Source organism: Paenarthrobacter sp. NPDC056912, from assembly GCF_042786555.1.
GTDB lineage: Bacteria > Actinomycetota > Actinomycetes > Actinomycetales > Micrococcaceae > Arthrobacter.
In genome coordinates, this window is sequence record NZ_JBHUCD010000002.1 from 57672 (window position 1) to 170270 (window position 112599).

At 62.1% G+C, this 112599-nt stretch carries 109 protein-coding genes, 1 pseudogene and 1 riboswitch (3 of these 111 only partly in view); of the genes and pseudogenes, 61 read left to right on the forward strand and 49 right to left on the reverse strand.

Annotation, left to right across the window (positions count from 1 at the left end):
• Both ACFRJ9_RS02255 and ACFRJ9_RS02260 read left to right on the forward strand, forming a co-directional pair.
• A protein-coding gene (locus tag ACFRJ9_RS02255) for a PIG-L family deacetylase (protein WP_377663969.1) crosses the window boundary here: on the forward strand, positions 1-1042 show its 3' portion. Its footprint begins 323 nt before the window's first position; the window shows 1042 of its 1365 coding nt (coding positions 324-1365); its start codon lies beyond the left edge, outside the window; its stop codon occupies positions 1040-1042.
• Positions 1039-1779, forward strand: a complete 741-nt coding sequence (locus tag ACFRJ9_RS02260; protein ID WP_377663972.1) for a glycosyltransferase — start codon at positions 1039-1041, stop codon at positions 1777-1779. The genes ACFRJ9_RS02255 and ACFRJ9_RS02260 overlap by 4 nt, the downstream gene beginning before the upstream one ends.
• Positions 1780-1804: 25 nt before the next feature.
• Here the strand turns inward: ACFRJ9_RS02260 and ACFRJ9_RS02265 are convergent, their stop codons facing one another.
• The 3 genes from ACFRJ9_RS02265 to ACFRJ9_RS02275 form a co-directional block, all read right to left on the reverse strand.
• The gene (locus ACFRJ9_RS02265) at positions 1805-2398 is read right to left on the reverse strand and encodes an adenylate kinase (protein ID WP_377663974.1); all 594 of its coding nucleotides are present in this window, start codon (positions 2396-2398) and stop codon (positions 1805-1807) included.
• A 102-nt stretch (positions 2399-2500) separates the two neighbouring features.
• On the reverse strand, positions 2501-2998 hold the full coding sequence (locus ACFRJ9_RS02270; protein ID WP_377663976.1) for an SRPBCC domain-containing protein: 498 nt from the start codon (positions 2996-2998) through the stop codon (positions 2501-2503).
• On the reverse strand, positions 2995-3360 hold the full coding sequence (locus ACFRJ9_RS02275) for an ArsR/SmtB family transcription factor (RefSeq protein ID WP_377663978.1): 366 nt from the start codon (positions 3358-3360) through the stop codon (positions 2995-2997). Before ACFRJ9_RS02275 ends, ACFRJ9_RS02270 begins: the two co-directional genes overlap by 4 nt.
• 153 nt (positions 3361-3513) lie before the next feature.
• On the opposite strand from ACFRJ9_RS02275, the gene ACFRJ9_RS02280 reads away from it, so the two are divergent.
• Complete coding sequence (locus ACFRJ9_RS02280; protein WP_377663980.1) at positions 3514-6174, forward strand: Tat pathway signal sequence domain protein; 2661 nt, start codon at positions 3514-3516, stop codon at positions 6172-6174.
• Between the two features lie 149 nt (positions 6175-6323).
• Here ACFRJ9_RS02280 and ACFRJ9_RS02285 read toward each other — a convergent pair whose 3' ends face one another.
• Positions 6324-7202: a MurR/RpiR family transcriptional regulator gene (locus tag ACFRJ9_RS02285; protein WP_377663982.1), complete on the reverse strand. Its 879-nt coding sequence runs from the start codon at positions 7200-7202 to the stop codon at positions 6324-6326.
• Positions 7203-7310: 108 nt separating this feature from the next.
• On the opposite strand from ACFRJ9_RS02285, the gene ACFRJ9_RS02290 reads away from it, so the two are divergent.
• The 5 genes from ACFRJ9_RS02290 to ACFRJ9_RS02310 all read left to right on the forward strand — a co-directional run bounded on the left by ACFRJ9_RS02290 (position 7311) and on the right by ACFRJ9_RS02310 (position 11714).
• Positions 7311-8705, forward strand: coding sequence for an MFS transporter (locus ACFRJ9_RS02290; RefSeq protein ID WP_377663984.1), 1395 nt, complete (start codon positions 7311-7313; stop codon positions 8703-8705).
• Positions 8706-8716: 11 nt separating this feature from the next.
• The gene (locus ACFRJ9_RS02295) at positions 8717-9190 is read left to right on the forward strand and encodes a GAF domain-containing protein (protein ID WP_377663986.1); all 474 of its coding nucleotides are present in this window, start codon (positions 8717-8719) and stop codon (positions 9188-9190) included.
• 1 nt (position 9191) lies between these two features.
• The gene (locus ACFRJ9_RS02300; RefSeq protein ID WP_377663988.1) at positions 9192-10427 is read left to right on the forward strand and encodes an amidohydrolase family protein; all 1236 of its coding nucleotides are present in this window, start codon (positions 9192-9194) and stop codon (positions 10425-10427) included.
• 27 nt (positions 10428-10454) lie between these two features.
• Positions 10455-10931, forward strand: a complete 477-nt coding sequence (locus ACFRJ9_RS02305; protein ID WP_377663990.1) for a DUF1801 domain-containing protein — start codon at positions 10455-10457, stop codon at positions 10929-10931.
• A gap of 96 nt (positions 10932-11027) precedes the next feature.
• Positions 11028-11714 carry an SRPBCC family protein gene (locus ACFRJ9_RS02310; protein ID WP_377663992.1) on the forward strand — a complete coding sequence of 229 codons (687 nt, stop codon included), beginning with the start codon at positions 11028-11030 and terminating at the stop codon, positions 11712-11714.
• 93 nt (positions 11715-11807) lie between these two features.
• Here the strand turns inward: ACFRJ9_RS02310 and ACFRJ9_RS02315 are convergent, their stop codons facing one another.
• The 7 genes from ACFRJ9_RS02315 to ACFRJ9_RS02345 form a co-directional block, all read right to left on the reverse strand.
• Positions 11808-13841 (reverse strand): rhamnogalacturonan lyase, encoded by a 2034-nt coding sequence (locus tag ACFRJ9_RS02315; RefSeq protein WP_377663994.1) that lies wholly within the window; start codon positions 13839-13841, stop codon positions 11808-11810.
• Between the two features lie 230 nt (positions 13842-14071).
• On the reverse strand, positions 14072-15721 hold the full coding sequence (locus tag ACFRJ9_RS02320) for a dipeptide ABC transporter ATP-binding protein (protein ID WP_377663996.1): 1650 nt from the start codon (positions 15719-15721) through the stop codon (positions 14072-14074).
• Positions 15718-16662 carry an ABC transporter permease gene (locus ACFRJ9_RS02325; RefSeq protein ID WP_377663998.1) on the reverse strand — a complete coding sequence of 315 codons (945 nt, stop codon included), beginning with the start codon at positions 16660-16662 and terminating at the stop codon, positions 15718-15720. The genes ACFRJ9_RS02320 and ACFRJ9_RS02325 overlap by 4 nt, the downstream gene beginning before the upstream one ends.
• Before the next feature lie 10 nt (positions 16663-16672).
• Entirely contained in the window at positions 16673-17617 is a 945-nt protein-coding gene (locus ACFRJ9_RS02330) for an ABC transporter permease (RefSeq protein WP_377664000.1), read from the reverse strand.
• Between the two features lie 4 nt (positions 17618-17621).
• Complete coding sequence (locus ACFRJ9_RS02335) at positions 17622-19259, reverse strand: ABC transporter substrate-binding protein (RefSeq protein WP_377664002.1); 1638 nt, start codon at positions 19257-19259, stop codon at positions 17622-17624.
• On the reverse strand, positions 19256-20683 hold the full coding sequence (locus tag ACFRJ9_RS02340; RefSeq protein ID WP_377664004.1) for an NtaA/DmoA family FMN-dependent monooxygenase: 1428 nt from the start codon (positions 20681-20683) through the stop codon (positions 19256-19258). The genes ACFRJ9_RS02335 and ACFRJ9_RS02340 overlap by 4 nt, the downstream gene beginning before the upstream one ends.
• Positions 20684-20739: 56 nt before the next feature.
• Complete coding sequence (locus ACFRJ9_RS02345; RefSeq protein ID WP_377664006.1) at positions 20740-21831, reverse strand: LLM class flavin-dependent oxidoreductase; 1092 nt, start codon at positions 21829-21831, stop codon at positions 20740-20742.
• A gap of 37 nt (positions 21832-21868) precedes the next feature.
• Positions 21869-21977, reverse strand: a riboswitch (SAM riboswitch).
• A gap of 222 nt (positions 21978-22199) precedes the next feature.
• Here ACFRJ9_RS02345 and ACFRJ9_RS02350 point away from each other — a divergent pair.
• Together ACFRJ9_RS02350 and ACFRJ9_RS02355 are read left to right on the forward strand one after the other, a co-directional pair.
• Complete coding sequence (locus ACFRJ9_RS02350) at positions 22200-23351, forward strand: LLM class flavin-dependent oxidoreductase (RefSeq protein WP_377664008.1); 1152 nt, start codon at positions 22200-22202, stop codon at positions 23349-23351.
• 38 nt (positions 23352-23389) lie between these two features.
• Positions 23390-23830, forward strand: coding sequence for a rhodanese-like domain-containing protein (locus tag ACFRJ9_RS02355; protein WP_377664010.1), 441 nt, complete (start codon positions 23390-23392; stop codon positions 23828-23830).
• On the opposite strand, the gene ACFRJ9_RS02360 is transcribed toward ACFRJ9_RS02355, so the two are convergent.
• A complete protein-coding gene (locus tag ACFRJ9_RS02360) occupies positions 23794-25344 on the reverse strand; it encodes an MFS transporter (protein WP_377664012.1) in 1551 nt (516 codons plus the stop codon). The two genes, ACFRJ9_RS02355 and ACFRJ9_RS02360, sit on opposite strands and share 37 nt — an antisense overlap.
• Before the next feature lie 192 nt (positions 25345-25536).
• On the opposite strand from ACFRJ9_RS02360, the gene ACFRJ9_RS02365 reads away from it, so the two are divergent.
• Positions 25537-26940, forward strand: a complete 1404-nt coding sequence (locus ACFRJ9_RS02365) for a PLP-dependent cysteine synthase family protein (RefSeq protein ID WP_377664014.1) — start codon at positions 25537-25539, stop codon at positions 26938-26940.
• Between the two features lie 383 nt (positions 26941-27323).
• On the opposite strand, the gene ACFRJ9_RS02370 is transcribed toward ACFRJ9_RS02365, so the two are convergent.
• From ACFRJ9_RS02370 to ACFRJ9_RS02380, 3 genes are read right to left on the reverse strand one after another with little or no spacing between them, the layout of a single operon-like run.
• On the reverse strand, positions 27324-28478 hold the full coding sequence (locus ACFRJ9_RS02370; protein ID WP_377664016.1) for an LLM class flavin-dependent oxidoreductase: 1155 nt from the start codon (positions 28476-28478) through the stop codon (positions 27324-27326).
• A gap of 19 nt (positions 28479-28497) precedes the next feature.
• On the reverse strand, positions 28498-29157 hold the full coding sequence (locus ACFRJ9_RS02375; protein ID WP_377664018.1) for a methionine ABC transporter permease: 660 nt from the start codon (positions 29155-29157) through the stop codon (positions 28498-28500).
• A 2-nt stretch (positions 29158-29159) separates the two neighbouring features.
• Positions 29160-30281 carry a methionine ABC transporter ATP-binding protein gene (locus ACFRJ9_RS02380; RefSeq protein ID WP_377664020.1) on the reverse strand — a complete coding sequence of 374 codons (1122 nt, stop codon included), beginning with the start codon at positions 30279-30281 and terminating at the stop codon, positions 29160-29162.
• Positions 30282-30501: 220 nt separating this feature from the next.
• Between ACFRJ9_RS02380 and ACFRJ9_RS02385 the strand changes: the two genes are divergently transcribed.
• The 3 genes from ACFRJ9_RS02385 to ACFRJ9_RS02395 all read left to right on the forward strand — a co-directional run bounded on the left by ACFRJ9_RS02385 (position 30502) and on the right by ACFRJ9_RS02395 (position 33386).
• Complete coding sequence (locus ACFRJ9_RS02385) at positions 30502-31386, forward strand: MetQ/NlpA family ABC transporter substrate-binding protein (protein WP_377664022.1); 885 nt, start codon at positions 30502-30504, stop codon at positions 31384-31386.
• 69 nt (positions 31387-31455) lie between these two features.
• Positions 31456-32817, forward strand: a complete 1362-nt coding sequence (locus ACFRJ9_RS02390) for an LLM class flavin-dependent oxidoreductase (RefSeq protein WP_377664024.1) — start codon at positions 31456-31458, stop codon at positions 32815-32817.
• Positions 32818-32843: 26 nt separating this feature from the next.
• Positions 32844-33386: a GNAT family N-acetyltransferase gene (locus ACFRJ9_RS02395; protein ID WP_377664026.1), complete on the forward strand. Its 543-nt coding sequence runs from the start codon at positions 32844-32846 to the stop codon at positions 33384-33386.
• Here the strand turns inward: ACFRJ9_RS02395 and ACFRJ9_RS02400 are convergent.
• Positions 33356-34249 (reverse strand): helix-turn-helix transcriptional regulator, encoded by an 894-nt coding sequence (locus ACFRJ9_RS02400; RefSeq protein WP_377664028.1) that lies wholly within the window; start codon positions 34247-34249, stop codon positions 33356-33358. The two genes, ACFRJ9_RS02395 and ACFRJ9_RS02400, sit on opposite strands and share 31 nt — an antisense overlap.
• A gap of 124 nt (positions 34250-34373) precedes the next feature.
• On the opposite strand from ACFRJ9_RS02400, the gene ACFRJ9_RS02405 reads away from it, so the two are divergent.
• From ACFRJ9_RS02405 to ACFRJ9_RS02420, 4 genes are all read left to right on the forward strand, one after another.
• Complete coding sequence (locus tag ACFRJ9_RS02405) at positions 34374-35204, forward strand: oxidoreductase (protein ID WP_377664030.1); 831 nt, start codon at positions 34374-34376, stop codon at positions 35202-35204.
• A 180-nt stretch (positions 35205-35384) separates the two neighbouring features.
• Positions 35385-35555: a hypothetical protein gene (locus ACFRJ9_RS02410; protein ID WP_018778796.1), complete on the forward strand. Its 171-nt coding sequence runs from the start codon at positions 35385-35387 to the stop codon at positions 35553-35555.
• 241 nt (positions 35556-35796) lie between these two features.
• The gene (locus tag ACFRJ9_RS02415) at positions 35797-36936 is read left to right on the forward strand and encodes a glycosyltransferase (RefSeq protein ID WP_377664032.1); all 1140 of its coding nucleotides are present in this window, start codon (positions 35797-35799) and stop codon (positions 36934-36936) included.
• A 5-nt stretch (positions 36937-36941) separates the two neighbouring features.
• A complete protein-coding gene (locus tag ACFRJ9_RS02420; protein ID WP_200846855.1) occupies positions 36942-37118 on the forward strand; it encodes a hypothetical protein in 177 nt (58 codons plus the stop codon).
• A 69-nt stretch (positions 37119-37187) separates the two neighbouring features.
• Here ACFRJ9_RS02420 and ACFRJ9_RS02425 read toward each other — a convergent pair whose 3' ends face one another.
• A complete protein-coding gene (locus ACFRJ9_RS02425) occupies positions 37188-38432 on the reverse strand; it encodes a hypothetical protein (RefSeq protein ID WP_377664035.1) in 1245 nt (414 codons plus the stop codon).
• A 367-nt stretch (positions 38433-38799) separates the two neighbouring features.
• Between ACFRJ9_RS02425 and ACFRJ9_RS02430 the strand changes: the two genes are divergently transcribed.
• From ACFRJ9_RS02430 to ACFRJ9_RS02450, 5 genes are all read left to right on the forward strand, one after another.
• Positions 38800-39297, forward strand: a complete 498-nt coding sequence (locus ACFRJ9_RS02430) for an NUDIX domain-containing protein (protein WP_377664677.1) — start codon at positions 38800-38802, stop codon at positions 39295-39297.
• Positions 39298-39609: 312 nt separating this feature from the next.
• The gene (locus ACFRJ9_RS02435; protein ID WP_377664037.1) at positions 39610-40155 is read left to right on the forward strand and encodes an Imm61 family immunity protein; all 546 of its coding nucleotides are present in this window, start codon (positions 39610-39612) and stop codon (positions 40153-40155) included.
• A gap of 104 nt (positions 40156-40259) precedes the next feature.
• Positions 40260-40661, forward strand: a complete 402-nt coding sequence (locus ACFRJ9_RS02440) for a hypothetical protein (protein WP_377664038.1) — start codon at positions 40260-40262, stop codon at positions 40659-40661.
• Between the two features lie 219 nt (positions 40662-40880).
• A complete protein-coding gene (locus ACFRJ9_RS02445) occupies positions 40881-42737 on the forward strand; it encodes a hypothetical protein (protein ID WP_377664040.1) in 1857 nt (618 codons plus the stop codon).
• A 26-nt stretch (positions 42738-42763) separates the two neighbouring features.
• Positions 42764-43516, forward strand: coding sequence for a hypothetical protein (locus tag ACFRJ9_RS02450; RefSeq protein ID WP_377664042.1), 753 nt, complete (start codon positions 42764-42766; stop codon positions 43514-43516).
• Between the two features lie 133 nt (positions 43517-43649).
• Here the strand turns inward: ACFRJ9_RS02450 and ACFRJ9_RS02455 are convergent, their stop codons facing one another.
• Together ACFRJ9_RS02455 and ACFRJ9_RS02460 are read right to left on the reverse strand one after the other, a co-directional pair.
• A complete protein-coding gene (locus ACFRJ9_RS02455; RefSeq protein ID WP_377664044.1) occupies positions 43650-44429 on the reverse strand; it encodes an alpha/beta fold hydrolase in 780 nt (259 codons plus the stop codon).
• Between the two features lie 102 nt (positions 44430-44531).
• Positions 44532-46157 carry a purine-cytosine permease family protein gene (locus ACFRJ9_RS02460; RefSeq protein ID WP_377664046.1) on the reverse strand — a complete coding sequence of 542 codons (1626 nt, stop codon included), beginning with the start codon at positions 46155-46157 and terminating at the stop codon, positions 44532-44534.
• A 268-nt stretch (positions 46158-46425) separates the two neighbouring features.
• Between ACFRJ9_RS02460 and ACFRJ9_RS02465 the strand changes: the two genes are divergently transcribed.
• From ACFRJ9_RS02465 to ACFRJ9_RS02480, 4 genes are all read left to right on the forward strand, one after another.
• Positions 46426-46914, forward strand: a complete 489-nt coding sequence (locus ACFRJ9_RS02465) for a RidA family protein (RefSeq protein ID WP_377664048.1) — start codon at positions 46426-46428, stop codon at positions 46912-46914.
• A 66-nt stretch (positions 46915-46980) separates the two neighbouring features.
• Positions 46981-47724 carry a FadR/GntR family transcriptional regulator gene (locus ACFRJ9_RS02470; protein WP_377664050.1) on the forward strand — a complete coding sequence of 248 codons (744 nt, stop codon included), beginning with the start codon at positions 46981-46983 and terminating at the stop codon, positions 47722-47724.
• A complete protein-coding gene (locus ACFRJ9_RS02475; protein WP_377664052.1) occupies positions 47721-49349 on the forward strand; it encodes a gamma-glutamyltransferase family protein in 1629 nt (542 codons plus the stop codon). The genes ACFRJ9_RS02470 and ACFRJ9_RS02475 overlap by 4 nt, the downstream gene beginning before the upstream one ends.
• A 4-nt stretch (positions 49350-49353) precedes the next feature.
• Complete coding sequence (locus tag ACFRJ9_RS02480) at positions 49354-50061, forward strand: YoaK family protein (protein WP_377664053.1); 708 nt, start codon at positions 49354-49356, stop codon at positions 50059-50061.
• A gap of 18 nt (positions 50062-50079) precedes the next feature.
• Here ACFRJ9_RS02480 and ACFRJ9_RS02485 read toward each other — a convergent pair whose 3' ends face one another.
• Entirely contained in the window at positions 50080-50271 is a 192-nt protein-coding gene (locus ACFRJ9_RS02485) for a helix-turn-helix transcriptional regulator (protein WP_377664055.1), read from the reverse strand.
• A complete protein-coding gene (locus ACFRJ9_RS02490) occupies positions 50268-50705 on the reverse strand; it encodes a hypothetical protein (protein WP_377664057.1) in 438 nt (145 codons plus the stop codon). Before ACFRJ9_RS02490 ends, ACFRJ9_RS02485 begins: the two co-directional genes overlap by 4 nt.
• Positions 50706-50838: 133 nt before the next feature.
• On the opposite strand from ACFRJ9_RS02490, the gene ACFRJ9_RS02495 reads away from it, so the two are divergent.
• The 8 genes from ACFRJ9_RS02495 to ACFRJ9_RS02530 all read left to right on the forward strand — a co-directional run bounded on the left by ACFRJ9_RS02495 (position 50839) and on the right by ACFRJ9_RS02530 (position 57102).
• Positions 50839-51411 (forward strand): MOSC domain-containing protein, encoded by a 573-nt coding sequence (locus tag ACFRJ9_RS02495; protein WP_377664059.1) that lies wholly within the window; start codon positions 50839-50841, stop codon positions 51409-51411.
• A gap of 475 nt (positions 51412-51886) precedes the next feature.
• Complete coding sequence (locus tag ACFRJ9_RS02500) at positions 51887-52552, forward strand: response regulator transcription factor (protein ID WP_377664061.1); 666 nt, start codon at positions 51887-51889, stop codon at positions 52550-52552.
• A gap of 192 nt (positions 52553-52744) precedes the next feature.
• Complete coding sequence (locus ACFRJ9_RS02505; RefSeq protein ID WP_377664063.1) at positions 52745-52930, forward strand: aureocin A53 family class IId bacteriocin; 186 nt, start codon at positions 52745-52747, stop codon at positions 52928-52930.
• Positions 52931-53031: 101 nt separating this feature from the next.
• A complete protein-coding gene (locus ACFRJ9_RS02510) occupies positions 53032-53565 on the forward strand; it encodes a PH domain-containing protein (RefSeq protein WP_377664065.1) in 534 nt (177 codons plus the stop codon).
• Positions 53555-55075 (forward strand): PH domain-containing protein, encoded by a 1521-nt coding sequence (locus ACFRJ9_RS02515; protein ID WP_377664067.1) that lies wholly within the window; start codon positions 53555-53557, stop codon positions 55073-55075. Before ACFRJ9_RS02510 ends, ACFRJ9_RS02515 begins: the two co-directional genes overlap by 11 nt.
• The gene (locus ACFRJ9_RS02520; RefSeq protein ID WP_377664069.1) at positions 55072-55971 is read left to right on the forward strand and encodes an ABC transporter ATP-binding protein; all 900 of its coding nucleotides are present in this window, start codon (positions 55072-55074) and stop codon (positions 55969-55971) included. Before ACFRJ9_RS02515 ends, ACFRJ9_RS02520 begins: the two co-directional genes overlap by 4 nt.
• Positions 55972-55973: 2 nt before the next feature.
• A complete protein-coding gene (locus tag ACFRJ9_RS02525) occupies positions 55974-56783 on the forward strand; it encodes a hypothetical protein (protein ID WP_377664071.1) in 810 nt (269 codons plus the stop codon).
• A gap of 64 nt (positions 56784-56847) precedes the next feature.
• Positions 56848-57102, forward strand: a complete 255-nt coding sequence (locus ACFRJ9_RS02530; protein ID WP_377664073.1) for a hypothetical protein — start codon at positions 56848-56850, stop codon at positions 57100-57102.
• A 24-nt stretch (positions 57103-57126) separates the two neighbouring features.
• On the opposite strand, the gene ACFRJ9_RS02535 is transcribed toward ACFRJ9_RS02530, so the two are convergent.
• The gene (locus tag ACFRJ9_RS02535; protein WP_377664075.1) at positions 57127-59091 is read right to left on the reverse strand and encodes an ABC transporter ATP-binding protein; all 1965 of its coding nucleotides are present in this window, start codon (positions 59089-59091) and stop codon (positions 57127-57129) included.
• Positions 59088-60824 carry an ABC transporter ATP-binding protein gene (locus ACFRJ9_RS02540; protein ID WP_377664077.1) on the reverse strand — a complete coding sequence of 579 codons (1737 nt, stop codon included), beginning with the start codon at positions 60822-60824 and terminating at the stop codon, positions 59088-59090. Before ACFRJ9_RS02540 ends, ACFRJ9_RS02535 begins: the two co-directional genes overlap by 4 nt.
• Before the next feature lie 149 nt (positions 60825-60973).
• Here ACFRJ9_RS02540 and ACFRJ9_RS02545 point away from each other — a divergent pair, with 149 nt between their 5' ends.
• Entirely contained in the window at positions 60974-61810 is an 837-nt protein-coding gene (locus ACFRJ9_RS02545) for an alpha/beta fold hydrolase (RefSeq protein WP_377664680.1), read from the forward strand.
• A 5-nt stretch (positions 61811-61815) separates the two neighbouring features.
• Here the strand turns inward: ACFRJ9_RS02545 and ACFRJ9_RS02550 are convergent, their stop codons facing one another.
• From ACFRJ9_RS02550 to ACFRJ9_RS02570, 5 genes are all read right to left on the reverse strand, one after another.
• The gene (locus ACFRJ9_RS02550; RefSeq protein WP_377664079.1) at positions 61816-63339 is read right to left on the reverse strand and encodes a CHAD domain-containing protein; all 1524 of its coding nucleotides are present in this window, start codon (positions 63337-63339) and stop codon (positions 61816-61818) included.
• Between the two features lie 4 nt (positions 63340-63343).
• Entirely contained in the window at positions 63344-63853 is a 510-nt protein-coding gene (locus ACFRJ9_RS02555) for an SRPBCC family protein (protein ID WP_377664081.1), read from the reverse strand.
• Positions 63854-63973: 120 nt separating this feature from the next.
• Positions 63974-64327, reverse strand: a complete 354-nt coding sequence (locus ACFRJ9_RS02560; protein ID WP_377664083.1) for a hypothetical protein — start codon at positions 64325-64327, stop codon at positions 63974-63976.
• A gap of 487 nt (positions 64328-64814) precedes the next feature.
• Positions 64815-64973, reverse strand: a complete 159-nt coding sequence (locus tag ACFRJ9_RS02565; protein ID WP_377664086.1) for a hypothetical protein — start codon at positions 64971-64973, stop codon at positions 64815-64817.
• A 219-nt stretch (positions 64974-65192) separates the two neighbouring features.
• On the reverse strand, positions 65193-65957 hold the full coding sequence (locus tag ACFRJ9_RS02570) for an IclR family transcriptional regulator (protein ID WP_377664088.1): 765 nt from the start codon (positions 65955-65957) through the stop codon (positions 65193-65195).
• Positions 65958-66063: 106 nt separating this feature from the next.
• On the opposite strand from ACFRJ9_RS02570, the gene ACFRJ9_RS02575 reads away from it, so the two are divergent.
• Complete coding sequence (locus tag ACFRJ9_RS02575) at positions 66064-67293, forward strand: CaiB/BaiF CoA transferase family protein (protein ID WP_377664090.1); 1230 nt, start codon at positions 66064-66066, stop codon at positions 67291-67293.
• The gene (locus tag ACFRJ9_RS02580) at positions 67290-68099 is read left to right on the forward strand and encodes an enoyl-CoA hydratase/isomerase family protein (protein ID WP_377664092.1); all 810 of its coding nucleotides are present in this window, start codon (positions 67290-67292) and stop codon (positions 68097-68099) included. The genes ACFRJ9_RS02575 and ACFRJ9_RS02580 overlap by 4 nt, the downstream gene beginning before the upstream one ends.
• Here ACFRJ9_RS02580 and ACFRJ9_RS02585 read toward each other — a convergent pair.
• A complete protein-coding gene (locus tag ACFRJ9_RS02585) occupies positions 68077-69288 on the reverse strand; it encodes an epoxide hydrolase family protein (RefSeq protein WP_377664094.1) in 1212 nt (403 codons plus the stop codon). The two genes, ACFRJ9_RS02580 and ACFRJ9_RS02585, sit on opposite strands and share 23 nt — an antisense overlap.
• Positions 69289-69437: 149 nt before the next feature.
• On the opposite strand from ACFRJ9_RS02585, the gene ACFRJ9_RS02590 reads away from it, so the two are divergent.
• Complete coding sequence (locus ACFRJ9_RS02590; RefSeq protein WP_377664096.1) at positions 69438-70019, forward strand: thymidylate kinase; 582 nt, start codon at positions 69438-69440, stop codon at positions 70017-70019.
• 13 nt (positions 70020-70032) lie between these two features.
• Here the strand turns inward: ACFRJ9_RS02590 and ACFRJ9_RS02595 are convergent, their stop codons facing one another.
• Positions 70033-70782: an NUDIX domain-containing protein gene (locus tag ACFRJ9_RS02595; protein WP_377664098.1), complete on the reverse strand. Its 750-nt coding sequence runs from the start codon at positions 70780-70782 to the stop codon at positions 70033-70035.
• Between the two features lie 74 nt (positions 70783-70856).
• Between ACFRJ9_RS02595 and ACFRJ9_RS02600 the strand changes: the two genes are divergently transcribed.
• The 4 genes from ACFRJ9_RS02600 to ggt all read left to right on the forward strand — a co-directional run bounded on the left by ACFRJ9_RS02600 (position 70857) and on the right by ggt (position 75990).
• Complete coding sequence (locus tag ACFRJ9_RS02600) at positions 70857-71873, forward strand: SPFH domain-containing protein (RefSeq protein ID WP_377664100.1); 1017 nt, start codon at positions 70857-70859, stop codon at positions 71871-71873.
• A gap of 9 nt (positions 71874-71882) precedes the next feature.
• A complete protein-coding gene (locus tag ACFRJ9_RS02605; protein ID WP_377664102.1) occupies positions 71883-72785 on the forward strand; it encodes a hypothetical protein in 903 nt (300 codons plus the stop codon).
• 216 nt (positions 72786-73001) lie between these two features.
• Positions 73002-73949 (forward strand): hypothetical protein, encoded by a 948-nt coding sequence (locus tag ACFRJ9_RS02610; protein WP_377664104.1) that lies wholly within the window; start codon positions 73002-73004, stop codon positions 73947-73949.
• A 205-nt stretch (positions 73950-74154) separates the two neighbouring features.
• Entirely contained in the window at positions 74155-75990 is a 1836-nt protein-coding gene (ggt, locus tag ACFRJ9_RS02615; RefSeq protein WP_377664106.1) for a gamma-glutamyltransferase, read from the forward strand.
• Positions 75991-75999: 9 nt separating this feature from the next.
• Here the strand turns inward: ggt and ACFRJ9_RS02620 are convergent, their stop codons facing one another.
• Positions 76000-76602 carry an NUDIX hydrolase gene (locus tag ACFRJ9_RS02620; RefSeq protein ID WP_377664108.1) on the reverse strand — a complete coding sequence of 201 codons (603 nt, stop codon included), beginning with the start codon at positions 76600-76602 and terminating at the stop codon, positions 76000-76002.
• Positions 76603-76791: 189 nt separating this feature from the next.
• Positions 76792-77532, reverse strand: a complete 741-nt coding sequence (locus ACFRJ9_RS02625) for a class I SAM-dependent methyltransferase (protein WP_377664111.1) — start codon at positions 77530-77532, stop codon at positions 76792-76794.
• Between the two features lie 1046 nt (positions 77533-78578).
• Between ACFRJ9_RS02625 and ACFRJ9_RS02630 the strand changes: the two genes are divergently transcribed.
• Positions 78579-78911, forward strand: coding sequence for an amidase domain-containing protein (locus ACFRJ9_RS02630; RefSeq protein WP_377664683.1), 333 nt, complete (start codon positions 78579-78581; stop codon positions 78909-78911).
• A gap of 24 nt (positions 78912-78935) precedes the next feature.
• A complete protein-coding gene (locus ACFRJ9_RS02635; protein WP_377664113.1) occupies positions 78936-79355 on the forward strand; it encodes a hypothetical protein in 420 nt (139 codons plus the stop codon).
• 57 nt (positions 79356-79412) lie between these two features.
• Here the strand turns inward: ACFRJ9_RS02635 and ACFRJ9_RS02640 are convergent, their stop codons facing one another.
• The 3 genes from ACFRJ9_RS02640 to ACFRJ9_RS02650 are packed head-to-tail and all read right to left on the reverse strand — an operon-like array spanning position 79413 to position 83106.
• Positions 79413-80735: an MFS transporter gene (locus ACFRJ9_RS02640; protein ID WP_377664115.1), complete on the reverse strand. Its 1323-nt coding sequence runs from the start codon at positions 80733-80735 to the stop codon at positions 79413-79415.
• Complete coding sequence (locus ACFRJ9_RS02645; protein ID WP_377664117.1) at positions 80732-82324, reverse strand: acyl-CoA synthetase; 1593 nt, start codon at positions 82322-82324, stop codon at positions 80732-80734. The genes ACFRJ9_RS02640 and ACFRJ9_RS02645 overlap by 4 nt, the downstream gene beginning before the upstream one ends.
• A 17-nt stretch (positions 82325-82341) precedes the next feature.
• Entirely contained in the window at positions 82342-83106 is a 765-nt protein-coding gene (locus ACFRJ9_RS02650) for an enoyl-CoA hydratase/isomerase family protein (protein ID WP_377664119.1), read from the reverse strand.
• 125 nt (positions 83107-83231) lie between these two features.
• On the opposite strand from ACFRJ9_RS02650, the gene ACFRJ9_RS02655 reads away from it, so the two are divergent.
• From ACFRJ9_RS02655 to ACFRJ9_RS02665, 3 genes are all read left to right on the forward strand, one after another.
• On the forward strand, positions 83232-84125 hold the full coding sequence (locus ACFRJ9_RS02655) for a LysR substrate-binding domain-containing protein (RefSeq protein ID WP_377664122.1): 894 nt from the start codon (positions 83232-83234) through the stop codon (positions 84123-84125).
• A gap of 135 nt (positions 84126-84260) precedes the next feature.
• On the forward strand, positions 84261-84509 hold the full coding sequence (locus ACFRJ9_RS02660) for a hypothetical protein (protein ID WP_377664124.1): 249 nt from the start codon (positions 84261-84263) through the stop codon (positions 84507-84509).
• Positions 84510-84570: 61 nt separating this feature from the next.
• A complete protein-coding gene (locus tag ACFRJ9_RS02665; RefSeq protein WP_377664126.1) occupies positions 84571-85188 on the forward strand; it encodes a DinB family protein in 618 nt (205 codons plus the stop codon).
• Between the two features lie 61 nt (positions 85189-85249).
• On the opposite strand, the gene ACFRJ9_RS02670 is transcribed toward ACFRJ9_RS02665, so the two are convergent.
• The 3 genes from ACFRJ9_RS02670 to ACFRJ9_RS02680 form a co-directional block, all read right to left on the reverse strand.
• The gene (locus tag ACFRJ9_RS02670) at positions 85250-86011 is read right to left on the reverse strand and encodes a DUF4097 family beta strand repeat-containing protein (RefSeq protein WP_377664128.1); all 762 of its coding nucleotides are present in this window, start codon (positions 86009-86011) and stop codon (positions 85250-85252) included.
• A 121-nt stretch (positions 86012-86132) separates the two neighbouring features.
• Positions 86133-87473: an FtsX-like permease family protein gene (locus ACFRJ9_RS02675; RefSeq protein ID WP_377664130.1), complete on the reverse strand. Its 1341-nt coding sequence runs from the start codon at positions 87471-87473 to the stop codon at positions 86133-86135.
• Positions 87470-88249, reverse strand: coding sequence for an ABC transporter ATP-binding protein (locus ACFRJ9_RS02680; RefSeq protein WP_377664133.1), 780 nt, complete (start codon positions 88247-88249; stop codon positions 87470-87472). The genes ACFRJ9_RS02675 and ACFRJ9_RS02680 overlap by 4 nt, the downstream gene beginning before the upstream one ends.
• Positions 88250-88355: 106 nt before the next feature.
• On the opposite strand from ACFRJ9_RS02680, the gene ACFRJ9_RS02685 reads away from it, so the two are divergent.
• Positions 88356-89522 carry a histidine kinase gene (locus ACFRJ9_RS02685; protein ID WP_377664135.1) on the forward strand — a complete coding sequence of 389 codons (1167 nt, stop codon included), beginning with the start codon at positions 88356-88358 and terminating at the stop codon, positions 89520-89522.
• A gap of 37 nt (positions 89523-89559) precedes the next feature.
• Positions 89560-90225 (forward strand): LuxR C-terminal-related transcriptional regulator, encoded by a 666-nt coding sequence (locus ACFRJ9_RS02690; RefSeq protein ID WP_377664137.1) that lies wholly within the window; start codon positions 89560-89562, stop codon positions 90223-90225.
• 11 nt (positions 90226-90236) lie between these two features.
• Here the strand turns inward: ACFRJ9_RS02690 and ACFRJ9_RS02695 are convergent, their stop codons facing one another.
• The 8 genes from ACFRJ9_RS02695 to ACFRJ9_RS02730 all read right to left on the reverse strand — a co-directional run bounded on the left by ACFRJ9_RS02695 (position 90237) and on the right by ACFRJ9_RS02730 (position 98173).
• A complete protein-coding gene (locus ACFRJ9_RS02695) occupies positions 90237-90650 on the reverse strand; it encodes a hypothetical protein (protein WP_377664139.1) in 414 nt (137 codons plus the stop codon).
• Between the two features lie 101 nt (positions 90651-90751).
• Positions 90752-91945, reverse strand: a complete 1194-nt coding sequence (locus tag ACFRJ9_RS02700; protein WP_377664141.1) for a Gfo/Idh/MocA family protein — start codon at positions 91943-91945, stop codon at positions 90752-90754.
• A 5-nt stretch (positions 91946-91950) separates the two neighbouring features.
• A complete protein-coding gene (locus ACFRJ9_RS02705; RefSeq protein WP_377664143.1) occupies positions 91951-92697 on the reverse strand; it encodes a ThuA domain-containing protein in 747 nt (248 codons plus the stop codon).
• A gap of 1 nt (position 92698) precedes the next feature.
• Positions 92699-93802, reverse strand: coding sequence for a Gfo/Idh/MocA family protein (locus ACFRJ9_RS02710; protein WP_377664145.1), 1104 nt, complete (start codon positions 93800-93802; stop codon positions 92699-92701).
• Between the two features lie 46 nt (positions 93803-93848).
• The gene (locus ACFRJ9_RS02715; protein WP_377664147.1) at positions 93849-94748 is read right to left on the reverse strand and encodes a carbohydrate ABC transporter permease; all 900 of its coding nucleotides are present in this window, start codon (positions 94746-94748) and stop codon (positions 93849-93851) included.
• Positions 94745-95689 carry a carbohydrate ABC transporter permease gene (locus tag ACFRJ9_RS02720; RefSeq protein WP_377664149.1) on the reverse strand — a complete coding sequence of 315 codons (945 nt, stop codon included), beginning with the start codon at positions 95687-95689 and terminating at the stop codon, positions 94745-94747. The genes ACFRJ9_RS02715 and ACFRJ9_RS02720 overlap by 4 nt, the downstream gene beginning before the upstream one ends.
• Before the next feature lie 2 nt (positions 95690-95691).
• Positions 95692-97011: an ABC transporter substrate-binding protein gene (locus tag ACFRJ9_RS02725; RefSeq protein WP_377664151.1), complete on the reverse strand. Its 1320-nt coding sequence runs from the start codon at positions 97009-97011 to the stop codon at positions 95692-95694.
• A gap of 478 nt (positions 97012-97489) precedes the next feature.
• Entirely contained in the window at positions 97490-98173 is a 684-nt protein-coding gene (locus ACFRJ9_RS02730; RefSeq protein WP_377664153.1) for a helicase associated domain-containing protein, read from the reverse strand.
• Positions 98174-98439: 266 nt separating this feature from the next.
• Here ACFRJ9_RS02730 and ACFRJ9_RS02735 point away from each other — a divergent pair, with 266 nt between their 5' ends.
• Together ACFRJ9_RS02735 and ACFRJ9_RS02740 are read left to right on the forward strand one after the other, a co-directional pair.
• Positions 98440-99111 carry a hypothetical protein gene (locus ACFRJ9_RS02735; protein ID WP_377664155.1) on the forward strand — a complete coding sequence of 224 codons (672 nt, stop codon included), beginning with the start codon at positions 98440-98442 and terminating at the stop codon, positions 99109-99111.
• Position 99112: 1 nt separating this feature from the next.
• Complete coding sequence (locus ACFRJ9_RS02740; protein ID WP_377664157.1) at positions 99113-99835, forward strand: hypothetical protein; 723 nt, start codon at positions 99113-99115, stop codon at positions 99833-99835.
• Between the two features lie 29 nt (positions 99836-99864).
• Here the strand turns inward: ACFRJ9_RS02740 and ACFRJ9_RS02745 are convergent, their stop codons facing one another.
• Both ACFRJ9_RS02745 and ACFRJ9_RS02750 read right to left on the reverse strand, forming a co-directional pair.
• Entirely contained in the window at positions 99865-100371 is a 507-nt protein-coding gene (locus ACFRJ9_RS02745) for a hypothetical protein (RefSeq protein WP_377664160.1), read from the reverse strand.
• A gap of 166 nt (positions 100372-100537) precedes the next feature.
• Positions 100538-101536 (reverse strand): LacI family DNA-binding transcriptional regulator, encoded by a 999-nt coding sequence (locus ACFRJ9_RS02750; RefSeq protein WP_377664163.1) that lies wholly within the window; start codon positions 101534-101536, stop codon positions 100538-100540.
• A 550-nt stretch (positions 101537-102086) separates the two neighbouring features.
• On the opposite strand from ACFRJ9_RS02750, the gene ACFRJ9_RS02755 reads away from it, so the two are divergent.
• From ACFRJ9_RS02755 to ACFRJ9_RS02770, 4 genes are all read left to right on the forward strand, one after another.
• Positions 102087-102692, forward strand: a complete 606-nt coding sequence (locus ACFRJ9_RS02755; protein WP_377664165.1) for a hypothetical protein — start codon at positions 102087-102089, stop codon at positions 102690-102692.
• A complete protein-coding gene (locus ACFRJ9_RS02760; protein ID WP_377664167.1) occupies positions 102692-103069 on the forward strand; it encodes a hypothetical protein in 378 nt (125 codons plus the stop codon). The genes ACFRJ9_RS02755 and ACFRJ9_RS02760 overlap by 1 nt, the downstream gene beginning before the upstream one ends.
• A gap of 434 nt (positions 103070-103503) precedes the next feature.
• Positions 103504-104718: a hypothetical protein gene (locus ACFRJ9_RS02765; RefSeq protein WP_377664169.1), complete on the forward strand. Its 1215-nt coding sequence runs from the start codon at positions 103504-103506 to the stop codon at positions 104716-104718.
• 125 nt (positions 104719-104843) lie between these two features.
• Positions 104844-106085 carry a DUF4041 domain-containing protein gene (locus ACFRJ9_RS02770; RefSeq protein WP_377664171.1) on the forward strand — a complete coding sequence of 414 codons (1242 nt, stop codon included), beginning with the start codon at positions 104844-104846 and terminating at the stop codon, positions 106083-106085.
• Positions 106086-106257: 172 nt separating this feature from the next.
• Here the strand turns inward: ACFRJ9_RS02770 and ACFRJ9_RS02775 are convergent, their stop codons facing one another.
• On the reverse strand, positions 106258-107124 hold the full coding sequence (locus tag ACFRJ9_RS02775; protein WP_377664173.1) for a hypothetical protein: 867 nt from the start codon (positions 107122-107124) through the stop codon (positions 106258-106260).
• A 637-nt stretch (positions 107125-107761) separates the two neighbouring features.
• Between ACFRJ9_RS02775 and ACFRJ9_RS02780 the strand changes: the two genes are divergently transcribed.
• On the forward strand, positions 107762-108565 hold the full coding sequence (locus ACFRJ9_RS02780; RefSeq protein WP_377664175.1) for a hydroxypyruvate isomerase family protein: 804 nt from the start codon (positions 107762-107764) through the stop codon (positions 108563-108565).
• Between the two features lie 29 nt (positions 108566-108594).
• Positions 108595-109491: pseudogene (locus tag ACFRJ9_RS02785) on the forward strand (2-hydroxy-3-oxopropionate reductase); the annotation flags it as partial.
• 130 nt (positions 109492-109621) lie between these two features.
• Positions 109622-111397, forward strand: a complete 1776-nt coding sequence (gene gcl / locus ACFRJ9_RS02790) for a glyoxylate carboligase (protein ID WP_377664177.1) — start codon at positions 109622-109624, stop codon at positions 111395-111397.
• 37 nt (positions 111398-111434) lie between these two features.
• A protein-coding gene (locus ACFRJ9_RS02795) for a glycerate kinase (RefSeq protein ID WP_377664179.1) crosses the window boundary here: on the forward strand, positions 111435-112599 show its 5' portion. Its footprint extends 5 nt past the window's final position; the window shows 1165 of its 1170 coding nt (coding positions 1-1165); its start codon is at positions 111435-111437; its stop codon lies off the right edge, out of view.
• A protein-coding gene (gene allB, locus ACFRJ9_RS02800) for an allantoinase AllB (protein ID WP_377664181.1) crosses the window boundary here: on the forward strand, positions 112597-112599 show its 5' portion. The gene runs 1347 nt beyond the window's last position; the window shows 3 of its 1350 coding nt (coding positions 1-3); the start codon lies at positions 112597-112599; its stop codon lies off the right edge, out of view. The genes ACFRJ9_RS02795 and allB overlap by 8 nt, the downstream gene beginning before the upstream one ends.

The following is a 112599-nucleotide window of genomic DNA, read 5'->3' on the forward strand; positions in this document are numbered from 1 at the left end:
CGCGACGTGGCGGTTTCTGGAACTCCCCGACGGGCAACTGGCCTCGCATCCGGAGAGAATCGCTGACGCCGTGCGCCAAGTCATCGCTGCTTCGGGGCGACCTCCCGAGAACGTAGTGATCGTTACCCCGTACCGCACCGACGGACACACGGACCACGACACCCTTGGCACCGTCGCGGCGGAAGTTGCCGCAGCCGGAGGCCACGGATTGCTGGAGTACCCCATCTGGTACTGGCTGTGGGCAGGACCAGAGGACAACACCTGGCAGTCATGGGTTCGGGTCCCGTTGACACCGGCAGAGCAGGGCGCCAAGGCCGCAGCCATGCGAGCCCACGCCTCCCAGATCGAACCACTGTCCGGGCAACCAGGCGATGAGACCTTGCTGTCCCAGCCCTTCTTGGAGCACTTTTCCCGCCCCTTCGAAACATTCGCGTGGCATCCGTCCAAGGCGGGCAACAACAGCGCAGCAGATGCCGAGCGGATCTTCGACGAGGTCCATTCCCGGGAAGCGGACCCGTGGAGTTACACCACCAGCTGGTACGAGCGCCGCAAAAGGGCCTTGACGCTCGCAGCCCTTCCGGAGGAATCGTACGAGTCGGGGCTGGAACTGGGCTGTTCCGTCGGCACCCTCAGCGAGGAGCTCGCCCAGCGTTGCCGGACATTCCTCGGCGTGGATGCGAGCAGCACGGCATTGGCCCAGGCGACAGTACGCCTCGCTAAGTACCGGTCGGCGGGGGTAAAACACCTCACGATCCCCGACCAATGGCCGGCCGGTACGTTCGACCTGATGGTCCTCTCCGAGATGGGCTACTACTTGGCGCCAACGGAATTATCCCGGGTGTTCACGCAGATTGAAGGGTCCGCACGCCCGGGCGCAACGCTCGTTTTGTGCCACTGGCGGCACCCCATCTCAGGATGGCAACTGGATGGCGAGGCGGTGCATACGATGGCCCGCGAACAACTGCGATGGCCCAACCGCGGCCTATACCGGGAGAAGGACTTCGTACTGGAGATCTTCGTGGCACCGGACAGTACGCCATGACCACGAACAGCCGGATCAGGTACATGGCAGTGCTCATGCCCGCACACAACGAGGAACAACACATCGGCAGGGCGTTGTCCGCGCTGAAGATCGCCGCAGACACTTTGAAGCGGGAATGCCCGGAAGTTCGCCTGACCATCACTGCGGTGTTGGACAGTTGCACGGACCGTTCTGTCGAAATCACTGCCGCACACGGTGCCAGCGACCCCCGCTTCAACGTTGTCGAGGTGGCCCTGCACAGCACAGGAGCCAGCCGAGACTTTGGCATTCGGGCGGCGTTGCATCACCTTCCGGCAGCCGCAACAGGCAGCGTCTGGCTCGCAAATACCGACGCCGACTCCACCGTTCCGCAGAACTGGCTGACGCGCCAACTGGTACTCGCCAATGCAGGCGCAGACGCCATTCTCGGATCAGTGGAACCTGACCCGCAGGACGTCGAGCCAGCCATACTCCGCCGCTGGATGGAACTTCACCCGTTCCGCGAGGACCACCAGCATATTTACGGCGCAAACTTCGGCGTCCGAGCCTCTGCCTATCTCGCTGCGGGCGGTTTTCCGTGGCTTCGCGCGCACGAGGACAAGGTACTGGTGGAACGGCTTCGCCGCCACGGATTCAGCGTCACCGCCACAGACACTCTTCGCGTTCTGACCTCCGGCCGAACACAAGCCCGGGCACCTGAAGGATTTGCAGCGTACCTTCGAGCCCTGGGTGCCCAGCTCCCCGCTTCCGCCAGCTAACCCGACTGCGCCTGGCTGGTACCCGCTAACCCGGCAGCGCCTGGCCCGCGAGCGCCCCCTCCAGCGCAGCAATCGCGGCCTCAGTGATCGATTCGCGATCACCTGAACCATCGACAGTGAGCAGGATGCCGCGGTTTGCGTATGCCATCAACACCGGCCGAGTCTCGTCTGCGTACAGCTCCAGCCGACGCTGGATGACGGTTTCGGTGTCGTCGCTGCGGCCCTGTTCCTGGGCTCGGCGGAGCATACGGGCAACCAGCTCGTCATCCGAGGCAGTCAACGCGAGCACAACTTCCAAGGGTTGCCCCCGAACCGCAAGCATCTCGTCCAAGGCCCCGATCTGGATCACGGTCCGGGGATAGCCGTCCAACAGAAACCCCTGGGCAGCATCGGCCTCCTCCATGCGCTGCTTGAGCATGTCCGTGGTGACATGGTCCGGCACGAACTCACCCCGGTCCATGTACTCCCCGGCTTCCAGACCGAGCTCCGTCTTGTCCCGAACGTGTGCCCGGAACAGGTCCCCCGTGGAGATGGCAGGAATCCCAAAATGCCTCGCGATGTGCTCGGCCTGCGTGCCTTTGCCGGAACCCGGAGGCCCCATGATGATCAATCGCGCCATGACACTGGTCCGTTTCGAGAGGCGGCCGGGACTTAAACCATACGCCGACGACGCCGGGACGCACCCGCCGTCGTCGGCTTCTTTTTGTTGTGGGTCAAGTCGTCAGGCGTTGGCCGGCTCCGCAAGGAGGGCATCGATCTGGCCGATGCCCTGGCGAAGGCCTTCCTCCATGCCCATCTCGGACACCTTTTGGAGCTGTTCCTCCGATTCGAAGGTGGTGGACATGGTCATTCTGGTGCGGGCGCCAATCGGTTCGAGCTTGACGGTGGCATGCGCTGCTCCTTGGTGGTCCATGCGGGCGCCCTGATCGTCGGCAAATCCGTAGTCGAATTCGAGGTGGTCCGGGGCATTCACGGCGGTGAACTGCCACCAGCCACGGGCCTTTGTACCGTCCGGGGTGGTCATGTAATACGAGGCCTTCCCTCCGGGGGTGAAGTCGTGGGTCTCAAAAGTGGCCGGCACGGTGGGTGGCCCCCACCAGCGTTCGAGCTGCCGCGGGTCCTCCCAGATTCTCCAGACGCGCTTCACATCGGCATCGAACTCGGCGACAACGGTGAGGCTCAGGGCCTCAACGTCCTTGTCCACGCTGACAACTGTCATGGCAGATCCCTTTCATCATCTTCAGCGAGTATGTCCGCGATCCGGCTGGCACGTTGCCGCCAGATCATTTCGTAGTGATCCAGCAGATGGCGGGCTTTTTGCAGTCCATCATGGTTCCCCCGCACGATCTGCTCCCTCCCACGCTTCTCCTTGGTCACCAGGGAGGCCCGTTCCAGGACCGCCACGTGTTTCTGCACGGCCGCGAAACTCATGGCGTAGAGTGCCGCGAGGCCGGAGACCGAGTACTCCCCCTCCGTCACGCGGGCCATGATGTCCCGGCGGGTGGTATCTGCCAGCGCCTGGAACAAGCGGTCGAGCTCGTCGTTTTTCTCGGGTACGGGACTGAACTGATCTACAACCATTTGGTTGCACGATACGCCCGAGATGAATGAGAGTCAACGGCCCCGCGGCGCGACCAGCACCCGGCCACCCCTTGCGGCCCACCCGGCTCGCGGGTAAGTTATTGAAACGTCTCAAAGAAAGCGTTTTCCCAACCCTCTTAGGTGGACTCGAACATGACTCAGCACGCCCCGATCACCTGGATCGATGGCGCACCGCCCGCCAGTCTCAGCGGCGGCACGACGTGGGGGATGCCGTTCCAACGCGGCACCGTTCCGGACACATCCGCTCTCAGGGTCCTCGACTCCAACGGCCGGATGGTCAGGGCCCAAACCTGGCCGCTGGCCACGTGGCCCGACGGCTCGCTCAAATGGGCAGGTGTCGCGCTCGGCGCAACGGATCAGCCCGCGTCGGCCTACAGTGTCTCGCCAAACGCCACCGAAACGCACGACGGCGGCCCGGCAGTCGCCGTCGAACGCTCACCGGAAGTAACGGTCACCCAGAACGATGCGACCGTCACGGTTTCCACCGGAACCCTGGACATGGTCCTGCCACGCAACGGCGCGAGCCTGTTCAGCAAGCTGACCCGTGACGGTTCGGTAGTGGCCAGGGACGCGAAGCTCGTGAGCCTGCTCCAAAAGGACCTGGCCGAGGGCGCGGGCAGCACCACCCGTGAGGGATTCACCGGCCAAACCACCAGCGTCACCGTTGAGCAGAGCGGCCCCGTGCGCGCGGTGGTGCGGGTCGAAGGGCAGCACCGCGCCGACAACGGGGGCAAGAAATGGCTGCCCTTCACCGTCCGTTTCTACTTCTACGCCGGGGCGCGGAGCGTCCGCATGATGCATTCGTTTATTTGGGACGGCGACCCTGGACAGGACTTCCTTGCCGGGCTCGGGGTTCGGTTCACAGTCCCCCTGGCCAGTGAGCTGCATGATCGCCATGTCCGGATCGCCGGTGCCGATGGCGGCTTCCTGGCGGAGGGTGTTCGAGGACTGACCGGGCTGCGGCGCGACCCGGGCGAGGCTGTCCGCCACGCCCAGATCAATGGACAAGCCACGCCGCCGCTCAGCGAGTGGAGTCCACTGGTCTCCGAGCGCCTCCACCTCATTCCGAGCTGGAACGACTACACCTTGACCCAACTCACCGCCGACGGCTTTGAGCTGCGCAAACGCACGGCCACGGGCCACGGCTGGGTGGGCATCTCCGGCGGAACGAGGTCGGCGGGGTTCTGCTCCGTGAGCGATCTTGGGGGCGGCCTGGGCATTGGCATCCGGGATTTCTGGCAGTCGCACCCGGGCCAGTTGGACATCCGCGGTGCCGCCACAAACAACGCAACGGTCACCGCCTGGCTCTACTCCCCGGAAGCCCAGCCGATGGACCTCCGCTTCTACCACGACGGCCTGGGGCAGGACACGTTCGAGGACCAGCTTGAAGGCCTGGAAATCACGTACGAGGACTATGAGCCGGGCTTCGGAAACCCCACCGGCATCGCACGGACGCATGAACTCACCTTGTTCGCCTATGACTCCACGCCCAGCACGGAAAGCCTCGCCGCCGACGCCAAAGCCGCTTCCACTCCCCCGCTCTTGCAGCCCACGCCGGAGTACCTGCACGCGGCCGGAGTCTTCGGCGACTGGGCTCCCGTGGACCGGAGCACGCCTGCCCGGGCCGAACTGGAGGACAAGCTGGACTTCCTGTTCGACTTCTACCAGGGCCAAACGGAGCAGCGCCGCTGGTACGGGTTCTGGAATTACGGCGACGTCATGCACACCTACGACACCGACCGCCACGTCTGGCGCTACGATGTGGGCGGCTACGCCTGGGACAACTCCGAGCTCTCGCCGGACCTCTGGCTCTGGTACATGTACCTGCGTTCCGGCCGGGCCGATGTCTTCCGCTATGCCGAGGCCATGACCCGCCACACCGGCGAAGTGGATGTCTACCATCTTGGCCCCTGGCGCGGCCTGGGCTCCCGGCACAACGTGCAGCACTGGGGCTGCAGCGCCAAGCAACTGCGCATCAGCACCCCTGCTTACCGCCGTTTCTACTACTATCTGACCGCGGACGAACGCACCGGTGACCTTCTCACCGAGCTCGTGGACAGCGACCAGAACTTCCTTGGCCTGGACCCGGTCCGCAAAGTAAGGCCCGACGCCGATACCTACCGCCCGGACCGCGTCGCCCTGGGCGTCGGGCTGGGCACGGACTGGGGCTCACTCGCGGCCACGTGGCTCACGGACTGGGAACGCACGGGCAACCCCCGCTCCCGAGATCGCCTCTTGGGCACCATGGCGGACATCGGCGCCCTGAAGTTCGGCTTCCTCACGGGCGAAGCGCTGTACGACCTGGACAGAGGAAGGTTCGACGTCGGACGCGAAGCCATCAGCGTCTCGCACCTGAGTGCCGTGTTCGGTTTGGTGGAAATCTGCAGCGAACTGATCAGCCTGGTCCCGGACAAGGCCTTCGAGGAAGCGTGGATGCAGTATTGCCGGCTGTTCCTGGCCACTGCGGAAGATCAGGTTGCGGAGGTCGGTCAGCCACTGGCGGGCATCTACCTCACTCAGGCCCACAGCCGGCTCACAGCCTACGCCGCCGCGAAACTGGGGTCCCCTGAGCTGGCGGAGTCGGCGTGGGAAAGCTTTGCCGAAGGCGGGGAAAACCTGAACCACGCCGAGGCCTTCACGCTGAAGAAGATCCTGCCGCCGTTCGTGCTGCAGCCCGTGGATGAGGCCCCGACAGTCTCCACCAACGACACCGCTCAGTTCGGCCTGGCCGTCATCCAAAACCTGGCCCTCATCGGCGGTGAACTGCCCGCCGCGGAGGTCCCGGCGTCGTAAGTCCCGCCCCTTCCCGATCCTCTCTCACGTAACCACCCCTTCCCGGCAACGCTCTCTCATTGGCCTGCGAGAGGGTCTGCCTGAAGGGGCGGTTTGGTGAGAGACGGTCCGGGGAGATGGGTGGTTACCGCGCGGCTTTTTTTGGGACCCTAGGAGCTGGATCGCGGGTGCATGATCCGCATCTGGTCCCAGGTCCGCTCCGAGGCGGCAATGTTCTGGTTTGAGCGTTCGCGGTCCAAGGAGGCGAGCTCGACGGCGATCGCCTGGACCGCGGTCACCGCACCTGTCAGCGACGGGAAGAAGCCGGCACCCCCCGTGGGCACCACGATTCTATGGTCAGCGTGCACGGCCACCGGCGAACCCGCACTGTCCGTGATGGAGACAATGGGCGTGCCCAGGTTGTGGGCGATGTCGACCGCGCGCATGGTGCTGTCGTAAACCCGCCAGAGGCTGATGGCGATGACCAGATCTTCCGCGCCGAGCCGTGCGATGGCGTTGGTGAGGGCTGCGACGTCGGCATCCAAGAGCCGCACGTCATAGCCTGCGATGATCGCGTTGTGCTCCAGGGCCTTCCCCGGGATGGCGTAGCTTCCCGCGGCAACGATGAACGTTTGCCGCGCTCCGGCTATTGCCTTCGCAATCTCGTGAATTGTGTCGACGTCCAGGGTGCGCTCAAAATGGGCCAGATTCGCCCGGTCGGTGGACACCGCCGCCTGAGCAGGACTGCTGATATGGCCGTTGTGTTCGGCCGCTACTTCAACCGCGCTGAGCGAGGCCAGGAAGCGCGATCTGAGCTCGAATTGAAAGTCCGCCCACCCCTTGAATCCCAGTGTTTGCGCGGTCCTGGTCACGGTGGAGGCGTTTGAGGCGGCCACTGCCGCGATGTCGCTGACAGAGCCGTAAGAGGCCAGGCGCGGCTGGGACCGAAGGATGCCGATGACCTGCATTTGGCGTGCCGCGAGCTTGCGCCCTTGGACACGGCCGTCCAGCCACTCAGTCAACGTCGACGAGTCGAAATCTTCTTCCACCTATTGACCTACCTCACACTTTGGCCGTAACTTCGATACATCGCTTCTGCACAGATCTGTGCATATTCCTCAAAATGTACAACTTGGCCCACTTTGGCAGGAATCACCATGTCTCTCACAGCACGCTTGGATCGTCTGGCTCTCAGTCGACCACACTACAAGCTTCTCCTCATCGGCGGCCTCGGCTACTCGTTCGACGGCATGGACGGGGCAGTGGTTGCCTTCCTGCTCCCGCGTATCCAGGAACTGTGGGGCCTCAGCACCGCCTCCCTCGGACTGGTCGGCTCGGCGGCCCCCTTCGGCTTCTTCTTCGGCGCAATCCTGGCCGGCTGGATGGGCGATCGCTTTGGCCGCAAGAAGGTCATGCTGTGGGCTCTCGCCTTCTACTGCCTCATGTCGATCGTCGCGGCCATGGCCCCCAATTTCGAAATCTTCCTGATTGCACGGATCTTTGCAGGATTGGGCGCAGGCGCTGAAAGCGTGATCATCGCACCCTTCCTGTCTGAGTTCATCCCCCCGAAGCGCCGCGGCTGGTTCATCGGAACCTTGGCCGGCTTCTTCTCCTTTGGCTTCGTGGCTGCCGCACTGATCGGCCGATTCGTTGTTCCTATGGGCGAGGACGGCTGGCGCTGGGCGCAGGTCATCACCGCAGTCCCGATCCTCCTCCTGCTCTGGTGGCGCCGCAGCCTGCCGGAATCACCTCGGTACCTCATCAGCCGTGGCCGCATCGCCGAGGCAACGGAAGTGGTGGATCGATTTGAGCAGAGCGTTGTGAAGGCAACCGGGAAGCCCCTGGCGCCATTGCCGGCTGCAGAGGAAGAGATCACCAAGCACGAGCAGAAGATCAGTATCTGGAATGCCCTCAAATTCATGTGGTCCAAGGCAATGCGCCGCCGGACCGCGGTGATCTGGCTGATTTGGTTCGTGATCACGTTCTCCTACTACGGCTTCTTCTCCTGGATTCCCACCTTGCTGGTTGGCCGAGGCATCACCATCACCAAGAGCTTCGAGTTCTCAATCCTCATCTACCTGGCGCAGATCCCCGGCTACTTCTCCGCAGCCTGGTTGTGCGACAGGATCGACCGCAAGAACACCATCGCCCTTTACCTGGCAGGATCGGCCATCAGCGCCTTCTGGCTGAGCCAATCCAACGACTCCGGCATGATCCTGGTGGCCGCCGCCACGTTGTCCTTCTTCCTCAACGGCACCTACGCCGGCGTCTACGCCTACACACCGGAACTCTTCCCCACGTGGATGCGCGCCACCGGCGTTGGCCTGGCCAGCGCCGTGGGCCGTATCGGCAGCATCCTGGCACCCTCCATCATCGGCATCTTCGCAGCGTCCCTTGGCTTCGGCGGAGTATTCACCATGACCACGGTGGTGCTCACCATCGGCGTCCTGGGCGTGGTGATCTTCGGAGCCTCCACCGCCGGGAAGTCCTTGGAGGACATCAACGCCAAGGCCGAGCATGATCCGGCAGCGGCAGAATCAGCAAGCAAATGAGCGGAGTTTTCATGAAAACCGACACCACGTTCCAACGGTCATTCGATGCTCTGCAGCAGGATCCCGGAGTCATCCTCTTCACCGCCCTCCAATGGATCCCCCAACGCTCCAGCCTCAAGCGGCTGTTCACCAGCCACCCGGCGGAGTATCCGGTGGGCGGCGAGAAAACGGTGGAGATCTCACCGGGCTGGCTTGGGACCGTCATTGAGGACAAGAAGCCCTTCCTTGCTGCCGATCTGACAGCGCTGAGGGAAGTCTTTACAGACTCCGGGCTCATCCAGCAGCTGGGCTGCGGCGCCGTCATCAACGTGCCCGTCCTCGACGACGGAAACGTCGTGGGCGTGCTCGCCCTGTTGCACGCCGAAGGCAAGTACTCCCCGCAAAGTGTGACGACCGCCGTCGAGGTCGTCACCCGCAACCTGGCCGACCTCATCCAGGCCTTTGCCGCACATCCCACCGACGTCCCCGGGAAGGACACCGTCTAACATGAGCACCACCACCGAGACACAAGCCCCGCTGGTCATCCGGAACGCAAGCGTCCTGGACGTTGAGGCTGGCACCTACAGAACTGCCGACGTCGTAAGCGTTGGCGGAAAGATCAGCAGCGTCGGCCCTGACCTTGAAGCGCCTTCAGATGCGCGTGTCATCGATGGCACCGGCAAGTACGTTATTCCGGGCCTTATTGATGCCCACGTCCATGTGGTCGCCTCGAGTGCCGACTTCCGCTCGCTCACCTACACGCCCGCGTCGTACGTCTACGCGCAGACGGCCCGGATCATGGGCCAGATGCTGCGCCGCGGCTTCACCACCGTCCGCGATCTCTCCGGCGCCGACTTCGGACTCGCGATGGCGCAACAGGAAGGCCTCCTGGAGGGGCCCAAGATCCACTTCTGCGGTCACGCCCTCAGCCAGACCGGCGGGCACGGCGACATGCGGCTCCCCGGCGAGGACCATGACCCCAACGGCCGCGGATGTTGCGGGATCGGTCGCGTGGCCGATGGCGTGGACGCTGTCCGCGCTGCCGCCCGCGACGAAATCCGCAAGGGCGCACACCACATCAAGATCATGGCATCGGGCGGCGTCTCCTCCCCCACAGACCGCATTGACTCCACGCAGTACTCCATGGAAGAAATGCGTGCAGCCGTGGAAGAAGCCCAGGCCGCCAACCGCTACGTCGCCGCCCACGCTTACACTGCCCGAGCCATCAACCGGGCACTGGAAGCCGGAGTTCGTTCGATCGAACACGGCAACCTCCTGGACGATGAAAGCCTCAAGCTCTTCCTTGAGAAAGGCGCATTCCTGGTCCCCACGCTCGTTACCTACTGGGCGCTGAAGGAAGAAGGCAAGGAATTCGGGCTCACCGAAGAAATGTGGGGCAAGGTTGACTCCGTACTAACCAGTGGACTCGAAGCGATCGCCCGCGCCCACGAGGCGGGCGTCAAAATGGCCTTCGGTTCCGATCTCCTGGGCGGCATGCACCGACACCAAAACGAACAGTTCAGGCTGCTCGGCAAGGTCCAGCCGGCAATCGACGCCATCCGTTCGGCGACCACGACGGCGGCGCAACTGCTGGAGCGCGAAGGTGAACTTGGCGTGATTGCCCCGGGCGCCGACGCAGACATGCTGGTTCTGGGCGCCGACCCCGTGGCGGATATCTCCGTGCTGGCCGATATTTCCGAGCATTTGGAACACCTGATCCAGAACGGCCGGGTTATTTCGTAGGCTCCAGGGTTGCCGGATAATGTCCCCATGATCAGCAGGGAGAGCGGTAAGAACGAAACCCAAACACCGGCCACGCCGGCAGCGTTCACACTGCCGGAAGCCATGACCGGAAGGGCAAGTCCGGCGAAAGCGGCCGTTGGGGACAAACCGGTGTTCGCTTACATCGCCAGCCTGCCACAGCCGCAGCGGGGCGTCGCCGAGGCCGTGGATGCCCTGGCGGCAAAGACACTGTCCAACCTCCAGCGCTCCGTGAAGTGGGGCATGGCGTACTACGGCGTTGGTGACGGGTGGTGCTTCAGCAGCGGCGGCTTTGCCCGCCACGTCAAGCTCATGTTCATCAATGGTGCGGCCCTCCAGCCCGTGCCGCCGGTGACACCTGTAGGGATGGGTAAGTCAACGCGGGGCGTGGAGCTCGAAACCTTGGACGACGTGGATGAACGCCAGCTCGCGGACTGGATGAAACAAGTCACGTCCGTGCCGGGTGTTGGGGGCAAGAAGCGCTGACGTTTGGGTTACCTGCCAAGGCCTATGACTATCCTCTAAAAAGCTCGATACTGTAAGTATGCTTATCAATATCGAGTCGAGCAGGAGGAGGACATTGTGACCACGAAAGTGAACAAGACAATCATGGTCAACGTTCCGGTCAGTACGGCCTACAGCCAATGGACCAGGTTCGAGGAATTTCCGCACTTCATGGGCGGAGTTGAACGTGTGACGCGGCTCAGCGAGGACCGGCTGGAATGGGTGGCCGAAATGGCGGGCGTCCACCGGCGCTGGGAAGCCAAGATCATTCAGCAGGACCCCGACCGGGCTGTGGCCTGGGCCGCCGTCGACGGTGCCAAGAACGCGGGATGGGTGGAGTTCAAGGAAGCCGGCCCCAGCCAGACGTCCCTGCACCTGTCCCTGGAATACGAACCCCACGGCGTTCTGGAATTCCTGGGAGACAAGTTGCACGTTGTTGAAAGGCAGGCCGAGTCAGACTTGAAGAAGTTCAAAGAGTACATCGAGAAGCAGGCGCCGGAAACCACATCTACGGAGACCGCCGCCGGTCTTGCCAGCACCGCGGAGCCGTCTCCGGCCTCCGCCCTTGCAGCCTCATCGGATTCGCCACCGATCATTGATCCCGTCACCCACCAATTCGACCAAACGAACGGTCTGGCAGACATGGACGGCGACTCCGATGGGACCGCTGACAGCGACTCCCGCAGCGCCGCCGAGCGGAAAGAAGAAGAGGGCCGCGGCGAGGGCTTCATCCCGCCGATGGGTGGCATGCCCGGACAGCGCTGACTTCTTAACCCAAGTAACCACAGTGCAGCCCGGGGTCAACACGACCCGGGCGGCACCGTGATTACTAAGGCGCGGTGTGGTTACTAGGGGGCGCTACTTCCCGCTGCCGGCATAGACGACGGCGGGAATCGCCGGTGTCTGCATACCCTCGCCGATGAAGAAGCTCGGGTGCGGCGGCTGGTTGTAGGCGACGTTTTCGCGCGCCACCGCTGTGCGGTAAACGGTGTCATGCATCAGTGTCCGCAGGCGGACCTCGGTGGGAGCGGTGGTGGTGTAGATCCGCAGCTCGGTGCTATCGGTGGACGGCCACGCGATTTCTTCGCGCCAGTCACCCAGAATGTCTGCCTGGATAGATGGATTGCCCTTGGTGGTGTTATTGCTGCGGGCACCCTCCGCCGTCAGGAGCCGGTCGCTGGTTTCCGTTTCCCAGTTCCATTTGGAGATGGTGGGAACGCCGCGGGAGACGGTGGCGTCGTAGTCGTGGTCCACGATTTCGCGGAGCAGGTCACCGTCCCACCATGCCAGGAAGTTGGCGGCCGGGATCTTCTCGGCGATCAGCTCGCCCTTGGCGGACATCAACTGGCCAACGGGTGAATCCCACGCAGCGGTGCCGCCGATGGCCCACCCTTCAGCTCCTGCGTAACGGGGATCGATGTCTCCAGCTGCACCACGCCCCGTGTCCTTGATGGCCGGAATGCTCCAGAGGACCTCGCCTGTCGCGGCGTCGCGGAAGGTTGCTCCGCGGTTGCCGCTCTGGCTCATGCTCTCGTGGACGGCGAACGTCTCCAGTCCAGGCCTGGACGGATCGAGGTCGCCGGTGTGGATCGCATCGCCATGACCGAGCTTGGTGTTGTACAGCGGGCGACCGTTGTCGTCGATGGTCATCGAACCGAAGACGAACTCGTCCTTGCCATCCTGGTCCACATCGGCAACGGACAGGTTGTGGTTACCCTGGCCCTTGTACTCGTCACCGGCAAGGTTGGAGTCGAAAGTCCAGCGTTTCACGAGCTTGCCGCTGACGAGGTCGTACGTCACCAGAACAGTACGGGTATAGTAGCCGCGGCTAAACATCATGGACGGGTGCTCGCCGTCCAGATACGCCACGGCGGCCAGGAAGCGGTCCACACGGTTGCCGTAGTTATCGCCCCAGCCGGTGACAGCGCCGCGCTCGGGCTCGTAGGTCACCGTGTCCATCATGGTGCCGGTTTCGCCTTTAAACACGGTCAGGAATTCGGGGCCGGACAGGACGTAACCTGCACTGTTGCGGTAGTCGGCGTCGGAGTTTCCAATCACGGTACCTGCAGCGTCGCGAGTGCCGTCGGCGGTCTTGAGGGAAACCTCAGCCTTGCCATCGCCGTCGAAGTCGTACGCCAGAACCTGTGTGTAGTGTGCGCCGGCGCGGATGTTGCGGCCCAGGTCGATGCGCCACAACTTGGTCCCGTCCAGCTTGTACGCATCCACGTACACGTTGCCCGTATAGCCGGACTGCGAATTGTCCTTCGCGTTGGACGGGGACCAGGTCTGAATGACCTCGTACTTGCCGTCGCCGTCGAGGTCCGCGACGGTCGCGTCGTTGGCGGAGTAGGTGTACGGCTTGCCATCCGGTGTTACACCGTCCGCCGGTTTGTCCAGCTTGATGGCCAGGTAGTTCTGCGCCAGCGGCGTGACGGATTCGGTCAGCTTGTCCTGGCCCTGGCCGTTCCCAACGGTCTTGATGACATAGCTCGACTGCGCCGTGCCGTCCGGGTCCACGAACATGGTGGCATTGCGGATGGGTTGCTTTGTGATGTTGATGCCGTCGCGCAGAACCTGGAAGCCGATGCTGTCCTTGTCCAGGCCGAGCATTCTCCAGCTCACAGTGACGCCCTGATCCGTCAGGACGGCCACGGGTGCGCGGTCCAGGTTTTCCACCTGGCGCTTGGCTGTGGAGGAATTCTTGACGGAAGGCACGACGCCGGGGACGCCCGCTTGCGCTGCCTGCGGGAGGTGGGCGGGGGCTGCTTGAGCGAGCGGGACGCCGGTCAGCGCGATTGCTGCGGCGGCGAGTGAAGCAGAAGCGGCCAGCGGGACGGCCTTCCACGCGCGGCCACGGTTACTGCGGTAGGAACATTTCGAGGGGTGAGCCAAAGAACATCTCCTTTGATGCTGAGCGGCAGGGGATCTGCCGCTCACTATTGGAACGTTTCACTCATGCGGATACAGAAGCTCTCAAAGTGAGCGAATGGGGTCCATCTATGCGAGAAAACGCTTTCCGCCAACAAGGTTTACCAGCGCTTCAACTACCCGGTCAAGGCTTTGACGGGAAATGACTGTGAAGTTTCGGCGCCAAATGTTCGAAAATGTACTTTGCACATTCGCTAACCCAGGACTGGAACCCGTCCCGGAATGGCTGAAATGAGCTGCCGCGTGTACTCCTCCACAGGGTTCTCCAGCACGTCCGTGGCATCGCCGATCTCCACCAGTTTTCCTGCCTTCATGACAGCCACGCGGTCCGAGATTTGCTGGACCACGGCGAGGTCGTGCGAGATGAAGAGATAGCTCAAGGACTCCTGCACCTGCAGCTCAGCCAGCAGCGCCAGGATCTGAGCCTGCACGGAAACGTCCAGGGCGGACACGGCTTCATCGAGGACCACAAGCTCCGGATTCAACGCCAAGGCACGGGCAATCGCCACACGCTGCCTTTGCCCTCCTGAGAGTTCGGCAGGACGACGCACGGCATAATCCGAGGGAAGCTGGACCTCCTCCAACAGCTCCTTCACCCTGCTCTTCCTACCGGCGGGGGTCCCCTCCGAGAAGGCCCGGAGCGGCTCCGCGATGACGTCCTCCACAGAGAAACGGGGATCCAAGGACGCGTAGGGACTCTGGAACACCACTTGGAAACGGCGCCGGAGTTGGCGCAGCCCCTCCCCCTTTACGCCGGCGAGGTCCACGCCGTCGAACACCACCGAACCTGCAGTGGGCTTGTCAAGCCGCAACAGCAACCGGGCCACCGTGCTTTTCCCCGAACCGGATTCCCCCACCAAGGCCAGCGTCTCGCCATGGCGGATATCCAGCGAGACGTCGTCGACGGCGGTCAGCGTGCGCGCGCCGCCAGCGGCGCGGGGAAGGGCGAACTCCTTCCGCAACGCCGTGGCCCGGACCAGCGGGACGTCGGCTACCGCCGTCGAAGGCTCCCTCGGACCTGCGACAACCGGACGCAACCTCCCCGGGCTGAGTCCCGGCGCCGAAGCGATGAGCTGCTGCGTGTAGCTGTGCTGCGGGTTGCCCAACACGTCAGCGGTGGACCCTTCCTCCACAATGACGCCCCGCCGCATGACGATGATCCGGTCGGCACGATCCGCAGCGACCCCGAGGTCGTGCGTGATGAGCAAGACGGCCGTTCCACGCTCAGCCGTCAACGCCGCGATATTGTCCAGGATCTGTCGTTGGACCGTGACGTCCAACGCACTGGTGGGTTCGTCCGCGATGACCAGCTTTGGCTGTGCGGCCAGCGCCGTGGCGATCAGCACGCGCTGGCGCATGCCCCCGGAAAACTGGTGCGGATATTGGCGCGCGCGGGTAGGGGCATCGCGGATTCCGGACTCCTCCAAGAGGCGCACGGCGCTCTGCCGTGCAACCTTCTTGGGCTGGAGGCGGTGGATGGTCAGGGCCTCGGCCACCTGATCGCCGACGCGCTGCAACGGATCCAAGGACGCCGTGGGGTCCTGCGGAATGAGCCCGATCTCCTTGCCCCGCACCCCCTGCCATTCCTTCCGCGTCAACCGGGTGAGGTCCGTTCCGTCGAACGTCACGCTGCCGGAAGTGAATCGTGCGTTGCCAGGCAGCAGGTTGATGATGGAATGCGCCGTGGTGGTTTTCCCTGACCCCGACTCCCCCACGATCGCCACAACCTCGCCGGCCCGGACCTCGAAGCTCACGCCGGACACGGCCTCCTGCGGCGAACCGTTGACCAGATAGTCCACGTGCAGGTCCTGGACCTTCAGCAGCGGCTCGGTTGAGGGGCTCATCGTGTGTTCCTTTCAGAGTCCTGGAATGCGTGCGAAATGCGGTTGGTGGACAGCACGACGGCGGCAATCACCACACCGGGCAACGTCACCAACCACCACGCGGCCACCAGGTAGTCGCGGCCACCGGCCACCAGTGAACCCCACTCGGCGGCCGGGGGCGGAGCACCGAAGCCGAGGAAGCTCAGGGACGAGATGGAGAGAACTGCCATGCCGAACTCCAACGCGGACAGGGCCAGCACCGGGCCGGCGGCGTTGGGGAGGACATGTCGGAGCAAGATGGAGTGCCACCGCACGCCGGACGATCGTGCGGCCTCGACGTACACGGCCGTGCCTACGCGCAGGGCTTCGGCCCGCATGATCCGGGCGAAGTTGGCCACGCTGGCCACACCCACCGCGATGGCGATGTTGATGGTTCCGAAGCCCAGCACTGTGATGAGGGCCAAGGAAAGGAGGAGACTTGGGATTGCCAGCAGGACATCCATGACGCGCATGATGGCGTCATCCACCCATCCCCTGAGCGAGCCGGCCAACAGACCAAGGGCAGAACCGGCCACGAGTCCCACTGAGACCGCCACGGCGGTTGCCGCCAAGGACGTCGCCGAACCATGGACCACGCGGGAAAACAGATCGCGGCCGAGGCTGTCCGTCCCGAACCAATGCTCAGCGGAGGGTGGTTTAAGCCGGTCGGTGGGAACCCCCGTGTCCGGCGGCCACTGCGTAAAAGCCGTAGGGATCAACGCCCAGAGGATCACCAGCACCACCACCAGGACGGAAAGGACCAGCCCGGGCTTCCGCAAGAAGCCCGCCGCTGCGGCCCGGCGGACAGAAACCGGACTTCCGGAGACAGGCGAAACCGCCTCCACCACGGGATCGGTGGGTGGCTCCCCCGGTGCGGAGTCTTCAGCGGTAGGCTGCGTCTGCCTCACGAGTTGCTGCGTCATGATGGCCCTCCTAGGCCTTGACCCGGGCGGTGTTGATGCGCGGGTCCACGAGCGGATAGATCAGGTCGACAATCAAGCTGGTGATCACGAAGATGGCCGCGGCCAGCACCACCAACGTCTGCACCACGGGAATGTCCCGGCTGTTCACTGCTGTCACCGTGAGCCGGCCGATGCCCGCCCGGGAGAACACCGTCTCGCTCACCACCGCCCCTGCCAGCAGGTTGCCCACCAGGATGCCGAGCATGGTCAGGGTGGGGATGGCCGCATTCCGGAGGGCGTGGCCAAAGTTGATCAGCGCTTCGCTGGCACCCTTGGCCCGGATCTGTTCGATATACGGCTCGCCCAGCGTTTGGCGCAGGCTGCGGGTGAGCAGCTGCGCGATCACCGCTGAGGTGGGGATCGCCAGAGTCAAGGCCGGAAGCACGAGGCTCTGGCCGCCGTCGTTCCCTATCGCGGGGAACAAGCGCAGCCTGAACGAGAAGAACTGCAGCAACAGCAGCCCGATCCAAAAGGTCGGCACCGCGATCCCCAAGGGCGGCAGGGAAGAGAAAGCCTGGCGGATCCAGTGGTTGCGGCTGACCGCCCCAACCACTGCCAGGGCACTGCCCAGGAGAACCGCCAAGGCGAATCCCGCTACTGCCAACTTGATGGTTTCCGGCAGGACTTCGGCCACGGTCTGGGTTGCCGGGACGCCGTTCTTGATGGACAGCCCGAAGTCCAGCTGGAGTGCTTTGAACAGGGCCACGAAGTATTGCTCGTGGATGGGCCTGTCCAAGCCATACTCAGCCCGCAGTTTCTCCACGAGTGCCGGATCCACCGCGTTCTGCTCATCCCCGCTGGCCATGATGCTTACGGCGTCGCCGGGCAGCAAATACAAGATCAGGAACGACGCTGTGTAGGCGGCCCAGAGTACGAATGCGCCCTGCAGCAACCGTTGGCCGATGTAGCGGATCATGGTTTTACTTGCTCAACCAGGCGTCGTAGAAGTCCAGGCGGCTGGAGGCCTCGAACTTCAATCCCTTGACCTTCTCGCTGGCCGAGATGGTGGTGGACAGCTCATACAACGGGATGGAATGGGCGTCCTTGATGAGGGCTTCCTGAGCTTCGTCCACCAGCTTCTGGCGTGCGTCCTTGTCCAGTGCCGCGGCCTGGTCGCCCAGGACGTCGTCCACGGAGAGCTTCTCGCGCAGGTTGCTTCCGCCACGGGCAGTGGTGGAGGCGAACACGGTGCGCAGGACGTCCGGGTCGCTTCGGGTCAGGTTGCCGTAGGAGAAGTCGTAGGTCTTGTCAGCCTGCGCCGCAGTGACGTCCGCGATGGTGGTGAACTTGAGCTGCAGGTCCACGCCAATGGTCTTCAGCTGCTGCTGCACCAGTTCCAGGACTTCCTTGGGTGACTGCCAGTAGGTGACCTTGAAGGAGAGCTTCTCGCCGTTCTTTTCACGGATCCCGTCCGCGCCGGCCTTCCAGCCAGCATCGTCCAGGAGCTTCTTGGCGCCATCGGGGTCATGGGCGAGCAGCGAGCTGAAATCCTTGTAGTACGGCGTGGTGTGGGAGAGGACGCCCTTGGCCGGCTGGTCCGCTTCCGTCAGCAGGGTCTTGGTGATTTCCTCACGGTTGATCGCCTTGGAAATGGCCTGCCGGACAGCGGGGTCCTTCAGCTTGGGGTTGGCCTCGTTGGAGTAGAGGTTGTAGACGACGCCCGGGTTGGCGCGTGTTTCGTTCCAGAACCCGTTGCCGTTGAACAGGGTGATGTCGGCAGCGGAGATGGCTGCCGTCGCGTCGATCTGGCCGGACTGCAGGCTACCGGTGCGGTTGCCTGCTTCCGGAATGATCTTGAACGTCACCGTGTCCAAGTAGGCCTCGCCCTTGTTCGAGTTGGTGGCGGACGGCCAGTTGTACCCGGCACGGCGCTCAAGGACGGCTTCCTTGTCCACGGTGTAGCTCTTCACGCTGAAAGGGCCGGAACCGGAGAACTTCCCCGCGCAACGGTCTGCCTCGGACAACTTTGCCGAAGCCGGCGAGAGCAAGCCAAGCGTGAACGTGGACGTTGCCTGGAGGAACTGGGCGTTCGGCTTGGAGAAGTCCACCACCACGGTCCGCGGGTCCTTCACCGTAATGGCGCTGACATCGCTCAGGTATGTCGAACCCAGTGTGGCCTTGGCTCCCAGTGCCTTGATGGCCTCGAAGTTGGTCTTCACGGATTGAGCGTCAATCCCCGTTCCGTCCGCGAACGTGGCGCCGCTGCGCAGGGTGAACGTGAAGCTGGTGGCGTTGGCATTGGTTTCGAACTTCTCCGCCAGCCACGGCACGATCTCGCCGGTCTTCGGATCCTGCGAAGTCAGCGATGCCACGGTCTGCCGGGCAATCGCGATCGCATCGTTGTTGCCCACCTGCTGCGGGTCAATGCAGCCGCGGTCCACGGACACGGCGAAATTCAGGTTCCCACCGGATACCGGCGAGGCGTCGGCACTTTGCCCGGTTCCGGCGTCGGCCCCTCCAGCGCACGCTGAGGCGAGGAGCGCAACGGCTCCCAGGACGGCGACGACGGCGCCAGGTTTCCGCAGCTTGCCCGCTGCGTTTTGGTTGGGGATGCTCATGCGACTGCTTCGCTTTCGTTCAGTTGGGTGCTGGTGAGTGATCCGCTGAGTGACCCGCGGCGGGTCAACGGGGCGCGGAGCCCGAGGTTTTCCCGGAGGTTTGAACCTTGGTATTCGGTGCGGTAAACGCCGCGTTCCTGCAGGCGGGGAACGAGTTCGTTGACGATGTCGTCCAGGCCGCCCGGCACGATCCACGGGGTGATATTGAAGCCGTCAACCGCGCCTGCGCTGGCGTATTCGGCGAGTTTGTCCGCGATGTCGTCGTAGGAACCCACCAGGCCGCGGCCGTTGAGGCGGGACCGGGCAGCCACGAACTGCCGGATCGACTGTCCTTTGTCCTTGGCTTCCTCCCGCCACTGGGCTGCCAGGTCCTTGGCGCTCTTGCCGTGGAACGCGTTGCCGCGGGTGGGGTTGGTGACGTCCACGATCGGATCGATGTCCGGCAAGGGACCATCGGGGTCATACTCGCTAAGGGTTCGCCCCCAGAACTGCTCGAGGTACGCGATGGCAGTCTCCGGACCCACCTGCAGCGAGCGGACCCACTGGTGCTTCTCCTCCGCCTCTGCCGCGGTGGCACCGAGGATGAACTCCTGGCCCGGGAAGATCTTCACGTCGTCCGCGGGGCGGCCGGCCTTGAGCGTGCGGGCAACAATGTCCTCGCGGAACTTCTTGGCGTCCTCCAGTTCAGGGTGCGCCGAGAAGATCACGTCGGCATTCCGGACAGCAAAGTCGCGGCCATCCGGGGAGTCGCCGGCCTGGAACAGAACGGGGTGCTGCTGGCTGGAGCGGGGCAGGCGGCCGGTGATTTCGACGTCGAAGCTCTGGTCGTGGCGCTTCACCGTACTGATGGCGTCCTCGCGGAGCCAGCGGGCATCATTCCGGGACCCGGCGATTGCGCCGTCGGCCCAGGAATCCCAAATCGCCTTTGCTGTCTGGACGAACGCTTCTGCCCGGATGTAGCGGTCCTCGTGCTTGAGGAACCCGCCGCGCCTGAAGTTGGCACCGGTCCAGGCGTTGTCCGTGGTGACGATGTTCCACGCTGCGCGGCCGCCGGAGAGAAGGTCCAGGCTGGCCAGCCGGTGGGCAAGGTCCGCGGGATCGTTATACGTAGTGTTCTGCGTTGCCACCAGGCCGATGTTCGTGGTGATGGATGCGAGCGCGGCGAGGGCGGTCTGGGCGTCGGGACGGCCGACGACGTCGAGGTCGTGGATCTTCCCAAGGTGTTCCCGGAGGCGGAGTCCTTCGCCCAGGAAGAAGGCCGTGAAGAGGCCCCGCTCCGCGGTTTGGGCTACCCGGCGGAAGGACTCAAAGTCCGTTTGCGAGCCGCTCTGCGCGTCCTTCCAAATGGTGGTGTGGTTGACGCCTTGGAAGAAGACGCCGAATTGGATCTGGCCGTTGCCTGCGATGCGGTGATGGTTGGTCATGGTTCTGCTCTCTTGGTAGCTGGCTGATGGCCGTGGGCTCTTGTAGCGGGCGTCGGTCAGGCCGCGGCGAAACGGTTGGCAGGGCGGGTCAGGCCGAAGGTGTCGCGCAACGTTCCTCCCGGGACCGGCGGTACCACCAGCCCGGTGCGGTGCAGCTCCGGCAGGACGTTGTTGGCCAGTTCGGGAAGGTCAATGTCCAGGACGGCAGGCCTGAGGCGGACGCCGTCGGCTGCTGCGAACAGGGTGGTGAGAAGCTCCACCAATCCCTCGGCTGCCCCGACGTAACGCGCGCCGCCTGTCCACTCTTGGTAGGAGTCCAGCTCAGCCAGACGGTCCTCGGCGGTTTGTCCCCGTGAATCGAGGATGACGTCCAGTTCCACCAGGGTCCGTGGTGCTCCGGCGGCGGCCGCGGCTTGGGCCGCTGCCGGAAGGGCGTCCGCTGTGTCCGCGGATACCAGGGCAACGTCGGCCTCGACGGCGGGAATCAGTTCAGCGGGCGCGAACACCACCAGTTGGCCTTGGAGGGGGCGCGGGATGATGGACGGGCCCTTGACGGAGAAGCGTTCGCCCTCGAAGTCCGCGTAGTGCAACTTGTTCCGGTCCAGGTACCGGCCGGTTGAGACGTCACGGATCACGGCGTCGTCTTCCCACGAGTCCCAGAGCAGACGGCCGGCTTGGACAACGTCCGCGGCTTCATAGGCCGCATCGCCTTCCGGCAACGGTGTGCGACCCACTGCCCGGGCTTCCTCTTGGAGGTTCTCCGCGTTGACCAACCACCCCGCCCTGCCCAGGGAGGAGTAGTCAAGGCTGGCCAACTGGGTTGCCACATGAAACGGCTCAGCGAAGAGCGTGCCGGCCTCGGGGACCAGCCCGATGGATCGGGTGATGGGTGCTGCGAAGGCCGCACGCTGGATCGCATCGATCCGGCCCGCGATTCCGGTGCTTCCGGGGTCCACCACGCGGGTGTCCCGGAACGTTGCCACGTGGAAACCCGCGATATCGGCAGCCTGAACAGTTTCACGAATCCGCTGGCCCCCCAATAGTGCCTGCGGCTCGTGCTGTGCCCTGCGCCATGCGGCCGGGTGGGCTCCATCGCCGTCGAGCTCCACGGCAACCACTCGGGAACGGAATTCGGGTTTAGAAGGCATGGTGATCTCTTTCTTTACGCCGCTCAGCGGCCGGGACGACATTCACTTGCCGCAATTGCGGCCAGGTCTGTTTCCGGAGCACCCCGCCATTAATGCCTGAGGGTTGCCGCAGCACGAGCCGGTCCTTGGCGTGCTGACTCTTGACCTATGAGTCGAATGTAGGAGCGGCTCCAAGGAATGTACAAACCGCTGGACTCGGGGCGTCAACGCGGGAAATGGCGCGTCAAGCGGCGGCGAAAATCGTCATCTTCGCCCCGCCAAAGAGCACGTATGACGGTCCGTTTCGCAGAATTTCCTCAGATTTAGCAGGGTTGAGCGGGGTGACGGATCGGCTTTGGCGGCGCGTCGGCCCTCCGTAGTGTCGTGCCATGCCGAAGCCCTCCGTTACCCCCTTGTCCGTCCTCGACCTCAGCCCTGTGTCGGCCGGGCAAACCCCCGGTGACGCATTGCGCAGCACCCTGGCCCTTGCCGCTTCCGCCGAGGCCTCCGGCTACTCCCGCTACTGGCTCGCAGAACACCACCTCAATACCGGTGTTGCTGGTTCAGCCCCGCATATCCTTGCCGGGCTGGTGGCCTCCGCTACCAAGACGATCCGGGTGGGCACGGCCGCCACGCTGCTGGGAAACTATCGCGCGCTCCAGATCGCTGAAAGCATCGGAACACTCGCGGCAGTGTTCCCTGACAGACTGGACCTGGGCTTCGGACGCTCCGGCCCGCCCAAATCACCCGGCGAACCTGCGCCCGGATTCGTGGCCGCGGCAGGCAGCATCCCGGAAGCGGATCCAGCTGTCCGAGTGGTTGACGGCCTGCTGGTTCCGGCGCCGCGTCCGATTTTCGGGGCAGTGCTTCCGCGGAAGTTCCGTTTGCAGGGCGAGCTCCTTGGCCGCTTCCCTGGTGACACTGAAAACTTCGAAGACGACGTTCAGGACATCATCGGCTTCTTCACGGGCGAATACCGCACCAGGCACGGTGAGGAAGTCACGGCAACCCCTGCCCTGGGCCAGTCGCCCCAGTTCTGGATCCACGGCTCCACCGCCGGACCCAGCGCAAGGCTCGCCGGCAAGCTCGGGCTTCCGTTCGGGGCCAACTACCACGTGGCACCGGCCAACGTGCTGGATTCCGTGGCCGAATATCGGGCACACTTCAAGCCCTCCGCAGCATTGGCTGAACCCCACGTGATCGTTTCGGCCGACGTCCTGGTAGCGCCCGACGAGCACCGTGCGCAGCGGCTTTCCCGAGGGTACGCGCAATGGGTCCACGGGATCCGCAGCGGCCACGGAGCCATTCCCTACCCGTCCCCGGAAGATGCCCTTGAGCTCCGGTTGGATGCCGAAGCCGAGGACCTCATCAAAGACCGGCTGGACACAAGGTTCGTCGGAGACCCCCACCAGGTCAGTGAAAAGTTGCGGACATTGCAACGAGCCACGGGGGCCCAGGAGCTCCTTATCACCACCATCGCGTACCACCCCGCCGACCGCGAGACCTCCTACCAGTTGCTCGCCGAGGCCTGGGGTCTCTAGGTTTTTCGATTTCCACCCACCACCTACAAAGGAGCACCATGTCCATCGAAACCGCAGTCCAGGAAGATGCAGTCCAGGAAGACACACAACTGATCACCGCCGAAGAAGCGGCCAAGCTCATCGAAGAAGGCGCCCTGCTGATCGATGTGCGCAGCGAAGGGGGCCGCGCCAGCACCGGCGCAGTCCCGGGCGCGGTGGTCGTGAACCGCGAACATGTGGAGGAAGACTTCAGCCCGGAATCCGCCCACCGTTTGGCCGAGGTCGGGGGCACTGACCAGAAGATCGTGGTGTTCTGCGGTTCAGAGAACGGCTCACGTCCCGTCGCCCAAAAGCTCCACGTCCTGGGCTACGCCAACGCGGTCCACGTGGATGGCGGCTTCCCGGCCCTCCGCGACGCCGGCGTCCCCACTACCGGGCCGACGACCCCGAGCGTCGAAGCGACTCAGGCGTCCACCGATTCGGTGGCTTCCGAGCGCTGAGTCCGGGCCGCCGTCGGGCTCTGCTCAAGCGCGCCCGCCGCTTTTGGTTCCGCTGCCGTCGTCGCGCCTTCCTTTCCGGAAGTCACGACGGCGGCCGTTGCGTTTCGCTGGTGCCGCGCCTCGCGCAGCCAGTCGAGTCCGCCGGCCACCAACGCAACTCCCAGCAGGACGCAGCACATCACGATGCCTTGGTGGAAGGCTTCCTTGGAGGCTTGGCCGGTGGCCGCTCCGTGGGCTTGAAGGAACATTCCTGCCGCCGCGGCTGAGCACAGTGCGGCCGCGAAACGTTGGCTGAGCTGGTAGAAACCTGCTGCCACCCCGGCGGCCCCTGCGGGCGCATGGGCGAGGGTGAGTGTCTGGTTTGGCGCCACCACCAGGCCGGTCGCCACACCTTGGAGAAGCCCGACGGCGGCCACGGCGAGTGCCGCTGTCCCGCCGTCGAGCCCCTGCACGAAGAGGTCCTTGGCAATCAGGCAGGCCAGGCTGCCTGCCAGCGCGTAGACGATCCCGGCGCGACCGTATCGGGCCACGAAGCGCCAACTGAAGCTGGACGCCAACAGCATGCCCGCGGCCTGTGGGGCGAGGATCGCTGCAGCGGCCAAAGGCGCCATCCCGGTTCCGGAGAGAAAATAGAAGGCCGTCACGGCGGCCATCCCGGCGCCCACCCCGAACTGGCAGAGCGCAACCACTGTACCCAAGGCATAGCCCCTTGATTTCACCAGGGAAGCGCTCAATAAAGGCGTCCGGCCGCGCCGGTGATAGAGGATTTCCCAGCCGGCAAAGGCCAGGAGCGCCCCCGCGCCGACCGCCAGGGACGTCACAGCAATAATGCCCGCGCCGTAGATCGTGGGGATGAGCGATGCGATCACCACCCCGCCGAGCAACAGGGCGCCCGGCACATCGATGGAGGGTCTGCCGTTTCCGCGGTGTTCGCCGTTGGGCCGTGGGAGCAACCGGAAGGCAAGTGGCACCAGGATCAACACCAAAGGAACGTTGGCCAGGAACAGGATCCGCCAAGCTATGGACGGGTCGCCGAGCGACAGGACGAGTCCGCCAATCAGTGGACCGCAGACGGCAGCGGAACCGCCGGCGGCAGCGTAGGCGCCGAGCGCTTTGGCGCGTTCGTGGCCGGTGTAGATGTCCTGCAGGAGACCGAGGACCTGTGGATTCAAGGTCCCGGCGCCGAGTCCCTGGAGGAGCCGGGCGATGATGACCATGGACGGGTCCGTGGCCAGTCCACCCAACAGGCTCGAGGCTCCGAAGACGGCGATGCCCGTGATGAACAGCGTGCGCCTGCCCACGATGTCACCGAGCCTGCCCGCCGGAACCAGGGCTACGCCAAAAGCCAATGAGTAGCTCGCCAGGATCCACTGCACGGATCCGGAATCGGCATGCAGGGCTGCGGACATGGCCGGAACTGCCAGGACGAACATTGACTGGTCCAGCAGCGTGATGAAACCTGCGCCCAGGCAAAGCCACAGGGCGGAACGTTTAGCGTGAATTCCATGGCCCATGATTGGGACTCTAGGGGTGTTCTTGCTGGCTTTGGGCATCGCGAGACACCCGGTTAAGGGGCGTTAATCCGGGTTACAGATGGTGACTCGATGTGACTCACTGGGCTCTTGTCCGCCGACGTTTCAGCACACGAAAGGACGTGGTGGGAAACGCATTTTGTGCGGTGCTTGCCGCGTCCTAGCGTGGGCCGCATGACCGTGTATGAATCAGTCCTCGATGCCATCGGCGGCACTCCCCTGCTTCGACTGAAGCGGCTCGGTGAAAACGTCCGGCCCCGCATCTACGCGAAACTCGAGTTCCAAAACATTGGCGGCAGTGTGAAGGACCGGGCCGCCCTCTCCATGATCCGGGCCGCCGAACGCGCCGGCCTGTTGGAGCCCGGAGGCACCATCGTGGAGGGCACCAGCGGCAACACGGGGATCGGTCTCAGCGTGGTGGCCGCGCAACTGGGCTACCGTTCGGTGATCTTCGCACCTGCCGCCACTGCTGCCGAGAAAGTGCGGTTGTTGCGGGCCTTCGGTGCGGAGGTTCATTTGGTGGCCGACTTCGTGCCACGGTCCGACCCCGGTCATCTGGCCAACCGGGCTGCAGCCTTCGCGGCCGCTACTGCCGGAGCCTGGCTCGCATTGCAGTACGACAACCCGGCCAACCCTGCGGCGCACTGGGAAGGTACCGGCCCGGAGATCTGGGCCGACACTGCCGGTGCCGTGACCCACTTCGTGGCCAGCGTCGGGACCGGCGGCACCATCTCCGGGACCGGCCGGTTCCTCAAGCAAGCCAGCGACGGGTCCGTGCAGGTCATTGCCGCGGACCCCCAACACTCCCGCTATGGAGGCGGCAACGGTTCGCTGAAATACACCGAAGGCGCCGGGCACCCGCTGCACCCGGCTTCGGAGGAAGACGTCTGGCCGGAAGCCTTCGACACCACGCTGGTGGACAAATACATCAGCGTCAGTGACCGCGACGCCATCTTCACCGCCCGCCGTGCTGCCCGCCAGGAAGGATTGCTCATCGGTGCCACCGGCGGGACCGCCTTGTCTGCAGCCTTGACCCTCGCGGAAACCCTGGACGAGGAGCACACCATCGTGGTGGTCCTCCCCGACTCCGGCAGGAACTACCTCTCCACCTATTTCGACGACGACTGGCTCACCTCGCTCGGCTTCCTGGAACCCACGACGCCGGAAGGAACCGTCCGTTCGCTGCTCACCAGTGCGCCTGCCGGAGTGCAGCTGTTGGCGAGCGGCCTGACTGTGGCGGAGGCCGCCGTCGAACTTCACACCCGGGAAGCTGGCCTCGACGAACCGGTGTTCCTTGTCCTCGACCGGGGTGAGAGTTACGGGACCGTGCACCCGCGCGAAGTGGTGGGAGTGGTGACACTGCGATCACTGGGTGTCGTCGAGCCTGACGCGCCGGCAGTTTCAGCGGGCATCCCGTACCGTACGGTAGCTGCCGGTGTGCCGATATGCGCTGCCCTGGGCAAGGGGGCGCCGGAGGCAGGAGCCCTGGGCGAAGGGGTGCCAGAGGCGGGAACCCGTGCGGACCGGGAGGTCATCGCGGTTCTGGTAGACGGCCGCATCGCAGCAACCCTCCCCTGACCACCAGCGCTCTCCCACATCCCACCCCCAAACCACCAACCCTCACCCACATCCCACCCCAAGACCACCAACCCTCACCCACATCCCACCCCCAAACCACCAACCCTCCCCCACATCCCACCCCCAAACCACCAACCCTCCCCCCACATCCCACCCCCAAACCACCAACCCTCCCCCCCCCCACATCGACGTGCTTGGCGGGAGCACCGGTAGCGCCTGACCGGCGGCGGATCGGAATTGCCGGGTAAGAACCGAATTCCCTTTTCGAAGAAATCACGGGATGCCCAAATCCACCGATAACGGCACTCGTGAGAGAGGGTCGCCGAAAAAGCGGTGGGACCTGAGAGAGGGTCACCAAAAGGCGGGTGGGACGTGAGAGAGGGTCAGGGTTGGAGGAGGCGGAGCCGGGCGGCGGCTTGGCTGGCCCGGAGTTCGTCGGCACTCCGACCCTTCTCCCGATGCACCACTTCCTGCTTCAACTGCGGAATGACGTGCTGACCAAATTCCAGGGCATCCGGGACGAAGTCGTACCCGCGGAGGCCGAAGATCTCGAATCCGAGCTCGTGGTAGTCCAGGATCGCCTGAGTGACGGTGTCGTAGCTGCCAACCAACGCCGTCGCGCTTCCTCCTCCACCACCGGCAGCCTTGGCGAGGGCAGTCCACAAGGCACGGTCGTGTAGATCGCCACGCTCAGCCGCCGCGAGCAGCCGTTGGGTGCCCGCCGCTTCGGCCTTGACCGCATAATGGCGCACAGGATCAATCACCTCGCCGGCAGACCGTCGGGCCTCAAACGTTGCAAGAATGGCGTGCGCCTTCTCCCACGCCAGCTCATCAGTGGCTGCAACGATGGGCCGGAACGCGATCTGCCAGCGCAACGGCTCGGTCCGCCCGAGCGCGGCGGCCCGTGCGAGGATCTGCTCCTGCTGCGAAGCCGCGTCGAGCAGCGGCTCGCCGAAGAGCGCATAGATATCCGCTTCGGCTGCCCCTACAGACCACGCCGCTTCCGAGGATCCGCCAAAGGAAATCCCCGGACGCTTTCCGGCAAAGGGCCCCAAACCGGAGGCAAAGTTTTCAAAGCGGTAATGCTCGCTGTCCCAATCGAACGCATCACCGGACCATGCCCGCCGCACGATCTGCATGTACTCCTGCGTCCGCCCATAGCGGGCATCCTTGGCCAGGAAATCGCCCTCTCGGGCTTGGTCGGCCTGGCTGCCACCGGTGATGAAGTGCACGGTCAGTCGGCCTTGGGCGATATGGTCCAGCGTCAGGAAGGACCGTGCAGCGAACGTCGGATGGGACACGTTGGGCCGGTGTGCCAGCCGCAACTTGATCCGTTCAGTGTGAGCGGCAACCCACGCCGCGTGAACGGAGGGATCCTGGGTGGTGGAGTTGTACGCGAACAACACATGGTCCCAGTTGTTGTCCTCGTGGATCCGCGCAATGCGAGCCGCGTACTCAGGGTCGAAGAAGGGCGTAGTGGCGGGCGAGGTCTCCGTGGAGTCGTTGCCGGCGCCCATGCCGAGAAATTCGATAGGCATAAGAAATCTCCAAAAGACTTTAGCGGCGAAGAATGCGCTGGGCCAGGAAGTTGCCCAGCAACTGAGCGGCCTGCACCATGACGATGATGATCAGGACGGTCACCAGCGTGACTTCCCAGTTGAACTGCTGGTAGCCGTACATGATGGCGAAATTGCCCAGCCCTCCGCCGCCGATGTACCCGGCCATGGCGGACATGTCCACGATCGCGATGATCATGAACGTGTAGCCCAGGATGAGTGGTGCGAGCGACTCGGGAATCACCACGGCCCAGAGGATGTGCAACCGGCTGTCGCCCACGGCCCGGGCGGCTTCCACCACGCCGGGATCGGACGCCACCAGGTTCTGTTCCACCACGCGGCCAATCACGACGCCCGCCATCAGAGCCATGGGCAGGATCGCCGCAGTGGTGCCGATGGTCGTCCCCATGATGATCAGCGTCAGCGGCGCGATGGCCGTGATGAAGATGATGAACGGGATGGGCCGGATGATGTTGACCAGGAAGTTCAGGAAGGAGAACACGGCCCTGTTGGCGAACAGGTTTCCCGGCCTGGTGGCGTAGAGAGTGACACCCAGAGCCAGCCCCGCCAAGCCGCTGATCAGCACGGTGATGACCACCATGTAGATGGTCTGTTGGAAGGATTCGCCCAGGACGGGCAGGAGGGTTGTCCAGTCGGTCATGGCTATTCTCCGGCGTTCGCGGGGACGGGGGCTGGAAGGTGCGGAACGGCACTATCGACGGGTGCGGTCTGTTGCTCGACGGCGGCCGTTTGGCGTTCGACGGCGGTGACCTCACCTAAGTCGGCGAGCGCAGCGTCAATCGCGGCGTCGCTGCCCGTGAGCTCGTAGGTGAGCGTGCCCAGGATCTTGTTCTGGATCTCGGTGACGCCGCCGAAGACCACGCTGGATCCCACACCATGCCGCTCAAAGGTCGCTGCGACCAAAGGCGTGGGTGCGGCTTCGGAGATGCCCACCGAAACCAGCAGCCCTGGATGCGCCGCGGAGAGACGGGTGACGGTATCCGGACCGGGTGTGCCGTGCACGGCCGTGGAGACGAACCGCCGGGTGGAGTCGCTTTGGGGGTCGGCGAACACAGTGTAGGTGGGCCCGGTTTCCACCACGCGGCCCGATTCCATCATCACCACGGTGTCGCAGATTTCGCGGACCACATGCATTTCGTGGGTGATCACCACAACGGTGGTACCTAGTTCCCTATTAATGCGCCGGAGCAGGCGGAGGACGTCGCGGGTGGTTTCGGGATCCAGTGCGCTGGTGGCTTCGTCTGCGAGCAGGATGTCCGGCGCGTTCGCCAGCGCACGGGCAATGCCCACACGTTGCTGCTGCCCGCCCGAAAGTCGCCGCGGGTAGGAGCGGGCCTTGTCCGCGATTCCAACGAACTCAAGCAATTCCTCAACACGGGACTTGATCTTGTCCTTGGGCCAACCGGCCACCTTCAACGGATAGGCCACGTTCCCGGACACGGTGCGGGACTTCAGGAGATTGAACTGCTGGAAGATCATGCCAATCCCGGCGCGGACTTTGCGCAGCTGGCCTTCCGGAAGTGAGGAGATGTCCTGTCCCTTGACGAACACCTGTCCTTCAGTGGGGCGTTCCAAGCCGTTGAGCAGACGCACCAAGGTGGACTTTCCGGCACCTGAGTACCCGACGATGCCCACGACTGTCCCCTCCTCGATGTCCAGGGTGACGTCATCAACGGCCCGCACTGGTTCGGTGCGTTGGCTGCGTTTGCTTCCTTGGACCGGGAACAGTTTGCTGACTCCGCGCAGGGAAACGATCGCGCTCACCGGAGCCTCCTTCGGGGTTGTTTGGGTCCCCATTCCAACAGCGTGTCAGCTCTCAGATCGAACCCAGTGACCCCCTGTGACCTGCGGTTTCGTTCCTTGACGATGCGCGTCGGAGTGTTGCGGGGTGGTTCGTTGCCCACCGCCGGGAATGCCTAGCGTGAGGCGGGGGAACACCCCGTACCTTCCATTCGCATCAATATCCTTTGTACGGAGAAGCATCATGAAGAACCGCCTGTTAGTTGCCGCCGTCGGCCTGGTCGCCGCCCTATCGCTCTCAGCTTGCGGAGGTGCTGCGGGAGGCTCTTCGACCTCCGCGAACACCAAGGTGGTCATCGGTGTGGACGACGGCGCCGAGGAGCACTGGACCCTCCTGAAGAACAAGCTCAAGGACCAGGGCATTGACCTTGAGGTCAAGAACTTCACCGACGGCGCTCAGATCAACACGGCAACACAGCAGGGCCAGGTGGACATCAATCTGTTCCAGCACCTGAAGTACTTGTCCCAGTTCAACGTCAACAGCAACGGCACGTTGGTTCCGGTCGGAGCGACGGCCGTGTACCCGCTGGCGCTGTATTCGGAGAAGTTCAAGTCCGTCAGCGAGCTCCCGGCCGATGCCGAGGTTGCCATTCCCAACAACCCCACCAACCAGGCGCGTGCCCTGCTGAACCTGCAGACCGCCGGGCTCCTCCAGCTCAAGGATGGCGGCAACTCGCTGTCCACTCCTGCGGAGATCACCTCCAGCAAGATCAAGGTGGTGCCCGTGGACAGCAACCAGACGGTGAACGCGCTCAAGGGAACCACCGATGCCGCCGTCGTGAACAACACGCAGGCGCAGAAGGGCGGCCTCGGCGACGAGAAGATCATCTTCAAGGAAGACCTGAACTCGGAGTCCCTGGCTCCGTACATCAACGGCTTCGTGGTGAAGGCTGACCGCAAGGACGATCCCACTTGGAAGAAGATCGTGGAGGCGTACCACTCCCCTGAAGTTGAAGCTTCGGTGACCAAGCTCAACGACGGAAACCTTCAGTTCAAGGCGGACTGGACTGCGGCCAAGCTGCAGGAAGTACTGACCGCCGAAGAAGCAGCAATCAAGAAGACCAAGTAGCTGTTTGCGGGGTGCCGGCACTGCCGCGAGACGGTGCCGACGCCCCGCAAGCAACCCAGGAACAGGCCCATGAACCAGACACTTACGCGTGAACGCCAGCAGATCCACTTTTTCGCCTACCTTGTGGGCACCGGCATCCATCTGGCTTCGTGGCGCCACGGAACAGCATTCCCGCAAGCGAGCATCGACTTCGCTCATCAGGTGACGCTCGCCAAGATCGCCGAAGACGCCAAGTTCGATGCGATCTTCCTGGGCGACTCCCTCGCGGTCGACGAGACCTCCAACCCCGGCATTCTCAACCGCTTCGACCCCATCGGCCTGGTCACGGCCCTTGGCGCGGTCACCAGCAGGATCGGCCTCATCGCAACGTCCTCCACGTCCTACGACGAGCCCTTCAACTTTGCCCGCGCTGCCCTGACGGCGGACCACATCAGCGGCGGCCGCGTTGGCTGGAACATTGTCACCACCAGGGACCTCACCAACAGCACGGCCGGAAATTTCAGCGCGGACGAACACCTCGACCACAGCCTCCGTTACCGGCGTGCGGAGGAATTCGTGGAGGTCACCCAGGGCTTGTGGAACTCGTGGGACAAGGACGCTTTCCTCTACGACAAGTCGCAGGGACGGTTCTTTGACCGCCACAAGCTCAATCGCGTGGACTACCAAGGCGAGTTCTTCAAAGTTGCCGGACCCCTGAACATCGGGCCTTCCCCGCAGCACTCCCCCTTGCTGGCCCAGGCTGGCACGTCGGTGCCCGGGCAGCAGCTGGGAGCGCGCTTCGCGAATGCCCTGTTCGCCAGCCATTCCGATATTCCGCAGGCCCGCAGCTACCGCGATTCAGTCCGTGACCAAGCAAAGTCGTTCGGCCGGAACCCGGATGAGCTTTACGTTTACCAGGCCATCTCGCCGGTGGTCGCGGACACCCGCGAGGAGGCCTTGGAACGCATCCGCGAACTCGACCAACTCATCACCGATCAGCAGGTCCTCGATTTCCTGCAGGAGTATTTCTCCGGTCCTGCGGGCGAAGGCACAGTCGACTTCACCGGGCTCGGAGCGGACGCCACGGTGGCCCAATCCGGCATACCCGGCATCACCCAGCCCAGGACCGACTTTCGCTCTGCCGGGGAACAGATCCGTGGCCGCGAGGACCAGGTCACTCTCAAGGACCTCTACTCGATCCTCACCGGTGACAAACGGAACCACGACTTCATTGGCACCCCGCAGCACGTGGCCGACTCCCTGGAACGCTGGCACGCAGAAGGTGCTGCCGACGGCTTCAACCTGATGTTCTCCCTGCTCCCGCAAGACCTGGAACGCTTCGCGTCCGGAGTCATCCCGATCCTCCAGGAACGCGGGCTCGCCCGCACCGAGTACTCGGGAACCACGCTCAAATCCCATCTCGGCCTGGCAGCTACCGACCGCGCCAGCTGACCGCCGTCGTCGTCGAAAGGACCATCATGACCACACAAACCACTGTCGCCACCGCCACTTACGTGATTCGCGAGGCGCGCCACGAAGAGTACGACGCCGTAGGGCAGCTGACGTACGAAGGCTTCGGCCATCACCTTCCCGGCGCGCGCCAGCCGGACGAAGAGCGGCTCGGCCTCTTGCTGGATGCCGCGGCAAGGGCCCGCGAGGGCGTGCTGCTGGTGGCCGAAGACCTGGAAACCGGACGTTTGGTGGGCACGGCCACCCTCCTGCCCTTCGGCTCGAACCTCAGCAGGCAGGCACAGGAAGGCGAGGTGGAACTCAGGTTGTTGGCCGTGCTCCCGGAAGCCCGCCGCACGGGCCTTGGCCGAAAACTCCTCGACGAATCCGCCCGCCTTGCCACCTCCCGGGGTGCCGGGCGCATAGTGCTGGACACCGCCGTCGACAATGAGACGTCGCAGCGCCTTTACCGTCGTTTGGGGTACGTCCGCCGGCCGGAGCGCGAAAAGGAACGGCCGGAGCCGAAGGTGCAGTTGGTGGTCTATACGTTGGATTTGCCGTCGGCTGCTTGAGGCGTTGACGCAGCGGCGTCGTTGCCGGCCGACCAGCTCGCCAGCAGTTTGAGCGACTCCTCCGCCGCCGAACCGGGTTCCGTGCTGTAGACGATCAGGGACAACCCGGGATCTGCCGGTAGTTCCATGGCCTCGAAGGACAACTCAAGGTCGCCCACTATCGGGTGATGGATGCGCTTGAGGCCGGTGCGATGGTAGCGGACGTTGTGCGCTGCCCAACGGGTGCGGAACTCTTCGCTGCGCATGGACAGCTCCCCCACAAGGTCGGTCAGGGCGCGATCATACGGGTTGCGGCCGGCCTCGGTGCGCAGATTGGCCACGAGGTCGTTCGCAGCGGTCTCCCAGTCCATGAAGAAGCCGCGGGCGCGTGGATTGAGGAACACGAAACGCGCCACGTTCACCGGCCTGACGGCGTCGGTGAACATCTCTGAGTACAAAGCCAGCCCGAGCTTGTTGGTTGCCAGGATGTCCCGGCGGCCGTTGCGCACATAGGCCGGCACATCGGCCATCGCGTCCAGTATCCGTTGCACCGTGGGCCGGATTTGTTGTTCAGGGGCCTTGCGGCGCGGCCGCGAGGATGGACCCGAGGCACGGGCGAGGTCGAAAAGGTGCGCGTGCTCGGCGTCGTCCAGTTGCAGCGCCCGGGCCAACGCTTCCAGGACGCTCTCCGAGACTCCGCCCAGATTCCCGCGTTCCAACCTGATGTAGTAATCGACGCTCATGCCACTGAGCAGCGCGACTTCTTCACGGCGCAGCCCCGGGACGCGCCGGTTACCGCCGTATGCGGGCAGTCCGGCTTGGTCGGGGCTGATCCGGGCCCTGCGCGTCGCCAGGAATTCACGGATCTCGCTGCGGTTGTCCATGCTTTCAAGCGTAGGTGCCATGCCGGGCAACAGGGAGGCACTGGGAGTACCCGGAAGAACGGGCACTCCCGGCAGCATGGGGAGTAGCGTTCCAATGGATAGGTCGACCCATGAAAGGAACATCATGACTACCTGGCTCATCACAGGCTGCTCCACCGGACTTGGCCGTTCGCTTGCCCAAGCCGTCCTCGCACGAGGCGATAACGCCGTCGTCACCGCCCGTGACACCTCCGCCCTACAGGACCTCGCCAGTGAATTCCCGACGACGGCCCTTGCCGTAGCGCTCGATGTCACCGATCAGTCGCAGGTGGACGCCGCGGTGCAGCAGGCCGAGGAACGGTTCGGTGCCGTTGACGTCCTGGTCAACAACGCCGGCTACGGTTACCGCGCCGCTATCGAAGAGGGCGACGACGCCGACGTCCGCACGCTGTTCGACACCAACGTTTTCGGTCCGGTGGCCATGATCAAAGCCGTCCTTCCGGGGATGCGCTCCCGCCGGTCCGGGGCGATCGTGAACATCTCCTCGATCGGCGCGCGCATCTCCCCGCCCGGCTCCGGCTATTACTCTGCGACCAAGGCTGCGCTGGAAGGCATCTCCGGATCACTGCAGAAGGAGTTGAAACCGCTGGGAATCTCAGTGACCGCAGTGGAACCAGGTGGTTTCCGCACAGACTTCGCCGGGCGGTCACTGGCACAGTCGGCCGAGGCAATCGCCGATTACGCCGACACTGCGGGCAAGCGCCGCAAGGAGAACGACACCGTCCACGGCACGCAAAAGGGTGACCCTGACAAGGCCGCCGCGGCGATCATCTCCGCCGTCGAAGCCTCCGAAACGCCGGCTTTCCTGCTCCTCGGAGAGGACGCCGTCTACGCTTACGGGGCTGTTCAGGAGGCCCAGCGGGCAGAGGTGGAACTCTGGCGGGAACTCAGCGTCAGCACTGGTTACACGGAGTAACCAGCAACGTGTAATCGGTCACACTTACTCGGATTCGCTTGTCAATCGCTGTGGGCAGCATGAACCATGAATGAGGGAACCTGTTTCCCATACAAGCTGAATCAGCAATCCTCACCGACGAGGATGCGGCCCCTGCGAAGAAGCTTGGGGCTGTCAACGGCCTGAGTGAAAGTACTGACAATGACGACACATACTGACTCCATCACGCTGAAAATCTGGGACAAGTCGGCCATCGACCACACCATCGATGCCGCCATCCAGTCCCTCTCACACCGCGCAGCCGCAGAAAACTGTGGCATTGCAGTGACCCTCAGCGGACCGAAAACCTTCACGGTCAGCCTGAGCCGCTAAGCAGCTCAAACAAAAAAGCAAGAGGACGACGCCGGTACTCACCGGCGTCGTCCTCTTGCGTTTAGGCGCGTCCGCTGACGCGTCCAAACTGTCCGGGTGGTCCTCAAACCCTGTTCGTGGCGCCTCAAGAAAACCCTGAGCAAACCTTGAGACTTCCTTGACGCTTACCGTGCCCTGATCTTGCGTTCGCGTTGGAACTCTAAGTGAGACAACACTTCAACGCTCGAACGGAGGGATCACAATGCTCACGGAAATCACGGAACTCACGGCCGACACAGACGCACCGGACACCGCCGCCGCGCCACGGGGATCCCACCGCGCAGCCGGTGGAGTGGTCACAGTCCTGGTCCCTGCACACAATGAATCCGCCGGCATCACCGAAACCCTCATCTCCTTGAACAACCAGACCCGTCGCCCGGACCGCGTCATCGTGGTGGCCGACAATTGCACCGATGACACGGAGACGCTTGCGCTTGCCCAGGGCGCTGAGGTCATCCGAACGGTCGGAAACAAGGACAAGAAGGCCGGAGCCTTGAATTTCGCGCTCAGCGGTTTGCTTCCCGAGGCCGACCCCGAAGACCTGGTCCTGGTCCAGGACGCAGACTCCCAGTTGGCCCTGGACTTCATCGAGAACGCCACCAACAACCTCCTCACCGACGAATTGCTCGGCGCCGTTGGCGGGGTATTCAGCGGCGGCCCCGGCGGCGGTTTCGTCGGTCACTTGCAGCGCAATGAGTACGCCCGCTACGCCCGGGACGTGAAGCGTCTCCACGGCAAATGCCTGGTAGTCACTGGAACGGCGGCACTCTTCCGGGTCAAAACCCTGCGCGACGTCGTCGCAGCGCGGTTGAAGGGCACGCTTCCTCCCGGCAACGGCAAGGGCGGTGTCTATGACACGTCCGTCCTGACCGAGGACAACGAACTCTCCTTTGCCCTGCTGACCTTGGGCTACCGCATTGCTTCACCCTCCAACTGCACGCTGGTCACCGAGGTCATGCCGACGTGGCGGGAACTATGGTCGCAACGGCTCCGCTGGAAGCGCGGCGCCGTGGAGAACTGCGTGCAGTACGGCTGGACCAAAGTCACGCGGGCCTACTGGGGACGCCAGTTCCTCTCCATGATCGGTGTCTTGGTGACCCTGGCCTACTTCGGCTCCATCATCTTCGCTTTGGCCACCGGAATGGGCCTGAACCTCCAGCCGTTCTGGATCGCAGTCACCGGCATCTTCGTCCTGGAGCGCATTGTCACCGTGCGGTTCCGGGGCTGGAGGTACATGCTGCTGGCCGCCACCATGTACGAAACCGTCATCGATATCTTCCTCCAGGCCGTGCACGCAAAGGCCTACCTGGATGCAGCACTCAACCGCAAGAAAGTTTGGTAATTCCCATGTACAACAACCCAGTAGCCCCCCTTACCGGAGTCACCGCAGCCGGAATGGGCTCAGGCACACTCGCAGCGACCGGCGCAGGAGACCTCTTCTGGTTTGCCCTGGCAGCGTTCGCCATGTTGGCTTTGGGCCTTGCCATCAAGAGGATCGTCCCGGTCAGGGCCCAGAAGAACTAACAAGCCCAACAGGGCCGCAGTTGTGTCGCCATTCCCCCGGCGCGACACAACTGCGGCTTTGTTGTTTCCCTAGGTGACCGGAGCGGTGCTGGCCGAGGTCTTGGCCACCGTGGTGTAGCCGGCTTTGGTTCCAGTCACCTTAACGCTCATGGTGTCTGCTTGATCAGCGGTCACCAGAACGTAGGTTTTGGCTGTGGCACCGGAAATCGCCACTCCTGACCGGTACCACTGGTACGTCAGAGTCGTCCCTGACGTCCACGTGCCTGTGTTGGCCGTCAGCGTTGAGCCCACTGTGAGCGTTCCGGTAATGGTCGGGGTGGGGGCAACCAACGTACCTGCTGCCACTGTGGCTGTCTGAGCCGATTCCTTGGTGGTTGTGGCATAGCCGGTCTTGGTTCCCGTGACCCGCACTGTCAGCTTGGTGCCTTGGTCCGCGGCAGCGAGGACCCGCGTGGAGCCTGTGGCGCCCGATATTGCGGTGCCGTTCCTGAACCACTGGTAGGTCAAGGCAGTGCCGCTGGTCCACGTTCCCGGCGCCGCCGTCAAGGTGGAGCCGACAGCTGCTGTGCCCGTGATGGTGGGTGTTGGCGCCGTCAGCGGAATTCCGGGCACAAACGAGAAATCGCGAATGGTGACCGTTTCCGGAGCAACATGGGCAGCGTCACCGCCGCCACCACCGGTGACCCAGAGGTTGAAGTGGATCTGCTCGTTGGCTGGCAGCGGAACCGTGGCGCCCTGCAGAACCGTCCGCTTCAGCAGCGTGCCGCTGAAATCCTCCCCCGCGAACGTTTCGAAAGTCAGCTTGCCCGGCTCCCAGACCATCCTGTGCGTCAGGATCGGAGCATTGGTGGTATCGAACGTGACCGTGTTGTTGCCCTGCCCCGGAGGCAAAGTGGCATCGAACCAATACCCATGCCCTTGGGTCACTGGCCAGTTTTCGCCGTACGCAGCTCCACCACCCCACGCGGATGCTTCACAGAGGTCGATCTCCGTGTAGCCAGGCTCGGCTGCGGGGTCGTAGGTGAAGAGGCATCCCCACACCACTTCCTTCTGCAGGGCACTGACGTCCTTCTCCACGGTGGTGCTGTATGTGCCGTATCCGAACCCTTCACGGGTTGATTGGAACTCCGCGCCCTTCGGCGCCGTGCCCGTGGGATTGGTGATGGACAGTTTCACGTAACCGTTGGCGTCCGGGCTGCTCACATTGTTGGCGTCCCAGCTCGCGTTGTACATGGGCGCCCCACCCCAGAAACGCTTCTGCCAGTTGAATCCCTTCCAAGCAAAGCTGCCCACAGGGCCAGGATCCTCAGCCATGGGCGTTGTATCCGCAGCATGCGATGGCCCAATTCCCGTGAACATCGATAAACCTACCGCCATCATGACGGCCAAACCTAGTGCTTTTCTTCCCCCGCGTGGAAGGAGCCTCACTGACTTTGCCATAGCTGTGTCCTCCGTGTTGATGCGCCCAGAATCGTCGCCGGCAGTTGCCGGAGACCGCAGTGACGTTCCACCCCCGAGGAACGTGCAACTCCTCGATTATCGAGTAGTAAGTGACCTGCTGGAAGCGAAAAGAACAAGCAAGATCGGCAATTCAACGTCAATTGGATAACGGCACCGCAGGGCGGAGTAACCTTGACCTGTCCGACCGATTCACCCGAAGAACCATCACCCGGGGGCTCTCATCGCCATTCGCAGTGCAGGCATACTTCTTTACCGGCAGGCCTCGCCCGGGCCATTGGAACTGTGGATTGCCCACATGGGCGGCCCCTTCTGGGCGCGGAAGGACCAGCATGCATGGTCCATCCCCAAGGGAGAATTTCCCGAGGACGAAGATGCTTTGGTCGCGGCGAAACGGGAATTCACCGAAGAAATAGGCACTCCTCCCCCGCCCGCAGACTACGAATTGTTGGGCGTTTTCCGGCAGCCCTCCGGCAAACTCATTACCGCTTTCACCGCGGAAGCCTGCCACTTTCAGCCAGAGGAGATCGTCAGCAACACCTTCCCCATGGAATGGCCCAAGGGCTCAGGCGCCATCAAGGATTTCCCCGAAATTGACGACGCCCGTTGGTTTGAGGAATCCGTAGCCCGGACCAAGCTCGTCAAAGGGCAGCTGCCCATCGTGGACGCACTGGTCCGGCACCTCAGCGGGCAAGTCAACGACGGCGGGACGCAGGGCTGACCTGTCACGCACCTCGGCGGCGGCTGCCCTGAAAAGCCGATCGGACGCCGTCGGACGCCACGGAGCATCCCGAGCGATTCACCACCTAGATGGTTTCCTCCAGAACCAGGTTTTGGTCGTTTTCACCACCTAATTTGGCGTGAACTGGACTAGGGGTGGGCTATTTGAGCACCTAGGTGCCGGTTTCCGTGGATACCGTGTGGCCCGACCGAGTACTTCGATTGGGGAGAATCCATGGCTGATACTGACCTGCCTGGGCGGGCGTTCACGACCACGCGTGCCGTCCTATGAGTGTGGATTTCAGGGATGTGTGTGTTACTGGTGGCGGGGCGTGAAAAAATGAATGTGTCGCAAAGCGATTTGAATAAAGTCATTTCAAATGTTCAGAACGTCATTGTAGAAGCAGGTGTTTCGGCGACGCAAAGTTCTACCGACAACTCATGGCACTTGTCCCTAGGTAGTGACGTCAGCTTGCACCTACTGATCGACAACAACGCATTTGTTCTGAGGCGGTCAGACAGAGGCGGCGACGAAGAAGAATTTTTTGTGTCAACCATCATTGATGCCATGGAGAAGTTCCTGACGTACACGCTATGCGGAAGCTTGCGTGAAGACGAGGATCTCCCATTTCTCCTAGTCGTTCCGGTTCCAATGACAATAGAGGACGTTGCTCGTGGATATGCCCTATTGCCGAATGGCGATTCTTGGGCATTGGTTGAGGCGGCGACGGGCAACAAGTTTTATGGTGACTACGTTGACCTAATTGAGTTTTCATACTACGCCTATTTGTCACCACGCGAGCTGCGTGAGGCCTGCGCTGCCCCAGCAGGCAAGCCTCCGTTCTTCCCCTATAGATAGCCTGGTCCGCACCCAACGCCCAAACATGCCGTACACCGGCTTGACTACCCTATTGATGTCAAATTTCTCCCAAATAACAAGTGACAGGGAAAGACTCGCCTGAAATGAATTCAACAAGCAAGTACCAGCGGCCCTTCGTCATTTGCCGATGGCCGGGAAGATCTCAAGAAGGCAAGCACCTTGCCACCCGCATCCTTAGTATGCAGGATGCCGTTGAAACTACTATGGGTATCCGACTGGCATGGGCCGCCGATGTTGGCAGTGCGGACGAATTTGCAATGGTGCCGTTCCTGACAGACCTAGAGCCGGTGGACGTGGAACTCGACAACAATGTGTGCATGAAGGGCGGATTGGCCCTACCGCTATATGGCAGTGTCTCCAGCATGCCTGAAGGAGAAATGGTTTCCGTCCGCCGTCGGACGCCACGGAGCATCCCGAGCGATTCACCACCTAGATGGTTCCTCCAGAACCAGGTTTGGTCGTTTTCACCACCTAATTTGGCGTGAATTGGACTAGGGGTGGGCTATTTGAGCACCTAGATGCCGGTTTCCGTGGATACCGTGTGGCCCGACCGAGTACTTCGATTGGGGAGAATCCATGGCTGATATTGACCTGTCTGGGCTGGCGTTCACGACCACGCCTTCCGTCCTATGAGTGTGGATTTCAGGGATGTGTGTGCTGCTGGTGGCGGGGCGTCGGGGATCAGTGTCGAGGGGCTTCCGCCGTTGCCTGATCCTGAGGCGTTGGATACCCATGCGCGGGCGTTGGCGGCTTCGGGGGATGCTGTGCATTCCGGTGTCAACGACGCTGCCCGGTCTTGGGCGGGGCTGTCCGGGGCGTACGAGGCACCCGAGGCCGGGCAGGTCCTGGCCGGGTTCACCCCGGTGCTCTCCCGTTCCCAGGACCTGGCCGCCCTGACCGGCAAAGCCGCGACCATCCTGGGCGCCTACGCGGACCGGGCCAGGGAACTGAAACACCGCATCACCGCCCTCCGGGCAGACATCGTTGCCCTGGACGGACTCATCGGAGGCAACGATAACTGGCAATCACACCTGAACATCGTGGACCGGCACCGCGAAACCATGGACAAGGCCAGCGCCCTGGCCCAGGCCATCCTCGACTCCGACGCCGCCTGCGCCACGGAACTAAGCGCCCTGACCGGAGGCGAACGCTACAACGCACCGGCCATCCCGCGGGCCACCCTTGACGGCTCCACCGACCTGATCGCCAACGGCCTGACCCACGCCCAGCATTTCTTCGGCACCGACCAGGACCTCCCCGACCTGCCCTGGGGGCCACCGAACGTGTCCCTGCGCCTGGGCGGGCCAGGTTCGGCCGGGCAGGGGTTCGTCAGCGCCCTGCTCGGCGCCGGGCAAGGCCTGCACACCATGCTGGGCACCACCGACAAAGTCAAACAAACCCAGGCCTGGCAGGGAATGTTCGCCCTGGGCGCCGCGGCGGTCACCACCAAAGCCGTCATCGACCGCGGTTTCCGGGACACCACCGCCGAGGACCTCGACGCCGTCCTCACTGTCGGCGGGGCCCTGAAGGAGACCATCCACTACGACGACTGGGCCACCGACCCCTGGCACGCCGCTGGCGCCACCGGATTCGACGTCGCATCCCTCCTCGCCGGCGGCACCGGCGCCGGCATCAAAGCAGGATCAACAGCCGGGAAACTGGGCGCTGAAACCGCTGCCCTGTCCAAAGCCGCCACCGGACTCACCGGCGCCGCCCGCACCGCCCTCAGCGAAACCACGGCCGCTGTCACCGCCAAACTCGCCCAAGCCAGAACCGCCATCTGGAACGACGGCATCGGAAACGCCCTCGACAAACTCGACACCGGACTCGCCAAACTCAACCACACCCTCAACGGACACGGCTCTCAACCCGCACCGGCCGGCATACCTCATCAACTACCCACGCCCGCCACAGAAACCCCGTGGCTGGCTAAAGTTGACAAGACTGGAGGGGCCGGCGCTAAGACCCTGCCCGCCCCTGAACCTGGCCCCAGTATCTTCGACCAAACCCTCGGCGATCCGTCCCTTCCAGGACGCCACCCCGACCACCAACCCACCATTGGCGACACTGACGGAGGACCTGGAAGCTGGCAAGAACCCATCGGCGGTCGAAGCAAGAATGGCGTCGCCGACCAAATCTTCGGGACAGGAGTCGCTGCTACCGGCCCAAAGGGCTACCTTCTGGAGTACATCGTTGACTATGTTCAACCTGGCGGTATGCACACGACGGTGGACTTTGACGGACATCTGTGGCGCGGCCACCCACCTACAGAAGTGTTCCAGGAAGTTAAGGGCAACTATGACCTTCTTTTCAGAGGAGTTTATGACGGTCGCTATCTGCGCAATCAGGCCGTTCCGACAGCAATCAACGACTGGGTCCAGGACTCCGTCCGACGTCAAATCCAAGCGCTGGAGGCGAGGGCACCAGGCGCCCATCTTGAATGGCTTTTCACTCACAACGAGGAACTTGCCATGTTGATGGAAAAAGCCGTCACAAGGTATCTGGAACGCAACCGCGTTAGTGTCACAGTGGACGTAAGATTCGCTCCGAGGGAAGGCTAGTTGTGATTCACAATAAGGAGTGCGACGTGGGAGGCATTTTATCAACAGAGCTCTTCGATTCTGCCTTGGACGATATTGATCTCGACTTGCACTTGGGTGGGCGGGAGGCGGCGCCTCGGGATGTCGCGGCGAAGATTCTAGCAACTCTTCCGATTCTCGAGCAGCTTGATACACGCCCGATGGAATGGGTTGGGCTTCCCCAAACTAGTGGACAGCGCTCCGGAGAAGACGAATTAGGGCCTGACATCGAGGAGCTTATCCACCTTGTTAATGCCGGAGCCAGAAGAGACGATGCAGGGAGCTTTCACCCCAGCTGGGGCTATTTCGTGCAACTAGTCGCGTACGTCAAAGGGACGGAACGCCGCACGAGCCCGTTTCACGCTGCAATCAGCGATGGAGCGCAGGGCGGACCTTCAAGCGATTCGTTCTCATTGACCTTTGGCAACGCGCTGATATTCGGTAAGGGCGCCCTCGTGAGCAGTTTTGCCTCCTTGGTGGAAGTCTGGAGACCCACCCATGGCGGCATCTTCGGCTATGAAGTCAGCAGACGGCGACGCGGGGAAGCGGTTTGGTACCCTCCGGTCGGCGCTTTGACGTACACCGCGAAAGCCAGCGGCTATAGGCTTCCTGTGCACGAACTCGTTGAGCTGCACCCGCTGCCACATGGGGTATTGGCGGTGCTTAAGGAGTGGTCCTTGGATGCCGTACTCACGTACGGCGAAGCTTTCAGGGCTGTTAATCACGGCGTCCCCCGCGGCAACGCTAGGACCGGGAAGTGACTTCCGCAGGGGAATACAGAACGACTGAGCAAATCTCCCAACTCGGCTGTAGGGCGATCGCCCACGCCACAACGGTCCATGCCGCCCGAAGTTGAAGCCCGAAGGCAGCCGTATCAAGAAAACTCTTCGGCAGCTAGCCGCTCTTCCTGGCGATGAACTCCCGGATCCATTCGACCGTCTCAGGGTGGTCCAGGTGCAAGCCGTGCCCCGCGCCGGGTACGCGCACCAGTACCGAGCGAGGGATGTGCTCACGAAGCAGCAGGGCATTGGGCAACGGGGTGAGTCGGTCGTCGGCGCCGTGGAGGATCAGCGTAGGAGCCTTGATGGAGCCGAGTTGACTCCAGGCATCATGCTCGCGGCTGGCCTTGAAATGACGCGCTTTGGCCCACGCCGAAGCATGGGAGCTGAAGAACATGTGCGTCGCTTCGGGATTGTCTCGGACCCACTCGGCATCGAAGAAGAGCTCTGCAAGCCGGGACATGTCGCCGCCGACCAGGGCCTCCAAGGCACTTTTGTCCGGCTGGACGCTGACGTCCGGCCATTTCCCGCCACTGGTGGCCGCCAGGATCAGGGTCCGAACCTTGTGCGGGTAGTCAATGGCCAACCACTGGCCCACGCGCCCACCCATCGAATGACCGTACACGTGTGCTAAATCCGCGCCTGCGGCCTCGAGAACGGCAACGGCGTCAGCAGCCAGGACCCGCGTGGTGTACCGTTCGGCTTCTCCCCTGCCGCTCCGTCCTGTCCCCCGGTGATCAAAGCGGATGACGCGGTAATAGCGGGACAGAAGGTCCGCCGTCGGGCCCCAACCCGCCATGGCTGTCGCCTGGCCGGCGATCAAGAGCAACGGGTCGCCTTCACCGGACGCGGTCCAGGCGAGTTCAGTGCCATCCGGGGCCTCGGCAAAGTTCACCGTGCCACTGTAACCCCGCTGCCGGACGGGCGCTGCGGCGCAGGACACAACGGCGGCCGCTGCCAGTGGGCAGCGGCCGCCGTTGCGTCAGGGAAATACGCCTCAGACGGGTTGCGGGCGGGAGTCCAAAGCCGCGATGTCAGCGCGGGCGTGCTCGTCCCTGCTGGCCTCAAGGTAGCTGCGACTGAGGCCAGCGCAGGCGGCACAGATTGCAGGATGCCCCTTTCGGGAAGGATCCCGGTCCATCTCCACCGCGATGTAGCTGTGGTCGCACGCGTGGCAACGGATGCGGGCCTCCCAGATGTCGTCCACTTCATCCCGCGGATCATGTGCGCGCCGCAGCAGCACCTTCCGGGACTGCGCCTTGAACGCGAACGTATATAGGAGCGCACCCAGCGCAAAGGTGAGCGGCGTTGACCAGGTGGCACCTATGGGGCCGGCGAATTGGTAGAACAAAGCACCAAGTACGGAACTCCCGATCCAGACCCCGGCTCCAGCAGTGAACTTCGCCAGGCGCCCCGGCCGGAATTCGGGTAGGCCGTTCTTGTCGCCGGTGGGACTCAAAATAATGTGAACCAGCATGATGCTGACCCATGAGGCTATGAAGGCTCCCTGCCATGCCAGCGCAACGAGCAAGTAGCTGAGGACATCAGTCAGCATGAAGACGTAGGTGATGGCACCACACAGCAGGACAGCCCAGACTCGCGGCAGGCGCGTGCGGAAAAGCCGTGTCCATAGCGCTTCCATGTTGGTTGAAGCGACGTAGAAGTTCGCTGTGTTGATACGCGCTTGTGTGACCCAGACCAGGAACAATCCCCAGCCGCCCAGGAGCGTGACGATGAAATCCACGATTGCCGTTGAGGAAATTCCTCCGGCCAGGCCGGCGGCATACGCGATGAAGATACCGATCAAGCCGTTGGCAAGGTAAACGAAGACGTAGAACACCGGCCCGAACGTCGCGATGCCATTGATCTTGGCGTCCTTTGGCTTGCCGAACCGGGCGAAGTCCATGGTGAACATCATGAGGACCAGCACACCCAGGTAGATGAAGAATGCATAGAGCCAACCCGGAGCTGCGAGGTGACCGGCTTGCGCTGGCGTGTGTGCCAGCCACGCTGACGTGTCCATCCGTGTAGCAGCCAAGATGATGACCAGAATCAGGCCTCCCCAGTAAACAGGGAGCAGTGCTGCGTTGTACTTGTCCATCCAGCGGCGAATACCGCCCATGACCAAGGGCAGGTTCATCGCCACGGCAATGGCGTACCAAATCCGGATGTCCAAGCCGCCTATGGAAGCCGAGAACGCGTGGGCAATCATCGAACTCTCGAAGACCGCATAGTAGATGGAGGTGGCGGCAAGGATGAGCGGCGCAACGATGGAGCCGGATGCACCAAACAAACGCTGCGAAATCAGTGCGACAGTCAGGCCGGTCTTTGTGGCGTAACTGGAAAATACGTAGCCCAAGGCGCCGAATGTGAGGCAGGCGAGGACAATCCCTATGACAGTGTCAACGGTGCCGACCACAGCAGCGAGCGTGGCCGCGGTGACCAGATAGAACATGCCACTGACGAGCGAGTACCAAGACATCGACAGCGATTTCTTGGTACTACGCCAGGAGAGCGGTACAACATGGGTTGTGTAGTCTTCGGTGGCTGCTTCCTTCACGACCCGGGGGTCGTCAAGGTAACTGACCTCGAGAGGGTCCAGCGAACGGTCCAGAGTGGACATGATGGTTCCTTTGCAAGTGATGTGCCGAATCCGCATGCGCTGATGTCGGCGTTGGGGTGATCACTTGGTTGAAAGGAAGTTGGCGAGGCTTCCTTAACAGAAGTTTGTCCGACCTTCGGACCTAAGTCAACGGTTTTTTATGAATATCGTTCATTTTCATTTCACTGTTGACGCCAGCCTGGATTGTGACTAGCCTCATAGCACTTGGTTGGACCATTGGACTAACTGCCTTGGCGTGGCAGAACAAACGAGGAGCAAGATTTTGGCCATGAGTTATGAAGACCGCGTTCGCGAGCTGGGCCTGGAGATTCCCGATTTCAGTGCCGACGGGTACTACGGTGCGGATACATACGGCAGCATGAAGCCGCATCACATCGTGGGAAACGTCCTCTACTTGAGCGGCCACACGCCGGACAAGAGTGATGGCACCGTCCGTTACCCCGGCCGGCTGGGCGCCAACCTGACAGTGGAGGAAGGATACGAAGCCGCCAGGCTCACCGCCCTCAACTGCCTCGGCGGAATCCGTCTCGCACTGGGCTCCCTGGACAAGGTCAAGGGGATCGTTCGCTCCCTTTGTTTCGTGACGTCTACCCCGGAATTCACGGAAGTGCACAAAGTCTCGTCCGGAGCCACTGATCTCTTTGTCGAGGTATTCGGCCCGGAGGTCGGCTTGGGCGGTCGCGCCACCATTGGCGTCATGAGCCTGGCCGGTGGAAGTTGCTTCGAGAATTGGGTCACTGTGGAGATCTTCGAGTAACCACAGCCCTGACCAACTGGCTGGTAGGTTTGTCGAACCAATTCAGCGGAGGTAAGAGTGTCGTCCTTGAGCAGCATTTCCATAGCAAACGGCCCCCTTTCGGAGCAGCTGAGTGAACGGCTGATCCGAATGATTGCCGACGGCGAACTCAGTGCTGGCGACAAGCTTCCCAACGAACGCGAACTGGCCGAGACAGCCGGCATCTCCCGGACATCTGTCAGGGAAGCCTTACGCGATCTTGAGCTCCGTGGGCTGATCAGCCGGAAGCCTGGGCGGGGCACCATCGTCGAGGCACAATCCAGGCCGGAACTCCACGCAGCCATGCTTGGAACCATGGAGTCTTCGCAAAGAACGCTCCGTGAAGTGATGGATCTCCGGGCAGTCATCGAGCCGCCCATGGCTGAACGCGCTGCATTGCGGGCCAGGGGCAGCGAACTCAGTTCCCTGCTCAGGCCCCTGGAACTGGCCGAGGCCGAACTCCGCCGCGACAAACCGTCCATGCAACTCCTGGTCAGGCTGGATGTTGAGTTCCATTCCGGCGTCGCCAAACTGACGCAGAACCCCATGCTGGTCAAGCTCTTGGACGTAGCCAACGAATGGATGGCGCCATCGCGCGAGACCACCCACCAAACCATGAAACGCATCGCAAAGTCCGTCGCCGCCCATCGGAGAATCTATGACGCCATCCGCCGTCATGAAGCCGACGAAGCACGCGAGGCCATGTCCGGGCACATCCACGAGGTTTCGACCACCATCGGTATCGACACGTGGGACCCTGACACACCAATCAGAAAGCACAATGAATCATGAGTCAGAGCTACACCTCCGGTGCAGTCGCAACACCCCACGTTGATGCAACGGCGGCGGCACATCACGCATTTGCCAATGGTGGCAATGCTGTTGACGCAGCCCTTGCAGCTGCCGCCATGCTCACCGTGGTGTATCCGAACCAATGCAGCATTGGCGGCGACGCCATAGCCATGGTCGGCACACCTGACGGTCGTGTCACAGTGGTAAACGGCACTGGAACGTCCGCCCAATCCCTCCGACCTGAAAACTACGTCGGCGATGACGGCTTCGTTCCGGTTTCGGGTGCAAAGAGTGTTACGGTTCCCGGGCTCCTCGGGGCTTGGGAAGTCCTCGCTCACAAGTGGGGTCGACTACCCCTTGCCTCCGCGCTGCTCCGCGCCGCGGACGCCGCCGCAGCAGGAGTTCCCGTGGCACCAGGAGTGTACCGGGACCTCCTCCGGGAGGAAGCACTCCTGGCCAAAGATCAGGGATGCCGCGAAGTCTTCTTCCGGGATGGGACCCTGCTGGGTGCTGGACAGACAATGAAGCTGGATCGCCTGTCCGAGACCCTCACAGCCATCGCCCACCACGGTATCGAGGCGTTTTACAAGGGCGCTATTGGTAAGAGCATTGTTGCCACCTTGAAGGCGCAAGGCAGCGACCTCACCTCCGAGGACTTCGGGATTCACGAGTCTTCCATCGAGGCGCCACTGGCAACGACTTTCGCCGGTTCTGAATACCTCAGTGCGGCAGGGAACAGCCAAGGAACATTCTTCCTTCAAGGAATGTCCGCCCTGGACATCGTGGCCAGGGAATTAGGGCATGTCCCGGACGCCATCGGCGCCGAAGCAGGCATCGTGGCCCGTATCTTGGCAGAAACGGCCAAAGACCGGGACCGTTTCCTTGGCGATCCGCGGTTCACGGAAATCCCGTTCGATGAACTGCTTTCCGAGGAAGCTGCCGCCGGTTTGGCGAACAGAGCGTTGGCTGGCCGCACCGCTGCGGCGGCTCCTGGCCGTGCCTATGCCCGCAGAACCGGAGATACCGTGGCAATCGTCACGGCTGATTCAGACGGCACCTGGGTTTCCCTGATTCAGAGTGCTTTCCACGCCTTTGGATCCTGCGTCCTGGACCCAGGTACGGGGATCCTCCTGCACAATCGGGGTGCGTCGTTCAGCCTCGTCCCGGGTGCCGCCAACGAGCTCGCGCCGGGTCGCAAGCCTGCACACACCCTCATGCCTGTGCTTGTCCGCCGCGATGGCCAGCTGGTTGGCGCCCACGGCACTATGGGCGGACGCGCCCAGCCGCAGGTCCACACGCATTTGGCCCTAAACCTAGCCCTGGGCCTGTCACCGGCCGAGGCCACTGGAAGGCCGCGGTGGATCGTGGGACAGATGGAAGCCGGAGCTGCGGCTCCCGACGACGCCACCACCATTTCGGTCGAACAAGGGGTTTCGACGGCGGCACTCCAGAAACTTCACAGTGCCGGCTTCCGTACGAAAGAGTTGGAACCTCTGGACGACGCAGCGGGACACCTTCAGGTGGTCCGGCAGGGCACCGAACCTGGAACATTCGTTGCAGGCTCGGATCCTCGTTCGGACGGGTTATCGACCCGTCCGGACGGATTGTCGAACGAGGGAAACTAGCCCGGTGCGGCATCAACGACTCTCGTTCTGGCTCATGATCGCGCTGAGTTTCGGTACCGGCGCCTTGGACGCGGCAACTTATCTGGGTATGGACCGCGTATTCGGGGCCAACATGACGGGAAACGTGATCTTGATCGGGCTGTCTTTGGCTGGCTCTGAGCACGTCCCGCTCCTCGGGCCGTTGGCCGCCCTGGGTGGCTTCGCGGTCGGCTCATTGCTGCTGGGGCTGATTCTGCGCCGTTTCCCTCCGGCCGATGGCAGGGACTTCGCGCTCGTTCCCGTTTTCTGCGTTACGGCTCTTGGCATGCTCACTGTCACGGGAGTGCTCTTTGCGATGCCCATGAGCGAGGTCCTCATGCACACAGTGACGTTGGGCATCGGAACCCTGATGGGCTTCCAAGCCATCGCCGCACGCAGGGTAGGGGTAACTGACGTATCGACGGTGGTGGTTACGTCAACGTTGTCCCTCCTCTTCAGTGAGGCCGGGCGCTTCTGGGGCGGAGCCAGCACACCGGCCACTATCCGTCGGTTTGCGGCCGTCGCCTCCATGTTCCTTGGAGCTGTCTGCGGGGCACTGTTATTGCATGTGGCTCTCTGGGTGGCCATGCTGGTCCCGGCGTCCATCCTGCTTGGCGTAGCTGTGGCGTTCACCTTCAGGCAGCGAGCGCTGAAGGGCGTTGCTGGCCGCACCAAGGCCCTCGTCTCGGCGTGAGCCTCGGCGTCACAGCGTTCATTCGGCCGAGAAGATCTCCTCAATTGAGCACCCAAATGTCCGGGCAATGAGGAAGGCCAACGGCAACGAAGGATCGAACTTCTCCCGCTCGATGGAGATGATGGTCTGCCGGGATACGCCAAGCGCGGCAGCCAGCTCCGCTTGGGTCCAGTTTCGGCCTGCGCGACGCTCGGCGAGGTTGTTCTTCACTTCAGTGCGCGGTGGCGAATGGCCACGTAGCGAAGCCCGGCATCCACCGCGCTCAACCCAACGAGCCCCAGGAGGACCGGGAGCGCGTCCACGGCGAACCGGCCAATGGCAAGCACCAGCACGGCAACTACCGTGGCCACCAGCACGTCAAGGAAAGCCCCGGCCCCGGCCTGGCGCATCCACTGGAGCTCCACGCTCTGCTCGCCACGGGGGTCGCGAGTGACGGTGTTCCTTGAAACGAAGACCTTGCCGCCTAGTGACAGGGCCGGGTAGGCCGCGCACAGGGCACCAATGCCTGCCGCCAGCCAGAAATCGTCCGGGTTCAATGCTCCCACCAGCAAGGAGACCGCGATGGTCAGGATGACGCCCAGGATGACCGCCAGGACGTAGTGGTGGACTGGCGCCCGCCTCGATGTAAAGGAAGCTTTACTCATACGGCAAGTAAAGCACGCTTTACATGGCAGGGCAATGGACGACGACGGCGGAACCATCCGCCGTCGTCGTCTTGCCTTTGTCCCGCAGTGCCGGTGTCGTGCGCGGCGGTGCTGTTGGCGATAGTTTGGTGACATGCCCGCTGACTACAGGTACAACGTCGAGGTCCTGCACCTTTTGGTATCGCCGGCGCACGCCTACTTTGGTCGTGCACGGGAGGGGGCCGCGGATGTCCCCACCCAAGATGCGGATCACGCGGAACTTGTCGCTGGCAAGGGGATTGTTGGCGACAGGTTCTTTGGCAAGGCCGCGCATATGGATGCCGCAGTGACCCTCCTAGCCGTGGAAGCCCTCGAATCCATTGCCGCTGAACTGGGGGCTGGACCTTTCGATCCCCTCCTCACCCGCCGGAACGTCATCATCAGGGGTGCCGAGTTGGCTCCCCTGCTCGGGCACGACTTCACCGTGGAATCCGGGGACGACTCCGTAACGCTGAAGGCCGGCCGACCCGCTCACCCCTGCGCCTGGATGGACGAAATGCTGGCACCTGGCGCCCACAAGGCCATGCGCGGGCGAGGCGGAGTCCGGTGCCAGGTCGTCTCCGGCGGCATGCTGAATCGCGGACCGGCGGTACTCGTCAGCCCCGTGCCGCTTGACCCTGCAAAGGCCGGTGACGCGAACGTGCTGCGGCCATCAAGATTGCCTTAGCTCTCCCCTGTACCGTCACAAGGGCCATGCTGGGCAGGTCGCCCCTACTCCGCGGGCTCATAGTACAAAGGGACTAGAAAAACGATTGAAGCCTTTCATTAATCCATCGAGCGGATATACGGTCGGGTTCATGTCCCACAGAAATGAAGCCACCCATCCGCACTTCTTGAGCCGAACACCGCGGCCACCTGAACACCCTGGCACCCCTTCCGCTTACTCCACGTCATCGCGCGCCCACTACAACGCGGCAGAAGCGGTCGGAACACCGCAGTTTGCGCGCCTGCCGGTCCAGGCCTGAAGAATCTGACCGTGAAATTAGTAAGCAAATTTCACATTTGCATTCCGGTTGATTGCTAAAGCATATTGAGCAGTCAGAATCAGGATGCCAAGCTGGACATCGATCCGCATGATTCCCCAATATTTGGATTGGAACCACCTTGCCCCAATGGTGGCGCAAGGGAAAGGATGATATCGAGTGCATAAAGTATCCGTAGTCGTTGGCGCACTCGACACCCAATTGCATTCAGTACTCAGCGCAATCTTTCGTTTCAACTCGCAGACGAGGGCATTGTTTAGTCGAGCAACGTCACCGCTCGAGCTCGCTGCCGATTGCCGGGCCCACGAGGCGGACCTGGTGGTCGTTGATGCGCGATCATCCCGGGGTTACGCGACTCCAAATCTGCTCCCCGTACTCTCGTTCTACCCACAAGCACACCTCATGGTCTTCATCGACGCCGTCGCATCGGAGGGAATTCTGGACATCATGGATGCGGGCGCCCGCGGTATCGTCACGAGCGATGCTTCCGTTCGAGAGATCCAGAACGCAGTTTCCGAAGTTACAGCGGGACACGTCTTCTTGTCCCGATCCGCACTCATTGGATTACTTGAGGTGCTGCGGAGAGAACGCCCCGCCGAGCGGACGCCCTCCCGGAAGGATCTACCCGCGCTAACGCTCAGGGAACGGGATGTCGTTGAGTGCCTGGGCAAAGGGCGGTCCAATCGCGACATAGCCAAGAAGCTCGGCGTTTCAGAGGCGGCCGTCAAAGGCCACCTCTCACGCATCATGGCGAAGTGGTGCGTCCAGGATCGGCTGCAGGTCCTCGTCGCCGCCCTCGAGGCCGGCGAGGTCCGGGTCGGGTGACAGCGAACAATGCTTGGAATTGATGGAGCCAGAGCAGCCGCTCCCCAGCAGCCAAATTCCTCAACACCCTATCCAAAAGTACATATCAAAAACGACAATTGACCACTGTTTCATAATTCATCTGAAAAATAGCGTTGAAAGCGTATTGGGAATTCCCGTACATCACCGTAAATTGCCAGATGGAGAATATAAATGGGTGCTGTATTGAGATTTGTCGCTTGGGTTCTGGGGCAGGTTTGGCGTTGGGGAGTGGGCGTCGTTAACGCGATTGCCCGGTGGGCAAGGAATAACTGGTCAACGGTACAGCGGTGGCTGGAGCGGGGCGTGACCTTCGGTACGATCGCCCAATGGATCATGCAGATTCTAGGAATCGGCTGACATGAGTCTGGCACTGGTGGGGTCGGAGCCCAACGCACTCCGATCCCACCAGTGCCGCAGAACATGGGGATAAGGCAAAGCAAAACACAGAGAGGGGCGCAGTGGCCAGCACATGCGAAGAAGATCCGGGCGAGATGTCCAGCCGCGCCTCGCGATCGCATGTCTATGCGTCGGCGCTGCCACCCGTGGCCTTGCGCTACCTAATGATCCGTTCCACCGTCGAGGTGCTGACAACGGGAACCCTCCTGTGCGGACTCGTACTCTGGCTCGTCCCAGGCAGTTGGAGCGCACCATCCATCGCTGTCATGGCGATCCTTATCGCCGCCGGTCTCATCGTCGATGTGCCGATTGTCAGCCGACTCACGATGCGCCACACTTCGTACGCCGTAGACACCGATGCCGTCCGGGTAAAACGTGGATTCCTCCTGTCCAAGGACACAGTCCTCTCGACCGCCCAGATCTTGAATGTCGCCATCATCGAGGGGCCGTTGCTGCGACGATTTGGTCTCGCAAAAGTCAGGTTCACCACCCTCAACCATGTTGAACCGCTCGGTCCCGTGGAACGTGGCGTGGCCGAAGAGATTCGCCGGGAAGCGTTGTCCATCTATTTGGAGGCCTCGACCGATGGAAACTGACTCATGGCAGCACCTGCCTCTGAGGGCCATGGCGGCGATGTCCATTCGGGGAGCCCCTAGCGTGGCCAGCCTGTTGTTCGCCGGACTTCTGTACTGGGATCGGCCCGGTCTGTGGCCCGGGCCCATGGCGGTTTACCTGGTTGCCAGCCTGCTCGTCCTCCGCTTGGCCCACCCCTTATACCTCTGGTCGACGCTGACATATGCGATCTCCGAGGATACCTTTGCCGTCAACCGCGGGCTGATCTTCAAAACCACGAGGACGACTTCGTGGCGGGATGTCTCCGTTGTGGACATCAGCTCACCATGGGCGTTCCGCCGCTTCGGACTCGGGATCGTCTCCCTTCGCTCCGGGGGCCAGGACGATACGAAGATCGATGTCACCGGCGTTGACCACGAAGACTTGGAAACCATCGTCCGGTTTGTACGAGCCCACGGAGCAGATGGGGCACAGCCCGCGCCCTCAGGCAGAACCGTCGCGTGCGACCATGGCCCAGGTCCAGGTCCATCGGTGTCGACAAACCGGGGCGTGCTCTACACGGCCCGGCGGCGCGACCTCGCGGCCGCAAACCTGATTTATGGTCATGTGGTTGCTTTAGGAACCGGTGCCGTTATCACCTTGTCGGACATCGCGGATCAACTGGCCATTTTGGATGGCGTTCTGGACGTCTCAGGTTCGCATCCCTTGGTGGGAGGCCTGATGCTGTGTGGTGCGGTCCTCCTCGGCGGTTCGGTCGTTTCCCTCGTCAAATACCACGGTTTCACCGTGAGCGGTGATTCCGCCGGGTTTTCCATCAGCTACGGATGGCTGTCCACCAACCGGCGTGATGTGAAGTCCTCCGCCGTCGGCGGGATCACGGCTCGGCGCAACCTCATCGAGATGCTTCTGGACCGAGTTCGGGTCGCCCTCCTGACGACGGACTCGGATGCACAGATGGGAACCAACATGGTTCTCCCATCATTGCCGCGAAGACAGGTGACGCAAATCCTCGAAAAATCCCTGCCAGAGCTGCAACGTCCAGCATTACTGGTGTCCTCAGGCCGCCGATCAATCGCCAGATCGTTGGCAATCTTCGCGGCGGTAGGGGCGCCGGCGCTTGGCTTCGGTTGGGTTCTGCACCGGATGGGAGGTGGCGCCCTCGTTCTGGACGCGGTGGGAACAGCGACCATCTACTGCGTTCTCGCCATGGCCGTCCGCCTTACCACAGCAGAGTTCTCTGTCGCGGGCAGCGTGGTGAGTTGGATCAGCCGCTCCTTCGCTGACCAGGAGATGGTTCTCGCCGCCACCGGTCTTCACTCTGTGTCCGCAACCGGTATCCGCACGTCCGAGGTTTCCCTTGTGAGGGCCCGCTATTTCGCGGGTCGGCCCAAGGCGTTGGCTGCGCTCAGCTTTTCAAGGGCGGTCCCGGACCAAATAGGCCGCCTCGTGGAGGACACTTCCCGGGAAATTGCCGCTTACCGGCTGCGCCGCACCATCAAACAGCCCAACGCCAAGGAGCTCATTCATCCATGATCCACGTCCACAACCTAAGTAAAAACTTTGGGACCACGAGCGTGCTCCGCAACGTCTCTTTCACGGCCGCACCTGGGCGGGTCACCGGGTTCGTCGGGCCCAACGGCGCAGGCAAGTCCACAGTGCTGAAAACCATAGCCGGATTGGTGCGTCCGGATAGCGGTACCGTCACGGTCAACGGAGCAAACTTCGCGGATGCCCCGCGTCCGGGAAGCACCATGGGACTCTTCCTGTCGGCGGAATGGCTCCCGGTGCATGCAACGGCTGCCGGCATCATCAACTACGCCTGCCGTTTGCAGGGCCTGCCACTTTCTTGGGGCAAGGACGCGCTGGAGACGGTTGGACTGGCCGGAGTGGCGCACCACCGGGTCCGCACGTTCTCACTGGGCATGCGCCAGAGGCTGGGCATCGCTGCAGCTACGGTGAGCCGTCCGAACGTACTGGTCATGGACGAACCAATCAACGGGCTCGATCCGGATGGAATCGCCTGGATCAGATCGTTCCTTACGGCTGCGGCTTCACGGGGTTCAACGGTCCTCCTGTCCCCCCACCACATGGCGGAACTGGCAGAAATGGCTGATGACATCGTGATGATTGGCGGCGGGCGGATCCTCGGGCAGGGAAGCATCGGCGATTTCGTGTCCCGTCTGGACGCAGCAGGCTACTACCTTGAGTCACCGAATCCAGTGCTTCTCTTGGCTGCTTTGGCGCAACGAGGTTTCCAGACCACCCGAGAGCGCGGGGGATTGCTCGTCCACCACTCGGACCCTACCGAGCTCGCTGCCGTGGCTTTGGAGTCCGGAGCCGGGATTTCGCATCTGTCCAGGGCGACTCGAAGCCTCGAAGCCACCTACTTCGAGGTCCTTGCCCGGACTGCATCAGGAGGAACGAAATGACGATGACCGAATCACCGGTCGACGACCTCACTACGGTCTCCACGGAACAGACCCTTGGCTCTGTGACAAAGGCTGAGGTGCACCGACTCCTCAGCAAAGGCGGAGTGCCCGTCCCTTTCTTTGTGGCGATCACAGCAGCTCTGATGAGCGGGATAGCTACGATGCTGATCATGAAGTCACTGGCCCCCGAACTCACTAGGGTCATGACCACCACCTCCATCGAAGCCGGGGCATTCGTCTGTGCGTTGGTCCTTTCTGTAGCGGCGGTTTTCTCGGTAGGTCGAGACCACACCGGTCAGTTGGGCCTGGCGCTGTCACTGACACCGAAAAGGGACCGGCTCTTCATGGCCAGGGTCTTTTCTTGGGCTGCGCTGACAGTTGGCAGCACGGTCTTCATCACGATCGTTATCGCGGGACTCGGACTTGTCCTGTCAGAGGGCAGATTCGCAGGGTCGGGACTCCTGGGCGTGGCGGCAGCCGTCGTAGGAAGCACAAGTATGGTTCTCATTGCTGTGGCTCTGGCCCATGTCGTGGGCCGTGCCTTTGGGTCCGTGCTACTGCTCGTCGGAGTCAATCTGCTCCTGCCTCTGGTGGTCTTCGCTGTGGGCTCCATGATCCCGCAGCAAGCCGCGGGCGCCGTTGACGCCTTGATAAACATGACACCAACGCCATTGTTCATGAGGGCCATCAGCGCGACGACAGTCGAAGACCGGGGATTAGTTCACACCCTCGTCGGCCAACTGGGACTTGTGGCGTGGGCTGTTGTCCTCGGCGGACTGGCGCTCACCGGCTTCCGCCGCCGGACTATGTAAACCCTTTCCCGGCGCCGGGCCCAAACGATTGACATCCACTTCCACGCGACCGAGAAGGAAAATCATGGCAGATATCAAAGACCGGCGGCCCGCGAACGGTTCGTCCCGGAGTAGGCCACTTGGCGAACCGGCTTCGATGGTGGCGCTGTTCGTCACCATACTGGTAGTCAGCATCGGACTGGCCCTGTGGGCTGACATGAACATCGCATTGCGAGGGGGCATCGCCATTGTCGCCGGCATTTCCGCAGCCGGTGTCACCATGGCGGTGGTCAACCGGATCGAAGCACGAAAGCAACGCAGGAGCGATCCCCTCAAGTGACCTTCCCGCTGCTACTTTCCGGCCTCAAACCTCTTCAGCCGCCGGCGCCGCGAACTGCGCTTCGTACAACCTCGAGTACGCCCCACCTGAAGCCAACAGCTCCGAGTGCGTTCCCTGCTCCACGATCTGCCCGGCCTCCATCACCAGGATGAGGTCGGCGTCGCGGATGGTGGAGAGCCTGTGCGCGATCACGAAGCTGGTCCGGTCCGAGCGCAGCGCATTCATGGCTTTCTGCACCAGAACTTCGGTACGGGTATCCACGGAACTGGTGGCTTCGTCCAGGATCAACACCGATGGCCTGGAGAGGAATGCGCGTGCAATTGTGAGCAACTGCTTCTCGCCGGCGGAGACGTTGCCGCCTTCGTCGTCGAGCACGGTGTCGTAACCCTCGGGAAGTGACCGCACGAACCGGTCCACATAGGTAGCCTGTGCAGCTTCCATGATCTCCGCCTCCGAAGCCGAAGGCCGCCCATAGGCAATGTTGTCCCGAATCGTGCCGCCGAACAGCCAGGTGTCCTGGAGGACCATCCCCATCCGCGAGCGCAGTTCCTGCCGGGACATGGTGGCAATGTCCACGCCGTCCAGGGTTATCCGCCCGGAATCCAACTCGTAGAACCGCATCATGAGGTTCACCAGGGTGGTCTTGCCCGCACCGGTGGGCCCGACTATGGCAATGCTTTGGCCGGGTTCGGCTACCAGGCTGAGGTCGGTGATCAGGGGCTTGTCTGGCAGGTATCTGAAGGACACATTCTCGAACACCAGCCGCCCGCGTGAAGGACCGGAAGCGGAAGCCGCTGGCTCCTCCGACTCTTCCTCCTCATCCAGCAGGTCGAAAACCCGCTCCGCTGATGCAACCCCGGACTGCAGCATGTTGGCCATGGACCCGAGTTGCGCCAGGGGCATGGTGAACTGCCGCGAGTACTGGATGAAGGCCTGGACGTCACCCAGCTGCATCGCACCGGAGGCCACCTGCAGGCCGCCCACCACAGCGATTCCCACGTAGACGAGGTTCCCGATGAACGTCATGGCCGGCATGATCAGTCCGCTCACGAACTGTGCGCCGAAGCTTGCCTGGTACAGCTCGCCGTTCTTGGCCCGGAACTTTTCCTGCACTTCACTTTGCCGGCCGAAGACCTTCACCAGCGCGTGCCCGGTGTAGGTTTCTTCGATCTGGCCGTTGAGTTCGCCGGTGTTCTTCCACTGCGCGACGAACATCTTCTGCGAGCGCTTGGCGATGAGCAACGTGGTCCCGAGGGTCAGCGGGATGGTGACCAGCGCAATCAGTGCCAACAGCGGCGAAAGGAGGAACATCATCACCAGCACGCCCAGCACAGTCAGGAGGGAGGACACTACCTGGCTGATGGATTGTTGGAGGCTTTGGGAGATGTTGTCGACGTCGTTGGTCACCCTGCTGAGCAGCTCACCGCGCTGGATGGAATCGAAATAGCGCAGCGGCAGCCTGTGGATTTTCGCTTCGATGCGCTCCCGGAGCCGGAAGACGGTCCGCTGCACGACGCCGTTGAGCACGTACGCCTGCATCCAGCCGAACGCTGCGGCCAGGACGTACAGGGCGAGCGCCCACAGCAGCACCGAGGACAGCGCACCGAAGTCGATTCCGACGCCGGGTGTAAGAGTCATGGCGCCGAGCATGTCGGCCTTGCTGTTCTCACCAGAGGCGCGTAGTCCGGCGATCACGTCGGCCTTGGACACTCCTGCGGGCAGCTGTTTGGACACTACGCCTGCGAAGATCAGGTTGGTTCCTTCGCCGAGCAACCTGGGCCCGATCACGTTGAGGGCAACGCTGACCACGGCGAAGACCAGCACCAGGGTCAGCCAGAGCCGCTCGGGATGCAAGGTACCCAGCAACCTGCGGGCCGAGGCACTGAAGTTGGAGGCTTTCTCTGCGGGGATGTTCATCCCGGCGAACGGTCCGCCGCGGCCCGGGCCCATGGGTGGCCGTTGTGGGCGTCCTACTGCTGGAGCGCTCATGCCGCCTCCTCTGCCGCAAGCTGGGAGGACACGATTTCCCGGTACGTTTCGGAGGTCTCCAACAGCTCATCGTGCGTTCCCTGCCCAACGATCCTGCCGTCGTCGAGCACTAATATCTGGTCCGCGTCGGCGATGCTGGAGACGCGCTGGGCGATGATCACCAGGGTGGCGCCGTTGGTGTGGTGTTTGAGTGCCTGCCGGAGGCGGGCATCGGTGGCCGTGTCCAGCGAGGAGAAGGAGTCGTCAAAGATGTAGAGCTCGGGCTGTTTCACCAAGGCCCTGGCAATGGCGAGCCGTTGCCGCTGTCCGCCGGAAACGTTGGTGCCGCCCTGCGAAATGGGCGCATCGAGTCCACCTTCCATCTCCTGCACGAAGTCGCGGGCCTGGGCCACGGTCAGGGCCTGCCAGAGTTCGTCGTCGGTGGCGTCGGGTTTGCCGTATTGAAGGTTGCTGCGGACCGTGCCGGAGAACAGGTACGGCCTTTGCGGGACCAGGCCGATGTGCCCCCACAACAGATCCGGCTGGAGCTGGCGGAGGTCCACTCCATCCATCCGCACGGAACCCGCTGTGGCGTCGAAGAGCCTCGGCATGAGGTTTACCAGAGTGGTCTTTCCGGCTCCCGTGCTTCCGATGATCGCCGTCGTCTGTCCCGCGTGGGCGGTAAAGGTGACACCCGTCAGAACCGGCCGCTCGGCACCAGGGTAGGCGAATCCGACGTCGCGCATCTCCAGTTCGCCGCTGCGGCGGCCCGTGAGCGAAACAGGGTTCGACGGCGGCTGGACGCTTGAGGCGGTCTCCAGCACCTCGCCGATTCGGTCGGCCGAAACGGACGCGCGCGGGATCATCACGGCCATGAAGGTGGCCATCATGACGGACATGAGGATCTGCATGAGGTAGCTCAGGAACGCGATCAAGGTGCCTACCTGCATGGAGCCGTCCTCGATGCGGAACGAGCCGAACCAGATCACCGCCACGCTGGAAACGTTCATCACCAACATGACCACTGGGAACATGAGCGCCATCAGACGTCCGGCCCGCAGCGCTACGTCCGTGACGTCGTCGTTCGCTCCGGCGAAGCGTTCGGCTTCCATGTCCTCCCGGACGAATGCGCGCACCACGCGGATACCGGTCAGTTGTTCGCGCAGGACCCGGTTGACGGCGTCGATCCGGACCTGCATTTTGCGGAACAGCGGCACCATCCGGGTCACGATCAGCCCCACGGCAACCAGCAGCACCGGCACGCATACCGCGATCAGCCACGAGAGCTGGGCGTCCTGACGCACGGCCATGATGACGCCGCCGATGCTCAGCATGGGCGCTGCGACCATGAGCGTGCAGGACATCAGCACCAATTGCTGCACCTGCTGGACGTCGTTGGTGGACCGGGTGATGAGCGACGGCGCACCGAACTTGGTCACTTCCTGCTCTGAGAACTCCCCCACCCTGCTGAAGATGGCGTCGCGCACATCCCGGCCCATTCCCATGGCCGCTTTCGCGCCGAAGTACACGGCAACAACTGCACACGCGATCTGCAGCAAAGTGATCAGCAGCATGAGGCCGCCCATCCGGAGGATGTAGTCGGTATCCCCCGTGGCGACGCCGTGATCGATGATGTCGGCGTTGAGCGTGGGCAGGTACAGCGACGCGATGGATTGCGCCAACTGGAACACGACGACGGCGATCAGCAGCCGCTGGTGTGGCCGCAGGAAGCGGACAAGAACCTTCCAAAGCATCGGGGTCTCCAAGCAAACGAGGTGTGAACCGAAGGCCAGTTTACGTCTGGTTGCTGCGGGCAACTAGAGGTAATAATCGTGTCCCGTCGGTCGGCCCCAACAGTAGGCTGGAAACGTTCGTGTTGAACCGCATCGAAGGGACATGGGTTTTGGCTTACATCACCGTCGGAAACGAAAACAGCACTGAAATCGAGCTTTACTACGAGGACCACGGGAGCGGCCAGGCGGTAGTCCTCATCCACGGCTACCCGCTGGATGGTTCGTCCTGGGAGAAGCAGACCGCAGCCCTTCTCGAGGCCGGCTACCGCGTGATCACCTACGATCGCCGCGGTTTTGGCAAGTCCAGCCAACCCACGGAAGGCTACGACTACGACACCTTCGCAGCGGACCTGTTGACCGTCCTGGACACCCTGGACGTGAACGACGCCGTGCTGGTGGGCTTCTCCATGGGCACGGGAGAGGTAGCCCGCTATCTCAGCACCTACGGCTCAGATCGCGTGGCCAAAGCCGTGTTCCTCGGTTCGTTGGAGCCGTTCCTGCTGAAGACTGACGACAACCCGGAGGGCGTTCCGCAGGACGTTTTCGAGGGCCTGTCCCAGGCTGTGAAGGCCGACCGCTACGCCTTCTTCACCGATTTCTTCAAGAACTTCTACAACAGCGATACCTTCCTGGGCACCGCGCGCCTTAGCCAGGAATCTGTGGACGCCAGCTGGAACCTCGCCAGCAGGTCGGGCGCCTTCGCCTCGGTTGCTGCGCAGCCCACGTGGCTCACGGACTTCCGCGCGGACATTCCCAAGATCGACGTCCCGGCGCTCATCGTGCACGGCACTGCGGACAACATCCTGCCGATCGATGTCACTGGCCGGCGTTTCAAGGATGCTCTCCCCAGCGCCGAGTACTTGGAAATTGAAGGCGCACCGCATGGCCTGCTCTGGACACACCACGCCGAAGTCAACCGCGCCTTGCTGGCATTCCTCAAGAAGTAGTTCTCCTACTTCTTGAGGCGGAGCTTCCTGGCCTTCTTGCCGCGCCGCAGGTACTCCGCTTGTGAGGCGTCTGCGGCGCGGCGCTCCAGCTCATAGATGACGCCGTAGGTGAAGGCGCTTCCGCCCACACCCGCCGCCGATCCCAGTTTGAGCAGTTCCGACCTCGCCATGGCACTGTCCTGATGCTCGCCCAGGATCGTCTGGACAGAATGGGCCGCATCGCCAAGCTTCGCGGCGCGCTTGCCGTGAACACTTTCCGACGCGGCGGCAGCGAACCGAAGTTTCTTGGCTGCCTTGCGGACGTCGTGGAACGCCGAATCGCGTTGAGGCCCGACGGCGGCACTCACCGCGGCCATGTGGCGTTTGCCCAGCCGTTTGGCGGCTTTGTTGACGAGCCTCGCCGTCGACTTGCGCGCCGGCGCGGATCCTTTGGCGGTGATCGGCGGCTTCCGCGTGAATGCTTCGAGTTCATCGAGAAGCCGGAAGTAGCGTGGGCTGTGAAGTCGCGTCCGGACAGCGGCCATGGCCGTGTCTGCCCGGACAGTCATTCGCTGATCGAGCTCTTCATGCAAGGGGCCCGCAACGAGTTTCCCTGGCAGCTCATCCACATCGCTGCGAAGCCGCTGGTGCAGCACTTCAACGTCCCGGTACCGCCCCAAGGTCTTGGCGAGCGACTTCAGCTGCTCCTCGAGATTCTTCACCGGAGCTGCCTTGAACAGGGCCCTGTACGTGTGAAGGACCGAACGAATGCGGCGGGTCAGCGAGCGCATCTGGTGGACCGAGTCGTCCCGGCCCTGCCTCACGTGCCCATCCTGCAGGAGCAGCTTGGCAAGCTGGGCGTCCAGATAGTCCAGCACGGGTACGGCCGCCGCGCTTTTCCCTTTGGGAGCTTCCCTGCCGGTGCCCTCGGTACGGGGCCAGGAGTCTCCCAAGGCAGTGGCCAGTTTCGACGGCCGCTGGCTGGGCCTTCCTCCCGCGTCTGCAATGTGCAACGTGGCAGCGTCAAGGAAGGCATCGTCAGCATCTTTTTCAAAAGCCAGCTCCACTTCCCACTCACGCCAAGCTATTTCCCTGCCCTCCCCTTCCGGAACGTGGGCATGAACATGATCGTCCACGAAGTCGGCCAAGCGGTGTCCGTCGCCTCCATACAGGGAATAACTGGTGCGGTGGGTGGTGAGCGTGGCGATGGCGGCCAGTGCGTGGCCACGGGTGAAGGCGAGCACCCGATCCATGAGGTCCGCCGGGATGGTGTCCGCCTGGCCCAATGGCGCCTGAATTTCCGTGCGCTTACCGGTGCTGTGGGGAAGTTTGAGGTGCCATCCGGCGTCGGGGCCTCCAGTGCGGCGGCGGAGCGTGACTCCACGGGCGGCCAGTCCAAAATCTCGGGTATCGAAGTAGATGGCTTCCAAGCTGTGGCTTGATGGTGGGCCCACCCTGTCCACACCGTCGATCGTGTCCAGCGCCGGCAGCGGGGTGGACGTGTCGGCGTCGAATTTCCGCTCGCTCTCCACAGTGCTGGAGGTAGTCATGACGTCAGATCCCTGCCCCTGCCACGCCGCCGTCGCGGTGCCCTCCGGTGTCTTCGACGTCGCCTCCGGACACTGTTCCCCGCCACGCCCCGGTGGCGTGGCCTTGGGCCTCGATGAACTTCTTGAACTTGTCCAGGTCTGCACCCACCCGCATGCCATCCACACCAAGCGCGGATCCAGCCTTCTCGGCTAGACCTTCAGGCTCCCAGACGATCTCCACGTCCACTCGCGTCCTGGAAGGTTCAAGCGCCTCAAAGCTCACCGCGCCCCCGTTGCGCGGACCATTGACGCTGGCCCAGCTGACCAAGGAGTCCGGTATTTGCTCAATGATCTGGGCATCGTACTCGCGCTTCACGCCCCCTACGTTGGTTGAGAAGTGGAGCCCTGTTTCGTCGATCTGCTCCACTGCCTCCACCCCGTTCATGAACTCGGGGAAGGTCTCGAACTGCGTCCATTGGTTGTAGGCGACAGCTACGGGCACATCTACGTCGATCGTCTTTTTGACGGTGGCCATGGGTTTCTTGCTCCTTCGATCCTGTCTCGGGTGCTGAAGACACGTACTTCCGGCGGCGCGCCAGCCGGCTGGCTGCATAACCAGTGGCGCGCCAGTCCATAGCGCGCCAGCCGAATGGTCTCAGCCGGCGTCGAAACTTTCGTCGTCATCGTCCTTGGGAGACTCTTCCACGGGAAGGTCGTTGCCGCTGCCGTCCGGAATGGAGGACTGCTCGGCGTGGGATTGTTCGTCGATGCCACCGAAGCGGCCAGCGCCAGGCTCCCCGGAGCTGTCTGAGTCTTCCGGATCCAAATGGCTCAGGTTCGGTGCTCCGGTGGAGTACGTTTCCCCGTCGGGGCTGTCTTGGCTCAAGCCGGCTTCGCTGAGGTCTTCCTCCACGCGGGGCTGCGCTTGCCCGCCACCGGCTTCCTGCTCTGCGGTGGGGGTGCCGTAGCCTCCCACTTCCTCCTCGGGAACGGCGTCTTGCTTGTCCATGAGACCTGTCCTTTCCTAAACGGTGAACGTGTTGATGGAACTCTTCGAACCTATAAGCGGGGCTGGTGGCGTGTCCATGCCCTTAAGAAATTAGTAAGTAATCTTAGCATTCTTGGGCAAAAGGGGCTATGGTTCCGACTGCCGACCACCCACACGGCCGCTCGAGACGGCCGGACAGAAACGGCCGCGGGCCGGGATAATTCCCGGTCCGCGGCCTCATGCTCACGTCAATCTGTGGGATTGGCTTCGGTGGTCAGACCGCGATCATCCGCTGTCTTCTCATCCTTTTCTTCTGCCGGCCCGGGTGGACTCGCAGATTCGCTGGGTCCGACATCAACGGCGTCATCCTGCCCGCCCAAAGGGGCTTTACCTCCGGGCACCTGATCGCTGGATCGACGCGCTCCGGGATCCCTCGGAATGGGCTGTCCGGGTGTCGTGATGCCGTCGCGAACCTGATCAAAGCCGGCCACTTCACTGGGATCAGTTGTCATACGCGAGACCGGCCCCGGCCAAGAACCCAGCCCAGCAGGGCTAGGACGAGAAGGATAATTCCTACCCACAGCAGGAAACTGAGGGCTTGGTTGAATCCGCCGACAAGCAGCAAGACGATCGCTATGACGCCGGCGATTACCAAGAGTATGTTCATTGAGTTACGCATCCCTTCAATAAATTTTGTCTATTCAGGAAGGCGTCCGCTGGTACCCCGTTGTGGAGTGCCACCCATGCCAACGGGCACCGATCGGAGACTTTGGTCTCCACATCACTCACGCTCCCGTCCGGAAGGATTCCTTGCCCGGGCGGAGCACGTTCACAGCATCATGATAAGCACCCTTTGTGTCATCACAAGGCAATTTAGTCAGGAAACTTAGTACCCCTTCGCGGAATACGCCCCGAGAGCCCGGCTGATTTCCCGGGCGGTCCCCGCTGCAGCCTCGCCATACTCCTGGTACTTGGCCGGAACGATCCTGCTCGAAGGCCCCGAAATGGAGATGGATCCGGCCGCCACGCCGCCCGGGCCCAGCAGCGGGACGCCGATCGAGGTGATGCCCGTGCTCAGTCCTTGCTCGTTGATGGAGTAGCCACGGGCACGCGTCTCGGCAATCATGACCCGGAGCTGCCCGGCGTCGATCACGGTCTGCGGCGTCAGCGCTTCCAGCGGGCCGGACAGATAGTCGTCCACGAAGGCATCCTCAGCGGCCGACAGGTAGGCCATGCCGGTAGACGAGGCGTGCATGGGCAGCCTCGAGCCCAGCGGGAGGAAGGCCCTGAGGACGTGCGGGGTGTCCAGGCGTTCGATGATGAGCATGTACCCGCGGTCAGGCACTGCCAAGTGGACGGTCTCAGTGGTGTCCAGCTGCAACGCATTCAAGGGGCCCATGGCAGCATCGCGAATGACGGATCCACTGCTGCCGCGGCTGGCGACGGCAAAGGCATGGTTGGTCAGGACCCACTTGCCGGCCTGGGCTTCGGATTGCGATACCCAGCCCAGCTCCCCCAGCGTCCGGAGCATCCGGAGGACGGTGGCTTTGGGGACATCCACTTCCCGGCTCAGCTCTGACAGGCCCGCCGGCTGATTGTCCGAGACCGCCTCAAGGACCCGAATTGCCGTGACCACACTCTGTGTACTCATCCACCCTCCCGCTTGACCACCCACTCCAGGTGCTCTACATTACAGGCGACTTCCCAAAATGGACCGATGGTTCATCTAGTGAACCGATGAACGAAAGGTGCACACCATGATCAAACCCCTCCACGGAATCACCGTGATCGACCTGAGCCGTGCGCTTGCCGGCCCCTACTGCACCGCACTCCTTGCAGATATGGGGGCGAGGATCATCAAGGTGGAAAGCGTCAACGGCGGCGATACAGCCCGTCAATGGCCGCCGTTCCAGGACGGGCACAGCCTGTACTTCGACTCCGTCAACCGCAACAAAGTGTCCGTGTGCCTTGATTTCTATTCGGCTGAGGGCCGTGACATCCTCTCAACCCTGATCGCCGGCGCCGACGTCCTGGTGGAGAACTTCAAACCCGGAACCCTGGACAAGATGGGCTTCACCGCGTCGCGACTGGAGGAACTCAACCCGGAACTCGTGGTCGGGTCAGTCACTGGCTTCGGCAACACCGGGCCGCTCAAAGACGACGCCGGACTCGACCAAGTCATCCAGGGCATGTCCGGGCTCATGTCCGTTACGGGACCCGGCCCCGGCACTGGTCCCGGTGAGGCCTACCGCGTCGGCATCCCGATCGTGGACATCACCTCCGGAATGGTCTGCGCTTTCGGGATCGTCTCGGCTCTGCTTGGCGTCCTCAACGGCGAGCGCGTTCGTCGCGTGTCCACGTCCCTGTTGGAAACCGCACTGAACCTGTCCGCGTTCCAAGGGCAGACTGCCCTCAGCCTTGGCAAAGCGCCGACGCCCCAAGGCAACAACCACCCCGTCATAGCCCCGTACGGCATGTTCGCCACCGCCACGGATTCCATCAACATCGCCGTGGGCAGTGACAAGCAGTGGCGGGCATTCTGTGGCTTGCTCGGTGTTCCTGCGGCCGTGGAGGACCCGCGCTTCGTCACCGGAGCCGACCGTTCGGCAAACCGCGACCAGCTGACGGAGCTGATTGAAACGGCGCTTGCGGAGAAACCGGCCGACCATTGGGTTCCACTGGTCAGCCAGGCAGGCATCCCTTGCGGCCCTATCTACAACTACACACAGGCCCTCGCCACGGAACAGGTGTCAGCCCTGGGACTCGTCCAGCGAAACCAGAGGCGGGACGGTTCGGACCTTCCCCTCCTTCGCGGGCCGCTCAGCCTGGATGGCGAGGCCAGCGAAATACTGTCGCCACCGCCCCTGCTGGGCGAGCACACCGCCCAAGTGCTGGTGGAGCTTGGAATGACGCACGACGACGTCACACGGCTTGAGCGCGACGGTCGCGTCCTCTGCGGCCCGGCAAAGATTGGAGTACAACGATGAGCACCGTTTCCGATGTCAGGGCTGGCCGCATGTCCGTCTCGATCACCGACGGCATAGCCACTGTGGAAATCTGCAATCTTGCTCAGCGCAACGCCCTGACCAAGGCCATGTGCCTGGAAATCCAGGAACTGATGCCCCGCCTGGACGCAGACCCGGATGTGGCAGTTGTGGTGCTGAGAGGTGCCGGAGATACGTTCTGCGCGGGCGCTTCCATCAGCGAACTCTCGTTCGTCCTCTTGGACCAGCAACCTAACGGATCGTTGGTGGACCACCTCAGCGGCGCCGATGCCGCCATTGCTTCCCTTTCAAAGCCCACAGTGGCGCTGGTGGACGGCGCCTGCATGGGCGGCGGCTGGCAGATCGCCTCCGCCTGCGACTTCATCATCGCCAACCAGCGCGCCGTGATCGGGCTGACTCCGGCCAAGATCGGCATCATCTACCCGCGGCCCGGCATCGAACGGCTGGTCCGGTTGGTGGGCCACGCCAACGCAAAGTACATCCTGCTCACCGGAAAGACGTTCAGCGCAACGGAAGCCCGGGCGCTTGGGTTGGTGGCCGACGTCGTTCCTTCCGAATCCTTTGACGTTCAGTGCCAGGCGCTGGTCACGTCGCTTCGGAGCCGGTCACACTTTTCCATGCATTCCATGAAGCGGTTGGTGGACCTGACGGACGCTGCCCACCCGGATATCAACCAAGAGTGGGCCGACGCCTGGGAGGCCATGCCGCACAGCCCGGACATGGAGATCGGCATCAACGCATTCCTCAACCGTGAGCAGCCGCAGTTCACGTGGCGGCCGGCGGGGTGAGCCTCCGCAGCTCGCGGAAGAAGCCGCGGACATCCTCGGTGAGGAGTTCCGGTTCTTCGAGCGCCGCAAAGTGGCCTCCGCGGTCCACGTCGTTCCAACGGACCACGGTGTTCTCCTTCTCCACGTAGCTGCGGATGGCGTAGTCATGGGCAAAATTGATGACTGCTGTGGGTACGTCTGTTCGCTCCTTGGACGTGCCCCAGCCGCTCACCTGACCATAGCCTGTAAGCGCCGCCGATCCCGCGGTCCGGGTGAACCAATACAAGGACACGTTGGCCAGGAGAAAATCCCTGTCCAGGATCTGGAGAACGTCCTTCTCTATGGGCCAGGTCCACGCCTGGAACTTGTCCATGATCCAGGCCAGCTGGGCGACGGGACTGTCGCTGAGCATGGTCCCGATCAGGCCCGGCCTGGTGGACTGGAGGGAGATGTACCCGAACTGCTGCCACATGAATTGCTGGATGTCATCCACTGCTCGGCGTTCCCGTGGCGTGAGACCCGCAACTTCCTCATCACTCAGGGGAAGCTCCGGCAAGGGGCCTGTTGTGCCGTTTACGTGAACGCCGATCACGCGCCCTGGAGCCACTCGTGCTACCTCGGGGCCGATCCCAGCACCTGCATCGCCACCCTGCGTGCCGAACGTCCGGTACCCCAGCCGGGCCATGACTTCGGCAAAAGCTGCAGCAATACGAGTATCGTCCCAGCCCGCGTCAGCCAACGGGCTTGAGAAGGCAAAGCCCGGAATGGACGGAATCACTACGTGGAACGCGTCCCTGGCGTCGCCGCCGTAATTCTGGGGTTCCGTCAACGGGCCCACGAGGTGCAGGAACTCAAGAAAGGACCCCGGCCATCCGTGGACGAGGATCAACGGCATGGCGTCAGGGTTGCTGGAGCGGACGTGCGCGAAGTGAATTCGTTGTCCTTCCACCTCCGTGCTGAAGTGCGGAATGGCGTTGATGCCTTGTTCGATTGCACGCCAGTCGAATTCGTCCCGCCAGTAGTCAACCAGTTCCCGCAGCCATGGATCGGGAACTCCCCTCGACCATTCCACACCCACCGGTGAAGGCCAGTTGTAGCTGGCTTCCGGCAGCGGCTCCGGGTAGCGCGCCTCGGTGAGACGACGGCGCAAACCGTCCACCTCGGACTGGGGAATGTCGATACGGAAAGGGCGGATCTCCGATGCTGTCATGCTTCTAGTCTTCTCCTAGATGCGGACACTTTCAGTCCTGTTTTCTTGTCTTTCTTGGGGTCTATGCCTCGGCCGGAAACGTGACCTGCACCTCATGCAGGGACAACTTGAGCCCTTGCCGCGTTGAAAGAGTGACGAGGGGAGGCCTCATGCTCATTGTTCTGACTGGAATCGACGGTTCAGGAAAAACGACGGCGGCCCGCGCCTTGGTCGATTCGGCTCGCGCTGGGGGCAGGAACGCCCTGCTGCTCAGCAACCACGCTGCCCGGAAGCGGCTCTCGCTTCTCAGCGAGCGCTTTGGCTGGGACTTGCCGCCCAGGTTTGCGGATTTCATAGAGACCATCGTCCGCTTGGCCACTGTGCTCTTTTCGCATGCCCGCGCCCAAAACTTCGACGGACTCGTGGTGATGGACCGCCACCTCCACTGCCAACTCGCACTGCGCCAAGCCAGCGGGTTGGATCGCGGCCGGCTGATTCCCTGGCTGCTGGAGAAGCTTCCGGCAGCGGATGTCATGGTGCACTTCGCCGTTGATCCCCGGGTTGCCCATGAACGGGTCATGGCGCGCGGGACGGACAAGGAATCATTGGCTGACCTGCAGGCATTCCGGGCAGCCTACCGCTCACTTCCGGAGTTCGGTGACTTTGTTGTGGTGGACGCCAACGGCACGCCGGACGAAGTGCTGGCCGAACTGAACCGGGTTATCGCCGCGACCGAGCCCATCCCGGCGTGAGCCCCTCGCAACGTCACTCCCGTGGGCGCATCAGCGGTGGGTTCAGCACCGCGCGGGTGGGCTGTCCAGCCGTCGGACGTGCCGCAGGGGCGAGCCTGAAAAGCGCAGCCGGGCGCCCGGCGTCGCCAGTTGTCATGCGACCGGTGTCCTCCAGGAAGCCGGGTGTCCTCGTCGCTTTTCGATGGAAGTTTCGCGGGTCCAAACGGGTGCCCCAGACCGCCTCATACACAGCGCGGAGCTGGGCAACGGTGAATTCTCCGCCGCAGAAGGCCGCACCAAGGGGTGAGTATTCGAGCTTGGACTTGGCCCGCTCCAAGGCGTCATCGAGGATCCGCGCGTGGTCGAAGGCCAACTCTGGAACATCCCGCACCGGATACCACCCTGCCTGCTCAGCGTCGCTGCCGGCCGCCAGCACCGGGAAATCAGGCGCCAGCAGCAGGTGAGCGACCGTCAGGACGTCGCCGCGGGGGTCGCGCCCCTTGGGCCCGTAGCTCCCCAATTGCTCCAGGTGCCCAGGTAGATGCTCGACGCCGGTCTCCTCCGCGAGTTCCCGGCCCGCCGCCTCGAGCAGGTCCTCACCTGACAGGACAAAGCCGCCCGGCAGTGCGAGTTTGCCGCGGAAGGGCTCGATAAGGCGGGTGATGAGCAGGACGTGCAGCTCGCCGTCGCGCACCGTAAGGGCAACGACGTCGACGGTCACCGGGAAGCGCTGGGGCGCCGAAGGGGATTCAAGCATGTAGCAATCGTAGGGAATTATCGTCATGTTGACAATAATGCGCGACCACCCTACGGTTTAGTTATCGTCAAGATGACGAGAACAATGAAACGGAGAACATCATGGCCACTATCAAGCGCTACCCCTGGATCAGCCACTTCCTCGGCAGCCCCACCGGCTACGTCGTGCACCTGCAGAAGGGTGCGGTCAAGCACCAAGGAGTGGGCCAGGCATTCTTTTTCCGCCCCGCGAACTCGGTACTGAGCGAAATTCCGGTGGACGACCAAGAACTGCCCACCCTCTTCCACGCCATCACCCGCGACCACCAGGACGTCAGCGTTCAGGCCAACGTGACCTACCGATTCATCGATCCCGTGGCAGTTTCCACACGCCTCGACTTCGGCCTGCAAATGGCAGGCAAGGCACCGGCCACCGGTCGCGAACAGGTGTCCACCATCATCGGCCAGCTGTGCCAGAGCCACGCGATAGACCAGATCGCCACCACCACCCTCGCCGAAGCACTCGAGCGCGGGGTCAGCCAGCTCCGGCTGGTACTCACCGATGCGCTGCGGGCTGACGCCAGGCTCCAGTCCACCGGCATCGAGATCCTTGGTGTGCAGGTCCTCGCGGTTCGCCCGGAATCCGACGTGGAACGTGCGCTGCAGACGCCCGTGCGTGAACAGCTCCAAGCCGAAGCGGACCGGGCCGTGTACGAAAGGCGGGCAGTCGCCGTCGAACGCGAACGTACTATCTCCGAGAACGAGATGGCGAGCCAGATCGAACTGGCCGTCCGCCGCGAAAACCTGGTGGCGCAGGAGGGTGCCAATGCCCGGCGCGCAGCTGAGGAAAAAGCCGCCGCGGGACTCATTGAGGCTCAGGGATCTGCTGAACGAAAGGGCATTGGTGCCGCCGCCGAAGCGAACCAGATCCGCCTGGTCGGCGAAGCAGCCGCAGCCCGCGAAGCCGCCACCATGGAGGTCTACCGCGGCATGGAGCAGGCCACCCTGCTCGCTTTGGCGCTTAAGGATGCAGCCGGCAGCCTGCCGAATATCGGGAACCTCACCATCACTCCGGACCTGCTCAGCGGAGCACTCGCCGGGCTGTTCAAGGAACCCGCCGCCGCTGAAGCAGCCAAGTAAGGAGCCGTCATGGCAACCCCGCGCATCGTCATTGTCCACCGGCGGACCGAACTGCAGGAACTCCTTGATCGGCACGCAACTCGCGGCCAGGCCGAGTTCTTCCTCAGCACCCGCGGCCGGAGTATCCGTGACGTTCAGGACAGGCATGATCGCCTCACCGCCGCCCTCGCAACCATTCGGGCGGCTGTGCCTTCCGACTGGCGCACGGCGGAAGTGGAACGCGCGGACCTCAGCAGGTTCCTGCTCACGGCGGAGGACGTCATCGTCGTGGTGGGGCAAGACGGTTTGGTGGCGAACGTGGCCAAGTACCTAAATGGCCAGCCGGTCATCGGCATCGACCCCGAGCCCGGCGCGAACCCTGGCGTCCTGGTCCGTCATACCCCGACGGCCGCCGCAGCTCTCCTCTCTTCGGGCGACGCGGGACGGTTGCGCTGCCAGGACCTCACTACAGTGACAGCAACGCTCGACGACGGTCAGCAGCTTTCGGCGCTCAACGAAGTTTTCGTCGGGCACGCCTCGCACCAGTCGGCGAAGTACACGCTCGCTGCCCCGAGTTTCACCCAGGCGGGCGGACAGACCGAGAGGCAGTCGTCGTCGGGCCTCATCGTGTCCACGGGCACCGGCGCCACCGGGTGGTGCGCCTCCATCGCTTTGGAACGTGGCGGCCGGGCATTGCCGACTCCAACCGATCCCCGGCTCGCATGGTTCGTCCGCGAAGCCTGGCCCTCCCCCGTCACCGGCGCCTCATTGACCGAAGGTGTGCTGGAAACCGGCGAAGCACTGCGGATTACCGTCGCATCCGACCAACTGGTGGTGTTCGGCGATGGCATGGAGGACGACCGGCTCACTGCCTCGTGGGGGCAGGAGATTACGGTGCAGTTGGGGCAGCGGCCGTTGAGGTTGGTTGCGTGAGCCCGTGCGGCCACCACCAACATTGACCTCGAATAGTGGCGGACACGCCCACTTTCTGCCGCGTCCCGGCCCCGCAGCATTCAAAGTTGGTGGCAACGGCCCGCGCCATGGCCAACAGTCTCCCCTTAGCATTAATCCATTCGGTGTATTATTTATGGATTGGCCCGCTTCTTCATGCCCGGGGCCGAACTTCCTGACTCACACCGAGGAGCTCCCTTGAGCCATCCCGAGCAAACCGAGGAACAAGTCCGAGCTCCCAAGGCTGCCGCTTCGAGTGGTCGCACTGCCGCGTGGGCCTCGTTGCTCGGGCTACTGGCAGGCGTCCTGGGCCTCGCGCCATGGCTGATCAGCGGTGCGAAGCTGCCGCTGCAGAACATGTGGGAGTCCGAGGCTCGTCCCGAGCACATGCCATTGGCACTGTTGCCCCTCAGCCAATACGAGCTCACCACCATTGTTGCCCTGGTGACCGTGGGCGGGGCTGCGGCAGGGCTGGCCGTGCGGCTCTGGTCACCGGAACACCGCAGGCTGGCAACGTGGTGCGCAGTGGGTGGTGTCCTCGTGGTCCAGATCGTGGCAGCAGTCCAATCGTTCACTGTGCTCAACCAAGGTCTCGCGAGCGGGCAGATGGCGAGCATCTATTTCTTCGGCCTGCTGGCCGGAGTCATCCTTTCCCTTGCCGCCAGCGTCGAGGCAGTACTCCTCTTCGCCTCGACGTCGCGAGTCGCCACAACATTGGGCGTCGGGCTCATGGCCATCCCCTTCACGTCCTGGGTCGTCGAATGGGTTGTCGGCTTGGTGGGGTACATCAACGTACCCCCGGTTGTGTCCACTATGGCGCACTGGCTTCCGGCGATCCTCGTTGGCCTAGCCCTGGCATGGTGCGGCCTTCGACCTCGTTGGCGGGCGGTTGTGTGGCTGGTCAACCTTGCTTTGCTGTGGTTCGTTCCCGCACTCTTCATCTCAGTCAACTACGTGCTTGGATCGCGCGTGCTGGCGGGCGATCTTGAGGAAATGCTGTTGATGAGCCGCCAGATTCTCACAGCAACCCTGGGACCCCAAGGCGGTGCGGCCCCCCTGGTTTTGTTGGCTTTGGTCTTCGGAGTTGTTGGGGTTGGGGTCCGGGAAGTCGCTTCGCGACAGCGCAGGCAATCCGCGTTGCGCTAAGCCAAAAGTCCCCCACTTAAAGAAAATCAGCCCGAGCCGTGAGGCGAGCGGGCTGATCGTGTTAGGCCTGAAACTGTCCCCGTCACGGACCTCCTTCTACCCTCAGCACAGCTCACATTCAACCGTTGTCCCTCGCAGAACCCCGGGGTAGGGTGACCGGACCGTCCACCCACATCATCGTCTGGGAACAGTCTGGGAGAACACCATGACACATGTGAGACGTCAGCTGGCTGCTGTCACGGCAGCCTTGGCACTAAGCGTAACGAGCGGAGCTATCGCGAGCCCGGCGTTCGCGGATCCGCGGGAAACCGAAAAGAAACCCACGGCCACCGGCTACGGCGGAGCCGTGAGTACCGTGGATCCGGAAGCTTCCGCAGCCGCCATCGAGGTCCTGAAGAAGGGTGGCAACGCGGCCGACGCAGCAGTCGCAGCCGCCGCAACCTTGGGAGTTACTGAGCCCTACAGCGCAGGCATCGGCGGCGGTGGCTACTTCGTTTTCTACGACGCCAAAACCAAACAAGTGGGCACCATCGACGGCCGCGAGACCGCACCCGCCAACATAAAACCCGACGCATTCATCGACCCCGCAACAGGCAAGCCCTACAACTTCACGCCCGAACTTGTGACCAGCGGCGTCTCAGTGGGAGTCCCGGGCACACCCGCAACGTGGGAGCGCGCGCTGAAGCGCTGGGGAACTCTTGACCTCGGCGAGGCGCTGAAGCCAGCCATCAAGGTGGCCAACCGAGGATTCGTGGTGGACGAGACCTTCCGCCAGCAGACCTTGGACAACAAGCTTCGTTTCAACACGTTCACTTCCACCCAGGACCTGTTCCTTCCCGGTGGGGACGCTCCCGCCGTCGGAAGTGTCTTCAAGAACCATGACCTCGCGGCAACCTATCGCCTGCTCGCCAAGGAGGGCACCGACGCTTTTTACGGTGGCCCGCTCGCAAAGGAAATCGCCACGACTGTGCAGGCTCCCCCGAAGTCAGACGCAACAACGCTTCCTGTCCCGGTCGGCGTCATGACTACCCAGGATCTGGCCAAATACAAGGTTCTGGACCAGGACGCGACCAAAGTGGGGTACCGAGGTTACGACGTCTACGGCATGGCGCCGTCCAGCAGTGGCGGCACCACGGTTGGTGAAGCGCTGAACATCCTCGAAAACTACGACCTCAAGGACATGCAGCCAGCCGACGCTCTTCACCACTATTTCGAGGCGAGCGCCCTGGCCTTCGCAGATCGCGGCGCCTTTGTGGGCGACCCCGCTTTCGTGAATGTCCCCACCAAGACATTGCTCGACCCCGTTTTCGCCAAGGAACGCTCTTGCGAGATTGATCCGACGACGGCAGCAACCAAGCCGGTCGCCCCTGGTGACGTTCAGAAGTACGACGGCGCGTGCCCGGCTGCCGTGGCACCGCTCGCCGATGAATCGGACACCGAGAACATCTCCACAACGAACCTGACTGTTGCGGACAAGTGGGGAAACGTGGTGGAGTACACGCTCACCATCGAGCAGACCGGCGGATCCGGAATCGTAGTTCCGGGCCGTGGATTCCTGCTTAACAACGAGCTGACTGATTTCAGCACCGTTTACAGCGAAACTGACCCCAACCGGATCCAGCCAGGCAAGCGGCCTCGTTCCTCGATGTCGCCGACCATCATTTTGAAGGATGAGAAGCCGTTCCTGGCGCTTGGATCCCCGGGCGGTTCAACCATCATCACCACAGTTCTGCAGACAATTCTGAACCGTGTTGATTTGGGGATGGACGTGTCTGAAGCCATTGCCGCGCCACGGGCGGCGCAACGGAACACTGCCAACGTCACGGCGGAGCCAGCGTTCATCGACGCCTACGGACCGGCGCTGACCCCGTATGGCCACACACTGGTTCCTGCTGGAGATGCCTTCACCTCCGCGGCCGAGATCGGTGCTGCGACAGCCATCGAGTTCGGAAAAGACGGAAAGGTGACAGCCGCGGCCGAGCCTGTTCGACGAGGCGGTGGTTCGGCGATGGTGGTGAAACCGGTCAAACCTGGGAGGTAGACCCTCGCCTCAGTATCCCGGCAAGAGTCCGCGGACTGTCGCCTGGAGCTTTTCCAACTCGGCTCCCTCTTGGGTGCTGACGGCAAATTTCATGAGGCCCCGGCATGCGAGTCCCGCGTCCGTCAGCTCACCACCAAGCAGGAAATCGATCAGTTCGTCGCTGGGCAGGAGTCGCACGTGGCCCGCCTCTGAGGGGTCCCACGACGGATCTCCAGAGGGGCGGGCTTCTGCTGCGATGGCCAGGTGCTTCCGCCGGGATGAATTGGCGGACCACCACTCGGATCCTGCGTAATAGATGGCTGGTGATTCATAGCCCGTTTCCTCTGCCAGCTCCCGGTGAGCGGCTAATTCAGGGGCTTCCCCGAGGTTCACGAAACCACCAGGAAGTTCCAGCAGCGTCCTCCCTGGACCTACGCGAAACTGTTCAAACAACACCACATCGGCGCCTCCCTCTGTGAAGGCAAGCATGGCGGCGGAGTCGGGACCGGCAATGACGTCCCATTCGGAGACGGACCCGTTTGCTTCCAAGTACGTGTCCTTATTAACAGTGACAAAGCCCTTGTAGGCCCGGGTGCTCCACAGTTTGCGCCACAATTCGTCCGAATCGGTCAAGATGGGCGGTTGTTCTTGAGCTCCCGGCTGTATCTCCACACCATCACCAACGATGCAGCCGCGATGATGATTCCGGAAAGCATGGACCACTGGGGTTGAACTGAAGCAGAAAGGAAAATCGACACAGCATAGGCAGCGAGAACCAAAGCCAAAAGGAGCCAAAGCAACGGGTTTCGATTCATGATGACCTCACTTTCCGCACACCCATAGTTCAACGTCATTCAGGCCATCGGTCGGCGTCACGATATGCACCGGTCGGCGTTCGATGATGTTGAGACGTTCGGCGGAAATCTCCTCCTCGAGAAGGCGACTGCTGACGAAGGGCACGTCAGTGGCGTACTCAGACGAGCGGTAGGTGCCACCCTCGTTGAAGCTGACATGGATCATGGTCACGTGCCGGGCACCATTGACAGCATCGCGGCTTTCCCGAGTGATCAGGCATGAATCGTCGCCAAGAGCCGAAACTGACGTGCCGCCGTCGTTCGTCTCTGATGCTTGGTGAGTGTCCGCGTTCAGGACGGTCATGAGGAAGCGGCCGTCCGGCGTCAGGCATTCGCGCACTCTCCGGAAGAGCTCTCGCCGGTCCGCTGGATCCAGGAGCGTGATGAAACTGGCACCAAGAACGACGCAACCGAACCCTCCGTCGACTTCAAAGCGGACGGATACTTCCGGTGAAGAATCGACGGCGGTCAGCGGACGACCCAGCGCGAGGAGCGGACCAGTGATCCGGCCCGACCCAACGGCCAACTCCAGGATTGGCCCCTTGGTCTTGCGGGCCTCAGCAACGATCTCGGAAACTTCGGTCATGTCCTTGGCGATCACCCGATCGTAGAGACGGGATGCTCGGCCCTTGCACAGCCCATCAGGTGGATCGATGGATCCCAGGACCTGCAGGATGGCGTCAACGGTTTTGTCCGGTGCGATGATCATCAGCCTTGCTCTCCAGTAGTACGAGTCGTGTTACCGGAGCACGCGGACGGCGGCGGAACATTGCACCGCCCGCGTGCACCGGCATATACGACGCTATGGCGGTCTGAATACCCACAGGCTGATAAGGCCAAATTAGGTGGTCGATAGCCCAAAAAATAGGGGGTTTCGGGGGCATCTAGGTGGTGTCTGAGGGTTGTCTAGGTGGTGCCGAACGCCTTGACCCGCATGACTTCGGGCTCAGCTTGGGAGCGGTTATGCTGGGGCACTCGACGATTGGGGACGTCTGAAATGAAGAAAATCTCTGGGAAAAGCGCCAACAGCTATTGGTTGGCCTTGGCCGGCTGTTACGGGCTGACCATTGGCGTAGCTACGATGACAACCATGCCGTGGCTGTTGATTGTGGGCGGCGCTTTCATTGTCTTTCCCTTGATCGTGGGGTTCTTCTACGGCCAGATCGGCCACAAGGTCCAGTACCACCTCGCCCCGGAAAGGCCCGCGATCATCATTGCTGCCACTGCCTTCGCGGTGGCTGCGACGCTGCTGCATGGTTCACCAATCGCCGTCTGGGCTGCCCCTTTCCTGGCCTTGGCCGCCTTCGTTGGCCCTTGCGCTTCTCCCGAGGCTAAGCACTCTTTGCAGGTCCCAGGACACTGGCAGGCTTCCAGAAAGCTCAAACCATCGGCGCACGCACCACTTTGGCCTCCGTTCGGAGCGCACCTCCTGGTACGTCTTCGCTACTGGCCATCATGTTCAGTACAACCGAAGGCACAGCACCTAGACCGATCAATTCACCACTCATTTCTGGCGTCATTACCACCTAGAGCGCCCTAATCAACACCTATTTTCAGGTTTTCAACATCTAAACGCAAAATCTGGCCCTACGTTCAGAAGTTCATCAACCCAAGAACGTGTGGAGACTAAGAATGCAAGCACATGTAAGACGAGTGGGCGCGACCGGATTAGTGTTATTGATTCTCATGGCTACGCACAGATAGTCCATTTCACCAAGAACAAAAACGAGAAAGAGTGGACAATCGAGCCCAAGGATAAGCACGTTCGCAGCAGGTTACGACTACGGAGCCATGACATCTTACGCGAGATCGTGGGCTTACGGTCGCAATCCAATTTTTCGACAGTTTGGTAACGACTGTCAAAATTTTGTTTCGCAAAGCCTGCATGCCGGAGGGTGGGTAGAGCAACCAGGTTGGTACCTGTCGGACGCCGGATGGTGGTACAGCGGGCCAAACCAGAGCCGTCCGTGGGTAAATGCCCAAAGGGATATCCGGGTCAGCTACCACACGAATGATACGTTGAACAGAAGCATCTGGAATCTGCATTCCTCATTTCCTTACGCAGCCTGGTATGCGCTTCGAACGTAACTGAATCTAGGGAGATCCAAGTTCATGAAGCGGCATTACCGCGGAGTTCTGCATATAGCCCTTGCTGCGATCCTTTGTCTTACACTGGCCAGTTGCGACAATATCGCCAACCCGGATATGGGCCAACGCGACTCCACGGCACAAGCTGTGCTCGATGCTGTGCGCGGCGGTGATACGGACAAACTTCTCGACCTCTCGGCGACTGACATGCAAGCAAGAGAGGAGGCTGCCGAAATCTTGGTGGCCCAGGCGGAAGCACTCGACGGCAGAGTCAACCTCTCATGGACCGAACGGCACTCACCCGATCATCAGGAGGCGACAGCGACTGACGCTGACGGCGACAGTATCTCCTTCGGGCTTTCCTGGCTCCAGGCAGAGTGGAAGCTGATACTGGGAGAGGCAGGTCCACCCCTATCTCCAGCAGCCAGCTCAAGTCCCTCATAGAACTCCGGCTGCCCAGTCATCAGACTGAGCAGCCGGGGCACCAGGCGCGAAATAGACCTACAGAACCGTGGTCCGGGACAGTGACAGGTTCTTCGTCTCGCGGAAGAACAGGACCACAACCACGGCTGACACGAGTGCCATGCCCATGAGGTAGAAGGCCGGAGCCAGCGGTGTCCCGAAACCAGCCACCAGGCCGGTCGCCACGAACGGAGCGGTCCCACCGAACAGTACGTAGGCCAGCGTGTAACCGATCGCAGATCCGGAAGCCCGAACCGATGACGGGAACATCTCCACCAGGGCCGGCACGTTGGACGTACCGATGACAGCCACCAAAGCACCCAGAATGCTGGTACCCAGGATCGCGAAGCCGAGTCCCAACGGCATGATCGAGAAAGCCGGAATAGTCATGACCACAAAGCCAATACAGGCCACCAGCAACATGGGCTTGCGTCCATAGCGATCGCTGGCACGGGCTGCCAAAGGGCAAACCGCCGTGTAGACGAGCATCGTAATCACGCTGGTGATCATTGATTCGGCCGATGAGTAGCCCAGGCTCGAGGTCATGTAGGCGATCATGTAGCTGCTCATGAGGTAGTACGCGATGGCATTGGTGATGCTGTACCCGAAGAGTGTGAAGATCTGCCGTGAGCACATCCGGATGGCGTCGCCGAGGGGCCGCTTGGCCACTTCGCCCGTCTTCTCCAGCCCACGGAACACCGGCGTGTCGTCAACCCTTGACCGTATATAGAGGCCAATCAGGCCTAGTGGCGCAGCCAACAGGAAGGGAATCCTCCAGCCCCACGCTTGAAGGTCGGCGGAGCTCAGAGTGGAAGTGATGGCTACGCCCAGCAGCGCACCGGCAACCGAGGCCAGGCCAACGGTGGCCGGGATGATGCTCGCGTAGGTGGCCCGCTTGCCTTCCGGCGCATACTCAACAATGAAAGCCGACGACCCCGTGTACTCCCCGCCGGTCGTAAAACCCTGGACGGCTCGGAACACGAACAGCAGGATCGGAGCCCACACGCCGATCACCGCGAACGTCGGCAGGATGCCGATGCAGAACGTCGCCGCGCTCATGATCAGCACGCACAGACCAAGCATCTTGTTGCGGCCAATCCGGTCACCATAGCGTCCAAAGAATGCCGCTCCGAGCGGCCTGGCTATGAAGCCGCCGGCGAAGATCGCCCACACGGCCAGCAGTGACGCCGTCGTGGAGTAATCCGGAAAGAAGAGCTTCGCGATGGTGACGGACATGACCGCATAAGCCGCGGAGTCGAACCACTCAACGAAATTTCCGACGGCGGCCGCCGCGGCTACGCGCTTCAGGCTGCGCCGGGGGGAAGACTCGGTTTCAGCGACTTTCTCGGTCATCGTATTCATGATTGTTGTCCTTCGAGGCGGGGAGAGGCTACAACGTGTGGGAGTTCGCGGAGCTGGGCCCGCTGGACTTTTCCGGTGGCCGACTTCGGCAGCGCGGTGACGTATTCAATGAACCGGGGGTACGCGAAGCGGGAGAAGTTCTCCTTCACGTGCGCCACGATGGTTTCGCTCAGGTCCGCTCCCCCAGCGTGACCGGGCATCAGTTCGATCCATGCCTTGATGGACTGGCCGCGGAGCTCGTCGGGCACGCCGGTCACTGACACGTCCCGCACGGGATCGAGTTCGCGGATGACTGCCTCCAGCTCATAAGGGCCCACACGGTATCCGGACGTTTTGATGACGTCGTCGGTCCTCCCCAGGAACCAGAAGTAGCCGTCATCATCCGTGTAGGCCTGGTCCTTCGTGTGGTACCAACCGCCCCCGAATGCCGTGGCCGACGCCTCCGGCATGTTCCAGTATCCCAGCGGAAACTGCGGGTTGGATCGCGCCCGAAGGCAGATCTCGCCGGTCTCGCCCGCAGCTACTTCCTGCTCGTTCTCGTCCAGGAGCCTGACCTCCCAGCCCGGAAGCGGCTTGCCCATGGAACCCGGCTTGACCGGCACATCAGGGTAGTTCCCCAGCAGAGGATACGACTCCGTAGAACCGTAGTAGTCCAGCAGCGTCAGCCCGTACTGCGATTCGAACCAAACGATCAAATCCGGCGTCAGCGGCTCATTGGACGAGCAAACCGTCCGCAGGGACAGCGGGAAGCGGCTACCGGCGTCGGGCACGTCTTCGCGCATCTTGCGCAGGAACGTCGGATTGACCAGCGCGCTGGTGACGCGGTGGCGGCTCATGCTGTCCAGCAGGGCTGCGGGGTCGAAGCCGCCGTTGGGCCGGAAGACCAGGTGCGTGGCGCCGAGCCGGAGCGGGCCCATGAGCTTGGCAAGCGACCACGCCCAGTCCCCCGCACCATAGAACACATCGCCGTCGCCGATCTGGTGGCAGTACTCGAATTCGTTGTGGCCCAGCAGGGTCCGGTGCGCGTGGACGATTCCCTTCGCGCGGCCGGTAGTGCCCGAGGTGTAGAAGATGAGCGCGGGGTCGTCGGCTTTGGTTTCGACGTCCACGAATTCTGGTGCGGCAGCCGCGATGTCCGGGCTGTCGATGTCGATGAACGTGCCGTCGTAGTCCTTGAACAGGTGCTTCGCGGAGCCCTCAGCGATGATCACCGTCGCGCCGCTGTCCTCCAGCCGGAACCGGATCGGCTCGGCAGCCCAGAGCAAGGACATCGTGACCAGGATGGCGCCGGTCCTGAGCACACCGAGGTACGCGGCCGGGGTGTCGGAACGCTGCGGCAACAGGACGGCGACGCGGTCGCCCTTCTTGATGCCGGCCTTTTGGAGGGTGGCCGCGATCTGCCGGGAGCGGTCCTGGATTTCGCCCCAGCTCACCTCGCGTTGACCTTCGACGGCGGACTCCAGGATGAGTGCCCGCTTGTCCCTTGGGTGGTGGTCGGCCACGTCGACGGCCATGTTGTAGAGCTCCGGCACCTCCCAGCGGTGGCTGTTCCGCAGTTCGGTATATCGGTCTTGGGTTGCTGTTTTCACGTTGGTGTCCCGTCTTCTCAGCGGCGGCCGGCGAGGAACCGGGCCATTTCGCGCTGCGGTTCTCCGGTGCCGTAGGCCTCGCGGTGCACGCGCTTGGCTTCTGCCATGGCGTCGCTCAGGTCGTCGTCTTCCAGGCTGCGCAGGCGGTTCTTGGTCAAGCGGACTGCACCCGGAGGAAGGAGGCTCAAGCGTGCGGCGAGGTCCTCGGCGTAAGCCAGCACGCCGCCGTCGTCCGCCAAGTAGTTAAGGAGGCCAAGACGCTGGGCCTCGGCAGCGTCCACCAGTTCGCCGGTAAGGACGAACTGGGAGGTCTTGGACTTGCCCAGGATGCTCCACATGGCCCAGATGCCGGTGATGCTGGGGATCCCGGAGAGGACTTCAGGCTGACCCATGCGGACTTTGGAGTCACCGACGCGGAGGTCCGAGAGGAGTGAGTACTGGAAACCGGAGCCGGCGGCGACGCCGTTGACGGCCGCGATGGTGATCTGGTCGAGGTTGCGGACGGCGCGGTAGAGGCGGTCGAAGCCGTCGATCCAGGCCTCGGCGGACTCGTGATCCTCGGGGTTCATGGACGCGGTCTCGGCCAGGTCCTGCCCGGCGCAGAACGCGCGGCCGCTGCCGGTGAGGATGACTGTGCGGACGTCGTCGTTGCCTTTGAGGCCTTCCAGGTAGTCGATGAGTTCGCCGCGCATGGCCTCGGTCCAGGCGTTGAGCTTGTCCGGGCGGTTGAGCGTGATGATGGCGGTGGGGCCGGTCTGTTCGAAGAGGACATCCTGGGACACGGTGTTTCCTTTGGTTCGTTGGGGGTTCGTTGGGGGTTTCTTGAGTTCCATCTGACCATCGGTGAATGTGACCCGTCTAACATCAATATCTACTCGGCTTGATACCAAACTGATATGGTGCGGCGATGGACCTCCACCATCTCAAGTACTTTGTTGTGCTCTCTGAGGAGCTGCATTTCGGTCGTGCGGCACAGCGTTTGCACATGGCTCAGCCGCCGCTTTCGCAGCGCATCAAGGATCTGGAGAAAGAGCTCGGGGTGCTGCTGTTCCACCGGCGCCGCACAGGTGTGGAGCTGTCCGAAGCCGGAGCTTTGCTGCTGGAGCATGCGCGTGGGGTGCTGGATCACGTGGCCATGGCGCAGGAGTCGATGCGACGGATCCGGCCCGGCGCTTCGGGCGTCCTGCAGGTGGCGGTGCCTCCGGACACGAATCCGGTTGCCCTGTCCACGATGGTTTCTTTCTTTGCTGCGTCTGCGCCAGACGTTCTGTTGAACCTGCACGAGCTCACCACCGTTGAGCAGGTTGAGCGACTGCGCGACGGCGAACTGGACGTCGCGGTGGTCCGTCACCCTTTGAGCAGCGTGGGTTTCGAGTCGGGGGCTATGTATTCTCGTGCGCTCGGGGTGGTGCTGAACGCTGCGCATCCGCTGGCTTCATTGGACTCTGTGCGGCTGGGCGATCTGGCCGGGAATCCGCTGGTCATCTTCCCGCGGCACATGGCCCCGACGCTGTACGACTCGTTCCTGCACACGTGCCGGGATTCCGGGTATCTTCCGGCTGCGATCGTTCACGCGCGGAATCAACACTTCACGCACGGGCTGATCATGGCCGGCCGTGGGGTGCACTTCAACGAAGAGCCGTGGACGCCGTTGCCGTCGGGAATTGTGTGGCGGCCGCTGGTTGGTGATCCCTTGGCTTGGCGGACGTCGGCATTGTGGTTGAAGAGTCGACGGTCAGCTGAGACGGATGCATTTGTGGCTGCTGTGGGTGCGGGGCTGGAGACGGGCGGGCATGCGTGAGGGAGGTCTTCCGCTTGAAGATGATCCTCGGAATTCATTGGCGCATTGCCCGCCATGGGCACTCCTACCCATTTTGGCTCCCTGTCCGCGCTGATAATTTGGCCATATTCGTTCAGACCTATTTGGGGAGAGACTATGAAGCGTGGAAAGACCATTGTCCGTATTACGGCAGCGATCGCACTTGCCGCCGGAGGCCTCGCGGTTGCGGTGCCCGCGCAGGCTGAGGGTTACTCATACCTGTACCCGACAGACTTCAGCACGCAGTCCGCGTGCAACACGAAGCGCCTCACGATGAACTCGTCCTGGACCCGGGCGAGTCAATGCTTCATCATGACCGACACCGGAAAAGTCGTGTGGAAGTTCTCCGTCACGGTGCGTGGATAGAGACGAACACCGACAGCGCTTAGGCGGCTAACGGCATCTCGTGGAGGTTAGGCTCTATGCCATGATGACCAACCAGCGACTCAAGCCACTGCTCGAGCAGTACGACTGGGCGACGGAACGACTTCTCAGTCGCCTCGCCGGGCCCACCAGCAACTCGGGTGATGACAGCGAGGTCGTCGTACCGGTACTGACGGACGCTGAGTACCTCTGGGAACCGGTCGCCGCATGCTGGTCGGTGCGTAGGCGCGCCGATGGGCCCGGACCGGGCGCCATCAAGCTCATCGGCGCGGGCGAGTGGGGGCGGGACGGCGCCCCCGAAAGTCCGTGGCCTCCGCCCCTCACCACGATCGCCTGGCGGCTTGACCACATCTCCGAGACGCTGTTGGGCCGAGCCAACCACCTCGGGGGCGACCGAACGTTCGATCGAGCGACGTACGAATCACGACCAGATGCAGCCGGCGCTATCGAGAGATTCCGTCAGGCTGCAGCCGACTGGCGCCGGGTACTACTCAGTGTCGACGAGTCCGACTATGACCGGACCGGGCTAAGCAGCTACCCGTACGGCAGCGACGCCGAGGAGACGTTTCCGTCGATCGTGTGGTGGGAGAACCAGGAGATCCTGCACCACGGAGCCGAGATCGCGCTGCTCCGCGACCTCTACGTTCACCAGGCTCAGTAGCGACGAGCGCGGACAGCTCAACTGGCGGATTATCAGGCGGGTACAGCGGACAAGGTGAAGCCTACTGGCCGTTCATTATGGAGATGTCCCCGTTGCGAGTGTCCACCTGTATGGCACGCATGCTCGCGCTGGATTCGGCGACGCTTACGGTCACCTTGCCATGCTTCGTCTTCGTGTCCACCCGGTAGTCCGATTCAGGAAGGGCTAGTTCGACGTTTCCATCATCACTTTTCACACCGACATTGTCCGGTACAGCCCCGAAGCGTAACTGAACCTCACCATTGTCCGAGGTTGCGGTCACGGACGGCGCCGAGATCCTGTCTCCGGCGATGTTTCCGTTGTCACTTGTCAGATCAAGCTTGTGGCCGCTGAAGTTGTTCAACCGAATGTTTCCCTTGCCCGTGGTTGCTGTTAGATCTGTGCTGATTTCGGAAGCCTGGATTGAGCCGTCGGTGTTTTCAGCACTGATCACGGCGTTTCGGGGCACCTTGACCACGTAGCGGGCCTTGCAGCTGATCGAGACTCCTGCACAGCCGGTCTTGAGCGTCAGCGTGTTTCCTGCGAGAACCCATTCCGACTCGGGGGCGTTGCCATTGACAGAGCCGCTGACTTGTCGTTCCACCTGGATATCTTGAATATCCGCCGGAACAAGCTCAAGCTCCGAGGCATTGGACTCTATCGAGAGATTCGTGCCCGTGAATTCGAAGGTCTTTGAATCCTTGGGAGCATCGGCCAGCTCATCACCGCTGCTGCAAGCGGTGGCGGCAAGTGAGATGGTGCAGGCTGCGAGGATTGCGGGCAGGGCCCGGTATCGAGAGGTCATGGGTGGGGTTCCTTGGGATCTATGAGTTCGTGAGACGGTTTGGACTGAATTGTGGATTGCGACCTGCGTGAACTGAATCTCCGCAAGGTGATCGCCATTGGACATCGCGCGTTGGAGGAGCTCATGTGCGAAGGACTCGCACGGCGATCGTTCGCGAGGCTTGGGCAGATTGAACTGCGAGCGCCAGGCAGGTCGTGCCGAGCGTTGCAAGGGCCAGTCCGCCAAGAATGATCCACGGGATCCCGGCAAACAGGCCAAAGGCATCGATTCGGGCACCTGTGGCGATGGTGATGCCGGTGATGGCGAGAGTGAGCGCGCCGAAGACGATGGCAGTGCCGGCGTAAATGACGCCTTCAAGGATTGCTGATTGCGCAATGACTCCGGGCGGGGCGCCTGCGACGCTGATCAGTGCCGAGTCGCGTCGTCGCTCCTTTCCCACCAAAGCGATAACGGCCAGACCACCCACCCACGCGACAACGAAGACCCATCCCAGTACCACCAGGACGTCTCCCAAGCCTGCGGTGCTGTTTGGCATCACGTTTCCCATCACGATGAAAAGCCCGACGAGGGAGAGGGACAGCGCGAAAGGCAGCACTGTGGTGACACTTCGTGCGGCACGGGTGCGGCACGACTGCACGGCCAGATGCCAAGCTACGTTTCGCGAGGGTACCAAAGCGGTCCACAGCTTCATCAAGGGTGTGAGTACCCAGGGACCCATGAGAAGCAGCAGACAGATGAGGAACAAATTTCCGGCGAATGCGAAGGCAGTTCGTTGAGCCAAGCCGCCCCCGAGTTCTAGTCCGAGCCCGGGAATCCACATGCCGACTACACCGGCAAAGAGGCACAGCGCGAAGATGCTGCGCGCGATCCCGGGCCTGGCGGCTGAATCGGTTGCGTCGCGGAATGCTCGTATTTCGGGTGTTCGCGCAGCCCTTGTGGTCACGCCCCATCCGCCAAGCAAACAGGGGATGATCCCGGAGAGCAGACAAATACCGACGTGCCATAACTGGAATGCCACAGAGGCGTTGTGGAGGTTGAGCCCGGTATTGGCCCATTGCTGAATGGTGATGCCAGCCACCAGATGGGCTGGCAAAATGGCCAACGTGCCGGCGATCAGCCCCAGCACCATGAGCTCGATGCGAAGAGTGGCCCTGACCTGGTGGCGCGGGATCCCTAGGATCACCCACAGCGCGTGCTCCCTGCGTTGCGTCGTCAAGGTCAGCCCGACGGTTGAAGCAATGACACCCATGGCGGCGAGCACCGTGAAGAAAACGATGTTTCCCCCGAGTGCAATGGAAGCCGAGACCATTCTCGAATCGTCGGCAGTCTGGGCGGCCGAGATAGTCGTGAACATGGCGATGAGTGAGCCGGCCGCACATGCGGCACCGATGAGTGCGCAGGACAGCGCCCACAACCACATAGCCGCCTGCATGCGAATGTCGGCCAGGACGAGGCGGATCATGAGCTGGATCCGACTGTTTCGTCCTCAGATTGAGCGGCGAGCACCGCTTCGCCCACGGCATGAGCATCGCCTCCCGGGAGGATCCGTTGCACGCGACCTGAGCCCAAAACCACCACGTGGTCAGCGCGGGCTGCGGCGTGGGGATCGTGGGTGACCATCACCACCGAAGTCCCTTGGGCAGGCAGTGCCTGCAGCCAATCCAGCACCACATGGCCGGACTTGAGATCCAGCGCACCGGTTGGCTCGTCCGCGAACACGATCCGCGACTGATTGGCGACAACCCGTGCGATAGCTACGCGTTGACGTTCACCTCCGGACAAACGGTCGGGCCGTCGACGCGCAAGCTTGCTGATTCCCAGGCGGGTCATGGCCTCTGAGACCGTGGCGCGTGGGATTCGGTGGCCCGCCAACCGTGCGGGAAGTGCGATGTTGTCTTCGACGGTCAGGGAGCTGACCAGATTGTATTCCTGAAAAACGAAGCCAATGTTTTGGCTGCGAAATGCGGCGCGCTGACGGGGGTTGAGTGCGAGCGTGTTCGTGCCGAGGACTTCGATGGAGCCGGAGGTCGCTTGTTCGAGCCCCGCAGCACACAGGAGCAGCGTAGATTTGCCCGAGCCAGAGGGGCCCACGATCGCCGTGAGGCGCCCCTCCGGGATGTCCAAGGTGATGTCCTGAAGGACTTGTGTGATCTCCTTACGACGTCCGGGCACGGGAAACCCCATGGTGACCCCGCGCAAACGGATGCACGGGTTGAGGGACTTATTGTTGTGTGGCATGTACTCATCCAACGCTGAATTTGAAGTCAGGGCACGGGTATTAGCCCCCTAGGGTGGTAGAGCTGGCTCTACATTCAGCACGAGGGCCTCCCGGTAAAATGGGTGAATGCCGCACTTTCATTCCGGTCGTCGTGTGCTCACGGAGATCATCGCGGGTGCGGTTTTTCCGGTGATACTCGCCAGCGTGGTCGTCCTGCCAATTTCGGCGATCGCTGTAGCCGAGGCCGACCGACGTCGTGCCCTGTTTTGCGGTGCACCATCCATGCCGCTGCGCCCACCTGGGCAAAGCTGGAGATCGTGGATCCGCCTTCGCCTGGGAGATTGGGCATTGTGGCGCACAGACCTGCCCGTCTTTCTTACCGCACTCGTGTTGTGTGCGTTGTCTTTGATCGTCTCGTTCTTCGGACTCATCAGCACCTCGGTGCTCGTTTTCAATCCCGTGCTCTGGGCCTTTGGGATCGAAGCGGTAGTTGGACCGTTCAAGCCGATGAGTTTGCAACAGGCCTGGGTCGCTGTACCGGTAGGTCTACTTCTCGGGGTCGTAACTGCGGCCGTCCTGACGGCAATCTCGTTGCTACGCGATGCTTCCCTCAAGGCGTTCCTCACGGCCTCGGAGCAAGACCTGATCGCCAAACTCGACAAACTACGCAGCAGTCGGGCCTCATTGACTGAGGCATTCGAAGCCGAGCGCCAACGGATCGAACGCGATCTTCACGATGGGGCGCAACAGGAGCTTATGGCAGTCGTGTTGCGTCTGGGAATGTTGGAGGCCGCAGCCCTGACCCGGGAAGAAACCTCCCTCTCCAGGCAAGCCACGAGCGCCAGAGAGCAAGCCGAGCACGCGCTGGAGCGCTTGCGGCAAACCGTGCGTGACATCCATCCCCGGGAACTCAGCGATTTCGGGTTGAAAGTTGCCGTTGAAGAACTCGCTGCACGCTCACCGTTGCGCATCGAATTCACGGCAACGGGCGAGGATTCCCTGTTGTCTTCACCCACAGCTGCGGCAATCTACTTTTCCATTTCGGAGGCACTCACGAATATAACGAAGCACGCGGAGGTGGACCAGGCCTGGATCGAACTACGGTGTGGGGGCGCTGGGGTCTGGGCGCGGGTGCGCGACGAAGGCAAGGGTGGAGTCGACATTGCGGCGGGGTCCGGTCTCGCGGGGCTAAGGGAACGGATGAGGAGCATCGGTGGGGACCTCGAAATCAACAGTCCAGTAGGCGGTGGCACAGAAGTGACAGCCTCGGCACCGTGTGAACCAACATGGTAAATATGGAGACTTTCCTCCTGCTACTTCGGATGTACTCATGAAAATTGTGTTGGCTGATGACAGCCTGTTGATGCGGGCCGGCATTCGCGAAATATTGATGTCCAACGGACACGAGGTGATTCGTGAGTGCGAAAGCGCATCGGAGCTCATCCTTGCTGTCGATTCACTCGCGCGCGACGCGGAACTGCCGGAGCTGGTACTGACCGACGTACGGATGCCACCAGGTAACACCGACGATGGACTTCGCGCGGCCATCGAGCTGCGCTCCCGGCATCGGGGGCTGCCCATCCTCGTACTCTCTGCATACGTCACAGGCCCGTATGTGAGGGAACTATTGAAAGGTCCGGGAGCAGACGGGGCAGTGGGCTACCTGTTGAAAGAGAAGGTGGGTCGCATTGCGGACTTCCTTCGCGTCCTGGACACCGTCGCAGGAGGAGGTGTGGTTATTGATCCCAAAGTTGTCAGGCATATCACCCATACAGGCTCAGAACACGGCCCCTTGGCACGACTCACTCCTCGTGAACAGGAAGTGTTGGCCTTGATGGCGGAGGGACGTTCAAACGCGGAAATTGCCCAGGAACTCTTTCTGTCTGGTGCTGCAGTAAGTAAGCATGTGGCGAATGTATTTCTCAAAATGGGGATGCCACCAGGCCAAGACAACCGTCGGGTGAAAGCGATCCTGACATGGTTCGAGTACCACTAGCTCGCCCGCTCCTAGCCGCCGGCCAGCCGCCCATCCGGACGCTGCCGCAAGGACCTCAAAGCGAGCGCGTACAGCAAGCCGCGGGCCACACCGAACAACCAAGGGAACGGCAGGTCGAAGCCTAACCAGAACACCGCTTCCACAGGGAGAAGAGCCAGCCCAACAACCAGCCCGGACTTGAGCCCCCGCCATGCCAGCCAAGCCGCCCACGACGCGGCCAGGACTACCACGAGGAACGCCAGGAGCAGCGCCACGAAGGCCCAGCTTTGCAAGCCGTCCCACGGACCTGCGTACATCGGGAACAGGTCCATGAACATCGGCAGGTAGCCGTTCTGCAGGAGGTAGATGCCGACTGGAATCGCCGGGATCCCGAACGCCGCGGCGTAGACCCACGTCAGCACTGCCGCCACTCGCGCTTTCTGCATCGTCTTCCTCGTTTCGGCCAGCCCCTGTGCCTCCGGCCCATCCCCAGCGGAGTCAATTACAACCAGTGTGGCGCAGGGTCTTTCGCGGCGAAACAGGCCAACTATTTTGCGCCCAGAACCTGAAGATCACCGATTCCCTTGGTGACAGCTGGAACCTCAGTCACCACACTCCTGTTCCGCGCCGACTCTTCGACGGCGGCCAGCACCCGCTGGATCTGCAGCCCGTCATCGAACGACGGCGACGGCTGGCTTCCGTCGCGAACAGCAAGGAGGAAGTCGCGAACCTGGTGCGTGAAGGTGTGCTCCCAACCAATGATGTGCCCCTGCGGCCACCACGCTGCAGCGTAAGGATGCTCGGGTTCGTTGACCAGGATCCGCCGGAACCCTTGCTCCCGCACGGGAAGTGTGGCGTCCAGAAAGCCGAGTTCGTTCAGGTTTTCCAGATCAAACGTCAACGAACCCAAAGACCCGTAGATCTCTATCTTTAAAGAGTTCTTCTGTCCGGTAGCCACTCGTGACGCTTCTACCGACGCGCTGAGGCCGCCGGTCAGGCCTAAAGTGGTCCACGCGGCGTCGTCGACCGTCACCTTCTCCATTCCACCGGGGCCGGGGCGCTCGGCCACAAAAGTCCGCAACGTTCCCGTCACCTCAGTAACGGTCTCACCCGTGAGGTGTTGGACCTGGTCGATGGCGTGGGAGGCGATGTCGCCCAACGCGCCGGACCCGGCCGTTTCCTTGCGGAGCCGCCAACTCATGGGGGTTTCGACGTCGGATAGGAAGTCTTGAAGGTAAGCGGCACGGACGTGCCGCACAGTTCCGAGACGTCCATCGGCAATCAACTCCCGGGCCAACGCGAGCGCAGGGACGCGGCGGTAGTTGAAGCCGATCATCGACTGCACACCCCGGTCCCGCGCCGAAGCGGCCGCTTCCGCCATCAACTCAGCCTCGCCCAGAGTGTTTGCGAGCGGCTTTTCCACGAGCACATGCTTCCCGGCAGCCAGAGCTTCCAGAGCGATCTCCGCGTGCATCCAGCCCGGGGCGCAGATGTCCACGATGTCGATGTCGTCCCGCGAAATCACCGAACGCCAGTCAGTAGCGGATTCGGCCCAGCCGTACTTCGCGGCAGCCTCTGCAACCAAGGCGGCGTCCCGGCCAACCAGCATTTTCTGCTCGAAGGCCGGGACGTCAAAGAAACTGGCCACATTCCGCCACGCGTTCGAGTGGGCTTTCCCCATGAAGGCGTAACCGATCGCGGCCACACCCAGAGGACGGCCACTAGGAAGAGGAGTATTCATCGTCTCTAAGCCTCGAACCAGCCCCGCGCCGGGTTGGAGACCTCGGGCGCCTCACGGAAGGCACCGGGCTGGGCCACCCAGCCGACGCCGTTGGCGATCACCTTCTGGATCTGCGGCTGGTGGTACACCGGGTATTCCTGGTCGCCCGGGCTGAAGTAGAAGATCCGGCCCTTGCCGCGCGAGAACGTCACGCCGGAGCGGAACACCTCTCCCCCGGTAAACGAGCTGATGAAGATCAGGTCGTCGGGCTCCGGAATATCGAACAGTTCGCCGTACATTTCCTGCTGGGGAATGACGATGGGGCTTTCAACGCCGGCCGCGATCGGGTGAGACGGCTTGACCGTCCACACCAGCTCGCGTTCGCCCTCGTTGCGCCACTTCAGCGAGCAAGTAGTCCCCAACAATCGAGTGAAGATCTTGGCGAAGTGCCCCGAATGCAGCACCACCAGGCCCATGCCGCCCAGCACGTGGCGCTGCACCCGCTCCACCACTTCATCAGCGACTTCCTCATGCGCAATATGCCCCCACCACAGCAGCACGTCCGTCTGCTCCAGCACCTCCTCAGAGAGTCCGTGCTCCGGATCGGCGAGTGTCGCCGTCGAGATTTCGGAGTCCGGGTAGAAGCCGCGGAGCCCGGCGGCGATGGCGCCGTGGATCCCTTCGGGGTACATGTCGCCGATGGTCGCAGGCTCGTTGCGAGCCTCATGCACGGCCTCGTTCCAGACGACAATCTTCAATTTCGAATCAGACATTTCAGAGCACCACTTCACGTTGTTCAAGGGCGGATTTGTAGCAGGCATCGAGCACCAGGGCCCGGCTGAGGGCGAGTGAACCGTCGTGGCTTCCCCACACGGTCTCGCCGCCGCGGACGGCGGCGATGAAGTCGTCGACGACGGCCTGGTGGGCTCGCCCGGGTTCGGCCACCACTTCGAAGTCCGCGTTTTCGCCGTCCTTCTCGGTGAAGACGTGAACGTCCGCTACCGGGTTCTCGGAGGCTCCGACCGAGCGCAAGTCCGCACCGCCGTCGGTCCCGTAAACGGTGAAGTCCATCAGGTCCCGCTCGTCGCGGTACGTTGCCCATCCCGCTTCCAGGATCAGGGTCCCGCCGCCTTCCAGCCGGATGAACGCGGAGGCGAAGTCTTCCACTTCAAACTTGTGACTGGAGTTAGACGCCGTGTAGCGGGCGTTGCCGCCGAGGCCGCGTGGGCCGAGTTCGGAATGGGTCGACGCCGAGACGGCCAGAACCTTGGGCTCGCCGAGGAGGTGGAGTGAGTAGTCCAGGACGTGCACGCCGATGTCAGCAAGCGGCCCGCCGCCAGCGAGTTCCGGGTTGGTGAACCAGCTGCCCAGCATCGGGATGCCCTGCCTGCGCAGCCAGGATGCCTTGGCGTAGTACGGGCGACCCAGTGTACCGGCGTCGATCGCTTCCTTCAGCGCCTGGATGTCGCCGCGGCGGCGGTGGTTGAACGCAACGTCCAGGACGCGGCCGGCCTTGCGAGCGGCGGCCACCATCTGTTGACCTTCGACGGCGTTGCGCGCCAACGGCTTTTCGCTCAGCACATGCAGTCCGCGCTCAAGCGACGCAATCGCAATCGGTGCGTGCAGGAACGTCGGCACGGCGACGCTGACGGCGTCGAGGCCCTCGAGCTCTATCATGTCCTCCCAGCGCGCGAAGGTGTGGGGAATGCTGTACTCCTCCTTCAGCTGGGCAAGAAGGTCGGCTTCCATGCCGGCGACGGCGACAATCTCGACGCCGTCGATATTGCTGTACGCCTTGAGGTGCTGCTGACCGGCCCAACCGATGCCCACAACTCCCACCTTGAGGGTTGTGGACGGGACCTGCTGCTGAATGCTCACGTTGTTCCTGTTCTTTCTGGGTTGTGGATAAGTGGTTTGAAAGGCGTTAGCCCTTGACCGCACCAGCCGTCATGCCGGAAACAATGCGCTTCTGGCAGACGAGCACGAGGATCACGAGCGGCACGGTGATGATCACCGACGCGGCGCTGATGGTGCCGAGAGGTTGGTCGAACTCGCTGGTGCCGCTGAAGAACGCAATTGCGACGGGAACCGAACGGGCCTCCGGCGAGGTGGTCAGTGTGACGGCCAGGAGGAATTCGTTCCAGACCGAGATGAACACCAGGATCGCCGTCGTCGCCAAGCCTGGGACCGCGAGGGGCAGGATGACCTTGCGGAAGGCGACAAACGGTGTGGCGCCATCCATGTACGCGGATTCCTCCAGCTCACGCGGAATCTCCTTGAAGAAGGACGTCAGCGTGTAGATCGCCAGCGGCAATGCGAACGTCAGCTTCGGGATGATGAGTCCGAGCAACGTATCGTAGAGCCCGATCTCGCGCCAGATGGAGAACATCGGGGCCGCGATGGCAATGGCCGGGAACGTGGTCACCGAGAGGATCAGCGTCAGGATCATCGCCTTGCGGCGCATCTTCAGCCGGGCCAGCGCATAGGCGGCGAAGGACGCGAACACCAGCGCCACCGTTGTAGTCACGACGGCGATGATCACCGAGTTGCGCAAGGCCAGGAGGAACTCGGGGTTCTGGAACACCACCAGATAGTTCTCCAGGGTCGGCTGGCTCGGGAAGAGCTCGCCTTGGGACAGGCTCGCGCCCTTCTTGAGCGAGGTGTTGACCAGCCAGTAGAACGGGATGAGCGAGAAAGCCATGACGGCCACCACGAACACCCACACCAGGGGGTGCAGTTTCGATTCCCCACGCAAGCGACGCTTCGGTGTCTTGGGGCGCGCGGCAAGTTCCGCCGTCGGGCGTTCTGCAATCAGTGAGCTCATTGTTCCTCCTTCGCGACGTCGCGGATGTTGCCGCCGGCGAAGCGGACGTAGATGACCGAGACCACCATGACGGTGAGGAAGGTCAGGATGGACAACGCCGATCCTTCGCCCACCAGCCGGTTTTCGCGCAGTTGGGTGTAGGCGAGCATGGACATGGATTCGGTGCCGTTGGCGCCGCGGGTGAGGACGAACGGCAGGTCGAAGACGCGGAGGGCGTCCATGGTGCGGAAGATCGCGGCGAGGACGATTGCCGGGCGCAGGAGTGGCAGGGTGATGTTGACGAAGGTCTGCCATTTGCTGGCCCCGTCGAGTTCTGCGGCCTCGTACGTTTCGGCGGAGATGACCTGCAGGCCGGCCAGGATGATAAGCGCCGCGAAGGGGGTCGTTTTCCAGACGTCGGCCATGACGATCACGGCCATCGCGTAGCCGTGCTCCCCGAGCCAGACGACGTCGCCGCCCGGCAGCCCCAGAGTGGAGAGGACGTTGGTGACCAGGCCCATGTTGGGCTGGAACATCGTTTGCCAGGTGATGGCGCTGACCACGGTGATGATCGCGTACGGCAGCAGAACCACGGTGCGCAGGACGGCGCGGCCCTTGAACGCGAGGTTGAGCAGCAATGCCATGGCCGTGCCGAGGATGAGCTCAAGCGTGACTGACAGGCTCGCGAAGAGGAAGGTCTGGCCGAACGCGGCCCACCAATCTTGGCTTGCGAGGGCGTTGATGTAGTTTTCCAGGCCGACGAAGCGGGACAGGCCTGCGGTGCGGACGCTGTACTGGTTCAGCGAAAGCCAGATCGCGTAGCCGATGGGGACCACCGCAACCAGGGCCATGATGACCAGCGACGGCGCCGTCATGCGGAACGCGAGCTTGCGTTCGGCGCGGTCGCGGCCGCTTGTTTTTGTCGTTGCGGCCCGGCTTGGCGAGAGTGTTCTGATGGCCATCACTAGAAGCTCGCCTTGGCTGTGGTGATTTCGTCGGCCATCTTCTGTACGGCTTCCTCGGTGGAGGCGGTGCCGGAGAGGACGGCGTAGACGTTCTTGTAGATCGCCTGCGAGATCTGCGGGTAGACCGGGGAGATCGGGCGCGGCTTGGCACCCTTCACGGAGGCGAGGAGTTCCGTGGCGAACGGCATCTTTTGCAGTACCGCGGCGTCAGAGTAGGCAGCTTCGTTGACCGGAGCCTGGGAGTAGTCCATGGCCACGTGCTTCTGCCAGTCCGGCGTGGTGGCGAAGTCGATGAACGCGACAGCTCCGGCTTGGTTGGTGGAGTGGGCCGAGATTGCGAGGTTCCAGCCGCCGAGCACGCCGGAAGCCTCGCCGCCTTCCCATGCTGGCAGCGGCGCGACGCCGAAAGTGGACGCCAACGGTGTCGCGTTGAGCAGCCGGTACACGTGCGGCCAGTTGCGCTGGTATCCGAAGTCGCCGGACTCGTAGGCGAGGCGGGCCGGGTCTTCATTGTAGGTGAGGACCGCGCGGTCGGCTGAGCCATTCTTGAGGCCGTCGCTCATGAAGTTGAGGACGTCGCGGGTTTCCTTGGAGTCGATGGTGACGTCGCCCTGGTCGTTGAGCACTTCGCCGCCTGCGCTGTAGAGCATTTCCAGGAAGTTCACCGTGAGGCCCTCGTACTGCTTGCCCTGGTAGACGTACCCGTTACCGGGGACCTTGGCGGCTTCCGCGTAGAGCTGCTGCCAGGACTCGGGCTTGGCCACCTTGTCCTTCTGGTAGTAGATCAACCCGGCGTTGGTGAAGAACGGGGAAGCCCAGTACTTGTCCTGGTACTTGGTGGTTTCCACAGTGGAGGGAATGAGCCGGCCCTTGTTGGCTTCCACCAGCTTGGTCTGGTCCAGCAGCCAGCCCTGGGACGCGAACTCGGAGGTCCAGATGACGTCCGTGAGGAAGAGGTCGCACTCGGTGGACTTGCCCTCGAGCCGCTGCACGATCTGCGTGCGGGCTTCATCTGTGGTGGCGCCGATCTCGGTGTACTTGGCCGTGACCTTGCCGTTCGCTTTGGTGAATGCCTCCGCCGTGCCCTTGTAGATGCCGCTTGCGTCCTTGACGCCGCAGATGTTCACGGCGCCGCTGGCATTAGCGCCCGACGCCGGATCGGCAGCTGCCGCTTGTTCCGCACCTTGAGGTGCGGCTCCCCCGCCGCACGCGCTGAGGAGGAGGGCTGCGGCTATTGCCGCTGATGCGAGGGCTTTCCGGTTGCGGGGCGTTGCTTGGTTCTGGCTCTGGAGCGGGGAAGCAGGTCGGTTCAAGTCCACAAGTGGCTCCTTTTAGGGTCTGTGGGCGGTGGAGTTCAGTGCGCGTTTTGGCTGTCCCGCGTTCTGAGGGTGGCTTCTTTGCCGGTGGTTCTTATTGATCCGTGGAATCGATTCCAAACGTTGTTTGTAAAAACGGCCTTGCGGCCGTGGAATCGATTCCAAAGTAGTTTGGCAGTGGTGGCTCGGGGCTGTCAACCCTTTTTGTTGGGAGGCCCGCTTCACGGGAGCCGTGGCATCCGAAATAGCTTGAGGGCGTGAGTGTATGCGGCGAGTCCATCCGCCCGCTGAACGGTCGGGAGTTGATGGGTGGCCTAACAGCGAATGCGGCGTCGATGCCGCTGACACAGACACGGGGGGCCTACCCTATCGGCTGATCCAATGGCATGAATGTGGTTGTTAGCGCTGAATCTGTTGAATTAACTCCCGACATATTCAACTGCGTGGAACAGTCGCACGTGAGTGGCCTCCCCAGGATTAGTCAAGGCGTTTGACGGCTGCCCCGCCACTCAGGGATTGCGACGTCGAGTGAAAGCATCCACTCTTCGCGCAGCTTTCCTCGACGCGAGTCAGTTCTTCGTCCGTGCAGCCAGATACCCAATCCCCTCTCATCTTGATTGGTAGAGCGATAACTTGGGAGGCGTGAAGTTGAAGAGTAGAAGGACTTTAGTTCCTCGAAGCGTTGCCTGAATCTGGCCTCATCGCGGGACTGCCTAAACGTGGGTCGCCAGTTTCCCAGCTGATCGAGCATCCTCTGCTGGACTTCAGTGAGACGCCCTGATTTTGCATACTTTCGTTGAGCGTCCAGCCATCGGCCTAACCGACCTTCAACCGGATCGCTCAGTTTAGGGTGTGGAAGAACTCCCTTGTCGGCCTGATAATTCATAACTTCATGAAGACGCTCAGCCCAGAAGCTTCGGCGCGGACTTCGGCATTCGTTCCCGCCGTCCACCTTTAGGTTACTAATGTGGAGCCTAGTGAGCAGCGGGAGATTAGAAGTGTACTTACGAAGAATGCCATGCACGCTGTTCGGATGGACATCACAGGCGTCTGCGATTTGCCTGGGCGTGGCTCCTGAGGCGTAGAGCACTAGCCACATGTGGGCGCTCAGCATTCCTTTGCTTTGCAGCTGACGGCAAATTTCATCATAATCAACTTCCCCCATGGGCAGAATATACCGCTGACATAGGCCTGCTCAAAATCGCCTAATCTTCATCCTTCCTTTGTTAGCCGAGGACATGGCCTGTGTGACTAGACGGGTTCTTGATGTGGGTATTAGGTCTTCCTTGTCACCAAAGTTTGGCTTGGCTAAACAATATGCCTATCTGTTTGGGCTAGTGGTGACGAAGAAGGAATATCAGATCGACGAACCGGGGGATCATGCGAAAATTTGCATCGTTCATAGCAATAATATCGGCACTCTCATTCTCAATGCTCATCGCCCAGCCGGCGAGTGCGAACGGTGGAGTTTCCGACTCTAAGGAGGAATTGCGGGAGTGGCTGCACCATCTTGATGAGTGGTATTCGGAGTACGACGTTCCAGCGCAACAAGAACAAGCACTCCTGAAAAAGATCCGAAAGGGTGAGGCTGTGGAATCGGACAAACCGGGCTCTTCGCCCGTGACGGTTGAATCTCGCTCCACCCCTACGCAAAATGTGACAGTAAAGCGGTTCAGTGACGGATCAATCACGGTCTCAAAAGTGGAACGCCCTCGGTCGGCGAGCAGCACCACGGACATAACTCCGATGTTCGTAGGTCAATGTCAGGGGTATTCCGGAGGCAGTGGCTACGCCGTCAATTACGACTGCTTGGTTCAAGAAGCCAACTCCACAGTTGACCTGGCATTTCGTGCAACATATACCCATACCAGCGGATACGACCAAATCAATGATGCTTGGGGCGCCTATTACCTATCCTATTATGGCAATATCACAAATCCCGAGCTGACCATACCACGTCGGAATGAAGTCTGGAATGGAGGCGCATACGCGCAACTGAAAGTGCGCTATAACAGTGCAAATGGCGCTGGGTCCCAAGGGTGGGTTTTGCGATTGTGGGTCCAGAACAATACAGCTTTCACCAACCTAGTCAAGGAAGGCTAACATGAAAAGAAACCGCCCGATCAAGGCAACCGTATTAGCGCTACTTTCCATACTGCTTCTGAGTATTGGGGTCGCCGCGCCCTCATCGGCGGCTCCGACGAAGAATGGGACAGGTGATACCCGGGCAGAGGCATTCTGGGACAAATGGGGCGTAGCAAAGAAAACGCAGGCCGAACTAAGGAAGAAGGCGGCAACGGGAACCTTCCTCGATGCGGACATCGCCGGTTCGAGTCCCATCTCAACCGACGTCCTGGAGCGCGACGGATCGCGGTCCACGGTGCAGACCTTTGTCGACGGATCCATCTCAGTATCCTCAATCGAGCTTCCCCAGGAAGCGATCTCCGCGCATGGTGGCGTGACCACACTTGCTGCCATTGGGCAGTGTACGACATACGGTGGGGCCGGATGGGCAAGCTACCAAAACTGCTTAGTCGCCCACGAAACGTCAACAATCTCTATTTCATTCCGCGCCACGTATGAGAAGTATCAGGGTGCAAATGCTCAGATCCCCTCGCATTGCTGCGGCTCGATAACAACCTACGGTGGCGTTTCAGTCTCAGATCCAATTCGCAATACCTACTACGTCCGTGATTCCGGGACGTATGGGCAGGCGGTAGTTACGTACACCGCCGCAGTAAAGTCTTGGAATGGTGCGTACAGCGAAGTGATCGCATTGTCGTTGCGCGTCAGCACTAATGGAAGCGTATCCGTTACGACCTACTAGCAGCCGCAACACGGTCCGCCTCATCCGAGCTACCTCTTGGACGGGGCGGGCCATGCGGACAGACCAAGAACAGCAACTCCAGTAACAAGTATCAGAGGACCGTCGACTGCGTGGACAAACCTTGCTATGAACGCAGCCGTAAGGCTCAGGGCGCCTGAGAATGCCATCACTGGATGGCGTCGCCGGATAGCTAAGAGGATCAGTGCCAGGCCGAAGAAGGGGCTGTATTGAAACGCCAGTGCGACATCGATGAAGAAGAATGCTACTCCCAGCAGGACGATAAGCAGGGTGACATTCGTCGGCAGTTGCCGGATCCGACAGAGAAGATAAAGAGCCACTGCCGTAACTGCGCTAAGGGAGTGAACAGCGATTTTCGGAAACAAAGACCAGGACTCAAATTCGCCCCAAATGTCAAGCGCAATCATTCCCCATATTATGGTCGCCAGCCCAATTATCATAGCTGCAAGCCTGTCAAATTTGTGTTGGCCTATTGCCGGTGACTGCTGCTCGTCTACGTTTTGAGTTTTTGCTGACATGATTTCCCCAATTTTATGCACCGTGATTATTCGACTTGCCTTTTGCCACGCATCGCAGTTCTCCAGCCGAACCTAGGACAATGCGGCTGAGTTGTCCAGTCATAGCCAAAGCACTTGGCATCGATGGCGGGGTAAAGCAATGGCCGGCAGCGCGACCCACTCGTTCCTAGCCTTTAGTGGAATCCCGCACGACGAGCTCGTGCGGGAGAAAAGTCCGACCGCGCCGATGGGCGTCTGGGACTGTCATCCGCTCGAGAAGCTCGGCGAATGCCACACGACCCATCTCGTAGGCCGGCTGCCGGACGGTAGTCAGTTCCGGGACGCACATTTCTGCCTGGGCCGAGTCATCGAACCCGGCTACGGCGATGTCTTGTGGAACTCGGAGTCCGGCATCCTTGAGTTCCCGAACGCACCCGGCGGCGACGACGTCGGTCCCGCAGAAGACGGCGTCAGGTAGGTCTTTTGCTTTCAGGAGCTTCTTTGCCAGAGTGCGACCCGAGTGGAAGCCGAAGTTACCCTCTCCGAACAGGATCTGGTCCGGTTCCAAGCCCGACTCAGTGAGCGCCTGCCGGAAGCCTTCCTCGCGCAGCCGTCCCGAGCGGGCACCCCTATGCGCGAGCATGGCCAGTCTTTTGCCACCGGTTTCGATCAAGTGGCTCGTGATGTCATACGCTGCCTGCCGGTCATCGATGGAAACCCCGAACGCTGCTTCGGCGTCCACGATTTCACAGACCTGGACGACGCTTAGTTGCTCGGCGACGGTGTTTACGTCGTCGTCCGGCATCGTCGGCGAGAAGATCACGAGCCCGTCCACTGAGCCGTTGCGCAGCATGTCCACGAGTTGCTGTTCGCGATCCAGATCCCCATCGGTCGCTGCGATGAGGCTCACGTAACCCGAATCTGCTGCCGCGTCTCCGACACCGCGGAAGACTTCGCTGATCACCAACGAGTCCAGGTTCTTGGCAAGGGCTAGCACGCGCATTGTCCTGTCTCTTCGGAGATCCCTTGCTGAGGCGAGAGGACGATAGCTGAGCTCCTTTATGGCGGCGCTAACCTTCTCTTTGGCCGCCTCACTGACGGCCGGGCTCCCGTTCAAGACGCGCGACACCGTCCCCACAGACACGCCCGCAGTCCTAGCGACGTCCTGAACTGTCGGCCGAGCCATTCGTTGTCCTTCCGCGAGCAGTGACGATGGTCCTTGCCGCCACGTCAACGCTGTGCCCACTCTATCGAGATTCGCAAAGTATAGGCTCTTGGCAGGAGGCCATACCTCCTATGGCTGTCGACATAATCGATCACTTGGCCCTATGAACTGACCTATTGGGTAGTGCATGAAGCGCTCAGCGGGAAATCTCCCGTCAGCCCCATGCAGCTCACGCTTCTGTTCTATGACGACGCGTGGAACACCTAGTCACTCTTTCTTGGCACTCATTTTCACCCGAATCACCACCTAATTTTGCCCATACCACCACCTAGATTCGACTTTCCGGCACTAGGGGGTGAATTTCTCGGGCTACTTTCGCCGTGTACTAGCACATTCAAGGGCAGCCATCAGGACAACGAGCGCGCACCGTTCTTTCCTTTCGGCGCCCGGCCCTGCGCAGATAGTGCAGATAGTGCAGAACCGTCGGACAAACCTGTCCGAGGAAAATCTATTTGGGGATCGCATGCATATCTTTAGAAATTCTAGGAAAAGCATATTTCGCATAGTCACAATGATCGTGGCCGTCGTTGCAATACTCTCAGCATCGGTGGGACCCGCAAACGCTGCTGCATCCCGCACAGTGACGGCCGATGGGGCCGGCGTAACCCTATTGGAACCCACACAAGCCCAGCGTAAGGAGGCGCTGATCCGTCTGGAGCAAGCGCGGTTACGAGACCCAGCAGGGTTCAACAAACGTGTAAAGCTCATCAAGGGTTCGAAGCCACTAACGGAGTACTTGTCAGCTGACCGTCGTTTCGATGCACATCAGCAGCAAGAATTCTTGGCAGCATCGATGCCAAATGACGCATTGGAAGCTCTAGTTTCGCTTGCTGATGGCGGGTATCTGAAGCTCGAAGTGAAAAACGGTCACTTCGGCACAAAGGTGGCAAGTATCAGCAAAGCGAAGCAAATGACTATCGGAGGCGGTTTCCGGAACTCTTCGCTGAAACCGATGTTTCCGCAATGTCCAGCAGCCTGGGCGGCACTTTGGGCTTGGTGGGGAACCAATGCTGCATTCTGTGGGGCCATGGGCTTCTTCGGGCCGATGGCAGCACTGGGTTGTTCAGCCGTAATGGCGATCGCGGGATCCGTGATCGACGTGAACAGGGGCTGCTGATGACTCCGGGTCACGAGGCGAGATCGCAGCACTACTGGTTAGCCCTGGCTGCTATGTACGGCTTGACGGTGAGCGTCGTAGCCATGGCCGCCTGGCCTTGGCCACTGATCATGGTGGCCGCATTCCTCCTATTCGCTTTCATGCAAGCGGCCTATTACCGACAGCTCGGGGGCAAAATTCAGGGCAGACTCGCCACCGCCAACCCAGGCGTCGCCGCCTTGGCTGGCACATTCGGCTTCGGCGCTATCCTGCTGCAGGGCGCCCCGATCGCTTTGTGGGCGGGCCCTGTTCTGGGGCTTGGAACATTCGTGGGAATGTACCTTTACCTTCGCAAGTTCGGACGTTTTTATAGGGGCTCGTCCACCACCGTTACCTGATCAGTTACAGCGATAACCTGTGGGGCCGCGCAGTCTGGCGATTACGCCGAACTGCGCGGCCCTGCTAAGGCTTGGCAGTCCTCTATGCCTGGACTATCCTCTAGCGCTGTGACCTGCCGATCACCTCAAATAGTCCATTCATAGGCAGTTTGACTGCTGAAGAGGCAGGGAGCCAAAGGCGGCTTCGGCGCCGACAGAACGGGACGGGCTCGTCCCTCTCAAGTGGCATCAATAAATTCCATGAGCAAAACCAGAGCCGTGTCGGATTGCCCTCGGCGCTTGAGAGTGGGGATGGGTTCAACCCATCGCGAAAGTGTTCGTCGGGAAGTGGAAAGTGTCGAATTCGACTGAAAGAGTCGTAGGCCCTTGATATGGTGAACGAAAATTCCAGTGAAAGGTTGGTAATGGGGCGTCGTCGGGGATTCTTCGCGGAAATGCAGCATCAGGCACGGCTGGCTGAACAGCGACAGGGGGCGGCGGTCCGTGAGCAGGCAGCAGCGGCCCGGCAGGCGGAGCAAGCTTTCAAGGCAGAGCAACGGGCAGCTGCCGCGTTCCAGCGTGCTTCGGAGGCAGAGCGGAAGCGTATGGAGAAGGAAGCTGCCGATGCCCACGTCGCTGCGAAGCAGGCTGAAGTGGAGCAACTGAATGCCGACCTTTTTGCGTTGTACGACCAGGTTGATTCTCTTCTGGAGACGACTCTGGAGGTTGACGATTACGTGGACCTTGAAGCGCTCCGGCAGACGGTCCAGCATCCTCGGTTTGATCGGTCACTCGAGATTCCGACGCCTCCCCCTGTTGTCCTCTTGGATCCCGAAGAGCCAATGTTTCAGCCTCCTGTTCCCCCGACTGGATTGTTTGGCCGAAAGAAGAAACTGGCTGAAGCACAGGCCCAGGCGGAAGCGGAGTACGCAGCGGCCCGTAGTGCCTGGGAGGCAGAGATGGAGCAGCTGCCCGAGCGCCGTCGTCAACTCGCTGAGCGGCACACCGCAACGGAGAAAAAACGGCAGGAGCAACTCGCGCAGGCACGCAAAGTCTACGAGGCAGAGTGCGCTGCTCGCGAATCGGAAGTCGCCGAACACAATGCGTCTCTTGATCAGCTGATCGCAGGTTTGGGGTACGGTGTCGTCGATGCCGTGCAGGAATACGTTGGAATCGTGCTCGCCAACTCCGTGTACCCCGAGGCGTTCGCGGTGGAGCACGAATCCGAGTTCGATCCTGCAACTGCTGAACTTTCCTTGCGAACGCTCGTTCCGGGCCCAGACAGTGTTCCCACGATCAAGTCCTACAAGTACGTGAAGGCATCGGATGAAATCACGCCGACTGCTTCGCCTCAGAAGGATTCCAAGGACCGGTATGCCGGCGCCGTACACCAGGTCGCATTGCGTACGCTTCACGAAGTTTTCGAAGCCGACCGGCGGGGATTGATCCAGGGCATCTCACTGGAAGTGGGAACCAACACCATCAACCCGGCAACGGGCCGCGATACTTACATTCCATTCATCGCAGTAGCAGTCCTGCGAGACACCTTCGCCCACATAGATCTCTCAGCGGTCGTGCCGTCCGCCACACTTGAGCATCTTGGGGCTTCAGTCTCGAAGAATCCGTTCGGGCTGGTTCCTGCCAACGTCTCTGGAGTACGTACCTCCTGATGTCGCCTGAGCAAACAATGATTTTCAATCCTCCGCCGGGGTGGCCCAAGCCCCCGCTTTCGTGGCGCCCTCCAGCGGGTTGGACGCCGGATCCAGCCTGGCCGGCCCCTCCCGCGGGCTGGCAATTGTGGCTGCCCGCTAATGCTGATGAGGATGCCCTAACTCAAACCCCGGCGGCAGCGGTTAACACCCAAGACCAACCCGCCGTTCCGACCTCTGGCGATCAGTCTTCTGAATTAGCCAGGATCGCGTTCCTTGAGGCTGAAAACAATCTTTTGAAGCAGCGTCTTGAACAGACCGGGGCGGCGGCAGCTTCATATGTTGAACTCAACGACGGACTGGTACTTCAAGAGGTCGGCATCTACCGCTATCATCACCCACTCGAGAACGCAGCCTCCTACCGTGACCGGCTAAGTGAGATCGAAACACGCATCGCCGACTTGGTACGGGCCGGTGGCGCCATCATCAAGTCCAACATGTTCACGTTTGACAACTCCTTGGCCAAGGGAAGACGGATGACCGAGGACTTGGCGAAACTCATGCTCAGGGCATACAACGCCGAAGCAGACAACAGCGTCAGGTCACTCAAACTCGGCAACGTCATAACCGCCAAACGGCGTCTGGAAGCGTCACGAGTGGCCATCGCCAAGCTGGGCGCACTCATGGAAATGCACATCAGCGATGAATTCCATGACATCCGACTCGAAGAGATTGAGCTTACCGCTGACTGGCTGATGAAGAAGCAGGAAGAAAAAGAAGCGCAACGTGAAGAGCGCGCCCGCCTACGCGAAGAACAACGCGTCGAAAGGGAACTCGCCGAAGAACGCTCTCGACTGGACAAAGAACGTTCACACCTTCTCAATGCCCTTGCTGCCCTCGGTGCCTCCGGTCAACACGACGAAGAACTTGAACAGCGTCTAAGAGAAGTCGACGAGGCCATCGCCCAGAACGACTTCCGTGCGGCCAATATCAGGGCCGGATACACCTACGTCATCTCAAACCGAGGAGCCTTCGGCGAAGGGGTCGTGAAGATCGGTCTCACACGCAGACTGGAGCCAGAACAACGCGTAGCCGAGCTCAGTGGCGCATCCGTCCCCTTCCGATTCGACATCCACACCCTGTACTTCTCCGAAGATGCAGTCACCCTTGAGAACGAACTCCACAAACACTTCGCCGCCCGTGCCCTGAACCAGTCCAACCTCCGAAAAGAGTTCTTCTTCGCGACACCAGGCGAGGTACGCGATGTCCTGGAACATAAGATCGGCAACCTGCTCGAATTCACAGAGCATGCTGACGCAACCGAATACTTCCAGTCTGTCGGTTACTGGCCCCAACGAGGCAACATCCAACTCACCGAACAGAACTGAGTGCTACCCCATGGCCATCGCCTCATTTTCAAAGGCCGATAACGGCGCATATGTCGTGTAGGAGCCGGGGCACCTCAGCAAATGACCCAGTGCGACGGGCCTTGATCAGGGCTGGCGGTTCGAGCTTCTTGGCCAGGTGTGTCGTAGGCCAATGCCCAGGGCAAGGCAAGGCTCACCAGTCCCGTGCGTCCTCTACTCCCGACAAAAGAGCCAGCCGCTCGGCCGCGAGCGAACGACCCAGCTCCAATTCGAACTCAACAACAACTTTATCGAGCACGGCGAATAGTTCCTCGCGCTCCTCTGTCTCGATGAACGGGGACCTTCCATCCAAGCGATTGAAGGCGATCGCGTATTCATGGCCAATATTCTCCAGCTGGTCTATTGTGGACTCGCCTGGCTGAGCGGAGAGCGCTTCGATCACTTCGCTTCGCGTCTTCTTGAATTGCGCCACAGCCTTCTTGAAGCGACCAGAACTAATGTGCTCGCGCCCGTCCCAGTCGCGAAGCGGGTTCTCAAGATTCTCTTGTACCCATTCAGGCTTCCGTGCCTTAGTGATGCTGACGCTTGTGCCGTTAGCCGCTTCTGACCGCCACCGACTCCGCATCGCAGAGGCGTACTCATGAGGCACGCTGTCTAGGTAGAGGTACTCAAGGTTGGAAACGTCTTCAGGAAGCAAGCAGTCGGCCTTCGTCATGCCGAACAGGTCGGAGATAAGGAGGGCCCGGAGCCGGCCGAGCCGGTTAAGCATTCCGGCGTTCCTGAGCTGCCCTAGGTTGCCGCCTAGGATCAAACTCTTAAGGTTGGGAAAAATCGATGCTATCCGAAGGCAGTCTACTTCGGACAGGCCAGTCGCTCTGAGGCTGCGCACTCCATCTTGAACAGGTGCACCATCGTCGAGGGAATGATCCAATTCCCCTGGCGTCAGTTCGAGCTTTTCCTGGTTCCTGCCAATCGCGCTCACCCCTGTCCCAAGCGCGCTGCCGAGCGAGTTGGTAACCCACTCCCCAACTGCTGGTGTAACTATTTGAGGGGCGATCATGAACCAAGGGCATGCTACCGATCACGCGGAAACTCCGTGGAAGCACCCAGTCGCAGTTGACGTAGGACAGCCTGCCGTTCCAGGCCATGTACGTCAGCACGAGCGGTTCAATGACACCCAAGTCATCTGTTGACAACGGCTCCGGACCTGACCAATTCAGCTCGAGCACACCAACCTTTTTCCAATCAGGATCGATCGTTGTGATTTGGGCGGCCACCCATTCGCCTAAAAGCTCATTCGGACCAACGACGATGTCTCCGACGCTCAGCGGACGTGGCGGGACGGCTGATTTTGTATCTGACACGATGGCAATCCTACGGACCACCAAGGCACACAGGAAGTAAGCAAAGTCAGCGCTTGCCCTCGACATGTCGTCGGTCAAAAAGACTACCTGAAGTATTCCACGCGACTGCAGCGAAGAGACCGACCACACTGTGGCGACAAAGCCAAGTTCATCACCCTTGGTATCCCAAACCCCCACCTCCCCACCCACCCCCTTGACTCACACCCCCACCTTCCCTAAACTTTTCATAAAGCAGAATCTAAATTCCACAAAGCGGAAACTGAAGCCAAACACCAAGGCAGCAGCCAAGCAACCAGGAAGATAGATCAAAGCCCCTCCTCGGAAGGACCTACGATGACGTACACAGTGAACTGCTCCATCCTCCTGACGGAGCTGCCCTTGCTCGAGCGCCCCGCCGCCGCGAAGGCAGCCGGTTTTGACGCCGTCGAGTTCTGGTGGCCCTTCGCCACTTCGGTTCCCACCGACAAAGAGACCACCGAGTTTGAAACAGCCATCAAGGACGCCGGCGTCCAGCTCACAGGCCTGAACTTCAACGCTGGCAACATGCCCGGCGGCGACCGCGGCCTGGTTTCCTGGAAGGGACGTTGCTCCGAGTTCAAGGACAACATCGACGCCGTAGCCGGCATCGGTGAGCGCCTGGGCTGCAAGGCCTTCAACGCCCTCTACGGCAACCGCCAAGACGAATTCACCCCTGAAGAGCAGGACGAACTCGCGGCCAAGAACCTCGCCGCAGCAGCGGCAGGCGTCGCCCGCATCGGCGGCACCGTCCTCCTCGAACCGGTCAGCGGCGCACCCAAGTACCCGCTCCTCACCGCCGAAGACGCACTCAAGGTCATCGCCCGCGTCAAGGCAGAATCCGGCGCACAGAACATCAAGCTCCTCGCCGACTTCTACCACCTGGCAGTCAACGGCGACGACGTCGAATCCGTCATCGAGAACCACGCCAAGGACTTCGGCCACATCCAGATCGCCGACAACCCCGGCCGCGGCGCTCCCGGAACCGGCACGCTCCCCCTCGGCGAATGGATCGCCCGCAGCCGCGAACTCGGCTACGACGGCTACATCGGCCTCGAGTACAAGGAACCGCAGGAATCGGCTTTCAGCTGGGCTATCCGCCAGCGCGCCAACGCCAACTAAGCATCCAGCACACCTGAGCTAAAAAGACTTTCAGAAAGAGAACCACAATGAGCAACGTTGCAGTCATCGGACTCGGAATCATGGGCCTCCCCATGGCCATCAACCTCGTCAAGGCCGGCCACACGGTCACCGGTTTCAACCGCAGCCAGGACAAGATCGACAAGCTCGTGTCCGAGGGCGGCCAGGGTGCCAGCAGCATCGCGGACGCAGTCAAGGACGCCGACGTCGTCATCACCATGGTCCCGGACTCCCCCGATGTTGAGGGTGTTGTCAGCGGCAAAGACGGCGTCTTCGCCAATGCGAAGAAGGGCACCATCTGGATCGACGCATCCAGCATCCGCCCGGACGTCGCCAAGCGCCTCTCGGACGATGCAGCAGCAGCAGGCATCCGCCCGCTCGACGCTCCCGTATCCGGTGGTGAGCAGGGCGCCATCGACGCCGTCCTGTCCATCATGGTCGGCGGCGAAGCTGCAGACTTCCAGGCAGCACAGGATGTCCTCAACGCAGTGGGCAAGACCATCGTCCACGTCGGCCCGTCCGGCTCCGGCCAGACCGTCAAGGCAGCCAACCAGCTGATCGTGGCCGTCAACATCCAGGTCCTCGGCGAGGCCATCGCCTTCCTTGAGGCCTACGGCGTAGACACCGACGCAGCACTGAAGGTCCTCGGCGGCGGCTTGGCCGGCTCCAAGGTCCTCGAGCAGAAGGGTCAGAAGATGCTCGACCGCAACTTTGACCCCGGCTTCCGCCTGGCCCTCCACCACAAGGACCTCGGCATCGTCACCTCCGCAGCCCGCGAAGCCAACGTCGCTGTCCCGCTCGGCGCAGTCGTCGCCCAGCTCGTCGCCGCAACCGTCAACCAGGGCGACGGCGGCCTCGACCACTCGGGCCTCTTCAAGCAGGTTCTCCAGCTCAGCGGCCGGAAGTAAGCCAAGGCGCTAAGCGCCAAAGAAACAAACAGCAGAGAACCCGCCGTCGTAAGTAAACGACGGCGGCTCCCTCACCACACCCAAAAACACCACAGACTTCGCCCGAAAGGGCAAAAACAAGGAGTACACCATGGCAAAGATGCGTACCGTTGATGCGGCCGTAGCCATCCTGGAAAAGGAAGGCGCAACCGAAGCTTTCGGTCTGCCCGGCGCAGCGATCAACCCCTTCTACTCAGCAATGCGTGCCCACGGCGGCATCCGCCACACGCTGGCCCGCCACGTTGAAGGCGCCAGCCACATGGCAGACGGCTACAGCCGCGCAGCTGATGGCAACATCGGCATCTGCATCGGCACGTCGGGCCCCGCTGGCACGGATATGATCACCGGCCTGTACGCGGCATGGGCAGACTCGATCCCCATGCTCTGCATCACCGGCCAGGCACCCGTTGCCAAGCTGCACAAAGAAGACTTCCAGGCTGTGGACATCGAGTCCATCGCCAAGCCGGTCACCAAGATGGCCATGACCATCCTGGAGCCGGGCCAGGTTCCCGGCGCTTTCCAGAAGGCTTTCCAGCTGATGCGCTCGGGTCGTCCGGGCCCGGTCCTGCTGGACCTGCCCATCGACGTGCAGATGACCGAGATCGAATTCGACATCGACACCTACGAGCCCCTGCCGGTGGAGAAGCCCAAGGCTTCCCGCAAGCAGCTGGAAAAGGCCCTGGACATGCTGACCTCGGCCCAGCACCCGCTGATCGTTGCCGGTGGCGGCATCATCAACGCCGGCGCTTCCGCACAGCTGGTTGAGCTGGCCGAGATCCTGAACGTTCCCGTTATCCCCACCCTGATGGGCTGGGGCGCCATCCCGGACGACCACCAGCTGATGGCCGGCATGGTTGGCCTGCAGACCTCGCACCGCTACGGCAACGAGACGTTCCTGCAGAGCGACTTCGTGATCGGCATCGGCAACCGTTGGGCCAACCGCCACACCGGCGGCCTGGACACCTACACGGCCGGCCGTAAGTTCGTGCACATCGACATCGAGCCGACGCAGATCGGTCGCGTTTTCTCGCCGGACTTGGGCATTGCGTCCGACGCCGGTGCGGCGCTGGCTGGCTTGATCGAGCTGGCACGCGAGCGCCAGGCAGCTAAGTCCCTGCCGGACTACTCGGATTGGGTTGCCGAGTGCCAGGAGCGCAAGGGCTCCCTGCACCGCAAGACCAACTTCGACAACGTGCCCATCAAGCCGCAGCGCGTGTACCAGGAGATGAACAAGGCCTTCGGTCGCGACACCACCTACGTGTCCACCATTGGCCTGTCGCAGATCGCCGGCGCACAGATGCTGCACGTGTTCGGTGCCCGCAAGTGGATCAACGCAGGCCAGGCCGGCCCGCTGGGTTGGACCGCTCCCGCCGCCTTGGGCGTTGTTCGTGGAACCCCGGATGCCACCGTTGTTGCCCTGTCCGGTGACTACGACTTCCAGTTCATGATCGAGGAACTGGCCGTAGGCGCACAGTTCAACCTGCCGTACATCCACGTTGTGGTGAACAACAGCTACCTGGGCCTGATCCGTCAGTCGCAGCGCGGCTTCAACATGGAACAGAACGTTTCCCTGGCTTTCGAGAACATCAACTCCCCGGAAACCAACGGCTACGGCGTGGACCACATCAAGGTTGCCGAGGGTCTGGGCTGCAAGGCCGTCCGCGTTGAGGACCCGAACGACCTGCCTGCCGCTTTCGACAAGGCCAAGGCACTGATGGGCGAGTTCAAGGTTCCCGTGGTTGTTGAAGTGATCCTGGAAAAGATCACCAACATCTCCATGGGCGTTGAGATCAACGGCGTGAACGAGTTCGAAGAGTTGGCTGAAACCGCGGCGGACGCACCCACCGCGATCCTGGCCAAAGCGTAAATCGCCAGCTAACACAACACAGTAAGGAGGCACCGGAATGCGTGTTGTCATCGCCCCGGACAAATTCAAGGGCTCGCTGTCTGCGCCCGACGTCGCCGAGCACCTGGCAACAGGGCTGCTCGCGGGGTTCGGTTCCAAGGGCTTTGAGGCAACTCGCATTCCGGTGGCCGACGGAGGCGAAGGAACCATCGACGCCGCCATCGGCTCCGGCTTCACCCGCCGGACCACCACCGTCACCGGCCCGCTCGGCGAGCCAGTGAAGGCCGACTTCGCGGTGCGGGACCAGGAAGCTGTCATCGAAATGGCGGCAGCTTCCGGTCTCGCCCTCCTCCCGGACGGCCCCACGAGCGAAACGGCCAAAACGGCAACCAGCATCGGAACCGGCGAACTCATCCGCGCCGCGCTGGACCTCGGCTGCCGGAAGATCATCCTGGGTGTCGGCGGCAGCGCGAACACCGATGCCGGCGCGGGAGTCCTGCAGGGACTCGGCGCCGTCTTCCTGGACACGAACGGCAACGAGCTCCCCGGCGGCGGTGCCGCCTTGGCACAGCTCGACAGCATCGACTTCTCCAACTTCGACGTCCGCGTTGAGGCAACGGAGTTCGTGTTGGCGTCCGACGTCGACAATCCCCTTTTGGGGGCCAGCGGAGCACCAGCCATCTTCGGTCCGCAGAAGGGCGCGACGCCGGACGACGTCACCGAACTGGATGCAGCAGCAAACCACTTCGTTGACGTCCTCGCAGCCACAACCGGGCAACATGCCAAGTACGCAGCCAAAGCAGAAGGCGCCGGAGCGGCAGGCGGCGTTGGCTACATTGCCATAGCGGCACTGAAGGCAGAGCGCCGGCCGGGCATCGACGTCGTGCTTGAATTCACTGAGCTGGAAGAACGGCTGAAGGGCGCCGACCTGGTGATCACCGGAGAAGGCAGCCTGGATGAGCAAAGCCTGCTCGGCAAGACCCCCATGGGCGTCTCCCGCGCAGCACAGAGGAACGGGGTTCCCGTGATCGCAGTCTGCGGCCGGAGTACCCTGAGCCGGGAACAACTAAACGACGCCGGCTTCCACACGGTCCACGCACTGACCGATCTGGAAAAAGATGTCCAAAAATGTATCGCTGAAGCAGGTCCGTTGCTTGAACAATTAGGTAAGCACATAGGCGTGTACCTGGCGGAACGGACCGAAAACAAGGAGTACCTCAATG

Coding starts and splice junctions, on each gene's coding strand:
- ACFRJ9_RS02605 (WP_377664102.1), top strand. CDS start 71,883: ATGGCAACCCCGCGCATCGTCATTGTCCACCGGCGGACCGAACTGCAG.
- ACFRJ9_RS02560 (WP_377664083.1), bottom strand. CDS start 64,327: ATGGACAAGCAAGACGCCGTTCCCGAGGAGGAAGTGGGAGGCTACGGC.
- ACFRJ9_RS02595 (WP_377664098.1), bottom strand. CDS start 70,782: ATGACGATAATTCCCTACGATTGCTACATGCTTGAATCCCCTTCGGCG.
- ACFRJ9_RS02640 (WP_377664115.1), bottom strand. CDS start 80,735: ATGAATACGATGACCGAGAAAGTCGCTGAAACCGAGTCTTCCCCCCGG.
- ACFRJ9_RS02340 (WP_377664004.1), bottom strand. CDS start 20,683: ATGACCAACCATCACCGCATCGCAGGCAACGGCCAGATCCAATTCGGC.
- ACFRJ9_RS02370 (WP_377664016.1), bottom strand. CDS start 28,478: ATGCCTATCGAATTTCTCGGCATGGGCGCCGGCAACGACTCCACGGAG.
- ACFRJ9_RS02465 (WP_377664048.1), top strand. CDS start 46,426: ATGAGTTATGAAGACCGCGTTCGCGAGCTGGGCCTGGAGATTCCCGAT.
- ACFRJ9_RS02600 (WP_377664100.1), top strand. CDS start 70,857: ATGGCCACTATCAAGCGCTACCCCTGGATCAGCCACTTCCTCGGCAGC.
- ACFRJ9_RS02540 (WP_377664077.1), bottom strand. CDS start 60,824: ATGCTTTGGAAGGTTCTTGTCCGCTTCCTGCGGCCACACCAGCGGCTG.
- ACFRJ9_RS02745 (WP_377664160.1), bottom strand. CDS start 100,371: ATGTCAGCAAAAACTCAAAACGTAGACGAGCAGCAGTCACCGGCAATA.
- ACFRJ9_RS02675 (WP_377664130.1), bottom strand. CDS start 87,473: ATGATCCGCCTCGTCCTGGCCGACATTCGCATGCAGGCGGCTATGTGG.
- ACFRJ9_RS02365 (WP_377664014.1), top strand. CDS start 25,537: ATGACCGTGTATGAATCAGTCCTCGATGCCATCGGCGGCACTCCCCTG.
- ACFRJ9_RS02755 (WP_377664165.1), top strand. CDS start 102,087: ATGATCGTGGCCGTCGTTGCAATACTCTCAGCATCGGTGGGACCCGCA.
- ACFRJ9_RS02735 (WP_377664155.1), top strand. CDS start 98,440: ATGCTCATCGCCCAGCCGGCGAGTGCGAACGGTGGAGTTTCCGACTCT.
- ACFRJ9_RS02655 (WP_377664122.1), top strand. CDS start 83,232: ATGGACCTCCACCATCTCAAGTACTTTGTTGTGCTCTCTGAGGAGCTG.
- ACFRJ9_RS02685 (WP_377664135.1), top strand. CDS start 88,356: ATGCCGCACTTTCATTCCGGTCGTCGTGTGCTCACGGAGATCATCGCG.
- ACFRJ9_RS02575 (WP_377664090.1), top strand. CDS start 66,064: ATGATCAAACCCCTCCACGGAATCACCGTGATCGACCTGAGCCGTGCG.
- ACFRJ9_RS02550 (WP_377664079.1), bottom strand. CDS start 63,339: ATGACTACCTCCAGCACTGTGGAGAGCGAGCGGAAATTCGACGCCGAC.
- ACFRJ9_RS02555 (WP_377664081.1), bottom strand. CDS start 63,853: ATGGCCACCGTCAAAAAGACGATCGACGTAGATGTGCCCGTAGCTGTC.
- ACFRJ9_RS02415 (WP_377664032.1), top strand. CDS start 35,797: ATGCTCACGGAAATCACGGAACTCACGGCCGACACAGACGCACCGGAC.
- gcl (WP_377664177.1), top strand. CDS start 109,622: ATGGCAAAGATGCGTACCGTTGATGCGGCCGTAGCCATCCTGGAAAAG.
- ACFRJ9_RS02360 (WP_377664012.1), bottom strand. CDS start 25,344: ATGGGCCATGGAATTCACGCTAAACGTTCCGCCCTGTGGCTTTGCCTG.
- ACFRJ9_RS02325 (WP_377663998.1), bottom strand. CDS start 16,662: ATGACGCAGCAACTCGTGAGGCAGACGCAGCCTACCGCTGAAGACTCC.
- ACFRJ9_RS02305 (WP_377663990.1), top strand. CDS start 10,455: ATGATCAGCAGGGAGAGCGGTAAGAACGAAACCCAAACACCGGCCACG.
- ACFRJ9_RS02705 (WP_377664143.1), bottom strand. CDS start 92,697: ATGTCTGATTCGAAATTGAAGATTGTCGTCTGGAACGAGGCCGTGCAT.
- ACFRJ9_RS02400 (WP_377664028.1), bottom strand. CDS start 34,249: ATGGACAACCGCAGCGAGATCCGTGAATTCCTGGCGACGCGCAGGGCC.
- ACFRJ9_RS02275 (WP_377663978.1), bottom strand. CDS start 3,360: ATGGTTGTAGATCAGTTCAGTCCCGTACCCGAGAAAAACGACGAGCTC.
- ACFRJ9_RS02295 (WP_377663986.1), top strand. CDS start 8,717: ATGAAAACCGACACCACGTTCCAACGGTCATTCGATGCTCTGCAGCAG.
- ACFRJ9_RS02265 (WP_377663974.1), bottom strand. CDS start 2,398: ATGGCGCGATTGATCATCATGGGGCCTCCGGGTTCCGGCAAAGGCACG.
- ACFRJ9_RS02720 (WP_377664149.1), bottom strand. CDS start 95,689: ATGGCCATCAGAACACTCTCGCCAAGCCGGGCCGCAACGACAAAAACA.
- ACFRJ9_RS02460 (WP_377664046.1), bottom strand. CDS start 46,157: ATGTCCACTCTGGACCGTTCGCTGGACCCTCTCGAGGTCAGTTACCTT.
- ACFRJ9_RS02760 (WP_377664167.1), top strand. CDS start 102,692: ATGACTCCGGGTCACGAGGCGAGATCGCAGCACTACTGGTTAGCCCTG.
- ACFRJ9_RS02425 (WP_377664035.1), bottom strand. CDS start 38,432: ATGGCTGAGGATCCTGGCCCTGTGGGCAGCTTTGCTTGGAAGGGATTC.
- ACFRJ9_RS02385 (WP_377664022.1), top strand. CDS start 30,502: ATGAAGAACCGCCTGTTAGTTGCCGCCGTCGGCCTGGTCGCCGCCCTA.
- ACFRJ9_RS02320 (WP_377663996.1), bottom strand. CDS start 15,721: ATGAGCCCCTCAACCGAGCCGCTGCTGAAGGTCCAGGACCTGCACGTG.
- ACFRJ9_RS02565 (WP_377664086.1), bottom strand. CDS start 64,973: ATGAACATACTCTTGGTAATCGCCGGCGTCATAGCGATCGTCTTGCTG.
- ACFRJ9_RS02335 (WP_377664002.1), bottom strand. CDS start 19,259: ATGAGCATCCCCAACCAAAACGCAGCGGGCAAGCTGCGGAAACCTGGC.
- ACFRJ9_RS02490 (WP_377664057.1), bottom strand. CDS start 50,705: ATGAGTAAAGCTTCCTTTACATCGAGGCGGGCGCCAGTCCACCACTAC.
- ACFRJ9_RS02775 (WP_377664173.1), bottom strand. CDS start 107,124: ATGATCGCCCCTCAAATAGTTACACCAGCAGTTGGGGAGTGGGTTACC.
- ACFRJ9_RS02375 (WP_377664018.1), bottom strand. CDS start 29,157: ATGACCGACTGGACAACCCTCCTGCCCGTCCTGGGCGAATCCTTCCAA.
- ACFRJ9_RS02590 (WP_377664096.1), top strand. CDS start 69,438: ATGCTCATTGTTCTGACTGGAATCGACGGTTCAGGAAAAACGACGGCG.
- ACFRJ9_RS02665 (WP_377664126.1), top strand. CDS start 84,571: ATGATGACCAACCAGCGACTCAAGCCACTGCTCGAGCAGTACGACTGG.
- ACFRJ9_RS02580 (WP_377664092.1), top strand. CDS start 67,290: ATGAGCACCGTTTCCGATGTCAGGGCTGGCCGCATGTCCGTCTCGATC.
- ACFRJ9_RS02660 (WP_377664124.1), top strand. CDS start 84,261: ATGAAGCGTGGAAAGACCATTGTCCGTATTACGGCAGCGATCGCACTT.
- ACFRJ9_RS02390 (WP_377664024.1), top strand. CDS start 31,456: ATGAACCAGACACTTACGCGTGAACGCCAGCAGATCCACTTTTTCGCC.
- ACFRJ9_RS02420 (WP_200846855.1), top strand. CDS start 36,942: ATGTACAACAACCCAGTAGCCCCCCTTACCGGAGTCACCGCAGCCGGA.
- ACFRJ9_RS02740 (WP_377664157.1), top strand. CDS start 99,113: ATGAAAAGAAACCGCCCGATCAAGGCAACCGTATTAGCGCTACTTTCC.
- ACFRJ9_RS02440 (WP_377664038.1), top strand. CDS start 40,260: ATGAATTCAACAAGCAAGTACCAGCGGCCCTTCGTCATTTGCCGATGG.
- ACFRJ9_RS02700 (WP_377664141.1), bottom strand. CDS start 91,945: ATGAATACTCCTCTTCCTAGTGGCCGTCCTCTGGGTGTGGCCGCGATC.
- ACFRJ9_RS02280 (WP_377663980.1), top strand. CDS start 3,514: ATGACTCAGCACGCCCCGATCACCTGGATCGATGGCGCACCGCCCGCC.
- ACFRJ9_RS02405 (WP_377664030.1), top strand. CDS start 34,374: ATGACTACCTGGCTCATCACAGGCTGCTCCACCGGACTTGGCCGTTCG.
- ACFRJ9_RS02680 (WP_377664133.1), bottom strand. CDS start 88,249: ATGCCACACAACAATAAGTCCCTCAACCCGTGCATCCGTTTGCGCGGG.
- ACFRJ9_RS02475 (WP_377664052.1), top strand. CDS start 47,721: ATGAGTCAGAGCTACACCTCCGGTGCAGTCGCAACACCCCACGTTGAT.
- ACFRJ9_RS02350 (WP_377664008.1), top strand. CDS start 22,200: ATGCCGAAGCCCTCCGTTACCCCCTTGTCCGTCCTCGACCTCAGCCCT.
- ACFRJ9_RS02670 (WP_377664128.1), bottom strand. CDS start 86,011: ATGACCTCTCGATACCGGGCCCTGCCCGCAATCCTCGCAGCCTGCACC.
- ACFRJ9_RS02345 (WP_377664006.1), bottom strand. CDS start 21,831: ATGCCTTCTAAACCCGAATTCCGTTCCCGAGTGGTTGCCGTGGAGCTC.
- ACFRJ9_RS02535 (WP_377664075.1), bottom strand. CDS start 59,091: ATGAGCGCTCCAGCAGTAGGACGCCCACAACGGCCACCCATGGGCCCG.
- ACFRJ9_RS02690 (WP_377664137.1), top strand. CDS start 89,560: ATGAAAATTGTGTTGGCTGATGACAGCCTGTTGATGCGGGCCGGCATT.
- ACFRJ9_RS02505 (WP_377664063.1), top strand. CDS start 52,745: ATGGGTGCTGTATTGAGATTTGTCGCTTGGGTTCTGGGGCAGGTTTGG.
- ACFRJ9_RS02730 (WP_377664153.1), bottom strand. CDS start 98,173: ATGGGGGAAGTTGATTATGATGAAATTTGCCGTCAGCTGCAAAGCAAA.
- ACFRJ9_RS02395 (WP_377664026.1), top strand. CDS start 32,844: ATGACCACACAAACCACTGTCGCCACCGCCACTTACGTGATTCGCGAG.
- ACFRJ9_RS02570 (WP_377664088.1), bottom strand. CDS start 65,957: ATGAGTACACAGAGTGTGGTCACGGCAATTCGGGTCCTTGAGGCGGTC.
- ACFRJ9_RS02300 (WP_377663988.1), top strand. CDS start 9,192: ATGAGCACCACCACCGAGACACAAGCCCCGCTGGTCATCCGGAACGCA.
- ACFRJ9_RS02520 (WP_377664069.1), top strand. CDS start 55,072: ATGATCCACGTCCACAACCTAAGTAAAAACTTTGGGACCACGAGCGTG.
- ACFRJ9_RS02750 (WP_377664163.1), bottom strand. CDS start 101,536: ATGGCTCGGCCGACAGTTCAGGACGTCGCTAGGACTGCGGGCGTGTCT.
- ACFRJ9_RS02765 (WP_377664169.1), top strand. CDS start 103,504: ATGCAGCATCAGGCACGGCTGGCTGAACAGCGACAGGGGGCGGCGGTC.
- ACFRJ9_RS02585 (WP_377664094.1), bottom strand. CDS start 69,288: ATGACAGCATCGGAGATCCGCCCTTTCCGTATCGACATTCCCCAGTCC.
- ACFRJ9_RS02410 (WP_018778796.1), top strand. CDS start 35,385: ATGACGACACATACTGACTCCATCACGCTGAAAATCTGGGACAAGTCG.
- ACFRJ9_RS02525 (WP_377664071.1), top strand. CDS start 55,974: ATGACCGAATCACCGGTCGACGACCTCACTACGGTCTCCACGGAACAG.
- ACFRJ9_RS02530 (WP_377664073.1), top strand. CDS start 56,848: ATGGCAGATATCAAAGACCGGCGGCCCGCGAACGGTTCGTCCCGGAGT.
- ACFRJ9_RS02330 (WP_377664000.1), bottom strand. CDS start 17,617: ATGATCCGCTACATCGGCCAACGGTTGCTGCAGGGCGCATTCGTACTC.
- ACFRJ9_RS02780 (WP_377664175.1), top strand. CDS start 107,762: ATGACGTACACAGTGAACTGCTCCATCCTCCTGACGGAGCTGCCCTTG.
- ACFRJ9_RS02290 (WP_377663984.1), top strand. CDS start 7,311: ATGTCTCTCACAGCACGCTTGGATCGTCTGGCTCTCAGTCGACCACAC.
- ACFRJ9_RS02260 (WP_377663972.1), top strand. CDS start 1,039: ATGACCACGAACAGCCGGATCAGGTACATGGCAGTGCTCATGCCCGCA.
- ACFRJ9_RS02270 (WP_377663976.1), bottom strand. CDS start 2,998: ATGACAGTTGTCAGCGTGGACAAGGACGTTGAGGCCCTGAGCCTCACC.
- ACFRJ9_RS02625 (WP_377664111.1), bottom strand. CDS start 77,532: ATGATCATCGCACCGGACAAAACCGTTGACGCCATCCTGCAGGTCCTG.
- ACFRJ9_RS02635 (WP_377664113.1), top strand. CDS start 78,936: ATGAAGCGGCATTACCGCGGAGTTCTGCATATAGCCCTTGCTGCGATC.
- ACFRJ9_RS02495 (WP_377664059.1), top strand. CDS start 50,839: ATGCCCGCTGACTACAGGTACAACGTCGAGGTCCTGCACCTTTTGGTA.
- ACFRJ9_RS02515 (WP_377664067.1), top strand. CDS start 53,555: ATGGAAACTGACTCATGGCAGCACCTGCCTCTGAGGGCCATGGCGGCG.
- ACFRJ9_RS02355 (WP_377664010.1), top strand. CDS start 23,390: ATGTCCATCGAAACCGCAGTCCAGGAAGATGCAGTCCAGGAAGACACA.
- ACFRJ9_RS02715 (WP_377664147.1), bottom strand. CDS start 94,748: ATGAGCTCACTGATTGCAGAACGCCCGACGGCGGAACTTGCCGCGCGC.
- ACFRJ9_RS02695 (WP_377664139.1), bottom strand. CDS start 90,650: ATGCAGAAAGCGCGAGTGGCGGCAGTGCTGACGTGGGTCTACGCCGCG.
- ggt (WP_377664106.1), top strand. CDS start 74,155: ATGACACATGTGAGACGTCAGCTGGCTGCTGTCACGGCAGCCTTGGCA.